Annotated in this window: 100 protein-coding genes (2 of these 100 running past the window's edge); 53 read left to right on the top strand and 47 right to left on the bottom strand. The window is 44.1% G+C overall.

Annotated features, from left to right (window positions below):
• The 4 genes from EO131_RS02960 to EO131_RS02945 form a co-directional block, all read right to left on the bottom strand.
• Positions 1-641: the 5' portion of a membrane or secreted protein gene (locus tag EO131_RS02960; RefSeq protein WP_127018851.1), read on the bottom strand. The gene continues 67 nt to the left of window position 1, outside the view; 641 of the gene's 708 nt are visible here — the first part of the coding sequence; the start codon lies at positions 639-641; its stop codon lies off the left edge, out of view.
• Between the two features lie 82 nt (positions 642-723).
• The gene (locus EO131_RS02955; RefSeq protein WP_127018850.1) at positions 724-1203 is read right to left on the bottom strand and encodes a c-type cytochrome; all 480 of its coding nucleotides are present in this window, start codon (positions 1201-1203) and stop codon (positions 724-726) included.
• 115 nt (positions 1204-1318) lie between these two features.
• Positions 1319-2278, bottom strand: a complete 960-nt coding sequence (locus tag EO131_RS02950) for a YheT family hydrolase (protein WP_127018849.1) — start codon at positions 2276-2278, stop codon at positions 1319-1321.
• Positions 2279-2286: 8 nt separating this feature from the next.
• The gene (locus tag EO131_RS02945) at positions 2287-3264 is read right to left on the bottom strand and encodes an NAD(P)H-dependent flavin oxidoreductase (protein WP_127018848.1); all 978 of its coding nucleotides are present in this window, start codon (positions 3262-3264) and stop codon (positions 2287-2289) included.
• Positions 3265-3380: 116 nt separating this feature from the next.
• Between EO131_RS02945 and EO131_RS02940 the strand changes: the two genes are divergently transcribed.
• Positions 3381-3854: an acyl-CoA thioesterase gene (locus EO131_RS02940; protein ID WP_127018847.1), complete on the top strand. Its 474-nt coding sequence runs from the start codon at positions 3381-3383 to the stop codon at positions 3852-3854.
• A 501-nt stretch (positions 3855-4355) separates the two neighbouring features.
• Here EO131_RS02940 and EO131_RS02935 read toward each other — a convergent pair.
• Both EO131_RS02935 and EO131_RS02930 read right to left on the bottom strand, forming a co-directional pair.
• Positions 4356-5249: a DMT family transporter gene (locus EO131_RS02935; protein ID WP_127018846.1), complete on the bottom strand. Its 894-nt coding sequence runs from the start codon at positions 5247-5249 to the stop codon at positions 4356-4358.
• Positions 5246-5599, bottom strand: a complete 354-nt coding sequence (locus EO131_RS02930) for an arsenate reductase family protein (RefSeq protein WP_127018845.1) — start codon at positions 5597-5599, stop codon at positions 5246-5248. The genes EO131_RS02935 and EO131_RS02930 overlap by 4 nt, the downstream gene beginning before the upstream one ends.
• A 179-nt stretch (positions 5600-5778) precedes the next feature.
• Here EO131_RS02930 and EO131_RS02925 point away from each other — a divergent pair, with 179 nt between their 5' ends.
• On the top strand, positions 5779-6246 hold the full coding sequence (locus EO131_RS02925) for a DinB family protein (RefSeq protein WP_127018844.1): 468 nt from the start codon (positions 5779-5781) through the stop codon (positions 6244-6246).
• Here the strand turns inward: EO131_RS02925 and EO131_RS02920 are convergent.
• On the bottom strand, positions 6243-6983 hold the full coding sequence (locus EO131_RS02920; RefSeq protein ID WP_127018843.1) for a DUF3298 and DUF4163 domain-containing protein: 741 nt from the start codon (positions 6981-6983) through the stop codon (positions 6243-6245). The two genes, EO131_RS02925 and EO131_RS02920, sit on opposite strands and share 4 nt — an antisense overlap.
• A gap of 86 nt (positions 6984-7069) precedes the next feature.
• Between EO131_RS02920 and EO131_RS02915 the strand changes: the two genes are divergently transcribed.
• The 4 genes from EO131_RS02915 (at position 7070) to EO131_RS02900 (ending at position 12923) form a co-directional block, all read left to right on the top strand.
• Positions 7070-8224 (top strand): cystathionine gamma-synthase, encoded by a 1155-nt coding sequence (locus EO131_RS02915; RefSeq protein WP_127018842.1) that lies wholly within the window; start codon positions 7070-7072, stop codon positions 8222-8224.
• Positions 8225-8354: 130 nt separating this feature from the next.
• Complete coding sequence (gdhA, locus tag EO131_RS02910; RefSeq protein WP_127018841.1) at positions 8355-9698, top strand: NADP-specific glutamate dehydrogenase; 1344 nt, start codon at positions 8355-8357, stop codon at positions 9696-9698.
• 83 nt (positions 9699-9781) lie between these two features.
• Positions 9782-10501: a DNA repair protein RecO gene (gene recO / locus EO131_RS02905; protein ID WP_127018840.1), complete on the top strand. Its 720-nt coding sequence runs from the start codon at positions 9782-9784 to the stop codon at positions 10499-10501.
• 1 nt (position 10502) lies between these two features.
• The gene (locus EO131_RS02900) at positions 10503-12923 is read left to right on the top strand and encodes a TonB-dependent receptor (RefSeq protein ID WP_127018839.1); all 2421 of its coding nucleotides are present in this window, start codon (positions 10503-10505) and stop codon (positions 12921-12923) included.
• Positions 12924-12974: 51 nt separating this feature from the next.
• Here the strand turns inward: EO131_RS02900 and EO131_RS02895 are convergent, their stop codons facing one another.
• Positions 12975-13295: a DUF4175 domain-containing protein gene (locus tag EO131_RS02895; RefSeq protein ID WP_164731595.1), complete on the bottom strand. Its 321-nt coding sequence runs from the start codon at positions 13293-13295 to the stop codon at positions 12975-12977.
• A gap of 178 nt (positions 13296-13473) precedes the next feature.
• Between EO131_RS02895 and ileS the strand changes: the two genes are divergently transcribed.
• From ileS to EO131_RS02875, 4 genes are read left to right on the top strand one after another with little or no spacing between them, the layout of a single operon-like run.
• Positions 13474-16875: an isoleucine--tRNA ligase gene (ileS, locus tag EO131_RS02890; RefSeq protein ID WP_127018837.1), complete on the top strand. Its 3402-nt coding sequence runs from the start codon at positions 13474-13476 to the stop codon at positions 16873-16875.
• A gap of 2 nt (positions 16876-16877) precedes the next feature.
• Positions 16878-17261 (top strand): TraR/DksA family transcriptional regulator, encoded by a 384-nt coding sequence (locus EO131_RS02885; protein WP_127018836.1) that lies wholly within the window; start codon positions 16878-16880, stop codon positions 17259-17261.
• 28 nt (positions 17262-17289) lie between these two features.
• Positions 17290-17910, top strand: coding sequence for a hypothetical protein (locus EO131_RS02880; protein ID WP_127018835.1), 621 nt, complete (start codon positions 17290-17292; stop codon positions 17908-17910).
• Between the two features lie 33 nt (positions 17911-17943).
• Positions 17944-18606, top strand: a complete 663-nt coding sequence (locus EO131_RS02875; RefSeq protein WP_127018834.1) for a lipoprotein signal peptidase — start codon at positions 17944-17946, stop codon at positions 18604-18606.
• Here the strand turns inward: EO131_RS02875 and EO131_RS02870 are convergent.
• Positions 18594-19157 (bottom strand): 5-formyltetrahydrofolate cyclo-ligase, encoded by a 564-nt coding sequence (locus tag EO131_RS02870; protein ID WP_127018833.1) that lies wholly within the window; start codon positions 19155-19157, stop codon positions 18594-18596. The genes EO131_RS02875 and EO131_RS02870 overlap by 13 nt on opposite strands.
• Before the next feature lie 483 nt (positions 19158-19640).
• Here EO131_RS02870 and uvrC point away from each other — a divergent pair, with 483 nt between their 5' ends.
• From uvrC to EO131_RS02830, 8 genes are all read left to right on the top strand, one after another.
• A complete protein-coding gene (gene uvrC / locus EO131_RS02865) occupies positions 19641-21431 on the top strand; it encodes an excinuclease ABC subunit UvrC (RefSeq protein ID WP_127018832.1) in 1791 nt (596 codons plus the stop codon).
• Positions 21432-21433: 2 nt separating this feature from the next.
• Positions 21434-23695, top strand: a complete 2262-nt coding sequence (locus tag EO131_RS02860) for a patatin-like phospholipase family protein (protein ID WP_127018831.1) — start codon at positions 21434-21436, stop codon at positions 23693-23695.
• 335 nt (positions 23696-24030) lie between these two features.
• Positions 24031-24813 carry a DUF3108 domain-containing protein gene (locus EO131_RS02855; protein WP_127018830.1) on the top strand — a complete coding sequence of 261 codons (783 nt, stop codon included), beginning with the start codon at positions 24031-24033 and terminating at the stop codon, positions 24811-24813.
• Between the two features lie 10 nt (positions 24814-24823).
• Positions 24824-25798 (top strand): tryptophan 2,3-dioxygenase family protein, encoded by a 975-nt coding sequence (locus EO131_RS02850; protein ID WP_127018829.1) that lies wholly within the window; start codon positions 24824-24826, stop codon positions 25796-25798.
• A gap of 4 nt (positions 25799-25802) precedes the next feature.
• On the top strand, positions 25803-27080 hold the full coding sequence (locus EO131_RS02845; protein WP_127018828.1) for a M23 family metallopeptidase: 1278 nt from the start codon (positions 25803-25805) through the stop codon (positions 27078-27080).
• Positions 27080-28717, top strand: coding sequence for a glucose-6-phosphate isomerase (gene pgi, locus EO131_RS02840; protein ID WP_127018827.1), 1638 nt, complete (start codon positions 27080-27082; stop codon positions 28715-28717). The genes EO131_RS02845 and pgi overlap by 1 nt, the downstream gene beginning before the upstream one ends.
• Positions 28718-28889: 172 nt before the next feature.
• Entirely contained in the window at positions 28890-31571 is a 2682-nt protein-coding gene (locus tag EO131_RS02835; RefSeq protein ID WP_127018826.1) for a TonB-dependent receptor, read from the top strand.
• Between the two features lie 99 nt (positions 31572-31670).
• A complete protein-coding gene (locus EO131_RS02830) occupies positions 31671-32108 on the top strand; it encodes a hypothetical protein (RefSeq protein WP_127018825.1) in 438 nt (145 codons plus the stop codon).
• A gap of 27 nt (positions 32109-32135) precedes the next feature.
• Here EO131_RS02830 and EO131_RS02825 read toward each other — a convergent pair whose 3' ends face one another.
• The gene (locus EO131_RS02825) at positions 32136-33173 is read right to left on the bottom strand and encodes an endonuclease/exonuclease/phosphatase family protein (protein ID WP_127018824.1); all 1038 of its coding nucleotides are present in this window, start codon (positions 33171-33173) and stop codon (positions 32136-32138) included.
• Positions 33174-33275: 102 nt separating this feature from the next.
• On the opposite strand from EO131_RS02825, the gene EO131_RS02820 reads away from it, so the two are divergent.
• Both EO131_RS02820 and EO131_RS02815 read left to right on the top strand, forming a co-directional pair.
• Entirely contained in the window at positions 33276-36002 is a 2727-nt protein-coding gene (locus EO131_RS02820) for a TonB-dependent receptor (RefSeq protein ID WP_127018823.1), read from the top strand.
• Positions 36003-36013: 11 nt separating this feature from the next.
• Positions 36014-37375, top strand: a complete 1362-nt coding sequence (locus tag EO131_RS02815; protein ID WP_127018822.1) for a DUF5689 domain-containing protein — start codon at positions 36014-36016, stop codon at positions 37373-37375.
• 57 nt (positions 37376-37432) lie between these two features.
• On the opposite strand, the gene EO131_RS02810 is transcribed toward EO131_RS02815, so the two are convergent.
• Positions 37433-37963 carry a lipid-binding SYLF domain-containing protein gene (locus EO131_RS02810; protein WP_127018821.1) on the bottom strand — a complete coding sequence of 177 codons (531 nt, stop codon included), beginning with the start codon at positions 37961-37963 and terminating at the stop codon, positions 37433-37435.
• 231 nt (positions 37964-38194) lie between these two features.
• Between EO131_RS02810 and katG the strand changes: the two genes are divergently transcribed.
• From katG to EO131_RS02795, 3 genes are all read left to right on the top strand, one after another.
• Positions 38195-40414, top strand: a complete 2220-nt coding sequence (katG, locus tag EO131_RS02805) for a catalase/peroxidase HPI (RefSeq protein ID WP_417935580.1) — start codon at positions 38195-38197, stop codon at positions 40412-40414.
• Between the two features lie 87 nt (positions 40415-40501).
• A complete protein-coding gene (locus EO131_RS02800) occupies positions 40502-40978 on the top strand; it encodes an ankyrin repeat domain-containing protein (RefSeq protein WP_127018820.1) in 477 nt (158 codons plus the stop codon).
• A gap of 1 nt (position 40979) precedes the next feature.
• On the top strand, positions 40980-41756 hold the full coding sequence (locus EO131_RS02795; protein ID WP_127018819.1) for an amidohydrolase: 777 nt from the start codon (positions 40980-40982) through the stop codon (positions 41754-41756).
• Here the strand turns inward: EO131_RS02795 and EO131_RS02790 are convergent.
• Both EO131_RS02790 and EO131_RS02785 read right to left on the bottom strand, forming a co-directional pair.
• A complete protein-coding gene (locus tag EO131_RS02790) occupies positions 41740-43359 on the bottom strand; it encodes an Ig-like domain-containing protein (protein ID WP_127018818.1) in 1620 nt (539 codons plus the stop codon). The genes EO131_RS02795 and EO131_RS02790 overlap by 17 nt on opposite strands.
• 65 nt (positions 43360-43424) lie before the next feature.
• The gene (locus tag EO131_RS02785) at positions 43425-43892 is read right to left on the bottom strand and encodes a ComF family protein (RefSeq protein ID WP_241243780.1); all 468 of its coding nucleotides are present in this window, start codon (positions 43890-43892) and stop codon (positions 43425-43427) included.
• 276 nt (positions 43893-44168) lie between these two features.
• Between EO131_RS02785 and EO131_RS02780 the strand changes: the two genes are divergently transcribed.
• Both EO131_RS02780 and EO131_RS02775 read left to right on the top strand, forming a co-directional pair.
• A complete protein-coding gene (locus EO131_RS02780) occupies positions 44169-45065 on the top strand; it encodes a hypothetical protein (RefSeq protein ID WP_127018816.1) in 897 nt (298 codons plus the stop codon).
• Positions 45066-45101: 36 nt separating this feature from the next.
• On the top strand, positions 45102-46643 hold the full coding sequence (locus EO131_RS02775; protein ID WP_127018815.1) for a glycine--tRNA ligase: 1542 nt from the start codon (positions 45102-45104) through the stop codon (positions 46641-46643).
• Here EO131_RS02775 and EO131_RS02770 read toward each other — a convergent pair.
• The 7 genes from EO131_RS02770 to EO131_RS02740 all read right to left on the bottom strand — a co-directional run bounded on the left by EO131_RS02770 (position 46640) and on the right by EO131_RS02740 (position 51275).
• The gene (locus tag EO131_RS02770; protein ID WP_127018814.1) at positions 46640-48307 is read right to left on the bottom strand and encodes a formate--tetrahydrofolate ligase; all 1668 of its coding nucleotides are present in this window, start codon (positions 48305-48307) and stop codon (positions 46640-46642) included. The genes EO131_RS02775 and EO131_RS02770 overlap by 4 nt on opposite strands.
• A 106-nt stretch (positions 48308-48413) precedes the next feature.
• The gene (locus EO131_RS02765) at positions 48414-48926 is read right to left on the bottom strand and encodes a DUF3124 domain-containing protein (protein ID WP_127018993.1); all 513 of its coding nucleotides are present in this window, start codon (positions 48924-48926) and stop codon (positions 48414-48416) included.
• A gap of 56 nt (positions 48927-48982) precedes the next feature.
• Positions 48983-49375 carry a hypothetical protein gene (locus EO131_RS02760; RefSeq protein ID WP_127018813.1) on the bottom strand — a complete coding sequence of 131 codons (393 nt, stop codon included), beginning with the start codon at positions 49373-49375 and terminating at the stop codon, positions 48983-48985.
• Positions 49376-49424: 49 nt separating this feature from the next.
• Entirely contained in the window at positions 49425-50075 is a 651-nt protein-coding gene (locus EO131_RS02755) for an SdpI family protein (protein WP_127018812.1), read from the bottom strand.
• A gap of 2 nt (positions 50076-50077) precedes the next feature.
• Positions 50078-50332, bottom strand: coding sequence for an autorepressor SdpR family transcription factor (locus EO131_RS02750; protein ID WP_127018811.1), 255 nt, complete (start codon positions 50330-50332; stop codon positions 50078-50080).
• Positions 50333-50671: 339 nt separating this feature from the next.
• Entirely contained in the window at positions 50672-50938 is a 267-nt protein-coding gene (locus tag EO131_RS02745) for a DUF3592 domain-containing protein (protein WP_470295060.1), read from the bottom strand.
• 112 nt (positions 50939-51050) lie between these two features.
• Positions 51051-51275 carry a helix-turn-helix domain-containing protein gene (locus EO131_RS02740; protein ID WP_127018809.1) on the bottom strand — a complete coding sequence of 75 codons (225 nt, stop codon included), beginning with the start codon at positions 51273-51275 and terminating at the stop codon, positions 51051-51053.
• Positions 51276-51374: 99 nt separating this feature from the next.
• Between EO131_RS02740 and EO131_RS02735 the strand changes: the two genes are divergently transcribed.
• The gene (locus tag EO131_RS02735; RefSeq protein ID WP_127018808.1) at positions 51375-51566 is read left to right on the top strand and encodes a hypothetical protein; all 192 of its coding nucleotides are present in this window, start codon (positions 51375-51377) and stop codon (positions 51564-51566) included.
• A gap of 59 nt (positions 51567-51625) precedes the next feature.
• On the opposite strand, the gene EO131_RS02730 is transcribed toward EO131_RS02735, so the two are convergent.
• The 9 genes from EO131_RS02730 to EO131_RS02690 form a co-directional block, all read right to left on the bottom strand.
• Positions 51626-53947, bottom strand: a complete 2322-nt coding sequence (locus EO131_RS02730; RefSeq protein WP_127018807.1) for a toll/interleukin-1 receptor domain-containing protein — start codon at positions 53945-53947, stop codon at positions 51626-51628.
• A gap of 259 nt (positions 53948-54206) precedes the next feature.
• Positions 54207-55679: a M28 family peptidase gene (locus EO131_RS02725; protein ID WP_127018806.1), complete on the bottom strand. Its 1473-nt coding sequence runs from the start codon at positions 55677-55679 to the stop codon at positions 54207-54209.
• Positions 55680-55735: 56 nt separating this feature from the next.
• Complete coding sequence (locus EO131_RS02720) at positions 55736-56719, bottom strand: metallophosphoesterase family protein (protein ID WP_127018805.1); 984 nt, start codon at positions 56717-56719, stop codon at positions 55736-55738.
• Positions 56720-56724: 5 nt separating this feature from the next.
• On the bottom strand, positions 56725-58152 hold the full coding sequence (locus tag EO131_RS02715) for an amidohydrolase (RefSeq protein WP_127018804.1): 1428 nt from the start codon (positions 58150-58152) through the stop codon (positions 56725-56727).
• A 140-nt stretch (positions 58153-58292) separates the two neighbouring features.
• Complete coding sequence (locus tag EO131_RS02710; protein ID WP_127018803.1) at positions 58293-58778, bottom strand: GyrI-like domain-containing protein; 486 nt, start codon at positions 58776-58778, stop codon at positions 58293-58295.
• Between the two features lie 25 nt (positions 58779-58803).
• Entirely contained in the window at positions 58804-59670 is an 867-nt protein-coding gene (locus tag EO131_RS02705) for a hypothetical protein (protein WP_127018802.1), read from the bottom strand.
• A 53-nt stretch (positions 59671-59723) separates the two neighbouring features.
• On the bottom strand, positions 59724-61784 hold the full coding sequence (locus EO131_RS02700; RefSeq protein WP_127018801.1) for a TonB-dependent receptor family protein: 2061 nt from the start codon (positions 61782-61784) through the stop codon (positions 59724-59726).
• 19 nt (positions 61785-61803) lie between these two features.
• Positions 61804-62910, bottom strand: a complete 1107-nt coding sequence (locus EO131_RS02695; protein WP_127018800.1) for a Gfo/Idh/MocA family protein — start codon at positions 62908-62910, stop codon at positions 61804-61806.
• 36 nt (positions 62911-62946) lie between these two features.
• The gene (locus EO131_RS02690) at positions 62947-63501 is read right to left on the bottom strand and encodes a cysteine hydrolase family protein (protein WP_127018799.1); all 555 of its coding nucleotides are present in this window, start codon (positions 63499-63501) and stop codon (positions 62947-62949) included.
• Between the two features lie 119 nt (positions 63502-63620).
• Between EO131_RS02690 and EO131_RS02685 the strand changes: the two genes are divergently transcribed.
• Together EO131_RS02685 and EO131_RS02680 are read left to right on the top strand one after the other, a co-directional pair.
• Positions 63621-64385: an exodeoxyribonuclease III gene (locus EO131_RS02685; RefSeq protein WP_127018798.1), complete on the top strand. Its 765-nt coding sequence runs from the start codon at positions 63621-63623 to the stop codon at positions 64383-64385.
• A 60-nt stretch (positions 64386-64445) separates the two neighbouring features.
• Positions 64446-65486 (top strand): NADP(H)-dependent aldo-keto reductase, encoded by a 1041-nt coding sequence (locus EO131_RS02680; protein ID WP_127018797.1) that lies wholly within the window; start codon positions 64446-64448, stop codon positions 65484-65486.
• Here the strand turns inward: EO131_RS02680 and EO131_RS02675 are convergent, their stop codons facing one another.
• The 6 genes from EO131_RS02675 to panC form a co-directional block, all read right to left on the bottom strand.
• A complete protein-coding gene (locus tag EO131_RS02675) occupies positions 65487-67640 on the bottom strand; it encodes an outer membrane protein assembly factor BamB family protein (RefSeq protein WP_127018796.1) in 2154 nt (717 codons plus the stop codon).
• 49 nt (positions 67641-67689) lie between these two features.
• A complete protein-coding gene (radA, locus tag EO131_RS02670) occupies positions 67690-69051 on the bottom strand; it encodes a DNA repair protein RadA (protein ID WP_127018795.1) in 1362 nt (453 codons plus the stop codon).
• A gap of 143 nt (positions 69052-69194) precedes the next feature.
• Positions 69195-70340: an alpha/beta hydrolase gene (locus EO131_RS02665; protein WP_127018794.1), complete on the bottom strand. Its 1146-nt coding sequence runs from the start codon at positions 70338-70340 to the stop codon at positions 69195-69197.
• A 25-nt stretch (positions 70341-70365) separates the two neighbouring features.
• Positions 70366-71331, bottom strand: a complete 966-nt coding sequence (locus EO131_RS02660; protein WP_127018793.1) for a lysylphosphatidylglycerol synthase transmembrane domain-containing protein — start codon at positions 71329-71331, stop codon at positions 70366-70368.
• A gap of 2 nt (positions 71332-71333) precedes the next feature.
• Positions 71334-71684, bottom strand: a complete 351-nt coding sequence (panD, locus tag EO131_RS02655) for an aspartate 1-decarboxylase (protein ID WP_127018792.1) — start codon at positions 71682-71684, stop codon at positions 71334-71336.
• 12 nt (positions 71685-71696) lie between these two features.
• Positions 71697-72545 (bottom strand): pantoate--beta-alanine ligase, encoded by an 849-nt coding sequence (panC, locus tag EO131_RS02650; protein ID WP_127018791.1) that lies wholly within the window; start codon positions 72543-72545, stop codon positions 71697-71699.
• Positions 72546-72647: 102 nt separating this feature from the next.
• Here panC and EO131_RS02645 point away from each other — a divergent pair, with 102 nt between their 5' ends.
• The 6 genes from EO131_RS02645 to EO131_RS02620 all read left to right on the top strand — a co-directional run bounded on the left by EO131_RS02645 (position 72648) and on the right by EO131_RS02620 (position 82265).
• Positions 72648-73457 carry a glycogen/starch synthase gene (locus tag EO131_RS02645; protein ID WP_127018790.1) on the top strand — a complete coding sequence of 270 codons (810 nt, stop codon included), beginning with the start codon at positions 72648-72650 and terminating at the stop codon, positions 73455-73457.
• Between the two features lie 5 nt (positions 73458-73462).
• Positions 73463-75292 (top strand): DUF4270 domain-containing protein, encoded by a 1830-nt coding sequence (locus EO131_RS02640; RefSeq protein ID WP_127018789.1) that lies wholly within the window; start codon positions 73463-73465, stop codon positions 75290-75292.
• A 131-nt stretch (positions 75293-75423) separates the two neighbouring features.
• Positions 75424-77271: a glutamine--fructose-6-phosphate transaminase (isomerizing) gene (gene glmS / locus EO131_RS02635; RefSeq protein WP_127018788.1), complete on the top strand. Its 1848-nt coding sequence runs from the start codon at positions 75424-75426 to the stop codon at positions 77269-77271.
• Between the two features lie 208 nt (positions 77272-77479).
• On the top strand, positions 77480-80239 hold the full coding sequence (locus EO131_RS02630) for a TonB-dependent receptor (RefSeq protein WP_127018787.1): 2760 nt from the start codon (positions 77480-77482) through the stop codon (positions 80237-80239).
• Between the two features lie 162 nt (positions 80240-80401).
• Positions 80402-81910 carry a F0F1 ATP synthase subunit beta gene (gene atpD, locus EO131_RS02625; protein ID WP_127018786.1) on the top strand — a complete coding sequence of 503 codons (1509 nt, stop codon included), beginning with the start codon at positions 80402-80404 and terminating at the stop codon, positions 81908-81910.
• A gap of 76 nt (positions 81911-81986) precedes the next feature.
• Positions 81987-82265, top strand: coding sequence for a F0F1 ATP synthase subunit delta/epsilon (locus tag EO131_RS02620; RefSeq protein WP_127018785.1), 279 nt, complete (start codon positions 81987-81989; stop codon positions 82263-82265).
• 49 nt (positions 82266-82314) lie between these two features.
• Here EO131_RS02620 and EO131_RS02615 read toward each other — a convergent pair whose 3' ends face one another.
• Together EO131_RS02615 and EO131_RS02610 are read right to left on the bottom strand one after the other, a co-directional pair.
• The gene (locus EO131_RS02615) at positions 82315-82845 is read right to left on the bottom strand and encodes a GNAT family N-acetyltransferase (protein WP_127018784.1); all 531 of its coding nucleotides are present in this window, start codon (positions 82843-82845) and stop codon (positions 82315-82317) included.
• On the bottom strand, positions 82846-84639 hold the full coding sequence (locus EO131_RS02610) for a M61 family metallopeptidase (RefSeq protein WP_127018783.1): 1794 nt from the start codon (positions 84637-84639) through the stop codon (positions 82846-82848).
• 62 nt (positions 84640-84701) lie between these two features.
• Between EO131_RS02610 and EO131_RS02605 the strand changes: the two genes are divergently transcribed.
• The 3 genes from EO131_RS02605 to bioD are packed head-to-tail and all read left to right on the top strand — an operon-like array spanning position 84702 to position 86853.
• Complete coding sequence (locus tag EO131_RS02605; RefSeq protein ID WP_127018782.1) at positions 84702-85856, top strand: aminotransferase class I/II-fold pyridoxal phosphate-dependent enzyme; 1155 nt, start codon at positions 84702-84704, stop codon at positions 85854-85856.
• Positions 85853-86239, top strand: coding sequence for a putative signal transducing protein (locus EO131_RS02600; RefSeq protein ID WP_127018781.1), 387 nt, complete (start codon positions 85853-85855; stop codon positions 86237-86239). Before EO131_RS02605 ends, EO131_RS02600 begins: the two co-directional genes overlap by 4 nt.
• Entirely contained in the window at positions 86236-86853 is a 618-nt protein-coding gene (gene bioD, locus EO131_RS02595) for a dethiobiotin synthase (RefSeq protein WP_127018780.1), read from the top strand. The genes EO131_RS02600 and bioD overlap by 4 nt, the downstream gene beginning before the upstream one ends.
• Here the strand turns inward: bioD and EO131_RS02590 are convergent.
• Both EO131_RS02590 and EO131_RS02585 read right to left on the bottom strand, forming a co-directional pair.
• Positions 86771-88450, bottom strand: a complete 1680-nt coding sequence (locus EO131_RS02590; protein ID WP_127018779.1) for an ArnT family glycosyltransferase — start codon at positions 88448-88450, stop codon at positions 86771-86773. The genes bioD and EO131_RS02590 overlap by 83 nt on opposite strands.
• Positions 88451-88617: 167 nt before the next feature.
• On the bottom strand, positions 88618-90117 hold the full coding sequence (locus tag EO131_RS02585) for an ArnT family glycosyltransferase (protein WP_127018778.1): 1500 nt from the start codon (positions 90115-90117) through the stop codon (positions 88618-88620).
• A 40-nt stretch (positions 90118-90157) separates the two neighbouring features.
• On the opposite strand from EO131_RS02585, the gene bioA reads away from it, so the two are divergent.
• The 6 genes from bioA (at position 90158) to EO131_RS02555 (ending at position 96820) form a co-directional block, all read left to right on the top strand.
• Positions 90158-91444, top strand: coding sequence for an adenosylmethionine--8-amino-7-oxononanoate transaminase (gene bioA, locus EO131_RS02580; protein ID WP_241243779.1), 1287 nt, complete (start codon positions 90158-90160; stop codon positions 91442-91444).
• 11 nt (positions 91445-91455) lie between these two features.
• Positions 91456-92631, top strand: coding sequence for a beta-ketoacyl synthase N-terminal-like domain-containing protein (locus tag EO131_RS02575; protein ID WP_127018991.1), 1176 nt, complete (start codon positions 91456-91458; stop codon positions 92629-92631).
• A 71-nt stretch (positions 92632-92702) separates the two neighbouring features.
• Positions 92703-93278: a hypothetical protein gene (locus EO131_RS02570; RefSeq protein WP_127018776.1), complete on the top strand. Its 576-nt coding sequence runs from the start codon at positions 92703-92705 to the stop codon at positions 93276-93278.
• Positions 93279-93283: 5 nt separating this feature from the next.
• The gene (locus EO131_RS02565; protein WP_127018775.1) at positions 93284-94720 is read left to right on the top strand and encodes a flotillin family protein; all 1437 of its coding nucleotides are present in this window, start codon (positions 93284-93286) and stop codon (positions 94718-94720) included.
• Between the two features lie 77 nt (positions 94721-94797).
• The gene (bioB, locus tag EO131_RS02560; RefSeq protein ID WP_127018774.1) at positions 94798-95895 is read left to right on the top strand and encodes a biotin synthase BioB; all 1098 of its coding nucleotides are present in this window, start codon (positions 94798-94800) and stop codon (positions 95893-95895) included.
• A 58-nt stretch (positions 95896-95953) separates the two neighbouring features.
• A complete protein-coding gene (locus EO131_RS02555; RefSeq protein WP_127018773.1) occupies positions 95954-96820 on the top strand; it encodes a cupin-like domain-containing protein in 867 nt (288 codons plus the stop codon).
• 6 nt (positions 96821-96826) lie between these two features.
• Here EO131_RS02555 and EO131_RS02550 read toward each other — a convergent pair whose 3' ends face one another.
• The 4 genes from EO131_RS02550 to EO131_RS02535 all read right to left on the bottom strand — a co-directional run bounded on the left by EO131_RS02550 (position 96827) and on the right by EO131_RS02535 (position 101903).
• Positions 96827-97312: a regulatory protein RecX gene (locus EO131_RS02550; protein ID WP_127018772.1), complete on the bottom strand. Its 486-nt coding sequence runs from the start codon at positions 97310-97312 to the stop codon at positions 96827-96829.
• A gap of 6 nt (positions 97313-97318) precedes the next feature.
• Entirely contained in the window at positions 97319-99691 is a 2373-nt protein-coding gene (locus EO131_RS02545; RefSeq protein ID WP_127018771.1) for an alpha-L-rhamnosidase-related protein, read from the bottom strand.
• Between the two features lie 102 nt (positions 99692-99793).
• Positions 99794-101338: an Rne/Rng family ribonuclease gene (locus EO131_RS02540; RefSeq protein WP_127018770.1), complete on the bottom strand. Its 1545-nt coding sequence runs from the start codon at positions 101336-101338 to the stop codon at positions 99794-99796.
• Positions 101339-101612: 274 nt separating this feature from the next.
• Complete coding sequence (locus EO131_RS02535; RefSeq protein ID WP_036380395.1) at positions 101613-101903, bottom strand: HU family DNA-binding protein; 291 nt, start codon at positions 101901-101903, stop codon at positions 101613-101615.
• Between the two features lie 125 nt (positions 101904-102028).
• Here EO131_RS02535 and mutY point away from each other — a divergent pair, with 125 nt between their 5' ends.
• From mutY to gldD, 4 genes are read left to right on the top strand one after another with little or no spacing between them, the layout of a single operon-like run.
• Positions 102029-103066 (top strand): A/G-specific adenine glycosylase, encoded by a 1038-nt coding sequence (gene mutY / locus EO131_RS02530; protein WP_127018769.1) that lies wholly within the window; start codon positions 102029-102031, stop codon positions 103064-103066.
• A gap of 23 nt (positions 103067-103089) precedes the next feature.
• Entirely contained in the window at positions 103090-103545 is a 456-nt protein-coding gene (locus EO131_RS02525; RefSeq protein WP_127018768.1) for a single-stranded DNA-binding protein, read from the top strand.
• Positions 103546-103570: 25 nt separating this feature from the next.
• A complete protein-coding gene (locus EO131_RS02520; protein WP_127018767.1) occupies positions 103571-104881 on the top strand; it encodes a gliding motility-associated protein GldE in 1311 nt (436 codons plus the stop codon).
• Positions 104871-105428, top strand: a complete 558-nt coding sequence (gldD, locus tag EO131_RS02515) for a gliding motility lipoprotein GldD (RefSeq protein ID WP_127018766.1) — start codon at positions 104871-104873, stop codon at positions 105426-105428. Before EO131_RS02520 ends, gldD begins: the two co-directional genes overlap by 11 nt.
• Here the strand turns inward: gldD and EO131_RS02510 are convergent, their stop codons facing one another.
• A complete protein-coding gene (locus EO131_RS02510) occupies positions 105429-105863 on the bottom strand; it encodes a hypothetical protein (protein WP_127018765.1) in 435 nt (144 codons plus the stop codon).
• A 216-nt stretch (positions 105864-106079) separates the two neighbouring features.
• On the opposite strand from EO131_RS02510, the gene EO131_RS02505 reads away from it, so the two are divergent.
• Together EO131_RS02505 and EO131_RS02500 are read left to right on the top strand one after the other, a co-directional pair.
• Complete coding sequence (locus EO131_RS02505; RefSeq protein WP_127018764.1) at positions 106080-106406, top strand: hypothetical protein; 327 nt, start codon at positions 106080-106082, stop codon at positions 106404-106406.
• 60 nt (positions 106407-106466) lie between these two features.
• Positions 106467-108578: a TonB-dependent receptor domain-containing protein gene (locus tag EO131_RS02500; protein ID WP_241243778.1), complete on the top strand. Its 2112-nt coding sequence runs from the start codon at positions 106467-106469 to the stop codon at positions 108576-108578.
• 57 nt (positions 108579-108635) lie between these two features.
• On the opposite strand, the gene EO131_RS02495 is transcribed toward EO131_RS02500, so the two are convergent.
• Positions 108636-110708, bottom strand: coding sequence for a M16 family metallopeptidase (locus EO131_RS02495; protein WP_127018762.1), 2073 nt, complete (start codon positions 110706-110708; stop codon positions 108636-108638).
• 1 nt (position 110709) lies between these two features.
• Positions 110710-112032, bottom strand: coding sequence for a M16 family metallopeptidase (locus EO131_RS02490; RefSeq protein ID WP_127018761.1), 1323 nt, complete (start codon positions 112030-112032; stop codon positions 110710-110712).
• A gap of 184 nt (positions 112033-112216) precedes the next feature.
• Here EO131_RS02490 and EO131_RS02485 point away from each other — a divergent pair, with 184 nt between their 5' ends.
• The 3 genes from EO131_RS02485 (at position 112217) to rpmA (ending at position 113589) form a co-directional block, all read left to right on the top strand.
• Positions 112217-112663: a DUF4199 domain-containing protein gene (locus tag EO131_RS02485; protein ID WP_127018760.1), complete on the top strand. Its 447-nt coding sequence runs from the start codon at positions 112217-112219 to the stop codon at positions 112661-112663.
• 101 nt (positions 112664-112764) lie between these two features.
• Complete coding sequence (rplU, locus tag EO131_RS02480) at positions 112765-113304, top strand: 50S ribosomal protein L21 (RefSeq protein WP_127018759.1); 540 nt, start codon at positions 112765-112767, stop codon at positions 113302-113304.
• Positions 113305-113328: 24 nt separating this feature from the next.
• Positions 113329-113589: a 50S ribosomal protein L27 gene (gene rpmA / locus EO131_RS02475; RefSeq protein WP_127018758.1), complete on the top strand. Its 261-nt coding sequence runs from the start codon at positions 113329-113331 to the stop codon at positions 113587-113589.
• Between the two features lie 55 nt (positions 113590-113644).
• Here rpmA and EO131_RS02470 read toward each other — a convergent pair whose 3' ends face one another.
• Positions 113645-114757 carry a D-TA family PLP-dependent enzyme gene (locus EO131_RS02470; protein WP_127018757.1) on the bottom strand — a complete coding sequence of 371 codons (1113 nt, stop codon included), beginning with the start codon at positions 114755-114757 and terminating at the stop codon, positions 113645-113647.
• 136 nt (positions 114758-114893) lie between these two features.
• Between EO131_RS02470 and EO131_RS02465 the strand changes: the two genes are divergently transcribed.
• Positions 114894-115343, top strand: the 5' portion of a protein-coding gene (locus EO131_RS02465) for a DUF3332 domain-containing protein (RefSeq protein ID WP_127018756.1). Its footprint extends 129 nt past the window's final position; only the first 450 of its 579 coding nucleotides appear in the window; the start codon lies at positions 114894-114896; the stop codon falls past the right edge of the window.

Below are 115343 nucleotides of genomic sequence, written 5' to 3'. Positions count from 1 at the left end.
CAATCCCCATCGATAAGTTCATAATTGAATTCCAAACTGGCGCCTACCCGAGAATCGTCCCTAGAGAAAAAGCCGATGTTCTCGGTATATTTTCCGTCGATGGTGGTGTAGGTGCCGCCGCCTGTGCCCAAAAATTCGGCGGTTTCCGTATTGAAGGCAATCCACTGAAAGCGGGTGCCCGAAAGTATTTTCATGGTTTTGCGCGGACCTGAGGTATCGCGTTTCACGATTTCACCATCGCGTTTACGGCCCGAAATCAGCCAAGCACCATGAAGGTCGCCCGGGGTGCCATCGTCGAGTCTGGTCCACTTCAATTTGCCCAGCTCGAGTTGATTGTCCTGTAATTTGAATACTTCGGATTTGTTACTGCCAACCAAGTCCGCGTTGAAAGAGGCAAATTCGTAGGTGAGTTCCAACGAATCGTTCTTTTGCAGGTAACTGCCACCTTTGGTGCCCAAAAATTTCCCGGAAGGTTTTTCAAAAATGGCCTGGGCAAAATGGGCATCGGTAAAAATGAGCACATGCTGCACCACCAAACCGTTTCCGTCAGTTTCTGTGGTTTCCCAAGCACCTTGAAGTGTTTGTGCTTGTACTAAGGGCAGGGCGAGTAGGCCAAAAAGGAAAAGCAGTAATTTTTTCATCGGAAAACGGTTTACCCTAAAATAGAAAAATGCTGTTGCTTAACCAATTAAACAACAGCATTTTAAAAAATAGGGTTGGATATTATAGTGTTCGGAGATATTCGGCAACGTCCCTAGCTTCTTCCTCCGTTAGGTTTTGCTGAAGCATCACCGCCCCGTTATATTCGCGTTGCAATGCTTTGGCGATGGGGTCTTCCCTAAGCATTCCATCAGGGTTCAAGATCATGTTCATAACCCATTCCGGACTTCTTCGTTCATAAACTCCTTTCATGGCCGGTCCGATCATGCGTTTGTCCACCATGTGGCAGGCCACACAAATGGTTTCGAACTTCGCTTTGCCCCGATCGGCCATAGCTTGGTCGATATCATCGGCAAATTCAACATTTTTTATCGGCCCAACGCCCTTGTTGCTCAAATCAACGGGAACTTCTTGGCTTTCTTGTGCCTTCTTCTCTTCTGTTTTGGTGCGGCTCACTTCAAAGCCATCCTTTTTTTCTTCTTTTTTTCCGCCACAACTTGCCACAAAGGCTCCAAGGGCCAAGAACAGGACTATTTTTTTCATTATCGTTCTATTGAAGTTTGATTTTATAAATGTAGCTACTAAGATAGGCAATTGACATCTAATAATTCCGTGGATTTTTGTTTTATGCCTCACAAGCTCCCTTCAAACGGGCATTTCATAAGGTGTTGAAAAAATCGACCGCCTTTTTTTCGGTATAGGTGATATTGTTTTTGCCCCAAAAGCCAACATGGCCACCATATTTTGGTGTTTCGAGGTATAGATAGGGGTTTTGATTGGTTTCCTTATACGGATAACAAGCTGGACCAAGGAAGGAATCATCCAGCGCGTTGATGATCAAGCTGGGAACAGCAACGCCAGGGAGGAATTGTTTGGAACTGCATTTTTCATAATAGTCCAGTGCGTCGTCAAAATGATGGGCCTTGCTGGTATACACATCATCAAAATCCTTGAGCGTTTTGATGTTTTTGATGTCGTCGTCCGAAATTTTATCGGGAAACATTTGCTGTTTTTGACGGAGCTTGTCCAATAGGTTTTTTTTGAACCGTTGCGCGTATAATACATTTTTTGCAGATAGCAATTGCTCGCAGGAACTGTGCAAACTGCAAGGAACGGAAACCGCTACGGCCCCTTTCATTTCCTTGGGGATGGTGTTGCCCTCGCCCAAGTATTTTAAAAGAAGATTGCCCCCCAGACTAAACCCTTTCAGATACAGTTCCTTGTAATCGCGGGTGTTCAAGATATGTTCGATCACTTCAATCAAATCTTCCGTGGCTCCGGAGTGGTAGGAACGGTACTTCGTATTGGGCTCACCACTGCACCCCCGGTAGTTTACAGCACACGCATCGTACCCGTTTTGATTCAGAATTTTGGCACTTCCGGTAATGTATGGTCGTTGCCCGTCACCTTCAAGACCATGCAGCAGGATGACCAACTTATCGCTGGGAATCACGGAATCACTCCAATCCAAATCCAAAAAATCGCCATCGGACAATGGTAAGCGCTCCCTTTTTTGCACCACCCCGTTCACCGAACGGATGATACCCGAATAAATGGTCGCAAAATGGCCATTTTTAAAAAATAGGGGCGGATTGTATTGTGATGCAACCTTGGGCATTGGGTCGATTAATCTTTGGGATAGGTTTTGAGCAGGTTGGCCTGTTGGGTTACCGCAGTTTTGAATTCATCCTTGAGTTGTTGCACCAAATCGGCAACCGGTAGTACATTGTCAATGGAGGTCACACCCTGACCCGCGGACCAGATTGTTTTCCATGCTTTGGCCTCGGTGTTGAGTTCTTTCCCAAAATCGATTTTGGTGTCTTTCTTCAAGTCCTCTTCGGTAACCCCAGCTGCTTTTAAACTGGCTGCCAAAAAGTTGGCATGAACCCCGGAAATCGCTGCCGTGTATACCACATCGCTGGCTCCGGCTTCTATGATCATCTTCCGGTATTCCTCCGGTGCCTTGCTTTCTTCTGTATTGATGAACCGGGTACCCATATACGCCAGGTCAGCACCCATTTGCAAAGCCGAGGCTACATCCCTACCCGTGCTGATACAACCGGATAATAGAATGGTCTTGTCAAAGAATTTTTTCACTTCGGTGATCAAACTCATCGGGTTCAGGGTTCCTCCATGGCCCCCAGCACCTGCGGAAACCAAGATCAATCCATCCACACCTGCCTCAGCGGCCTTTTCGGCATGCCTTTTTTTGATGATATCGTGAAACACCAATCCACCGTAACTATGGATGGCATCCACAACCATGCTTACCGCTCCCAACGAAGTGATCACCAAGGGCACTTTGTGTTTCATGCATAGTTTTACATCGGCCTCCAACCTTGGATTGGTGGGGTGCACTATGAGGTTAACCCCAAAGGGCGCCGCTTTTTTACCGGTTTCCTGCTCAAATTTGTCGAGTTCCGTTTTGATTTCGATCAACCATTCCTCAAATCCTTCGCTGGTGCGTTGGTTGAGGGCGGGAAAGGTGCCCACGATGCCGTTTTTGCAACATTCGATCACCAGTTGGGGTCCGGAAATCAAGAACATGGGTGCTGCAACAACGGGTAACGATAGGTCTTTGATGAATTCGGCTTTTTGGCTCATACGTGTGGTGTTAAACTATGTTTAAAAATAGGAACAATTCTCCATCCGGGTGGAGACAGTTTTCAAAACTATGGTATTTTTACAATTATTATGCATGCATAACAAAATAACCGACTATGTTTTTAAAAGATTTTGAGATTCGTTGGAGCGATTTGGATGCCAACCGGCATATGGCCAATTCGGCCTACATCAATTTTATGAGCCATACACGAATGGCCTATTTGGGTCAACTGGGCTTTAACCAAAAAAGTATGGCCGAACACAATATTGGTCCCGTGGTGTTCCATGAGCATGTGTACTATTTTAAAGAAGCTTTTCCGGGCAAACCAGTTAAGGTTTCCTTGGAGTTTGTGGGGATGAGTGAAGATGGGATGTTCTTCGAATTTTTGCACAATTTTTACGATGCCAACGGCAAAAATTTTGCCCGTTGTGAAATGATGGGGGCTTGGATCGACCTAAAAGAGCGAAGACTCACTGGATTGCCCAAGGTGTTTTTGGATGCCTTCAATACCATGGAACGATCTCCAGATTTTAAACTATTGACCAAGGCAGATACTCGAAAGTTTACACAAACACCAAAAGACTTATAATCTTTGGAATGATTAGATTTTAGGATTTTTCTTTTACCGATTCTTTTTTTTAAGAAATTGCTTAACACCTACGTTGTATATAAAATAACATGTAAAGCAAACCAGTAGAACAGCCATGCCTATTTCGTAAACAGACATTTTAGGTTGATTCAATCGAAAGAAAAAACCAATGGAACCATCCATTTGTAAGGGCGTGTTGATTTGCTTGATTTTCCAAGCTTCGGGAATGATGTTTGGAATAGCATTCTCAATTGCTGTAAAAAGAAAGTAAAATCCACCAAGATGTATTAAAGGATGGATTTTGTATGCCCGATTCAAAATTATATATAAGGCTATATAAGTCAGAAAAATTGAAACGCCTAGAATTATGCCAATAATGACCATTTTTATGGAAGATTCACCTTGTTGATATATTAAAAATAGTAGGTTAGGATTTTGCTACAACTCTAAATTGACGAATGCCCTAAATGAATTGACGATACTTGGGCAATTATCCCAATCTTAAATTTTTGGTTTGGGCTTTTTACTGGCCAAGTAAACTCCCACTAATACGAACAAGGTGGCCACAATCTTGGTAATGGTGAGATGATCCTTTCCTGTTGAAAGGGCGAACAGGATACCAACCAAGGGTTGCATGTACATGAAAGCCCCGATGGTTGACGCTTTCAATTGGGTAAGTGCAAATACGTTGAACAGATAGGTGAGAAAGGTGGTTCCAATGATCACAAAGGCAATGGAACCGTAGGCCCAAAGCGGAATAGAGGCCCAATCCATGGCCAAAACGTCGGGCAGCGTGATCGGAAGATTGATGATCAATGCAATGGTGAACAACCATTTCATCAAGGTAAAGGGATGGTACTTTTCAATCAATTTTTTTACTACAATAAGATAGGCGCCATAGGCCGTAGCATTGATCACGAACAAAAAATTGCCCAACGGAATGTTCGGCGCATCTTGCCGCACTTCGGCACCGAAAAGAATCAACCCGATGGCCCCTACAAAACCCAAAAACACGCCAAGTCCTTTGTTCAAGGTAATACGTTCCTTAAGAAAGAAAGCGGATAGCACCACCACAAAAATAGGAGTGATGGTAACCAAAACGGCACTGTTGATCGGAGTGGAAAGCTGTAGCCCCTTAAAAAAGGAGAGCATATTGATTACCATGCCAAGCAGGGCACAAACAACTATCCGTATCCAATCTTTTTTATCAATTTTTTCCTTGGGACCGAATAGTGAAATCAACCAAAACAAAAGGGTTGCACCAGATACCCGAAGTAAAATAAACCCGAAAGGCTGCACATAATTGGGCATTACGCCTTTGGCAACGGTATGGTTGATCCCATAAATGGTCGTGGCACCAATGGCCGCCAATATGGCCAAGGTACGCCTGCTCATGGATGCAGTGCTTCCTTGGCAGCTTGTACCGTTTTTTTGGAATTGCCCACAAAAATTTGACCCTCCACTAGGATCACCGGTCGTTTCAAAAAGGTATAGTGTTCCAAGATCAAATCTTTATAATCGGTCTCGGTCAGTTGTTTTTCATGCAAACCTCGTTGGCGAAATAACATGGCCCTTTTACTGAACAGGGATTCGTAACTCCCGGATAAAACTTCCATCTGTTCCAGTTGATCTTGGGTGATGGGTTCCGATTTAATTTCTTGCAATTGTACGCCATCCAAGGGTTCCAATTCCTTAAGTATGCGTTGGCAGGTAGAGCAGCTGCCCAAATGGTAAATCTTTTTCATGGTTGTCAAGATGGTGCTACAAAGGAAATCAAAAATGAAGCAAAACCCATGGCGAAAAGCCAAAAACAACACCTTTGTACGAAGGTGTTGTTTTTGAACAGGAGGGGTCAAAACTTGAAATTTAACAGCCCTTTTTCAAAATTAAAACCTAGTTTTATCTTCAGCTAACCATTGTTTCCATGGAAAAATTATTCGACATCTTACTGAAAAACCGAAAAATCCTGCACGATGTGTTACATAAGACACCCCGGGAGGACCTTTTTAAAATTCCGGAGGGATACAACAACAATATTTGGTGGAACATTGCCCATGTGGTGGTTACCCCACAATTATTGCTGTATGGTTTAAGTGGAAGGGATTTTACCATAGAAAAGGAATTGATCGATAAGTACAAAAAAGGCACTTTTCCCGATGGGGAGCCTTCCAAAAACGAAATGGAAAAAATTGACGCTTATCTGTTCAGTACCGTGAAACATATCCAATTGGATTTTGAACATGGCAGGTTCAGTACGTTTCAAGAATACATGACCACGCCCAAAATAGGCTTATCAAACGCAACGGATGCCCTGGCATTCAATGTGTTCCACGAAGGTTTGCACCTTGGGGCCATTTTGGCACTCAAAAAAGCGTTGGAAAGAGACCGTTAAGACTTCACTTTTCTTTTTAGGTACAGATTGATTTCGTTGTAGGGCAATATCAATACAATAGGACCGTCGGCATAGGAGGCCACCTCATATTGGTTGTAGATCAATTGAATGCCTTCTTGGGTATATCCTATATTTTGGGCCAAATGGAAGGCATCGCCCTCAAACATAAACCCCGTGGCATTGATGTTCTTGTCCTGTGGTATCTTTTCCTGGATCCGGAACTTGGTTTCGGCAAACTTGGTAAAACCGGCCTCATCACTAAAAAGTTCCCAATTTTCAAGCTCGGCGCCCTGTCGCTTATCAAAATTTAGAAAGGAAGTGGAGGCATAGCCGTGGGCTCCTCCCGTAAATGAATACGCTTCCAGTTGTATGGTGATGAGATTCACATCTTCATACACTACTTCGCTTTCAATTTTAGCCTCCCAAACGGTTTCTTCGGGAAACTTGGCTTTCAATTCCTTATAACTTTCGGTGAAAGAGGCAATTGCCTTGTCCACATTGTCAATACTCTCGTCTTCGCTAAATGAAAGAATGCTGATGATTTCCTCACGAAGCGCCCTATTGATTACTTTGGCGACCGAAGATTCGTCCAACACTTCAGGTACATTGATTGTAATGTTTGGACAAGAAGCACAGTTTTCACCGGTCAAACGAAGGGTGTCGTAGGTAAGTTTGCTTTCACTTTCGCAACTTACGACAAGGGCGAACACAAAAAGGGCTCCGATAATTTTTTTCATGGTATGGGGCTTTAGGGTCATCAAAAATACTACTTCGTTGATTACGCGGAAAGTTAACGATACATTTGTGGTAAGAATTTGCAATTATGGCCAAGAAGGACTTAAGATTTAATAGTAAAACCATCCATGGAGGACAACACCCCGATAAGGCGTACGGTGCCGTGATGCCTCCGATCTACCAAACATCCACTTACGCACAGACCACACCCGGAGGACATCGAGGTTATGAGTATTCGAGGAGTGCCAACCCAACCCGAACCGCTTTGGAAAATGCACTCGCCAGTATCGAGAACGGAAACCATGGCTTGGCCTTTGCCAGTGGTTTGGCAGCTATCGATGCTGTGCTGAAATTGCTAAAACCCGGTGACGAGGTTTTGGCCACCAACGACCTGTATGGAGGAAGTTATCGATTGTTCAAAAGGGTGTATGAGAAGTTTGGCATTGTATTCCGGTTTTTGGATATGCAGGATGCAAAGGCCATTGAAACTGAAATTTCCCATGCTACTAGAATGGTTTGGCTGGAAACACCGACCAATCCGTTGATGAACATTGTGGACATTTCGGCCATTGCCAAAATCACCAAACAAAAAGGATTGTTGCTGGCGGTTGACAATACATTCGCATCGCCCTATTTGCAGCTTCCCCTAGAGCTCGGCGCCGACATTGTGATGCATTCGGCCACCAAATACCTCGGCGGACACAGCGATTTGGTTGTTGGGGCCTTGGTGGTGAACGATAAGGATTTGGCCGATCAATTGTACTTTATACAAAATGCCAGTGGTGCCATATGTGGGCCCATGGACAGTTTTTTGACCCTCCGCGGTATTAAAACCTTACATGTGCGCATGCAGCGGCATTGTGAAAACGGGGAGGCCATTGCCCATTTTTTGAACATCCATCCCAAGATTGAAAAAGTATATTGGCCGGGATTTGAATCCCACCCCAATCATGCAGTGGCCAAAAAACAAATGAAGGGCTATGGTGGTATGATTTCCTTTGTGCCCAAAGGCGGAAATTATACCGATGCCATAAAAATTGTGGAGAAACTCAAAATATTTACCCTGGCAGAATCGTTGGGTGGTGTGGAAAGTTTGGCCGGCCATCCCGCCAGTATGACCCATGCCAGTATCCCCAAAAATGAAAGGGAAAAAATAGGTGTGGTGGATGCACTGATCAGACTAAGTGTGGGCATTGAGGATGTGGACGATTTGATAGCCGATTTGGCCCAAGCACTCGATTGAACTATTTTGAAAAATTTATAAAAAATAAATACCTAAATTATTGAAATAGTATAATTTTGCCGTCTAATTCATAATTTACTAATAATCGCCCCTGCGCCAGTGCAAAGGGACATCTAATTTTACTCCGTATATGGAAGACAAAATCAAAGCATTTATGGATGAGGTGAAGGCCAGGAATGGTCATGAGCCCGAATTCATTCAAGCCGTACAAGAGGTAGCGGAAACCGTTATACCTTACATTGTCCAGCACGACATTTATCATGGGAAAAATATCCTTTTGCGCATGGTGGAGCCAGAGCGATTGATATCCTTCCGGGTGGCCTGGGTCGATGATAATGGTGAAATCCATGTCAACCGTGGTTACCGAATCCAAATGAACTCTGCCATTGGCCCATACAAAGGGGGACTTCGTTTCCACCCTACCGTGAACGCCAGTGTATTGAAATTCTTGGCTTTCGAACAAGTATTTAAGAACAGTCTCACCACACTGCCCATGGGTGGTGGTAAAGGTGGTTCCGACTTTGACCCCAAAGGGAAGTCCGACGATGAGGTAATGCGTTTTTGCCATGCCTTCATGACCGAATTGTGCCGACACATCGGACCAAACACCGATGTGCCAGCTGGTGACATCGGCGTGGGAGCCCGCGAAATCGGGTTCTTGTTCGGGATGTACAAAAAAATCCGAAACGAGTTCACCGGGGTATTGACCGGAAAAGGGCTTTCTTGGGGTGGATCATTGATCCGTCCAGAGGCCACAGGTTACGGTACCGTTTATTTTGCCGATAGCATGTTGAAGACCAAAGGGGAGTCTTTTGAAGGAAAGAACGTGGTAATTTCCGGTTCTGGAAACGTGGCTCAGTACGCTGCTGAAAAAGTACTTCAATTGGGCGGAAAGGTATTGACCCTTTCTGATTCCAGCGGATATATTCATGATAAAGAGGGCATCAACGAGGAAAAATTGGCCTTTGTGATGGATTTGAAGAACAATAAAAGAGGACGCATTTCCGAATATGTGAACCAGTATCCTTCTGCTACCTTCCACAAAGGGGAAACCCCATGGAAAGTGGTTTGTGATGTGGCATTGCCATGTGCAACCCAGAACGAGTTGAACGGGGACGATGCGGCTGCATTGATCAAAAATGGTTGTATTGCAGTGGCCGAAGGTGCCAACATGCCATCAACGCCGGAAGCGATCCATGCATTCCATGACGCCAAAATATTGTTTGCTCCCGGAAAAGCTTCCAACGCAGGGGGTGTTGCCACTTCCGGTTTGGAAATGTCACAGAACTCCCTACGTATCAGTTGGACCCGTGAGGAAGTAGATGAGCGCTTGAAGGGCATTATGGCAGGTATCCATGATTCCTGCATCCAATATGGTAAGGAAGAGAATGGCTACTGCAACTATGTAAAAGGTGCAAATATTGCCGGCTTCGTAAAGGTTGCCGATGCCATGTTGGCCCAAGGGGTAATATAACCCGCGGCATTCCATAAATTTTTAGCAGTTACCGAAAGTTGTGGCTATTTTTACACTTTTGGTAACTGCTTCTTTTTTGGCCCATGCAAATAACAACAAAGGCAATCGTACTTTCCTCACTAAAATATGGTGACACGAGTCTTATTGTTCGAGCATTTACGGAGTCCGATGGGGTGAAATCCTATTTGTTGAAAGGTGTACTGGCCTCCAAAAAGGGCAAATTGAAACCCGCCTATTTTCTTCCCTTGATGCAGTTGGAACTGGTGGCCGTCCATAAAAATAAGGGCACGTTGGAGACCATTAAGGAAGTCAAGGTTTCCATGCCCTACCAAAGTCTCCACACCGATGTACTCAAGAACAGTGTGGTACTTTTTTTGGCTGAAATGTTGGGCAACTGCCTTCAGGAGCAGGAAGAGGACCCAGGGCTTTTCAATTACTTGGAATATGCCTTTCATTGGTTCGATACCCATCCCATGGCACCCAATTTTCACATCCTGTTTTTGTTGAACTTGACCAAGTATTTGGGCTTTTATCCGGACACCTATGGCCAAGATGCGCCTTTTTTTGATCTTCAGGAAGGGGGCTTTTGTACATCTCCTTCCCTTAACCCATTGATTCAGAGCGAGAATCTGAAAAATTTCAAGCTGTTTTTGGGCATGAATTTTGATGCATTATCGTCGAAACAACTAACGAAGTCGAATAGGCGCGAACTTCTAAAAACCATTATCCTGTATTACCGTTTGCATGTGCACGGATTCAGGGAACCGAAGTCTCTCGCAGTATTAAATGCCGTGTTTACCTAGAATGCAAAACCTAAAACCAACCTTAACACTTTTTCTTTTCTTGTTTGCTCTGTTTTCCTATGCCCAAGAAGTGACCGTCTTGGATTCTGATTCGGGAAAACCAGTGGACAACATAGCCGTTTTCAACAGGGATCAAACTAAATCCACCATTACCGATGCCAATGGAAAATGTGATCTGGGCCAGTTTTCCGACAATGAGCGGATTACGTTCAAACACATCAGTTATGAAACCTATACTACCACCAAAGCACAATTGAACCGAAGGGGAAACCGATTGTATCTCCAATTAAAGACAGAGGAGTTGCAAGAAGTGGTGATGTCGGTCTCCAAATGGGAACAGCAGAAAAAAAATGTGCCCCAGAAAATAGAAACACTCGGGGCCCGACAAATCGAATTTACCACACCGCAGACATCCGCGGATCTATTGCAGAACAGTGGCAAGATATTCGTTCAAAAAAGTCAACTGGGAGGTGGTAGTCCCTTGATCCGTGGTTTTGCCACCAATCGGGTATTGCTTTCTGTGGATGGAGTTCGCATGAACAATGCCATTTTTAGGGGAGGGAATCTGCAAAATGTGATTTCCATCGATCCCTTTACCATCAAGAAAACGGAGATTACCTTTGGTCCGGGTTCGGTGATCTATGGTAGTGATGCCATTGGGGGGGTGATGAGCTTCTACACCATGAACCCTCATTTTTCATATACCGATAGTCTGGCATTCTCGGGTAACGCCAGTATGAGGTATGCATCGGCAAACAATGAGAACACGGCCCATATCGACTTTAATTTGGGCAAACGGAACTGGGCTTCCTACACCAGTTTTACCTACAATAATTTTGATGACCTTAAAATGGGAGCACATGGCCCGGAATCCTATTTAAGGAACAACTATGTGGTTACACGTAACGGTACGGATGTTCTTGTTCCGAACAATGACCCCAGAAAACAAGTCACCTCCGGATATGACCAGTTCAACTTTCTTCAAAAGTTTTCGTACAGGCCCAACAGCACATGGAACTATGATCTGGGTTTGTACTATTCAGAGACTTCGGATTACGCGAGGTACGACAGATTGATACGTCCGAACAGGGATGGAACCGGCCTGCGGTCTGCGGAATGGTACTATGGTCCCCAAAAATGGTTCATGGGGAATTTCCAAGTGACCAAAAAAGGCAAGAACATGTTTTACGATGGGGTAAAACTGACCACGGCCTATCAGTTTTTTGAAGAAAGTAGAAACGACCGTGGCTTTGGGGACGTTGAATTGTTCTCCACCAACGAAAAGGTGGATGCCCTTTCGGTAAACCTGGATTTTGAGAACAAAAAAATTGGCGCGCTGCACCTGTACTACGGCGCGGAGTATGTCTTCAACAAAGTCCATTCCTTCGGCAGTATGAAAAATTTGGAGACCTATGTGGTGGAACCTACAGCATCCCGTTACCCGGATGGCGCAACATGGCAGACTTTGGCAGGCTATGTGAATGGGGAGTATCAATTAAAGCCCAATGTTACCTTGCTGTCGGGCATACGCTATAGCCAGGTTTGGGTGGATGCCCAATTTGAAAATACCTTTTATCCCTTTCCATTTGATGAAGCCGATATTGTGACCGGGGCATTGACGGGGAGTTTGGGTCTAAGTTGGTTTCCATGGTCGGACTTTCAGGTGACCCTCAATGGATCAACTGGATTTAGAGCGCCAAATATTGACGATATCGGAAAAATTTTCGACTCGGAACCGGGTTCCGTTGTGGTGCCCAATCCCGATCTGGAACCCGAGTACGCCTATAATGGCGAATTGGGCCTTCGTAAAAATTTCAACGATGTAGTGGTGCTGAAAGGCTCAGCCTACTATACGTATCTAGTGGATGCACTGGTTCGAAGAGATTTTACCTTCAATGGCCAAAACGAAATCGAATACAACGGCGAGCCCAGTAATGTGCAGGCCATACAAAATGCGGCCAAGGCCTATGTGTACGGTTTTGAGTTCGGAGTAGAGGCCTTCTTGGACGAGCATTTATCCCTAACATCGAACCTAACCATAACCGAAGGTATTGAGGAAGACGACGATGGCACCGACAGTCCGGCCCGGCATGCGGCCCCAACATTTGGCGATGTGCACCTGTTATGGCAAAATCAAAAATTGAAGGCCGATTTCTTTCTCAATTACAACGGTGAGGTGAGCAGTGGGGATTTGGCACTTTCAGAACGGAGTAAAGACTATATATATGCCATGGACAGTGATGGAAATCCGTATTCCCCATCATGGTACACCTTGAATTTTAGATCACAATACCAAATTACCAATGCCTTAAAGGCCAGTGTGGGATTGGAGAACATTACCAATCAACGATATCGTACCTATTCTTCCGGAATTGTGGCACCCGGCACCAATCTTATCTTGAGTTTGGGCTATGTTTTTTAATTAAAAATGCCCGGATTGCCGGGCATCTTCATATCGTTTGAGATAAAATTTTTAGATTTTGATGCTATCGATGGCTTTTTTGGCCGTCTCCTTCATTTCCTCGCCAGCCTTTTTTGCAGCATCCATGGTTTCCTCACCGGCTTTTTTAAGGCTGTCCAAAGCTTGTTCGCCCATTTCCTTGGCTTCTTCCCCGGCTTCCTTCATGGCGTCAACCGCATCGTCTGTGGCCTCCTTTAGGTCTTTCCCTGCTTGTTCCAAGCCTTCACTGGCTTCTTCGGATGCTTCCTTGGCCTTGTCCGTAGCTTCTTTGCAAGAAACCAATACAGAGGTCGAGATGGCAAGTGCCATCATCCCAATAATTACTTTTTTCATCATAAAATGGTTTAGTGTTTATAGTGTGGAAAGATACGATTTATGCCCCAAAAAGCCATTGGGAGGGTATCATATTTAGGTTAAGGTGGTTATGTGTATTCTTACGGTGTTGGGTAGCCCATAATTCCATCTAAATTTATAATTTTGCAAACTTGAATTCTAGAAGAAGAAGTAGGATATGAAGTTTGCGGAATATAAGGGATTGGATTTGCCAAAAGTATCGGAAGAAGTTCTAAGCTTTTGGAAGGACCACCATATTTTTGAGAAAAGTGTTTCCACCAGGGAGGGCAAGGAAAGTTATGTGTTCTATGAAGGCCCCCCTTCCGCAAATGGAATGCCGGGCATCCACCACGTTATGGCACGTACCATCAAGGATATTTTTCCAAGGTACAAGACCATGAAAGGTTTTCAGGTAAAACGTAAAGCTGGTTGGGATACCCACGGACTGCCCATCGAAATCGGTGTGGAGAAGGAATTGGGCATCACCAAGGAGGACATCGGCAAAAAAATATCTGTGGAAGAGTACAATGCCGCTTGTAAAAAGGCGGTGATGCGCTACACGGATGTCTGGAACGAAATGACCGAAAAAATTGGGTATTGGGTGGATATGGACGACCCCTACATCACCTACAAACCCAAATATATGGAGTCCGTTTGGTGGTTGCTAAAACAAATCTATGACAAGGGGCTACTGTATAAAGGATATACCATTCAACCGTATTCGCCAAAGGCGGGCACGGGATTAAGCTCCCACGAGCTCAACCAACCCGGAACCTATCAAGATGTTACAGATACCACCGTAACCGCACAGTTCAAGGCCGTACCGGAATCATTGCCTGATTTCTTGAAGGATATAGAAGGGGAACTCTACTTTTTGGCGTGGACGACCACCCCATGGACACTTCCTTCCAACACGGCATTGACGGTTGGGCCCAAAATCGAATACGTCACGGTAAAAACGTTCAACCAATATACATTTGAGAAAATAACTGTGGTATTGGCAAAAGCTTTGGTGAGCAAACAGTTCAGCAGCAAGTTTATCGCTGTGGAAACCGAAGCCGATCTGAATGCATTTCAAGAAGGCGACAAAAAAATACCCTATTTGGTAGGGAACAGTTTTGTGGGCAAGGATTTGGTTGGCATTCGATACGAGCAATTGATCGACTATGTACAGCCCTACCAAAATCCTGAAAATGCATTCCGTGTTATTTCCGGGGATTTTGTGACCACGGAAGACGGTACCGGAATCGTGCATACCGCCCCCACCTTTGGTGCGGACGATGCCTTGGTGGCCAAACAGGCCGAACCTGAGGTACCACCAATGTTGGTGTTGGACGAGAACAACAACCCGGTGCCATTGGTAGATCTTCAAGGAAAGTTCAGGCCTGAAATGAAGGAGTTTGGCGGCAAGTATGTGAAGAACGAATACTATGATGAAGGCGAGGCTCCCGAAAGATCGGTAGATGTCGAGATTGCCATCAAACTAAAAGAAGAGAACAAGGCCTTTAAGGTCGAAAAATATGTACACAGTTATCCGAACTGCTGGCGTACTGACAAGCCCATACTGTACTATCCATTGAACTCCTGGTTCATCAAGGTGACCGATGTGAAGGACCGCATGTTCGAACTCAACCAAACCATCAATTGGAAACCTAAGGCAACCGGTGAAGGCCGCTTTGGTAACTGGTTGGCCAATGCCAACGATTGGAACCTTTCCCGATCCCGGTATTGGGGTATTCCATTGCCCATCTGGCGAACCGAGGATGGTAAAGAGGAAATGATCATCGGCTCCGTGGAAGAGTTGAAAAATGAAATGGCCAAGGCAGTGGAAGCTGGTGTCCTGAACAAAGATGTGTTTGCTGATTTTGTGGTGGGCGACATGAGCGAAACCAACTACGACAAAATCGATTTACATAAAAATATTGTGGATGCCATCACCTTGGTGTCCCCAACCGGGCAACCGATGAAAAGGGAGGCCGACTTGATCGATGTGTGGTTCGATAGTGGCTCCATGCCCTACGCCCAATGGCACTATCCTTTTGAGAACAAGGAATTGATCGATGAGGGCATCGCCTTCCCGGCCAACTTTATTGCAGAGGGGGTAGATCAGACCCGCGGCTGGTTCTATACGTTGCATGCCATTGCCACTATGGTGTTCGATAGCATCGCCTATGAAAATGTAGTGTCCAACGGATTGGTTTTGGACAAGGAAGGCAAGAAAATGTCCAAGCGATTGGGCAATGCCGTAGATCCCTTTGAAGTATTGCCGGAACATGGTCCCGATGCCACCCGTTGGTACATGATCTCGAATGCCAACCCATGGGACAACCTTAAATTTGATATCGAGGGGGTAGTGGAAGTGAAGCGCAAGTTCTTCGGAACGCTCTACAACACCTATTCCTTTATGGCACTGTATGCCAATATTGATGAGTTTACGTATGCGGAAGCAGACGTACCCTTGCAGGACAGACCTGAAATTGACCAATGGATCTTGTCCGAACTGCATACCTTGATCAAGAATGTGGACGAGGCCTATGCCGATTATGAAGCCACACGGGCATCCCGCATGATTTCCGATTTTGTGCAGGAGAACCTGAGCAACTGGTATGTGCGTTTGTGCAGGAGACGTTTCTGGAAAGGCGATTATGGGCAGGACAAGATTTCGGCCTACCAGACGCTATATACTTGTTTGGTAACTGTGGCAAAGCTTTCGGCCCCAGTGGCACCGTTCTTTATGGACCGGTTGTACAAGGATTTGGATGCGGTGACCCACAAAGAAGGTATCGAGAGTGTCCATTTGGCGGAATTCCCGGTCTATGATCCCGCAATGGTGAACGAAAAACTGGAACGGAAGATGCAGTTGGCCCAGAAGATATCCTCTTTGGTGCTTTCCATCCGTCAGAAAGAAAAGATCAAAGTGCGCCAACCCTTGCAGAAAATCATGATTCCGGTTTTGGACAAGGAGCAAAAATCCGATATTGAAGCGGTTTCCAACTTGATCAAATCGGAGGTAAATGTCAAGGAAATTGAACTGTTGGATGACGCTTCCGGCATCTTGGTTAAACAAATAAAACCGAATTTTAAGGTGTTAGGCCCGAAATTTGGTAAGGATATGAAAGCCATTGCGGCCGAAGTGGCTAAAATGGGACAGGAGGATATCCAAAAAATGGAACAAGAAGGAGAATTAACACTCCAATTGGAAAATAAAAGCGTTAATTTACAGTTAACCGATGTAGAGATCAGCTCCCAAGACATAGAAGGTTGGTTGGTTGCCAGTTCGGGCCCTTTGACGGTTGCCCTGGATGTGACCATAGATGACAACCTGAGAAAGGAGGGGATCGCAAGGGAATTGGTGAACCGCATCCAGAACATTCGAAAGGAATCTGGATTTGAGGTGACCGATAAGATTGATATTAAAATTTTGAAGGACGGCTTTGTGGAAAATGCCATTTTGAGCAACGAGGACTATATTAAGACAGAGACCTTGACGGCAGAGCTGAACTTTGAGGAAAATTTGGATGAAGGTGTTGCAGTTGCCTTCGACGAAGTGAATACAAAATTGTTTATTCAAAAGCATTAACCATGGCAGAAGATTTAAAAGTAAGATACTCTGACAAGGAACTAGAGGAATTCAGGGCCTTGATCGAAGAAAAAATGGAGAAGGCAAAAAGTCATTTGGAACTTTTGAAAAGTTCCTATATGAATGACGGAAACAATGGTACCGACGATACATCGCCCACATTCAAGGCCTTTGAGGAAGGTTCGGAGACCATGAGCAAAGAGGCGAACACCCAGTTGGCCATCCGTCAGGAGAAATTTATAAGGGATCTTAAGAATGCCCTTATGCGCATAGAGAACAAAACCTATGGCATTTGCCGTGTAACCGGTAAGCTCATCAACAAAGAGCGTTTAAAATTGGTTCCGCATGCTACGTTGAGCATTGAGGCAAAGAATATGCAGAAATAAGAAAAACGCCCTCGGGCGTTTTTTGTTTATGAGGATATTGGTTTGCATAGCGTTCGTTATTGCCAGCGTAACTGTTCGGGGACAAAAACTGGTCAAAAAAGCGATTATTGATCCCCATATCGATTTTATTCAGATCGATTCCCAATATTGTTATCGCATAGATTTGAAAACAGCACAAACGGACGAAGTGACCGTTTCGGCAAGTATTGAAGGGGAATATGCCAAAGATCTTTTGGTCTCCATTGAAGAAACCGGCACCACAGCCTTGATCAGTGCCGATTTTCAACCGATTTTCATAAATCCAAACGATAAGCTGAGTGCCCACAAAGTGGTGTCCATTGCATTGGAGATCCAAGTGCCAAATTATAAGAGTGTAGCAGTTTTCGGTACCAATTGTGATGTGTATGCAACAGGCAAATATGAAAATTTGAACGTGACCCTATCCGATGGCAGATGTACGTTGACCCATGTATCGGAAACCGTGGAGGTTGTTACCCAAAAGGGAGATATTTGGCTCAATGCGCCCAGTGGCGATATTTTAGCGGAAACCGATTACGGTGTAGTGGAGGACCAAAACATTCCTTTTGGACATAATCTATTTGTACTGAAGTCGGTGGAAGGCAATATCCATCTCATGAAAACCAAATAATATCCATATTTTTGCAACCGCTTTGCTAGAAAGATGAGTCTAAAAAAATCACTCTTACTTATTTTCCTGATCTTATTGGTGGACCAAATTTCCAAGGTCTACATCAAGACCCATTTTATTTTGGGTGAATCCCACGATGTTTTGGGTTGGTTTAAAATTCTATTTATAGAGAACGAAGGCGCGGCTTGGGGAACCAAGTTGAGCGATTTGCTTCCCATCTCGGAATCTACAGGAAAATTGTTCTTGACCATTTTTCGTTTGTTCGCGGTTTTTGGCATTGGCTATTGGTTGTGGGACATCATTAAAAAACAGTCGCCCCGTACATTGATCTTGGCAGTTTCCCTGATTTTTGCAGGAGCCATTGGCAATATCATCGATTCGGTTTTTTACGGGATCATATTTGACCACAGCAATGGGCAAGTAGCCTCTTTCTTTGCTGATGAACCTTATGGCAGTCTGTTTCATGGCAAGGTGGTGGATATGCTCTATTTTCCGTTGATCGATACCACTTGGCCCGATTGGGTTCCTTCGGTAGGCGGACAACGGTTCCGTTTCTTCGAACCCGTTTTTAACATTGCGGATACGGCCATCAGTACCGGCGTGGGTATTTTGATCGTCTTCAACAAAAAGGCATTTCCGAAGAACGTTGAAAAACCAGCAACATCTTCCGAAGAGGCTACCGATCAGAACGTGTAGATTTCTTCCGGGGTTATGCAGTAATCCAATCGCACATCATTATCATGTATATCGGATATGGGCTCCTTTTCTGCCCCAAAAAAAGAAAGGCCGATCTTAACGGTCTCTTTGCGGCATTTTTGTAAAAAGGTATCGTAAAAGCCTTTTCCGTACCCAACTCGGTTCCCGTGCATATCAAAGGCCAAAAGGGGAATAAACACCACATCGATTTTGCTCTCGGGCACCAAAATACCATCTGTGGGCTCTGGAATGCCCCAACTATTTTTCTTGAAAGAGGTATTATCGGTAACCAAATAATTTTCCAATGCACTTGGCCCGGATATTTTGGGAACGACAATGTTTTTGTCCTTTCCCTGCAATAGGGTTAGGAGGGGTAAAGTATCTATTTCGTTTTTCTCGGCTATACTCAGAAAGGTATGGAAATAAAAAAAATCCCAAACTGGGATTTGAAGTACATGATTGGCTAAAATCAAACTTAAATCTGATGCTTCTGACGGAGAAATCGCCGCTCTCAGATTTTTATATTTTTTTCTTAGTTCATGTTTCAACATTAACTGTTGAAGATTTAGGGGTTGTTTTGGGGCAACGGTAAATTATTCTCCTTTGGTTGCAACGGAGAAAAAGATTTTGAAGAATAGCATCAAAATCAAGTACATTCCCAAAACGATCACATAGTTTTCCATAGGATTGCATTTATATATCGTTAAATGTAAGTAAAACAATTTAAAATAACACCATGAAATGCAGATTTTATCGATGAACTACACTCTTTTTTACAGTAGTTTAACAAATCGAACGGAATCTTTAACAGAGGTTTTGCAGGTATTGGCCAAATTTATTAAGGTGGATTTTCCATGATGTGGTTTCAGTTCATCTGCCTCTAATCCACTGCTACTAAATTAGTTTCCTTAATTTATGAAATGAATCGAGCGTTCCATCAATATAAAATGGGGTCAGGTCAAGTTTAATAAGAAACACGATATTTATATCTTAACTTTGTTAGAAAGACAGAATCCAAGTTTTTGACGCTTACCATGCCCGATCCAATTTCCTTGAATGTTCAAATAAATGTGTTGCCCAACGACCCTGGGGTGTACCAATTTTATGATGCCGAGGGAAAGATCCTTTATGTGGGAAAGGCCAAAAACCTCAAAAAAAGGGTATCCTCCTACTTCAATAAAAAGCAGGAATACGGAAAAACCAGGGTACTGGTCAAAAAAATTCGTGAGATCAGGCATATTGTTGTGCCCACCGAGTCCGATGCGCTGCTCTTGGAGAACAACTTGATCAAAAAACTGCAACCACGTTACAATGTATTGTTGAAGGACGATAAATCGTACCCTTGGATTTGTATCAAGAACGAACGCTTTCCACGGGTATTCCCTACCCGAAAGCTCATTAAGGATGGATCCGAATATTTTGGCCCTTATACCAGTATGAAAACCGTTCGCACACTATTGGATTTGGTAAAGAGCCTATACCCGCTTCGGACCTGCAACTACGATCTTTCCAAGGATAAGATCGAAGCCGGCAAATACAAAGTGTGTTTGGAATACCATTTGGGCAATTGCCTGGGGCCGTGCGAAGGGTTTCAATCTGAGGCGTCTTACCATGGCCAGATCGAGGATATCCGCCAGATCATCAAAGGCAATTTCAAAGATTCCTTACACTCCTTCAAAAAGCAGATGAAAGTGTTGGCCGAACAAATGGAATTCGAGAAGGCGCAACGGATCAAAGATAAAATTGACATCCTTGAAAACTATCAAGCCAAATCCACCGTGGTCAATCCCAAGATCAACAATGTGGATGTGTTTTCCATCATTTCGGATGAAACCTATGCGTACATCAATTTCCTGCAACTTTCCCATGGGTCCATTGTACGGTCGCACACCATGGAAATCAAGAAAAAGCTGGATGAGTCCGATGAAGAATTGCTACAATTGGCCATCATTGAAATTCGGCAACGGTTCCAGTCCCAGTCCAAGGAAATCTATTTGCCTTTTCCTGTTGAGGTCGAAGAAACCATCAAGGTCACTTTGCCCAAATTGGGCGATAAGCGACAAATTTTGGAACTTTCTGAACGCAACGCCCGATTTTATAGACAGGACAAACTGAAACAGATCAAGATTGTGGATCCGGATCGACATGTAAAACGGATCATGGCCCAAATGAAGGCCGACCTTCGGCTTTCTGAAGAGCCAAGGCATATCGAATGTTTTGACAATTCCAACATTCAGGGGAGCAATCCGGTGGCTGCCTGTGTGGTCTTCAAGGACGGCAAACCCTCCAAAAAGGATTATCGGCATTTCAACATCAAAACAGTGGAAGGCCCCGACGATTTTGCCAGTATGGAGGAAGTGGTGTACAGAAGGTACAAACGACTGTTGAACGAGGACGAACCCTTGCCTCAACTTATTGTAATTGATGGGGGAAAGGGCCAGTTGTCATCAGCATTAAAAAGTTTGGAAGCACTTGATCTTCGAGGCAAGATCGCCATCATCGGTATTGCCAAGCGTTTGGAAGAAATTTATTTTCCCGGGGATTCCGTACCATTGTATTTGGACAAACGATCGGAGACCTTAAAGATCATTCAACAATTAAGAAACGAGGCCCACAGGTTCGGCATAACCCACCATCGAAATAAGCGAAGCAAGGGAGCTATCAATTCAGAACTGGAGAATATCGAAGGCGTGGGCAAAAAAACGGCGGAGCAACTTTTGAAAAGTTTCAAATCGGTGAAACGCATCAAAGAAGCATCCATTGAAACGCTTGCCGAAACCGTAGGCAAGTCCAAGGCGGAAAAAATTTTTAAATCCTTTCATTGACCATGTATATTAGACACATAATCGCCATCATAGTATTCACCTTTTGTGGGGTTTGGGCATATGGACAGGATACTGCACCAGATGTGCCGCCCAAAGTGGGCTTGGTGCTCAGTGGTGGTGGTGCGAAGGGATTGGCACATATTGGAGCCTTGAAGGTAATCGAAGAAGCGGGGATCAAAGTGGACTATATTGGCGGAACCAGTATGGGGGCCATTGTAGGTGCTTTGTACGCGTCCGGTTATTCCGCCCACGAGCTAGATTCGATATTCAAGAAAACGGATTTCACGGATCTTATTCAAGACAATGTACCCCGTGGGGCAAAGACCTTTTATGAGAAGGAGGATTCTGAACGGTACGCCCTATCCTTGCCCTTCACCAATTTCAAGGTTAGCTTTCCACCAGCCATTTCTGGGGGTCAGAATATTTATAACATGTTGGTGCAATTGCTGTTTCATGTAAAGGATATCCAGGATTTCAGGAAATTGCCCATTCCGTTTTTGTGTATTGCCACAAATGTGGAAACAGGTGAAGAGGTTTTGCTGGACAAAGGGTACCTGCCAGAGGCCATAGTGGCCAGTGGCACCTTTCCCTCTTTATTTGAACCGTCAGAAATCGATGGCGACATTTTGATCGATGGTGGTGTGGTGAACAATTATCCGATAGACCAAGTTAGGGCCATGGGGGCCGACATTATTATTGGGGTGGATGTGCAACACGATCTGGCCACAAGGGAATCCCTGTCTTCTGCAACCGAGATATTGCTTCAGATCAACAACTATCGCACGGTGAACGACATGAAAAGAAAATCGGGGCAAACCGATATCTACATCCGGCCGGACATTGATGAATTTTCGGTTATCGATTTTGAAAAGGGCAACCAAATCATAAAAAGTGGGGAAGCGGCGGCAAGGACCTTCCAAGACGAATTGATAAAAATTGCCCAAACGCAGGACCATCACCCAAAACCACACAAACGAATCCAGTTAATGGATAGTCTGACCATCAACCGCATGATCATTGAAGGCAACGATAGGTACACTCGGGGATACATAAAAGGGAAGCTTCGCTTTAACCTGGCCGATAAAATTTCCTTTGAAGAATTGAAACAAGGCATCAATAATCTTTCGGCCACGGGCAACTTTAAGGCCATACGGTATGATCTGGTCTCGAATGGTCTGGGAACCGATCTGATCTTGAAATTGAAAGAGAACCCCACTAAGATGTTCCTCAAAATGTCCGCACATTATGATGATCTCTACAAAAGTGCGGCATTGATCAACTTGACCAAAAAGAATTTTTTGATGAAGGACGATGTGGCCTCGTTTGATTTTATTCTTGGGGACAATATTCGGTATAACATGCAGTACTATTTGGACAAAGGGTACTATTGGAGTTTTGGGATCAATTCTAGGTTGACTGATTTCGATTCAGAAATCGATTTTTCCCTGATTCGGGGAAATTTCAACGTGCCCGACGACCCCAATATCCAACGAATCAACATTGACGTTACCGATCTTACCAACCAAATCTATCTGCAAACGGTATTGCAAGAAGAGTTTGCCTTCACTTTGGGCGCCGAACACAAGCTGTTGCGGTATAGCACCAGGACCTTGGGGCAACAATCCATGGAGGCTGGCTTTAGTGAAGGCAATGGCAGGACCACGTTTGAAAATTCCAACTATTTCAGTGCTTTTTCCAAGATCACTTTGGACACGTATGACGACAAATACTTTCCTACAAAAGGACTGTTGTTCGATAGTGATATCCATTTGTATCTCCTTTCTTCGGACTACAATGACAATTTTAAGGAATTTGCCGTCGCAAAGGCCCGTTTGGGAACAGTGGTGCCGCTCCGCCATAACCTCAGTCTAAATGTGGAGACCGAGGGAGGGGTAAAATTGGGCACCTCGGCAGTAACTTCTTTCGATTTTGTGTTGGGTGGGTTTGGCAATGAATTTGTGAACAATTTCACTCCCTTTATTGGTTACGATTTTTTGAGCTTGCCGGGTAACAGCTACATCAAGGCATACGGCAGATTGGACTATCGGTTTGCCCCAAAGAACCACATATTGTTCACTGCAAATTTTGCCAATGTGGCCGATGATCTTTTCCGGACTGGCGATTGGTTTCAGGAACCGACTTTTTCCGGCTATGGTATAGGTTACGGATTTGAATCGTTTTTGGGTCCTGTCCAAATTTATTATTCCTGGTCGCCAGAGATCACCAGCAGCAATGTTTTCTTCAGTGTAGGCTACTGGTTCTAATGAAAAAACCGCTTCAAAATCCTTGTAATTCTTAATAATTTGCCAAAAATTGATGTGGTTTCCATCAATTTGGAAGCTCTTAAGTTAAAGTCCGTTAAAAACTTATTTTCCTACAAAACCTTGCTGTATATTTGGAGCAGATAAGGGGTGGTTCCCTTATAACTTTAAGTATTGGTTTTTCATAATTTAAAGTTTGGTTGGTTATTTAGGAAAAGCCCAGTTTTAAGACTGGGCTTTTTTTATTTATACTAATTTGGAACAAGTTTTGTTTAAGTATATGTAAACTGAAAGGCCCCAGCATTGATTTTGCTAAATTTATACGCAACAATTTGTTTATGAAAAAGATACTGACCCTACTTTTCATCCTCGCATTGATGCCCTTGTCGGCACAAATGTCCACACCGGCATTCAAGCCTGGGGAGTGGCTCAAGTTTCGGATTCACTATGGGTTTTTGAATGCCAGTTACGCGACCATGCACCTTACATCCGATGACCTCAATGGGGTTCCCGTGTATCATGTGGTGGGGCATGGAAAGACCACCGGTTTTGCGAGCATCTTTTTTAAGGTCGATGACACTTATGAAAGTTATTTTGGGCGTACCAATGGCAAACCTTATAAGTTCATCCGAAAAATTGACGAAGGCGGCTATACCAAGGACATCCAAATCGATTTTGATTACAAAAAGGACAAGGCGGTACTTAAGGATTTTAAAAATGGTACCGAGATGGACATTGAAATCCATGATCAAATCCAAGATCTTATTTCGGCCTCCTATTATATGAGGAGCAATTACAACCTCACGCAATTTGAAGAAGGTCAGTCCATCGACATCGATATGCTGTTCGATGACGACGGGGTCTTTAAATTCCAGTTAAAATATTTGGGAAAAGAAATCTTAAGGACCAAGTTTGGAAAGGTGGAATGTCTTAAATTTAGGCCGTTGGTTCAATCGGGCCGGGTATTCAAGGAAAAGGAAAGTCTTACCCTATGGGTCTCCAATGATTTGAACAAAATTCCCGTCCGGATCAAGGCCGATTTGGCCGTTGGGTCGCTCAAAGCAGATCTCGATGGTTACAATGGGCTAAGAAACCAGTTCAAAATAATAATGAATGAGTAGCTAGGCATTGATGAAGCATGATGCAAAAATTGAATCCCAGATCAACAAACTTGAGGAAAAGTACAAAAACTCGGGCCAAGACCTGAGCTCCTATTTGGATGGGCTCCTGTACCAAAGGTTCCTGACCTATTGGGACTATATACATTTGGACACCCTTCTTAGTTTGCAGGTACCACGCACCCATTTTCCCGATGAAGAAATCTTCATCATGTACCACCAGATCACCGAGCTTTATTTTAAACTTATCCTTCATGAGCAAAAACAGATTGTGGAGGACAAATCCCAAGATGTTGTCTTCTTTACCGAAAAGGTGAGAAGGATCAACAACTATTTTAAAGCGCTGATTTCCTCTTTTGGTATTATGATCAAGGGGATGGAGCGGGAACAGTTTCTTCGATACCGAATGGCTTTGTTGCCGGCAAGTGGATTTCAATCGGCCCAATACCGGATGATCGAAATTTATGCGACACCGTTGGAAAACCTGTTGCACAGATCAATTCGGAAGAATGACCATAGTGATGAAAGTATTGAGGAGCTTTACGAGAACATCTATTGGAAAAGAGGCGCGACAGATTTGGCCACTGGGGAAAAGACCCTGACCTTAAAACAATTTGAGATCCGATACACGCCACGCTTGTTGCGTATTGCCAACCAAGTAAAGGATAGCACCATTTACCACAAGTATCTTCAATTGCCGGAAACCTCAAAAAACAACGAGGAATTGATTCAAGCATTGAAGGAACTCGATTTGAACGCCAACGTAAATTGGCCCTTGATGCACATGGGTTCTGCCTACCGTTATTTGGGCAAGGAAGGCAAGGAAGTGGACGCCACCGGAGGGACCAATTGGAAAGAGTATTTGCCGCCCAGTTTCCAGAAAATAATATTTTTCCCAACTTTGTACTCAGATTATGAGTTGGATACATGGGGAAAACAATGGGTGGACCACATTTTTAACCCAGCAAGTAAAGAATACAAGGAATAGGAAAATGCGAAAATTTATTGGGGCAATATTGACACTGATGGTTTTGGTGTCGTGCAAACAAACTAAGGAACCGGTAGACGAAATAGTAGAGGTTGAGCCTATTGAACAACCTCCCGTATTGCATTACGGATTTAACTTGGAAGAGTTCAATGTGGTTTGGGATACGGTCCGCCGGGGTGATAGCTTTGGCGAGCTCATGTTGAAAAATAAGGTGGATTACCCCAAAATTGCCACCATATCGGAAAATTACCGGGATACATTCGATGTACGCAAAATAAAAGTCGGCAAGCCCTACCTCATCTTAAAATCCAAGGATACTTCCGAAGTGGCAGAGGTCTTCATCTACCAAGACGATAAAATCAACTATACGGTTGTGGATTTAAGGGATTCTGCCGTGGCCTATAAAAGCAAACGTAAGGTAAAGCATATTGAAAAGGAAGTGGGCGGAATCATAAACAGTAGTCTTTCCGAGGCCATGGACAATCTGGGCGTCGATTATGGCGTTACCATTGCCCTTTCTGAAGTGTACGCCTGGTCCATCGACTTCTTCAAATTGGAAAAAGGGGACAAGTTCAAGGTTATTTTTGATGAGCGATATATCAACGACACCATTTATGCCGGCTACGGGCCTATTAAGGCTGCATTGTTCGAGCATAAAGGAAGAACCATTTATGCGTTCCCCTATGTGACCGATTCCCTGAAGAACATCTTGGACTATTATGATCAAGACGCCAATAATCTTCGAAGCACCTTCTTAAGGGCGCCCATTAAATTTGGCTATCGCCTATCATCCAGGTACAACCTAAAACGAAGGATTGCTTATTACGGCTACAAGGTGCGTCCCCACAAAGGAACCGATTATGCCGCACCCGTTGGAACACCCATCATTGCCACTGCCGACGGAACAGTTGAAGAATCTACCCGCCGAGGAGGCAATGGAAAATATGTAAAGATCAAGCACAACAGTATATACAGTACCCAATACCTGCACATGAAGGCCCAAAAAGTGAAAAGGGGCGAATTTGTGCGTCAAGGCGACGTGATTGGATGGGTAGGTATGACAGGAAATACCGGTGGCCCCCACGTTTGTTATCGCTTTTGGAAAAACGGAAGGCAGGTGGACCCATTACGGGAAGAGCTGCCATCTGCAGAGCCTATTGTGGACTCGCTAAAGACCGACTACATGGCACACATCCAACCCTTGAAAGATCAGTTGGACTGTATTGAGTTTATTGATCCTACCCCAGAACCCGAAGAAACGTTAATCACTTACAACCAGTAATGGCACTACCCACCATCAACCCAACCGCTACAAAAGCCTGGAACAACCTTTTAGTACACTTTAACAATACCAAGAATACACATTTAAGAGATCTTTTTGCTTCCGACAATGATCGTGGCAGTAGATTTTCCTTGAAATGGAACGATTTTTTGGTGGACTATTCCAAAAACCGAATCAATGGCGAAACCATGGCATTGCTATTGGAACTTGCAGAAGAGATCGGACTTTCCAAAGCAATTGAAGGTTATTTTGGTGGCGAATTGATCAACCAGACCGAGGGAAGGGCAGTACTTCACACAGCCCTGCGCGCCAAAAAAGGGGACACGGTTTTGGTCGACGGAGAAAATGTGGTGGAAGAAGTATACCAGGTCAAACAAAAAATCAAGTCATTTTCGGAAGCTGTGATTTCTGGTAATCGAAAAGGACACACTGGTAAAGCATTCACCGATGTTGTGAACATAGGCATCGGAGGCTCGGACCTAGGTCCGGCAATGGTCACAGAGGCACTAAAATTCTATAAGAACCACCTAAAGGTCCACTTTGTGAGCAATGTGGATGGTGATCATGTGCATGAAACCTTAAAGGAGCTCGACCCGGAGACCACTTTGTTCGTTATTGTATCCAAGACCTTTACCACCCAAGAAACGTTGAGCAATGCGTTGACTATTAAGAAATGGTTCTTGAAATACGCCTCCGAGAAGGATGTCAAAGATCACTTTGTCGCCGTTTCCACCAATCTTGAAAAAATAAAGGAATTTGGGATAGCCGATGAAAATGTTTTCCCCATGTGGGATTGGGTAGGGGGCCGCTTTTCACTTTGGAGCGCGGTGGGCCTATCCATAGCCCTTTCGGTAGGGTTTGAAAATTTTGATCAGCTATTGTCCGGTGCACATGAAATGGATAGCCACTTCAAGGAGACCCCATTCCAGGAAAACATTCCGGTGATTCTGGCTTTGATCAGTGTGTGGTACAACAATTTTTATGGCGCCGAGACCGAAGCCATTATTCCCTACACGCAATACTTGCACCGTTTTCCAGCTTATCTACAGCAAGGAATCATGGAAAGTAACGGAAAGAGCATGGACCGGAATGGACAAAGGACTGCCTACCAAACAGGGACCATTATTTGGGGAGAACCCGGTACCAATTCCCAACACGCTTTTTTCCAGTTGATCCACCAGGGCACCAAATTGATTCCAACCGATTTTATCGGGTTTAAAAAATCGTTGCATGGCGATGCGGACCATCACCATAAATTGATGGCCAATTACTTTGCGCAGACCGAGGCCCTGATGAACGGTAAGACCCCCGAAGAGGTTCGACAAGAATTGAAAGCACAAGGCCTATCAGGTGCCGAACTCGAATCGTTATTGCCTTTTAAAGTCTTCGAGGGCAACAAACCTACCAATACCATATTAATAGATAAACTGACGCCAAAAAGTTTAGGGAAATTGATTGCGTTGTACGAGCATAAAATTTTTGTGCAAGGGGTGGTTTGGAACATCTTCAGTTTCGACCAATGGGGCGTTGAATTGGGTAAACAGCTTGCGAAAAATATTTTGAACGATATCGAAAATTCCACAATTGGCAATCACGATAGCTCCACAATGCATCTTTTGCAATATTTTAAGGGGTAAATTGCTAGTTCGATATTAAAGGGATTGTTCCCTAAACAATTGTTTATCAACATCTTTTGTTTGTTAATTTAGTGTTAACTATATTAGCCCGATTTTAACTTTGGCTTAATGGCAGTGTGTCAAAAATACAGCACATTTGCAGGGCTAATTAAACACTTAAACACTGAATTAAATGAAAAGAATCTACTTGGCTTTTGTCGCGTTATTGATGACGACATTTGCATTTTCACAAGGAACTCTTACTGGTACGATTGTTGACGGCGAGCTTGGCGGTCCACTACCAGGTGCTAGTGTCATGGTTAAGGGCACCAGCACAGGTACATCAACTGACTTTGATGGAAACTTTACTTTGGACGTAAACCAAAGTTCCGGAACATTGGTTATTTCCTACATCGGATTTGTAACCAAAAACGTTCCTTTTTCTACTACAGGTAGCTTGGGAACCATTTCTTTGTTTCCCGATGCTGAGGAATTGGGTGAGGTTGTTGTTGTTGGTACAGGTATTATTGACCTTGCCAAGGACAGAAAGACCCCAATCGCGGTTTCTTCGGTTCCTGTAAAGATCATTCAAGAGAAAATTGGTACCCAAGACGTTACCATGACCTTGGTGAACACCCCATCTGTATACGTGTCCGGACAATCTGGAGGTTTCGGGGACACCAACATGAGGGTTAGGGGTTTTGATCAAGATAACACTGCTTTCCTTTTGAACGGTCAGCCGATCAACGGTATGGAAGATGGTTTGATGTACTGGTCCAACTGGTCTGGTCTTAACGATATCGCTTCCGCTGTTCAGATCCAAAGGGGTCTTGGTTCTTCCAAATTGGCCATCTCTTCTGTAGGTGGTACTGTAAACTTTGTGACTAAGGCAACCGAAATGAACGAAGGTGGTTTCGCCTACGCTACAGTGGCCAACAACAACTACATCAAAACATCTGCTGGTTACAACACCGGTATTTCTGAAAAAGGATGGGGTTTGAGTGTTATGTTGTCTCACTGGCAAGGTGATGGTTACAACGAAGGTAACTTCGGTGAAGGTCAGACCTATTTTATTTCTGCCGGTTATAGACCTAACGACACCCATGGATTTAACTTCTTGATCACTGGTGCTCCACAGTTCCACGATCAAAACTTTACCAAATCCATTTCTTCTTACTTGGAGTATGGCAGAAGGTACAACAACAACTGGGGTACTTATAAAGGTCAGTACTTGACCGAAAGAAGAAACTTTTACCACAAGCCAGTGGCCAACTTAAACTGGGACTGGAACATCAGTGAAACAGCTAGCCTTTCCACCGTATTGTATGCCTCTTGGGGTAACGGTGGTGGAACCGGAAACTTGGGTAACCGTATCCGTACTGCTGAGGGTCGTATCGACTATGATGCGATTTATGCCCAAAATGCTGCTGTGACCAATGGTGATGCTGTAAGTTTTGGTTCAGAGCCGGCATACATTACCCGTGCTTCCATGAACTTGCACAACTGGTATGGTTTGATCTCGAACTTCGAGAAGGAATTGAGCGATAACTTAACTTGGAACGTCGGTTTCGATTTGAGAACCTACTACGGAAAACACTTTAGGGTTGTTTCCGATTTCCATGGATTGAATTCTTGGTCAGAAAACGTTCGTTTGAGAGATCAAAACAACAACCACGAGACTTACGGTACATTTGGTACCTATAAGAGAGTTACTGCTACTGAAAGCTTTAGGCCTTCTGCATGGCAAGCTGCTTTCAACTCGTACCCAGAAGATCAAAAAATTGCCTATAGCAACGACGAGCGCATCTCTTACGGAGGTTTGTTCACCCAGTTGGAATATGCAACAGATACCTTCTCTACGTTCTTCCAAGGATCTATTTCCAACCAATACCACCAACGTTTTGACTTCTATCAATATGCCGACCAAGCATTGATTGATGGTACGTCATCACAGGCAACCGGTACGCCACTTCCTGCAGGGATTGAGCCAGGAACTGATTCTGAAAAAGTGAACAACTTTGGTTACAATGCAAAAGGTGGTTTCAGCTACAGCCCAACCATGCAGCATAGCTTCTATGGTAACGTGGGTTACTACAACCGTCAGCCATACCACGATAACATCTATTTGAACTTTACCAACCAAGTAAACCCATTGACCGAAAATGAAAAGATCTTCGGATTGGAAGCAGGTTATGGTTTCTCAAGTGCAATCTTCTCTGCCAACGTGAACTTGTACCGTACCTCTTGGAAGGATAGGGTAGTGACCAGTTCTGACATTGTGGACGATGTAGTGACCTTTGAGTCCAACTTCGGTACAGAGCAATTGCACACCGGTGTGGAAGTTGATTTCAAATTGCGTCCAGTGGATGGTTTGTCCATCAACGGTTTTGCTTCCATCGGGGATTGGGTATACAAAGGTGATGCCGTTACCCAAGTTACTGATGAAAACAGAAATGTGATCAGTTTTGAAACTGAGGATTTTGATGGTGGAAAAGTAGGTGGTGCAGCCCAAACCTCTGGCGGTCTTGGATTTGCTTACCGAATCAACAAAATGATTTCTGTGGATTCTGATTGGAGATACTACGCCGATTTGTACTCTGATGTTGGAGCCATCAAAGAAAACTTGAAGTTGCCTTCTTTCAACATTTTGGATGCCGGTGTAACCTTTAGAATGCCTTTGGGTGCCGACAAGACCAAGCAATTGAAGATCAGGGGTAACGTAAACAACGCCTTGAACACCATATACATCTCTAGGTTGACCACCGCGAGATTTGTGGAGCCAGGTGATGAAACCTATAACGGGCTTAATGTATCCAACCAAGGGTACTTTGGATGGGGTAGAACTTGGAACGTTACCTTGCGTTACGATTTCTAATCCTAACCGTTTAGATAAATTAAGGAGGCCCTTCCAGTAACGGAAGGGCTTTTTTTATGTTCAAAATTCCGTACTTTTAAACCTCAAACTATACCACACATGGAAATTATTAAGAACCTGCACTCCTATTTGGCCTATATTGTTTTGGCTGTTTTGATCATCGCCGTTGTCAATGCCTTACTGGGCTGGATGGGCAAAAAGGACTTTACCATGCACAAGGACCTTCGCATCAGTCTTTTTGCGTTGATATTGACCCACATTCAATTGTTGGTGGGGTTGATTCTTTACTTTATATCGGACAATGGCCTTAAGGCCATCCAATCGTTGGGCATGAGCGGATTAAATGCCCCTGCGCGCTTGTTGGCCGTGGAGCACCCATTTGTGAACATCATTGCAGTGGCCTTGATCACCATCGGTTGGTCACGTCATAAAAAGTTTATGGAGAACGATAAAAAGTTCAAGACCATTTCCATTTTCTACGGTCTGGGCCTTTTGTTGGTATTGAGCCGTATTCCCTGGCGCCAGTGGTTGGGGTAAAATGGCATTCCTGAGAAAGCTGGAATCTCATTCCACTTCCTTGATCAAGTATATAAACGCGGGAAAGTGATCGCTATACCCTGCGGTGTAGGTGCCACCCGAATATGTGCGCAAGGGATAACCCTTAAATCTCCCTTTTTCAGTTTTAAGAAATGAAGGTGCAAACAAGCCTGCTTTCCAAAAGGTTAAGGTGTTTCTATGTTCACCGACCAGGTTTGGGGTCATAAAAATTTGATCGAACAGATTCCATTTGTCTCCATAAGCCAAAGAGCCGATTCCTTTTTTGAACAGCTTTTCCATGGGATTGTACAGACTCAAACTATCCAATTTTGCAATATCATCCTTTGTTTTAAGGATAACTTTCAAGCTTTTGTCAATGGGATCGTCGTTCAGGTCGCCCATGGCGATGATTTTGGAATCGGGATTTAAATCTTGTATCGAATCAATGATGCGTTTGTTCAATAAGGCAGCTCGAATTCTGTGGGGCTCACTTTTGGCCGGACCTCCCCTTCTGGAAGGCCAATGGTTCACCAAAAAGTAAATGGGCTCATTGTCCATTATTCCGCCAACCACCAATTGATCACGGGTGTATTTCCTCTGCCCAAGATCATCAAATAACAGTAGGCGATGACTTTTGAAAGAAGTTGGCAAATACGAGCCCTTTTTATACAATAGTGCTACATCAATACCGCGTTCATCTGGGGAATCAAAATGGATGACATCATATCCCTTATTGCTTAAATTGGGATGGCGGACCAATGCTTCCACAACCTGTCTGTTTTCCACTTCGCACAGTCCAATAACATCTGGGGATGTTTTGGATACGTCTGCTCCAATTTGGGACAACACCGTGGTCAAGTTAGCAATCTTTTGTTCCAATCGTTCTTGGGTCCAATGATAACGACCTTCAGGCGTACGGTCATCATCAAAGGTGAGGGAATCATTTTCTGTATCGAAAAGATTTTCACAGTTATAGAACGCAATGGTTCTTATGAGGTAATTTTTGGACTGCTGTCCATGTAGTGAGGTCGATATTAATACAAGTAGGCATATTAATAATCGCATGTTATTTTGAATTTGCGTCCAAAATAAGTAAGATTGTTAACTTTTCTCACTTTCCGGAGAAAAATATAACCCCAACATTGTTTAAATAACCTACTTAAAGCTATGAGAACAGCTATGTTATGTGCTGTGCTCTGGGGTTCTATTTTGCATGGGCAACAGGGTACGGTAATTTCGGGCAGTGTCCATGAACGGGGTGTAAATGCCCCAATCGGTAAGACTAGCCTTGCCTTTGAAGGCACTTCACTTCAATTTTTTACTGATAACAAGGGTCATTTTCAATTTGATGCTACCATGCAAGGTGAACAAATACTGGTAGTATCAGCCCCCGACTTTTTGAGCAAAAGGTTTGTACTGTATCTGGATGGTTCACCTATTGATTTGGGCGCCGTTTACCTTGAAAGGGATATTGAACAGGAGCAAACGGATAACCTGATTACCCTTACCGACACGGAACTTTTGGATGATGAAATGGCGGGTACCGGAGGTTTCGGTTTGTTGCAATCCACTCGCGATGTGTATTTGAACCGTGCAGCCTTCGATTTTGGCCAGGCCTTTTTTAAGGTCCGTGGCTACGATTCCAGAAATGGCGAAGTATTGCTCAACGGTATCCCCATGAACAAGTTCTTCGATGGCCGGCCGCAATGGAACAATTGGGGTGGATTAAATGACGTACTTCGGAACCAGGAATATACCAATACCCTTGCCGTAAATCCGAATACCTTCGGAGGAATTTTGGGCAATACGAACATCAACCTTCGACCTTCGGGAATGAGGCCCGGCACCCGGTTGTCCAGTTCCCTGTCCAATCGCACCTATCGGGGCCGTCTGATGGCTACCTATGCTTTGGGGTCAAAAGCGAATGGGCTGGCCTATGCTTTCTCCGCCTCTCGAAGATGGGCCAGTGAGGGCTATGTGCAGGGAACACTGTATGATGCCTATTCTTTGTTTGGTTCGGTGGAATATCAGTTCAATCGCCGAAACAACATTTCGATAACCTCGATTTTGGCAAGCAATCGGCGCGGACGTTCCGCAGCCCTTACAGAAGAGGTTTTTGAATTAGTGGGAAACCGGTACAATCCGTATTGGGGGGAACAGGAAGGAAAAATTAGGAATGCAAGGGAACGAAAGGTCATGGAACCCATTTTTCTGTTGAACTATATCCACGAGAGTGAAAAAATCGAATGGAAAACCGGATTGGGCTATCAAACTGGGGTGAACAAGCGAAGTCGATTAGGCTACTTCAATGCGCCAAACCCTGACCCCACCTATTACAAATATGTGCCCAGTTATCACATTAACAGTCCTTTGGGGGCCGATTTCATCAATGCCAGCTTGGCCAAGGAAGCGTTTTTGGAAAATCCACAATTGTCTTGGGATCAAATGTATGCGGCCAACCAAAATACGGAAGGTGCGGCAGCGTATTTGCTCTCCGATGATGTAACCGAAGATAAGACAATAACAGCCAATAGTACATTCAAGTACAGAATAAGTACGCCAATGGAAATGGGTGTTGGAATACATTATAGGTCAACGAATTCGGCAAATTATGCCTTATTGACGGATTTATTGGGCGCTGAATTCCATAACGATCTGGATACTTTTTCCAATACCCATAACGATACCGGTGGTAGTTTACAGAAAATAGAGCAAGACAAATTTGGCTATAATTACGGGTTGGAATCTTCCCTGTTCGGCGGGTTTGGTCAATTCCAAACCACCTTTAAAAAATGGTCGGCCTTTGCTTCTGTTGCCTTTTCAAACTTTGCTACACAGCGGAACGGACTTTTCACCAATGAACGTTATCTGGAAAATTCATTTGGGCCAAGTGAGGAAGTGACATTTTCGAATCTTGGATACAAGGGCGGAGTAACCTATTTCGTTACAGGCAGGCATTGGATCACGGGCCAAGCGGCAAAGTTGGAACGCCCACCAACCCTTCAAAATATTTTTATCAACCCAAGGGAAAACAATGCGGTGGTCCCCGATATCCAAAAGGAACTATTGACCACGGTGGATTTGAGCTATCATTTGCGATTGCCAACACTCACAGGTCGTATCAGTGCATTTTACAGTCGTTTTATGAACACCACCGACATCAATTTCTTTTATGTAGATTCTGGATTGGGTTCCGATTTTGTGCAAGAGGTCATTACCGGTTTAGATCGATTGCACAAGGGCATTGAATTTGGATTTGAGTATGAAGCCTCTTCCAGTGTAAAGTTGACCATTGCCGGTAATCTGGGTCATTATACCTATGCCAGTGATCCAAATGTTGAAATCAATTTCGACACTTCCGGGGAGGATGTGATCAGTATTGATGGAGTTCAAGATTTGGGAATTGCAGGCTTGAAAGGACTGAGATTAGCCCAAGGTCCCCAAACAGCATTGGCTTTCGGAGTTAATTATCGATCGCCCAAGTATTGGTGGATAGGTGCCACGGCCAATTACCTTACCCATAATTACATCAATGTTTCCACCATCGCACGAACCAACAGTTTTTTGCTGGACCCGGAAACAGGTGTTCGTTTTCCGGATGCCACGGCGGAAAATGTTACCAATGCATTACGTCAACGAAAATTGGAGGATATCTATTTGCTCAATTTGGTGGGCGGAAAATCGTGGTTGTGGGGCAAAAAGTACATCAGTGTTTTCGCCAGTGCCAGCAATCTTTTTGATTTGATATATAGATCGGGGGGCTATGAACAGAGTCGAAATGGCAACTATGGTCAATGGCAAAAGGACAACCTGAGTGGCACACCCTCATTCGGACCCAAGTATTGGTACGGCTATGGACGAACCTATTTTTTGAATCTGGCGATAAGCTTTTAACTCTATTGAACATGAAAAATTTACTATACACCACCTTTGGATTGGCCTTTTTCCTATTTGTGGTTTCCTGTGTGGATAACAACGAATTTGGAACTCCTGAAACAGCTTGCAATGATGATGTACAAACCAACATCACCTTCGCCGAACTCGATTCTTTGGCAGGGGAAGAAACCCTTCAAATTAAAGAAGACTTAATCCTGGAAGGATATGTGATTTCTTCAGACGAGGCAGGCAATTTTTACAATGTGCTGTATCTGCAAGATGTTGCTTCAAACCCAAAAGCGGGGTTGCAGATAAAGATTGAGTTGAGCAATTCCCATTTGTTCTATCCGGAGGGAAGCAAAGTGAAGGTGAAATTGCAGGACCTCTATGTGAAGCAAAAGGAAGAAAATCTGGAATTGGGCTGTGCTTTTTCATCCTTTGGGAATATTTCCATTGGCCGATTGCCTTCACAAAAGGTGATGGAACATATTTTGTTGTCCTGTGATAATGATGAAGCAACCCCATTGATCACCTCAATTTCCGCTTTGGATACCCTTTCGGCAAATACTTCGGTAAGAATCGAAAACCTTGAATTTCAGGATGAGGCATTGGGCCAACCTTTTGCGGAGCCGGAGGAAGAAACGGAACGTACCCTGCAAGATTGTGAAGAAAACCAGGTGATGCTGATTAATAGTGGATATGCCGATTTTCAAGCAGAACTGATTCCCGAAGGCAATGGCGCTATTACAGGAATTTTAGTCAAAGAGGGCACAACGCCCAAATTGATGATCCGAACGTTGGATGATATTGACTTCACCAACGAACGCTGTCCGGAAATAATCACCGAGTTCACATCAAACGAAATTTTTATCTCGGAACTGGCCGACCCCGATAACAATGCAGGGGCACGCTTTGTGGAACTGTATAATGCCTCCACGAAACCTTTGGATCTGAATTTATGGACCCTCCACCGCTACACCAACGACAATATGGAGGTAAGTTCTTCGATTGATCTGTCCGGCTTGGTCATCGGAGCGCAAAGTACGCTGGTGATTTCACCCAACTCCCAAGAATTTGAAATGGTCTACGGTTTTCCACCTGACTTGGCCGTTTCCACCAACAGTCCGGCCGACTCCAATGGGGACGATAATCTGGAACTGGTGGACCCGTTCGGCACCGTGATCGATGTTTTTGGGGTGATTGGTGAAGACGGTTCCAACACCAACCATGAGTTCGAAGATGGTAGGGCTTTTCGAAACATGGATGTTATGAAAGGGAATCCCGTGTTCACTTTTTCAGAATGGACCATTTTTAACGATACGGGCGATGCGGGCACCATAAAACTGCCCCAAAACGCCCCACAAGACTTTACTCCAACCAATAGGAATTGATTAAATAAAAAAGGGCCCACGTTCAACCGTGGGCCCTTTTTATACTTTCAATATGCCTTAAAACGCCTTAAAACCAAATTTTTGGCCACCCACCGAGGCGTCGGCCATCAATCCCGCCTTGGGCAGGGCGAACACGGCCACCCCGTCCTTATATTTGGCGTTAAAGGCAATGCCTGATTTTAAGGCCACGGCAGAAGTCTCCGCGGCAAACTCGAACTTGCCCTCCGTAAACCGTTCCAGGTCCACATCGGTCTCAAAAAAGATGACCTCGATAATGGCCTGCCCACCGGCCTGCAATCCAATGTTCAGTTTTTTAAGGTCGGCCATGCCAATGGCATTTCCGTTTTCATAGACCACTCCGTTTCCAGAGGCACCACCGATAATAAAACCGCCCTTGCCCACATTGGGGAAGATCACATAGCCGGCCGATTCATTAAAAAAGCGTTCCAGCCCAGAATCGGCCTTCAAAAGGGTTTGCTTTGCCTTAACGGCATCGTTCATTATTTTTTGGTCCTTTTTATTCTGTGCCATGGCACTGCCACCTAAAACCAATAAGGCGACAAATGCAAGTGTTCTGATTGTCTTCATAATAAATGTTTTCACGTTTCATACAAAATTAGCAAAGGATACAACGGGAATGGGCCCAAGAATAGCCAAATAATGTTAAGGAAACCCAAGGTATTTGATTTATCGATTTGGATTTTCTTCACAATAGACAATAGTTATGATTGAATAGTATTTTCATATGAATTACTTATGATAACAGGGGCCATTTTCGTATTTTTAGGATGCGAAAAAATCTATAAACAACATACGATCATGAGTAAAGAAATGGCAAACGGGGCAGATGCAAGTCAATGCCCATTTTTAAGCGAAGTTGCCGGAGGAGGTACACAAAATGAAGATTGGTGGCCCAACCGACTAAAGTTGGAACTTTTGAGCCAACATTCAGAAAAATCCAATCCGCTAGGGGAGAAATTCAATTATGCAGAAGAGTTCAAAAAGCTGGATTACGAAGCACTTAAAAAAGATTTATTGGATGTGATGACCGATTCACAAGACTGGTGGCCCGCCGATTTTGGCAGCTATGCCGGCTTGTTTATCCGTATGGCCTGGCACAGTGCCGGTACGTATCGCGTGCAAGATGGCCGTGGAGGCGGTGGACGTGGTCAGCAACGTTTTGCACCCCTTAACTCTTGGCCAGACAACGTTAGCTTGGACAAAGCCCGTCGTTTGTTGTGGCCCATCAAACAAAAATATGGTCAGAAAATCTCCTGGGCAGACCTTATGATCTTGGCCGGAAACGTAGCCTTGGAATCGACCGGATTTAAAACCTTTGGTTTTGCAGGTGGGCGTGAAGACGTTTGGGAGCCCGATCAAGATGTATACTGGGGTAACGAAACCGAATGGTTGGCTACGAGTGATACGCCAAACAGCCGCTACTCGCACAATAAGGAAGAACGTGACTTGGAAAACCCGTTGGCCGCCGTGCAAATGGGATTGATCTATGTGAACCCAGAAGGACCGGACGGTAACCCTGACCCAGTGGCTGCTGCACATGACATTCGCGAAACGTTTGCGCGTATGGCCATGGATGATGAAGAAACCGTTGCTTTGATTGCTGGAGGACACACCATCGGAAAAACACACGGTAATGGAGATGGCGAAAAAGTAATGATGGATGCAAATCCAGAAGCAGCAGATTTGGCATCACAAGGCTTTGGATGGGAAAATAAAAATGGTACAGGAAAAGGACCCGATGCCTTCACGTCAGGTTTGGAAGTAATTTGGACATCAACCCCCGTGAAGTGGAGCAACGATTTCTTTAAGTTCTTGTTCGAATACGAGTGGGAATTGACCAAAAGCCCTGCAGGTGCACACCAATGGGTCGCTTCAAATGCGGAGGCTATTATCCCAGATCCATTTGGGGGACCAAACAGAAAACCAACCATGTTGACCACCGACTTGTCGTTGCGTTTCGATCCTGCCTATGAAAAAATTTCACGTAAATTCTACGAGGACCCAGAGGCTTTTGCAGATGCCTACGCCCGCGCTTGGTTTAAGTTGACCCACCGTGATATGGGACCACTTTCCCGCTACCTAGGGCCTGAAGTGCCGAAGGAAGAATTGGTATGGCAAGATCCTATTCCAGCAGTGGATTATACTTTGGTTGATGCTGCTGATGTAAAAGCATTGAAAGCAAAAGTATTGGATTCCGGTCTTTCCGTTTCCGATTTGGTATACACCGCTTGGTCTTCAGCTGCTACATTCCGTGGTGGGGATAAGCGAGGTGGTGCCAACGGTGCACGCATCAACTTGGAGCCAATGAAGAGCTGGGAAGTGAACAAAGGAACCCAAAAAACCATCAAGGTTTTGGAGGGCATCAAGGATGAATTCAACAGCAATGCCACTGGAGGTAAGAAAATCTCTTTGGCCGATATGATCGTGTTGGCAGGTAGCGCCGCAGTCGAAAAAGCCGCCAAAGAAGCTGGTGTTGCCACAGAAGTACCATTTGCTCCAGGGCGAAACGATGCCCGTCAAGACCAAACGGAGATAGAATCTGTGGACTATTTGAACACGCCTTATGACGGATTCCGTAATTATGTGGTTGAGGGCGTAAAAGTTCCTGCTGAACATTTGTTGGTGGATAAAGCCCAGTTGTTGACCCTTACCACACCCGAAATGACGGCTCTTGTTGGAGGTCTGCGTGTTCTCGGCGCCAATTTTGACGGTTCGAGACATGGTGTGTTTACGGATAACATCGGGGTGTTGAGCAACGATTTCTTTGTGAACTTGCTCGACATGTCTACCGAGTGGAAGGCTGCCAACGAAGAAAAATCACTTTATGAAGGTCGTGATCGTAAGACAGGCGATTTTAAATGGTCAGGAACCCGTGTAGATTTGGTATTCGGTTCCAATTCAATCTTGCGAGCCTTGGCCGAAGTATACGCTTCGGAAGATGGCAAAGCGAAATTTGTGAAAGATTTCGTGGCTGCTTGGACCAAAGTAATGAACCTTGATCGTTTTGATCTGGCTTAATTCGATTTAAAAGAAAAAGAAAATTAAGGTAAAGACTGCCATGACCCTGAACGGTTGTGGCAGTTTTTTTATAAATTTCATCGTACAATGAACAACGTAGAAAACTTCTTTAACCATATCAGAAATGGTGATGTAACAGCTGTGGCTGAACAAATCGCCAATAATCCCAAATTGTTGGAGGTGAAGGACCAAAGGGGGTCCACACCCTTACTGTTGGCCACCTATTACGGCCATGAAGATTTGGCAAAGCTCCTTTTGGAAAAAGGCGCACAAGTAGATGCCAAGGACGGTTCGGGCAACACCGCTCTTATGGGCGTCTGTTTTAAGGGCTACGTGGAAATTGCAGACTTGTTGATCAAGGCTGGTGCCAAGGTAAACCATAAAAATGCCATGGGCGCCACCTGTTTGATCTATGCAGTGACCTTTAATAGGGAAGACATGGTGAAGTTGCTTTTGGATCATGGCGCTGAAGTTTCTGTAAAGGATGCCAAAGGCAAATCGGCCTTGGACCATGCCAAAGACCAAGGATTACAGCATTTGATAAAACTATTGGAAAACCATTAATATGGCCGATACCCTGAACATAGCATTGATACAGTCCCATTTGCATTGGGAAGATCCTGAAGAAAACCGGAAAATGTTTGCGGAAAAGATGGCATCCATGCCCGAAACTGTGGATATTGTGGTGCTACCGGAAATGTTCACCTCAGGGTTTACCATGCATCCAGAAAATCTGGATGCAGCAGAAGGGGATAGGACCGTACTATGGATGAAGGAGTGGGCACAAAAACGGAAAATAGCCATTACCGGAAGTATGGTCTATCGAGAAAGCGAGCATTTTTTCAATCGGTTGTTTTTTGTGTATCCGGATGGAACCCACAAGAGCTATGACAAAAAGCACTCGTTTACACTTGCTGGGGAGGATGCCGCCTACACTGCTGGCAGGGAAAAAGTCATCGTGGAATACAAGGGGTTCAAGATATGTCCCCTAATTTGTTACGACTTGCGTTTTCCCGTTTGGGCGCGTAATGCGGAAGGGTATGATGCCTTGATCTATGTAGCAAACTGGCCCAAACCCAGAATAAATGCGTGGGATACCCTGCTGCAGGCACGTGCCATAGAAAATATGGCTTATTGCGTTGGGGTCAATCGCATTGGCGAAGATAATTCAGGGTACGAATATCCGGGACATTCAGCTGTTTATGATTGCTTGGGCAATGCGTTGGGGTATTCGGAAAAAGAAGAGATTGTATATACCACATTGAGTAAGGAGCATATTCAATCCATGAGGGATAAACTACGATTTTTGGAAGATCGGGACGAATTTAGTTTGTTAGGATAAAGGTTTCCTCTTGGTCCCAATTCGGTCGAATTTCAATTGTACTGGGGAGGTAACTTATTTTTTCAGGCTGTCTTTCTTCCAAATAACTTCCTGTATCCCATTGCCCATTACCATTTTCATCTTGTATAACCCGTACAATGTACTTGCCAGGTTCCAAATTGATAAAAGCAAAAATTTGGGATTCCGTAGCCTTCAACTCCCTTTTTACCTCGCCCTTTTCGTTGGTGAGCTGCATAATTACCGGATAGGAAACCTCACCTCCCAAGGTAATCCGAAGATTGCCATAATCTGCCAAGCTTCCTGTGGATAGGTTGTAATCCAACGTGTCGTTTTTCATGCCAAAGAAATCCGTGATGGCACCGGGCAACAGCGAAAAGGAATATTTTTGGTTGGGCAGCGCTTCAAAATCAAAATCAATCTTGTTTTTGAGCGTATCAAGCACCTGTGAATAGGCCATCGGGACGGAATCACTCACTTTTAATACGATTTTACTCGTATCGATTTCCGCTATCGGTGTGTTGGCCAAAATACTGAAGGTGTCCTCAATATTGAATTTACCCCGGGCACTGGCGGTTACCTGAAGCGTATCCATGGGCAAATCCCTGGTCTTTACGGTAAAGGTGTCTATGGAGCCCAAGCGTTCGTTGGTTACTGTGAAAAGGATGGAATCCAACTTTGTTGGGGTGAACCAAAAATGCAAGGTATCCTTTTCCCGATCTTTAAAAATAGTGGTGCGCACCGTGTCGGCCAATTCGGTCAAGGGGGCAATTTGCATTTCCTTGTGGTCACCCTGGTAACCAAAAATGATCCTGTTTTTGGCCACCAAGGAAGGCACGGAGGCTTTAAAATCTGGAATTTCCTTAAACAAGTTCAACAAATACACCGAATCGGTGGGAATGGTTATGGTATCCGTCACAAATCCAATTTTGTCCTGCCGTTGATCAAACTTGTTGTTCTTGTTCACATCATTGATGGCAAAAAGGGCGTATTTGCCCGCTTTCAAGTTTTTTAACTCAAAAAACGGCAAGCTGTCACCGGTATTCGTGATGTATAGTGGCGGATTTTTATAAATGGTGGAATCGGTATAGGTACTGTCCAACTCATACAACATCACACTGATAAATTCATCAGGCTTTTTATTGTAGGCGTCTTTAACGGCTCCCGCAACGGACAAGGAATCAATGTAATCCCCCGTGGAGAATACATAGGTCAAAAAACTGTTGGGGTTCCCCTCGTTGTTGTCTTGGATACTCTGTCCAAAATTGATCGTATAGGTGGTGTTCTCCCGCAGGGTGTCTTTGATCACCAGTTCGATATATTTGCTGGGCAGACCTTGGGGCGAAATTTCTGCCGCATTTTTGAACGGTGGTGAAACGACCAGTTGTTTTTGTACGTCCTGGAGTTTGATCAGTTCATCAAAATACAATCTGATCTTGGTTTCCTTGAAATTGGTGGTGAAATTTTCAGGTTCGGCGCGTACCAATTGGGGCGGGGTTACATCTTTTGGTCCTCCAGTGGGCGATCCACGTCTGGCACATTGCCAAAGTGCAAGGGCCATAAAGGCAAAAAATAGGAGACCCAACAATTTTTTGATGTACGACATGCCAAAAATCAATGTGGAACAAAGAAACAACTAATTTAAAAAATGGGACAAACCCTAGGAAAAATTTAACCCTGTGGTACCATGGCCATGCTCAAAACAGAAACCTCGATGCCGGGTATCTGCTGCAAGACTTGGGTGCACGCTTCAATGGTGGCTCCTGTGGTAATCACATCGTCCACCAAAAGAACATGTTTAAAGTGATGATCGGAACTCGGATTTAACTGAAAAGCCTCCTTGGAACTTTCCCATCGCAACTGCCGATCTTTCTTGGTCTGGGTTTTGGTGTTCACGACTTTCACCAACACATCGTCCCGATATGTGGCATCGATTGATTCGGCAACGGTTTGGGCAAAAAGGGCCACTTGGTTGTAGCCTCGTTTTTTCAGTTTTTTGGGATGTAAGGGAACCGGAATCACCACATCCACCGTTTTCAGGTTTTCATCGCCAGATAAATTGGCGCCACACCATGCTCCCAAAAACTCCCCGATCTGCTCCTGATTTTTGTACTTCAACCAGTGAAGCAGATTTTTCACTAGCCCATTTTTGGAGAAAAAAGTAAATGAAGCCCCCTTTTTTAGAGGAATTCGACCATAAAAAATGCGGTCTACGGCATTTTCTTGGACAAAGTTATGATCGGTGAGTGGCACATCGTGTCGACAAACGGCACACAAGGTGCTTTCTCCCCTATATAATTGGGCATTACATCCAAAACATACCCTGGGCAATAGGATGTTGTTAATCTCGTTTATTATCTTAGCCAACCTTTTTGGTATCAAATCTTATACGCGTTAAGAGCAGTCTGTCAACCCATGAACCCCCAAGATAATAATTTCAACTACAAGATTATCTTTGCCGCCCTTGTTGCGGTCATTGTGGGTATTTTGATTGCTTTCTATTACAGTTATGCCCAATCCAAGAACCAAATGATGTTTTTGGAGGAGGAAAAATCCCTTTTGGTGAAAGATCTGACCTTGATGAAAGTGGAAGTTGACAGGCTTTCCGGACTCAACGAGGTCAATGAGATAGAGTTACAGACCTCCAGGTTCAGGGTCCAGCAGCTCTTGGATTCCGTGGGACGCTTGAATTTTAGTCTTACCAAACTGAAAGAGACCCGAAAGGAGCTTCGTAAGCTGGAACTTCGGTACGATAGTTTAAAATTGAAGAACAATTTCCTTCGTTACAACAACGACCTATTGGCCAATCGGTACAACGAGACCCTCAAACAGTTGGAAGAGCTTCGCGGACGTACCAGCAATATGGAACGGACGGAATCCCTGCTTCGAGAGACCAATCGTGAATTGGCACGGGAACTCAAGGTCAAAAGCTATCTCAAACTACAGGATGCCGATGGTAGTGGGTTCAGACTCCGTGCAGGCCGACCGATCAAGACCAACAAGGCCTCCACCATTGAAAAATTAAGGGGCTGTGTCACTATCATGAGCGATCCGAACACCAAGGGCGACATCAAAGTGTTGTACCTTCAGTTTTTGGACCCCAACATGGCCGTGATCGAGGACAACGCCAATACAGTTTCGGTTAGCGGCAACACCTACAGCAAAAAAATGGAAATCGTTTACACAGGCAAGGAAATAGACGTTTGCGATGCCATTACCGTTCCGGAGGGGTCATTGATCGAGGGAATTTACACCCTAAATGTTTTTGAGGACGAAAGATTGCTCGCTTCCACCGAATTTCAGCTGAAATAGCACATTTCTTTTTGGGTAAAATTCTATTTTTGCCCAATGGCAAATCAAGAAGACGTTTTTAAGAAGGTTATCTCCCACGCTAAGGAATACGGGTATGTGTTCCAATCCAGTGAGATTTATGATGGACTCAGTGCTGTGTACGACTACGGACAGAACGGCGCCGAGCTGAAGAAGAACATACGCGAATACTGGTGGAAGGCCATGGTGCAGCTCAATGAGAACATTGTGGGCATCGATGCCGCCATCTTTATGCATCCCACCACTTGGAAGGCCTCCGGCCACGTGGATGCCTTCAACGATCCCTTGATAGACAACAAGGATTCCAAAAAACGGTACCGGGCCGATGTGCTCATCGAAGATCATGTAGCCAAAATTGAGGCCAAGATCGAAAAGGAAGTCGCCAAGGCCGAAAAACGATTTGGTGATAGCTTTGATAAAGAACAATTCCTATCCACCAACCCACGTGTGATGGGTTACCAAGAGCAAGCGGATACCATCCTGAAGCGCATGGCAAGATCTTTGGAAAAAGAAGATTTGGCCGATGTAAAAGCTTTGATCGAGGAATTGGAGATTGCCTGTCCCCTTTCTGGATCCAAAAACTGGACCGATGTTAAGCAGTTCAACTTGATGTTCGGCACCAAATTGGGTGCCTCAGCCGAAAATGCCATGGACCTATATCTGCGTCCTGAAACCGCTCAGGGAATTTTTGTCAACTTTTTGAACGTTCAAAAAAGTGGGCGAATGAAGATTCCTTTCGGGATTGCCCAAACCGGAAAGGCATTCCGTAACGAGATTGTGGCCCGCCAGTTTATCTTCCGTATGCGGGAGTTCGAACAGATGGAGATGCAGTTCTTCATCAAACCGGGCACCCAAATGGAATGGTATGAAGCTTGGAAGGAAAAACGAATGAAGTGGCACCTGTCCTTGGGCATGGGAGCCGACAATTATCGTTTCCACGACCATGAAAAATTGGCCCACTACGCCGATGCGGCCGCCGATATTGAATTCAAGTTCCCATTTGGGTTCAAGGAGTTGGAAGGGATCCACTCCCGAACCGATTTCGATTTGGCCAACCATGAAAAATACTCCGGTAAAAAACTACAATATTTCGACCCAGAACTAAACGAAAGCTATGTGCCCTACGTGCTGGAGACTTCCATTGGTTTGGATCGTATGTTCTTGGCCGTTTTCTCCAACTCGTTACAGGAAGAAGAGCTGGACAATGGCACTACCCGTACCGTGTTGAAAATTCCAGCGGTTTTGGCACCCAACAAAGTTGCGGTGCTTCCACTATTGAAACGTGATGGACTGCCTGAAGTTGCGCAAAAATTGGTGGATGAACTGAAATGGGATTTCAATGTGGATTACGATGAGAAGGATGCCGTTGGCCGTCGTTACCGTCGTCAAGATGCTGCAGGAACTCCATTCTGTGTCACGATTGACCATCAAACCTTGGAAGACGATACGGTAACCATTCGACATCGGGATACCATGGACCAACAACGTGTAAAACTTTCAGAGGTGAAGGACATCATCTCCAAAGAAGTGGATATGCGTTATTGGTTACAGAAAATCTAGAACAACCCGGTAATTTCCCCGTCGTCGTTGATGTCGATGTTCTCGGAAGCTGGATGCGCCGGCAATCCGGGCATACGCATGATGTCTCCCGTAATGGGAATAAGGAAACCAGCACCTACCGCTATTTCAATCTCACGCACCGTGATGATAAAATCTTTGGGCCTTCCCAATAAATTGGGATTGTCCGAAAGGGATTTTTGGGTTTTGGCGATACAAACAGGCAATCCATCGAGACCGAGGTCGGTTATTTTTCGCAAGTTGGCCTTTGCTTTTGGGGTATAATCCACATATTCGGCACCATAAATTTCAGTGGCAATGGTGGCGATTTTTTCCTGTACGCTCATCTTCCAATCGTAAAGGGGTTTAAAGTCAGAGGTATGGGATTCCACTACATCGATTACATGCTGGGCCAGTTCCAACGCCCCTCCTCCGCCTTTGGCCCATACTTCGGCCAGGGCAACACGAATACCTTTGGATGCGGCCAGATCTTTGATCACCTGGATTTCCTCATCGGTGTCCGATACAAATCGATTAATGGAAATAATAGGGGTCACGTGGAACTTGGTAATGTTCTCCAAATGCTTTTCCAAATTGGGTAATCCCTTTTTCAAGGCTTCCACGTTGGGTTCGGTCAATGTTTTTAAGTCGGCACCCCCATGATATTTTAAAGCGCGGATTGTGGTAGTGAGTACCACGGCCTTCGGTTTCAGTCCAGCACTTTGGCATTTGATGTCGAAGAATTTTTCGGCCCCCAAATCAAAACCGAAACCCGCTTCGGTCACTGTAAAATCGGAATGGCTCATGCCCATCAACGTTGCTAAAACAGAGTTGGTCCCTTGGGCAATATTGGCAAAAGGCCCCCCATGGATTATGGCCGGATTCCCCTCAATGGTCTGCACCAAGTTGGGTTTAATGGCATCCTTCAGCAATGCGGCCATGGCTCCTTCCGCCTTCAAATCTCTGGCATAAATGGGTTTCTTGTCGTAGGTGTACCCCACAAAAATACGACCCAACCGTTCCTTCAGATCGGTCATGCTTTCGGCCAAACAAAGGATGGCCATGATTTCGGAGGCCGCTGTAATGTCAAATCCGGTTTCGCGTGGCACTCCAGAAGTGGTCCCTCCCAATCCTACGATCACATGGCGAAGCGAACGGTCGTTCATGTCCATGACCCGTTTCCAACCGATGGTTCTGGGATCTAGGAGTAGGGTGTTGGTCTTACTTTGAATATTGTTGTCGATAATGGCAGCCAACAGGTTGTGTGCTTTTTCAATGGCTGAAAAATCCCCTGTAAAATGCAGGTTGATGTCCTCCATGGGCAGTACCTGCGAATAACCGCCGCCCGTTGCGCCTCCTTTTATCCCGAAAACCGGGCCCAGGGAGGGTTCACGAAGCACCACCGTGGTCTTTTTGCCCAAGCGGTTCAAACCTTCGGACAAGCCGATGGACATGGTGGTCTTGCCTTCACCGGCCGGTGTGGGCGATATGGCGGACACCAAGATCAGGTTGCTTTGCTCCGCTTTTTTCCGGTCGATGGTGTTCAAGGGCAATTTCGCCTTGTATTTCCCGAACATCTCAATGTTGTCGGGGTTTATTCCAAATTTTTCGGCAATGGTGGCAATGTGTTGTAGCGTAACGCCTTTGGCGATTTGCAAGTCGGTCATAGTGAAGCATTTTTATGTCCGCAGGTAACAAGTCGTACTACCATGGAACTAGCTTACAAGATACTCAAATTGGAACAGTATTCCCATGACAATTGTCCTTGGGATTTTATTCGATACGTTTTCCTTGGGTAGTGAACGAAAGACCTTGTTGTCCGGAGGTAGAAATCATCACTCCCTCAAAATAAGGTTCGTGGGAAGTGGGTTTCATAGTCCAATGGAACAAAAAGTTGGCCCCGGTTCCCCCAGAACGGTCCTTTTCGTCAATCACGATTTCCACGGTTTCCATGGGTTTGATGAAGATGGGAAAATCAAAATAGGTGCGGATGGCATTTCCTTTGGTGTCAAAATATTCCGCCTTGTGGATGTAAATCGTGTCCCGTAGGTTGGTGTTCCGCATGCTGATGGTACTGGTGAGGTTGTGGGTGCGGTGTTCCGTTTCGCTGTAGATTTCCGAGTACACCGACAAATAGGAAGTGCCCGACACCAACGAATCGGTTGCAGAAAGGGTTGCCTTTCGGTTGTTCCAATTTACGGGGTCTACAGAGCTTACTGCTTTGGGTGCCTGTTCGGTGCAAGCGGCCAGGGCAATTACTAGTACAAACGGAAAGAGGTGCTTCATCATGGCATTGTGGAATAGGATTTCTAAGATACGGATATCATGGCAAAACCGCGAGATCAGGTCAACCACAATTTCAATTCCTCAAAAAGCTCCTCGTTGGCGGAGTAAATTCCGTTGAACTCCGAGATCAAGTAGAGGTCGTTCCCGTGGGCAAACTTGAAACGGATGGGGGCCCAAGTGGTGCCCATGCCACGTGTTTGAAGGGTACTGAACGTACCATCGTAGCCGTGGTACAATTGCTCGATTTCATTTTTGGGAATGTTGAACTGTACCTCTTCGTCATGAAAAATATCGTAACCCACAAAGTTGATGCCACTAGCATTGAAGGTCACCGAGCCCTTGAAACGAAAGGGTGGTGGGGCCAGCATAATATGGGATTGGATCCAATCCAGCCAGGTGCGGTGCCTGAAATCATTTTTAAAGATCAAAAAGCTGTTCTTTACCACCATGGTCCTGCATTTAGGCATTACTACCTTAAAATTAGGACATTATTGTGGCTTAACCTGCGGCTTTCTGTTCTTTTCGATACAATAAAAAGGAATAGATGACCGGAATCAGGGCGATGACCACGGTGATGCCCATGAACACCATAAAATTGAGTTTGGCATCCAAAATCAAACTGCAAATAATGGCCAACAATCCGCCCACGAACCAGATCTTGCCCCCCAATTTGTGGGTGGCTTTCCAAATGGATTCGCTTTCGAGGGTCCACGGGGTGCGGATACCGATAAAATAGTTGGCCTTTATGGTCTTGAAGTAGTTGCCCAAAACCACGTACAAAGCGCCAACGATCATAAAAATGATGTTCGGGTTGCCCAAGCTACCGCTTTTGGTGGCATGGATAATAAACAGGGCCAAGGCCGACATGAACAGGGTAAGGATCAATTTGAGGTCGTGGTATTTGTTCCCCATTTTTTGGATTTGTTTTTTTGGGTCGATGTAGGGCACGACCGATAGGATCACATAGATCAACAAGGGCAACAGTATGGGGATCATGATCAGTTCCGACTTGTCGCCGTAGCGGTCCACCTCTCCCTTAATGTTATAATGCAAGGGCACTTCGGCGGGCAGTTGGTTCCACACATAGGCCAAATATAGAAAGGGGAGGAGCACAATACCGATCAGCGGGAGTTCCTTTTTTAGTTTCATAATTACTTCTTTAAGGTTAGTATCCAGTTGAGCAAATCTTCCAAAATGGTGGTGTTGAGGGAGTATTCCACAAACTGCCCCTTTTTTTCGCTGGTGACCAGATCGGCTTGGCGCAGAATGTCCAAGTGGTGCGAAATACTAGGTTTGGAAATGTTGAACCGTTCGGCGATCTCCCCCGCGTTCATGTCCTTTTCCTTGAGCAGTTCCACGATCTGCCTGCGCGTTTCATCATTCAGGGCCTTGAACAGCGAATTCATGCTTTTAGTTATTTAGATAAATATCTAAATATTAATTGAAATATACAAGTGAGTATGGGATAAAAGGTTTAGGGTGAAGGGTTTTTTTGGTAAAAGGCAATGGGTAAAGGGTGAATGGGTCATGCGGAACTCTTCCGTCATGCTGAACTCCTGCCTGCCGGCAGGCATGGTGTTTCAGCATCCCATGTTTATGATGCACTGGGTAGGACCCTGAACTGAATTCAGGGTGACGAAGTGTCCCCTTATTGAAAATTGAGTTTAGCCGTCATGCTGAACTCGTTTCAGCATCTCATGCTTAAGGTGCACTGGGTGGGACCCTGAACTAAATTCAGGGTGACGCTACAAAATGCTAAAATGGGTGTACTTAAACTTGTTATATTTTCCCAAATCAATCTCGTTATTGGTTGGATCGTCTGGGGAATAAAAAACAGTAACATTCTTGCCAACACACCCTTCGGTACCATCATCACATTTAAAATAATGGCAAGATGCTGTACCTTTAAACTGAATGCCATTAACCGTAAAGACATAGTCCAAATAGTAGGTGTTATTGCTGAATGAAAAATCGGTTACAACACCACTGGTCTGTTCAAGATTCTCAACCAACTTTTTGGTTTGAAAGTGCTGGTAAGTCAAACCACCGAGAAATACTAAAATGACTATTCCTATAACGATTGTATTTTTTCCACTTTTCCCCATGGTGTTATCCTAAGAATACTCAATCAAATCCCTCACTAAAAAATTCTTCCAAGGTCATATCAAAAGCCTGTGCAATTTTCAGTAGGCTTGTGTATTGAATATCGGTGCCTGTTTCGTATCGACCATATTGTGCTCGTGGAATCCCTTTTTCAAAGGCAAAATTTTCGTAACTACTGTATCCTTTTTGGATTCGTAGTGACTTGATTCGATTCGCCAGTTTCTTGATTTCTTTCGATTTATCCATAAGGTAAAGAAATCATTAGCACCATCAATTAATTACTACTAATTAGTAGCTTTTTAAAAATTGTTTTATAACTTTAGATATAACCAAATCTTCCGGACTATGAATGAATCCCAAATCACTGAATTCAATGCATGGATCAAAGATTGCTGTGGTACGCCCGAAGTGTTGGGCCACTACCTAGATCTGGCTGTGGAAATGTTGTTTTATGTGGAGCAGGGCACTTTTGAGCAACAGGAACTGCAGGATGTTGTAACTGTGTTGATTGAAATTAAAAGAATATTGAGTTTTTAAATACTTTAATAATCAAAAGCCGATACAGCTTCATTTATAGAAAGAAGATGCTCATGGATTCAATATTCCTTTTCATTAGATTCAGGAATTGAGTTCAAATCTTTGATAGCATTTTCCAATCCCTCAATTTTATAGATTTCTTGCAATGATTTTTTTGGATAACTTTTATTTTGATTCAACTTGATTGCATCAAGTAAAATACTATTTGCTTTTTCAAAATTCTTTTCAATATAGTAAGCAAATTCTCCTCGCATACAATTGAGTATGTCCTCAGCCTTTATATCTGAACTGGAAGCCATAGAATCAATTAATTTTTTAAGGGTATTAATGTCATATGAATCAACTTTCTTTTTTCTAATTATGCTTACAAAGTAAGAATGTATATGATATATGTTTGTTTGTCTTTTTTCATAATTCTGTTGCGCTAATTCCAAAGCTTCATCATATTTACCCAATGAAAGATAAATATTCACAATTTCTCTTTTAGTTCTTGAATGTTCTGGATAGGAATTAAGAGCTTTAAAATAATATTCCAAAGCTTTCTCTCGGTTTCCTTTATTTCTATAATAAAATCCTAACAAAAAATAATAGTCGAGATTATCTGTTTCATTTTTAAAGAACGATATATGATCAAAGAAGCTTTCATTTTTTGTTCGAGCATATGCCAAAGTAAGCCTGTATTTTGTTTCCCAAATAATTTGTTGGTCAAAATTCTTGTTCTCTAATAACTCTAAACATATTTTGATTACATAATTATAATTTCCTTTATCATACTCTTTTATTACATTCTTGATTATTAGTGAGGGAATAAAGTATTTCTTAGGAATTTTAACTTCTTCTTCAAGCATGCGCTGAAGAGTTATCATAAACTCTGAATAATCATCTTTGATTATTTCATCTAAATCTTGATGCAGTAGCTCCTTGGTAACTGAATTTAACCGATCCTTAAAATTAGATTCAAGTTTGATTTTAGATCTATTTATATAATCTGATAATGTTGGATTTAATTTTACATATTCATATCCACCAAATACAAAATTGAATAATGAGAGATCGAAAAGCTTTTGCAATGCTGATGATGTATTGTCATTATCTCCAAACACCTTATTGATTAATTCTAAACTAAAAATTTCATTGCTCGAAAGTAGTATTGCTAATTGGTAAGCAGTAGGAGTTTCTTTTAAATGATTCAATATAGTGCTACTAAATCTATCTGAATATTCAATTATATCAACAATATTCTTTTTCGCCTCAATTGGGTTTATTTCAATCAAATTAACCGCATAAATAATTTGCGACGGTATACCATTAAGATTTTTAATGAAAAACTCCTTGTCCTCTCGGCTAATATTTTCAAGTTGATAGATATTAAGCAATTTTAAGAAAAGATTTTTAGTCTCTTGTTTTGATAACTCTGGAATTCTGTAAACCAAAGATTTCCTTTCTTTTTTTAAAAGAACTTCATTTGGTCGGTATTTGGAAATTAAACAAAGCACTAGATTATTATTAAACAAATCATTGTTAACCAATTCTTTAAACCAATCTACAATAGTGCCATTTGGTAAAATAATGCTCCCTTCATCAACAACAAAAATCAATTCTTTATAATCCATAAATTGTTTCACCAAATCAATTGTAATATTGATTTTTTCTGCAATACCAATGCTTGAAAAGTCATAATTCGTAACTTCTTGATTTTTGCTTATAGAATTTAATTTATAGATGAAATTTTCAATACTTTCTTTAGCATCAATTGTAATTGTAGTTGGAGTGTCTAGATAATCAGTTAATTTATATTTTCTTAATGCATTTTTTAGAAAAGTCCTTCTGCCAATTCCTTCGAAATAATTATAAGCAATTATATAGGTTGGAGTCCAATTATCAAGGTTATTTATTTCATTTTCAAATTTTTCCATCTCAGAGTTTCTCCCAACAAAATTTTTTTCAATTTCTTGATTAAATCTGTTTTTTTTGAAGCTAACCTCCTTTAATGCTTGCTTTACTTTCTTTAAAATTACAACCTCATTATTTATATATTTCAAATTGTATGGTTTAGCAATCCATTTTGGAATTCTTTCATCTAAATGAGTGATTTTTTTATCAATAATTATTGGAATAATTCTATCAAGAAATTCGTTGTTTAAGTTTTCCTTCGCTTTTTGAATTTCTTTCTTTACCCATGATGAATTCAGTGATTCTTCCGAAATAAATAGCACAAAAATGTCCGAGCTATCCAATTCATTGAAAATCTCATTAAGTGTTTTTCTTCCAGGTTCAAAAGAGATTTCATCCAGTACACAGTTCTTATTACCAAGTTGATTGGCAACTTTTCGTACAATTTCTTTGTCCTTACTACTATGAGATAAAAATGCTTTAGCCATAATTCTTATTGTCTGTTTCTGAAATTGCGATTCTCTTTAAAAGTAGGAGAGCCTCATTTTTTAAAATTAGAAGCTATCCAGGATTAAACATACTTCAATGGTTTATTTTAATAGTTTTTAACTTTCATGTGGAAATACTAAGTAAAAAGTCACAAAAGGCTTAAAATTATTATAGAAATTAAGATTTTAATTTTTAATAATTTATACATTTCTTTTTTCGACTTAAAAAGTGCAATTGCAAAAATTTAAATCCTAATATTTATCTTAATCCATACAACACCTTCCCAGCCTCTTCATACTTGTCCCCAGCATTCCAAAACAGTTTGTCCGGGGTGTTGGCGATCAACCGCCCAGTGTACACATACCCCTGGTAAAATTTTAAGAGGTAGCCATAGTCCAAAGAGTCGGCCTCATCGCTGGCCTGGTGATAGTATTTAAAGATTTCGTCGTTAAAACTGCTGAACCCGGTGGAGTAGGTAGGTGCAGGAATTCCCTTTTGGGCAAAACTCACGTTGTCGCTGCGATCGAACAAGCCTTGTTCTGGTGCCGGGTCGCCAATGGCCTTTAGGCCAAAAGTGGATGCACCCTTTTCAATCAACGATTGGGCCGAGGTTCGTTCCAAACCGATAATGGTGGCCAAAAAAGTATCGTTATACCCACCGCCATCGGTGTTAAAACAATACGACATTTGATCGAGCGGGATTACAGGATGCTCTGCATAGTATTGGCTGCCCAACAGGCCCATTTCCTCTGCCGTGAACAGAATGAATAACGCCGATCGCTTGGTGGGGTATTTGTTCAGGTTCTCCAACATGGACAATACGGCGGTGACCCCAATAGCATTGTCGCGCGCCCCATTGTAGATGCTATCGCCTGCGGCATTGGGTTGGCCGATGCCCACATGATCATAGTGGGCGGAGTAGATCACATATTCATTTTTTAATTGCGGGTCCGTACCTTCCAAAATTCCTACAACGTTTTGGGTGTGCAGGGTGGTCTTGGACTGCCCATCCGATTTTAAGGTGTAGGATAACTGCATATCCGGTGTAAACGTGGGATCGCCCGATTTGGTGTTTACCCAAAGATGGGGCATTTCCGAAGTTTCACTGGTATCATCGGTATCTTTTACCGTGGTGCGGCCACCGATGTAATGTTTCAAACGGCTCCACATGGCTTCATCAAACTGCACGAGTTCCACAAGTCCCTTGGCGCCCTTTGCCTTGGCGCGCTCCAACTTTTGTCGGGTACTTCGGAACATTTGGCCTGGATCTTCCCCGGCGGCACTGCCTCCCAGTTCGACCACAATTTTCCCAGCAACCGTCATGCGATTGAAATCCTCTTCCGAGCCGTAGCCCAAGAACACGGCTTCCCCGGATTCGTCGACTGCGGGTAGTGCAAAAGCAGCCTTCAAGGGATAGGCAGTTCCATTTAAACTGATTTCGATGTATTCGGGTGCTCCTGTTTTCACGAGATCAAACTTTTGGTAGTAAGAATCCGTGCCTGGAATGGGTTGGGCACCATTGCTTCGCAGTTCGTTGGCCAAATAGCTGGCAGCGATTTTGTTGCCGCGGGTTCCAGTGGCCCTACCTTCCAACAGGTCGTCCGCTAAAAAATAAATATGGCTTTTAATAGTGTTCACGTTTACGGTGGCTGCGGCTTTTTCTTGGTCCGTTTGTGCAGATAGCATGCCGACCATTAAGAACGCAATGCATAGGGAAACTAATTTTTTCATCGAATGTTTGTTTGGTTTTGGATAGGTATTGCTGTTTTTAAAGATAGCCAAAAAGCTTATTGGCCGGCAGGAACATTTCCTTGTTCATTTAAAATGCCCTCCATTTTTAAATGGGTGATCACTGGTTTTTTGGCCATGCGCACCAAGGTCACATGATCAAATGCCATGGAATCCTGGGGGTTTTGACTGCCACCCGTAGTACCCAAAATGGTATAGCTACGCCCTTTCCGTATTTGGTTGGAAAAGGAATGAAAATGCCCATTGATCACGGTATAGTCACGATCGGCCAAGAGGTCTTCCAAGGGTCCCAGCCCCTTTTCGTCCTCGCGCATCCACAGGGGCTTGTGCATGAGCACGAAGGTCCATTTAACATTGGGGTATTTTTTCAGCACTTCGGCATAATAGTCGAGTTGGGCGTTGCTCATGCCGCCTATCCTGCGTTCCGGCATGTGGTAGTATTCGGAGTCTTCGTACGTGCCCTCGATTTCCCCATCAATGATCTTTAGGGCAATGGCGCGGGCCTCATAAATTTCGATCATGCGCTGTTCTTCATAATCCTCGGAGTCCATCATCAGGAAAAGCACATTGTCGTACACAAAATGGTAGTACCGTGGACCAAAGCGGTTTTTCCAAAATTCCCGCATGGTGGGATTGGTCAAATCGTGGTTGCCCCCCAAATGGAAAAAGGGCATGTTCAGTTTGGCCGTGCGATCGTCAAAGGAATCCCATTCCTTGGCCAATTGTAAGGTATCCTCGGTGCCCCCATCAATAAGATCGCCCACGCTGAGTACAAAAGTGGGGTCGAGTAGGTTGAGTTGTTGTACCGCCGTGGCGTAGACCCCTTCGCGTTCCCCACCGTTGAGGTCAGAAATAATGGCAAAAGTGAAATCGTCCTCCGTGGGTTCAAATTCGTTGGCCGTCCAAGGGGTGGGTCCTTCGGAAATGTCGTGAACAAAAAGGGGCGGAACAGGTTCGGGTGTTTGCTGTTTACAACTGATGAATGCTAGGACAGCCAACCAAAAAAGAAAATTGATTTTCATGAGTGTTATTTTTTACGGTAATCCAGTGCAGGTTTTCTATCGCCGAGGAGGGCTTCGTATTTAAAATCGGGGCCTCTTCGTGCGTTGAATTCGGCTTTTACCTGCTCCAACAGTTTGGGATTTTTAAATAGGTCCATCGCGGTGAGTGCCATGGTCTTGGCGGCCACCATCATTCCCTTAAAACCGATATCGGTACCTCCTGCTGCAACCGCTTGCCAGCTATGTGCAGGGGTGCCGGGTACCCAAGTGGCGGTGGTAACCGCTCCAGTCGGGGTGTTCCAACTTACATCCCCCGTATCGGCTGATGCTTTGCCATAGGTAAACTCCATCGGCTGGATTTGCCCTGCACTTTCAATGGGCTTGGGTGTGCCCAAGGTTTTCTGGATCTCCTCGGCAAATGCAACGTCTTCCGGGGTGTACGCCACGCCGCCCACTATGGTCATGTTGGCGTGCATTAACTTTTCGAGCGCTTCATTGGGCAACCGTTCGTAGGTGCCCCCGATGATTTCGTAGGTCATCTCGGTCTCGGTTCCGATAGCGGCACCTTGGGCCGCTTTCACCACGCGGTCCCAAACGGCTTTTACCTCCAATCGGTTGGAATGGCGGATCACATAATACACTTCGGCTTCTTTGGGCACAATGTTGGGAGCATCCCCACCTTTGGTGATCACATAATGGATACGGGTTGGTTCCGTGGTGTGTTCCCGTAGCATGTTCACCAAATCGTTCATTCCTTCCACACCATCCAATGCCGATCTACCCAGCTCAGGGGCCATGGCCGCATGGGACGATTTGCCTGTAAATCGGAATTTTCCCGAAATCGTGGCCAAGTTGGTGCTGGGGTTGGCCGTGTTTTTGTCCCCGGCATGCCAGGATACAATGGCATCCACATCATCAAAAAGCCCGGCCCGTACCATGTATACTTTTCCGGAACCGCCTTCTTCGGCAGGCGTCCCATAAAAACGGATGGTCCCCGATTTCCCGGTTGATTTTAGGTAGTCTTTGGCTGCAATGGCAGCAGCCAACGATCCTGTCCCGAACAAGTGGTGGCCACACGCCTGGCCCGGGGCACCCACTACCCGCTCCTTGCGAAAGGGAACCGCATCCTGTGACATGCCCGGCAAAGCATCAAACTCCCCAAGCACCCCGATTACCGGACTGCCGGAACCATAGGTGGCCGTAAAGGCCGTTGGGATGCCAGCAATGCCTTTTTGAATGGTAAACCCTTCTTTGGCTAGTTCGTCCTGTAATAGGGCAGAACTGTTTTCTTCCAGATAGCCCAGTTCCGGATTTTCCCAAAGGTCCTTGGCGATGGTAGTGTAGTGGTCTTTTTTGGCATCGAGCTGATCCATGAGCTGTTTCTTGTCTTTTTGGGCAAAGCCAAATGTGGAAACAAGTGCAAAGACTGTGGTGAACAATACAAGGTTTTTCATTGTTGAAGTGGTGTTGAGGTTGGTTTGTTATTGAGTTGGTGGTCGGGATAAATCTATCGCAATCCTCTCAAAGATAACATTTCTAACCCATTGATATAAACCTTCATCCCCAAAGGGGATGGTGAAATTGGAACGGGGAATTATTTGGGACGTATGGGAATCCAGAAGGTTTCTTCGGATTCGGTGTGTTCGCCTTTGTATTGGTCCCCCATTAAGGCAAAATAGGGTCGGTCGTCCATTTCATATTTGGAATTGGGGAGCCAATCTCCATAAATATATTGAAAGGTTGCCATGGCATCACTGGGTCTTCCTTTGTAGTTGAAAACGGCATAAACTCCTTTGGGAATCACCAACGTTTCCAGGCCTTCTGGAATTTGGCCATAATCCCTTACGGCAATGGCGGCCCATTTTTCAAAAGTTCGTTTTGGATCAAATTGATGGAAAAAAGATGTTTCCGGATAAATGTCCACAGCATAGGTATCGGCATTGACCTTATTCTTGATTTCCTTGATGCGTGGTGCAAAGCTTTTCCACAATGCAAGGGTTTCGTCCTTGGCAAAGGATGTAATCTTTTTTTGACCAATCAATTTGGTTTCGGGCAGCGTTCGGATTATTGGTTTTAGCACTTGAGAATTTGTTAACAATTGGAAATTACTCTATTCCAAATTTGTTCATGGCTTCTGTGCGGATGTTCTCGGGAGCTATGTTTACTCCTGGTTGGGTGCCAAATATTTGATAACCGAATTCAACGCCATAAATCCTATCGATCAGCAATTTAACAGGGGTAGGTTTCAGTTCTTTCTTTTTCACGGCATTCAGAATAATAGGAAGGTATCGTTTCATGGTTTCAATGTCAGAATGTTGGATGACTAGCCACATAATGTGGGCGTACTTGTCACCAACCCTACTTTTTCCAATATAATCTCCATGGGTTTGGAATATAGAATCAATGGCTTTCATGTTTTGATGGGACATCGCTATCATTTTCTCGTCTGATGCCAATTGTTTCCGGACACTTTGATCTTTTTCTTCCAACTGGGCCATTAATCGCGTCAAAGACTCATCCAAGTTATTCTGTTTGATGTAGGTATCTATATTGAAAGGGGTATTGTCAGCGTTTATGGGACCACAAGATTGAAGAATTTTATCGTAGTCATTTTTAAGACCTGAATATAAACTGGTATCATACTTCAGTTCATCTAACAGTTGACAGCCCTTTTCTTTTTCTGCCATTTTTTCCAATGCCAAAATGATTTTTTCTTCAGGCTCTTGCAATCTATAAAGAGCTATGGCCAGATTCCAGTAATCCAGTGCATTGAAATTTTCCACTTTTCCACCAGTGGCACGTTGGGTGCCTTCCAAACTTACTTTGGCCAATGCCAAATCATAGTCGGTCACGTTTTCTCGTTGAACAACAGTCATGGAAAGCACAGAATTTTCAAATTCTGTAGGATTCCAATTTTGGCAAAAGCCAAGAACAGGAATCAACAATAATGTTGATTTGAAAATTTCACGCATGATGGTTGTGTTTAGGATTTCTTTAAAGATAAGCAATGCTTTGTTGCAACCCGCTAAAAATCATAGCCCAATCGTATGCCAGCAAAGTAATTGCGCCCGTTTCCGGGATAAAAATAGCGCGGTTGAGCACCGCCAAATCCCACAGCGTTGATCAATACGGATTGGGCGTAATTGGTATCGAACACATTATTGATACCGGCATGCAAGCCCAACGAAAAATCAGTTGCTATTTGGGCTCGGTAGCCCAATTTTAAATGAAAAACATGGTACGCCTCGCTGTAGATCGAAGTCGCATCGGTCAACGGAATTTTATCTACAAATTGGTGATTTAGGTTCAGTTGCAGTCCGTTCGAATGCTGTAGATCCAAGCCTGAAGTCAATCGGTGCCTTGGCACCCCGGTCAAAGGATTTCCGGAATAGTCGTTATCACCATCCACAAAATCCACAAAAACATGGTCGCTAAATGTATAGCCCAGATAGGGTGTAATTAGCAGTTGTTTGGACAAATACGTTCGGTATTTTACGTCCAATTCCAATCCTTGGTGTCGGGTTTCCCCGGCATTTTTCCCGATATATTGGTCCTCGCCCACGCGTTGGGCCACCAACAGGTTGTTAATGTCCATGCGATAGAGGGTCCAATCGAGGGTCAACTTTTTGTTCAACCAAGCAAATTGTCCGCCAAGTTCATAATTGGTTCCGGTTTCTTGGGCAATATCCGGATTAATGATACCCTCGGGGGTTAATGATTCCTCCAAACTGGGATTGGAAAAGCCGCGACTGACATTGGCATATAGCTGACCATTGGTCAACGTATACCTTAGTCCGAGATTGGGCAATAGGATGGCGTCAAAATTGCGGGTTGCAGAGGTGTTCGCATCCCCAGCGTTAAACAGGTCTCTGAATTGGTAATGGGTTTTGTTCAGATTAAGACCCAATTGGGCCGAAAATCGGGTTGAAAGCGGGTAGGTCAGTGAACCAAACAGGTTGAACTGCCTTCGGAACTCTGTATTTCGGCTCAGCTGATTTCCTTTCAGACTCCCATTGCCATTGTTTTCGGCATAAAGGTTCTGAAATGTGCCCCAATGGTATTCGTCTTTGTAGAGTTCTGTTCCCAAAACATAAGTGCCGGTACCCCATTGACCCTCAAATTGGCTCCGAAACCCAAATCCGTTGGTGAATTCATCCAAAATATTGAAAGGACGTGGTTCATAGTGGTCCAAATACGTGTAAAAAATACTAGTGGTGTTCTTCAGTTTATCCGAAAATTGATAGGTGTGCGACAACCCTGTGAGCACATAGTTGTTGGCCTCAAAGCCTTGGGCAGCCAACCAGTTGGATGCAGCCCTTGTGGGGTCTTCCTCAAAATCGGTCTGGTTGATGGAACTCGCGATATAGGCCGTGTAATCGATATAATTCAAAACATAGGAGAGGGAACTTTTATCCGCTAGCTGAAATGTAGTGTTCAATAAAACCCCATCACGTTCAAACCGGTTGTTTTGTCGGTACCCGTCCGTTTCAAGATGATTGTAGCTCAAGGAAATTCGAAACTTGTTGTCGTAGTGGGTAAAGGATAGATTGTCCTTCAGCATGTTGTAGGAACCAATGGTGAAGGTATTTATCAAGCGCGTTTCTTCTGTTGAAGGAGCTTTGGTTTCCAGTAAAATGGCACCGCCCAAGTTCGCTCCATAGGCCGACCCTTTTGGACCTTTTATAACCTCAATTGATCCCAAATTCTCAAAATCGTAGGCCTCGATAGTGGAAAACCCTGTGCCGTTGGTTACGGGAATCCCATTAAAATACAGGCGAAGCTTGTCGGTGCCAAAAGGGGTTCGAGCCCCAACACCCCGAATGGTGATTCGGTTGGTGTTCAAGGCACCGGAAAGCATGTACACTCCAGGAATTTGGTTGATGACCGATGCAAAATCCGTGGGATTGAACCGTTCAAACGTAGTTGGGCCAATGGTTGTTGATGCAGTGATGCCAACTGCTTTTTTGGGTACAGAATCTTCCATTAAAATTACTTCTTCCAACTGGGTGATGGAATCCTTCGGGGTTTGCTGGGCCAAAACAAGGAAAGGGAACAGCATGCAAAATAGGGGAACAAAAACTCTCATTAAAGCAGGGTAAAAGCGATTAATTTTTCAAATGTATGGTTTTGCCAAGTCTGGCACTTTCTTTGGCCGCATCCAAGATTTCAACAACCGTCATGTTGTTTTCCAATGCGGAAAGATCATCAGGGTTTAATGTGATGGTGCCACGTACCACAGCGGCAAGGAGTGCAAATGGATCGTTATAGGGATAAGGTCTTTCTTCCAGTTGTGAGATGTCTTCCGAAAAGCCATCGTAGCCTTCTGCCATTCGAACCCGGAGCGTATTTCTGTTATCGGCATAGATGGCTCCGGTTAAACCATAAAGCTCCATGTCTTTTCTGCCAATGGGCCAATTCCAGGAAGGTTCCAAAATCGCTTGGCAATCCTCGTAGGTAAGGATAATTGTGGCATCGTCGTCCACTTTCGGATTGTTTTCCGCTTGGAGCTGCTGGGTCACCGCTGTAACACTAGTGGGTTTCTTGCCTTTTTTAAGCCATGTCATCAAGTTGGCGCCATAACAACCAAAATCCGTCAGTGCACCGCCCCCATTGAGCACAGGGTCTTGCAGCCACTCCAAAAACTCTTCGTTGACCCCAATTTTGACAGGGCCCCGATGTCCGTCGCGGACGATGACCTTTCTGAGCGCACCTATCTGTCCATTATCCAAAAGCTCCTTTGCCCGATGATTGGTGGGGTACCATGTGGTTTCATAATTGGTAAGCAAATGAATATTATGTTTTTGTGCAAGCGCGTTCATTTTCTGGGCGTGATCCAAGCTCACGGCCAATGGTTTTTCTACCATCACATGGATTCCTTTTGGCGCACAGGTCTGAACCACTTCCAAGTGCTCGTAAATGGTTCCGAAAGCGGTGACCGCTTCGGGTTTGGTGGCTGCAATCATCTCCTCCAAACTGTTGTAGACCAAGTCCATGGAAAAGCCATGTTGCGTTGCATAACGTTGTGCCAATTCCCGATTGGGTTCGGCAATGCCCACTATTTTGATGTCGCCAATATCCTCTCTACCCAATATCCAATGCACATGGGTATGGGTAAGACCGGCCACCCCAATTTTAAGGGGTTCGTCTTGCGCAAACGATTGGGAGGTTGTGAAATATAAACAGACCAGAAAAAATAGGGCAAAGCGTGCCATATGGTTTAGTTGATTTGTGCCCTATAAAAATAGGGACTAATTATCAAGTTCTGCCAATAAGGTGGCAGTGTCCTTAATTTCGGCAAACTCATCCTTCAAGTTGGCCAACTCGGTATTAAAAATGATATCGGCACCATACCTTTTGCCATCAATGCCCATTTTATCGAAGGCAGCGGTGGCATCTGAAATCAAGGTCACCTCAAAACCTAAATTAGCTGCCATACGTACCGATGTGGATATGCAATGTTCAATCGTGAGACCCACAATCACCAATTTTGAAATGCCTAGTTGGTGTAATCTGGATTCAAGATTGGTTCCGATAAAAGCACTGTTTACGTCCTTCTCAATAATTGGTTCGTTGACCATGGGTTGTACTGCGGGGTGAATGCCGTTTCCAGGTTTTCCTGGAAAAAGTGGAGATTTTGGATTGGTGGAATTGTGCTTTACATGAAAAATGGTCAAGTTGTTGCTTCGGAACGCGGCCAACACTTCCCCACACTTTTCCTCCGCGTCATGGTTGTTCCGCTCCGTGCCATAATAGGCTGTTTCCGAGAGTCCCGTTTGGATGTCGATCAAAACCAATGCAGTCATAGGCTAAAGGTACGGCAAACATGATGATAGTGCTATATACCTTTTTTCAATGTCCAGATCGATAAATTTGATTTTAGGGAGCGATCTACAATGGCTATTTTTAGACAAAATTTCCAAAGATGAAGATTGTCTCCTATAATGTGAATGGCATAAGGGCCGCCATGAACAAGGGTTTTGTGGATTGGTTACGTTCAGTGGACCCCGATGTGATCTGTCTCCAAGAGACCAAGGCCATGAAAGAGCAGGTGGATACTGCCCTTATTGAGGAGGCAGGTTTTGAGCACCACTATTGGTTCAGTGCACAAAAAAAGGGATACAGTGGCGTGGCCTTGTTGTGTAAAAAGGAACCCGATCATATCGAATATGGTACCGGAATCGATTATATGGATTTTGAGGGAAGGAACATCCGTGCCGATTTTGGCGACTTGTCGGTGATGAGTATGTACTTGCCCTCTGGCACCAACATTGACCGTTTGGACCATAAACTGACGTACATGGCCGATTTTCAGGATTATGCTGATGAATTGCGAAAAGACTGCCCCAATTTGATCGTTTGTGGGGACTATAATATTTGCCACGAAGCCATTGATATCCATGATCCAGTACGGAACAAAAATGTATCGGGGTTTTTGCCCGTGGAGCGGGAGTGGATCGGAAATTTCATCAATAGTGGGTTTATCGACAGTTTTCGACATTTCAACAAAGAGCCCCACAATTATACCTGGTGGACGTACCGTGCCAATGCCAGGGCCAATAACAAGGGCTGGCGTTTGGATTATGGCATGGTGGCCGAACCGTTGGAAGACCGATTGAAGCGATCCGTAATCCTATCCGAGGCCAAACACAGTGACCACTGTCCCATTTTGCTGGAGGTGGAGAATTAACCATAAAATAAGATGCAGTTTTTGGGTTTGATTACCTTTAAGCGTCCTAAATTGTAAAAAATGAAGTACACCAGAATACCACATACCGATATCCGCATCAGTAAAATTTGCCTAGGCACGATGACCTGGGGCAGACAAAATTCGGAAGACGAGGCTCACGAACAAATGGATTATGCCTTGGATCAAGGCGTCAATTTCTTTGATACGGCCGAACTGTATCCCATCCCAGCCAAAAAGGAACTGTATGCGGTTACCGAGGAATTGATCGGAAACTGGTTTAAAAAAACGGGGAACCGCGACCGAGTGGTTCTGGCATCCAAAATTGCGGGTAGAGCCGAGTTCACCAAATTTATTAGAACTACCGGCTTTACCAGGGACTCCATTATTGAAGCCGTGGAAGGCAGTTTAAAGCGATTGCAAACAGATTATATCGACCTGTACCAACTGCATTGGCCCGAACGAAATACCAACTACTTTGGCCAACGCGGGTACAATGCCCATGCCATTGATGTTTGGGAGGATAATATCCATCAGGTTTTGGAAACCCTTCGCGATTTGGTTGCGGAAGGTAAAATTCGACATGTGGGATTATCCAACGAAACCCCTTGGGGCACCATGCGATTTTTGGAAGAGAGCAAGGTACACCAAAGCCTGCCGCGTATGTTGACCATCCAAAATCCATATAATTTGTTGAACCGATTGTTTGAGGTGGGGCTATCTGAAATATCCATGCGCGAAAAAATTGGTCTTTTGGCCTATTCCCCACTCGGTTTTGGAACTTTGAGCGGCAAATACCTTACCGAGATTCCACCACGAAAGGCTAGGGTCACCTTATTTCCAAATTACAACAGGTATAGTGGAGAAACCGCTGTGGAGGCCACCAAGAAATACGCGGAATTGGCCAAGGAACATGGGTTGAGTATGGCCCAAATGGCATTGGCCTTTGTGAACACGCGTCCCTTTGTGACCAGCAACATTATTGGGGCAACGAGCATGGAACAATTAAAGGAAAACATCGAAAGTATCGAAGTGAATCTTTCCGATGAGGTGTTGGAAGGCATCGAGGCCATTCACAAGGCCATTCCGAATCCGGCTCCGTAGTTACTCCAAACTATAGGCACGGTATTCATCGCCCGAAGCAGTGCCCATTTTACCGCCACCACAAGCAATAACGATGTATTGTTTGCCATTGCTTTCATAAGTGATGGGTGTGGCATAGCCTCCTGCTGGGAGTTTGTCCTCCCATAGTTGTTTCCCCGTTTTCATATGGAAGGCACGGATTTTTTCATCCTTGGTGGCGGCAATGAATAGTACCCCACCTTTGGTGATGACCGGTCCGCCATAATTTTCCAATCCAGAAACGGGAACGTTCGGGTCGTCCAAACTTTCTTCATGGCCCAACGGAATTTTCCATAGGTATTCACCGGTGTTCAGGTCTATTGCGTTCAGGGTGCCCCATGGTGGTTTTACTACCGGATAGCCCCTATCATCCTTAAATCGGGCAAAGCTGGAAATGGTATAGGGCACATCGATGGTTACTTTTTCGGTTCGATGGTCTTTGGTCTCTTCCATGCCGGAGAGAAATTCGGTGATGGCAGTAATTTCATCTTCCGAAAGATTGGGCATTCCGGGCATGGCGCCGCGCCCTTTTTGGATAATGGTTTGGATGGAATCCATCGACAATCGAAGATTCACATTTTGAAGTTCCGGTATTCCGGCCAATCCCTGCAGTTCGCCACCATGGCAACGGGCACAATGGATTTGGGTAAGCGACTGTCCAATATTTAGATTACCGTCATCATTTTTAAGTGCTTTCATTTTTATGATCCAAGCCATTTCGTTGGCGTTGACATACATAATTCCGTTACGGGGGTCCAAAGCGGCACCGCCCCATTCGGCACCACCATCTGCCCCTGGATACAAGATGACGCCGGTAGTGTCCATAGGAATGAATTGCCCCTTGGAGGTGATGCTCTTGAACTTTTCCAAAACCGTTGGAGTTTCGTCTGAATCATTGCCCGGTACCAAGTCGTCCACAAAAGCCTTTCGATTGGGCGCATAGAGGTCATCTTCGCGAAGGATTTGCCGCGCGAAGGGTGTCGGCTTCAATGGAAGTGGCTGGGTAGCATAGGATCGTTCCCCCATCAACTTGGAGCTGGGATAGGCTTTCTCTTCAATAGGGAACAAAGGCTCTCCAGTAATACGGTTGAACACAAAAACGTGTCCACTTTTCGTTACTTGGGCCACAGCTGGAATTTCTTCTCCATCGCGATGTATCGTCAATAAGTTGGGAGGAGCCGGAAGGTCCCTATCCCAAGTATCATGGTGCACAAATTGAAAATGCCAAAGACGCTCCCCGTTTTCAGCATTGAGTGCCAGCAGGGAATTGGCAAACAAATTCTCTCCTTCACGGTCACCACCGTACCAATCAAAAGCAGCCGAACCCGTTGGAATATATACAATGCCTCTTTCCGTATCCATGGCCATGCCGGGCCAGCTATTGGCACCACCTACCGTTTTGTAGGCTTCTGCCGGCCAAGTATCATAACCAAATTCTCCAGGTTGGGGAATGGTATGGAAGGTCCAGACAATTTCGCCGGTCAACACATCGTATGCCCGAACATGTCCGGGTGAGGAGCCGGGTCCTTCACCTACACGGGTGCCTTGGACCAGAATGTTTTTGTAGAGTGCCCCTGGAGTGTTGGAGACCACGGAAAGTTTTTGAAGATCTCTGCCCAACCCTTCCCGTAGATCAATGTGGCCTTCCTTCCCAAAAGAAGCAATTGGTTTTCCAGTTTTACTGTCGATGGCAAAAAGTCGGGGACCCGAAGAAAAGAAGATGCGACTGGGCTCCGATCCATCCGTTCTCCAATAATTGAGGCCCCTATTAAGTCCCAAACCGGATTCATCTTTGGTGGATGGTTTAAAAGTCCATATTTCCTCACCGGTTTGGGCATTGACGGCAAACAATTCTATCGCTGCATTAACGCCATACAATAAATCATCGACCATGAGCGGGCTTGTCTGAATCTGGGTGGTCCTACCTTCTTGTAATCCCCCACTTTTGTAGGTCCACGCCAGTTTCAGATTGGCTACGTTAGAGGTGTCAATTTGACCCAGGTTTGAAAAATGGGTGCGTTCCGGATCGCCCAAATAATGTTCCCAAGTGGAAAAATAAGGTTTGTCGGCGGACGTTTTTTCCTTGGAACAAGCAGCGAGCAGCACCAAGAACAGGATAACTGAATGGCGATTCATTGGTTAAGAAGGTTTTTTAAAGATAACCATAAACCTTCAATGGCAATTGTTAGCCAAACAATTGGCTCACCACATCCTCAATTTTGGAAACTTTTTGGACTTGGATGCCTGTATTTTTAAGACCAATTTTATTGCTTTTGGAAACAAAAATGGTGGTGAACCCCAGTTTTTCAGCCTCCAATATGCGTTGGTCCACTCGTTGCACGGGGCGAATTTCACCGGCCAACCCAACTTCAGCCGCAAAACAGATGCCCTTTTCAATGGGAATATCGGCATTGCTCGATAGGATGGCGGCAACCACGGCTAGATCGATGGCAGGATCATCTACGGTAATACCTCCAGTAATGTTCAAGAACACATCTTTGGCAGCCAGCTTGAACCCGGCGCGTTTTTCCAAAACTGCCAAGAGCATGTTCAACCGTTTGGCATTGAATCCGGTCGCAGATCGTTGAGGTGTGCCGTAAACTGCTGTACTCACCAAGGCCTGGATTTCGATGAGCAAAGGGCGCATTCCCTCTACCGTGGCGGCAATTGCTGTGCCGCTGAGGTCCTCTTCATTTTTGGAGATCAACACCTCCGAGGGATTGTTGACCTCGCGAAGGCCACTGCCCTGCATTTCATAAATACCCAGTTCGGCCGTAGATCCAAATCGGTTTTTCAATGAGCGGAGTATACGGTAGACATAGTTGCGGTCGCCTTCAAATTGAAGGACCGTATCAACCATATGTTCCAATATTTTGGGCCCGGCAATGGTACCATCTTTGGTGATGTGTCCCACCAAAATAACAGGCGTATGGCTTTCCTTGGCAAATTTGATGAGTTCGGCGGTACATTCCCGAATTTGGGAAATGCTTCCGGCTGCCGATTCAATATAATCGGAATGCAGTGTTTGAATGGAATCAATGACCACCAAATCGGGTTCTACGGAAGCAATCTGTTGAAAAATATTTTGGGTTTTGGTCTCGGTAAGGATATAGCAGTTTTCACTATTGGGTTGTATGCGGTCGGCTCGCATTTTAATCTGTCGCTGACTTTCCTCGCCGGAAACATAGAGTGTTTTGTACGGTAATTTCAACGCAATTTGTAACAGCAAAGTGCTTTTTCCGATCCCAGGTTCACCTCCCAAAAGGGTAAGCGACCCAGGCACCAGACCACCGCCCAAAACCCGATTGAATTCTTGATCCAGGGTATCGAGGCGCAGTTCCTTTTCCTGGGTAATTTCGGAAACGCGCAGGGGTTTGCTGGCTTGTTTTGCCGCCGAGGCATCGGTTTTCCAACTTCTTTTGTCCTCTTTCTGCACCACTTCTTCCACAATGGTGTTCCACTCTTTGCAGGAGGAGCATTGTCCGACCCATTTGGCATATTGGGTGCCACAGTTTTGGCAAAAGAAAGCAGTTTTGGTCTTGGCCATTTAAATTGGGATAATGGCCTAAAGATATGGATTTAGATGGATGATTTTCTTGGATTATTGGAATTATGGATTCATGGATTTTTCGACAGTTCAATAATTGGAAAGGGCTGTCCAGTTATCCAAACATCTAACAATCCAATGGTCTAATATCCGAAGTCTGCTTTAAGTGCATCGATTTTTTCCAATGCCAGATCCTTGGTCAAAAAGTCGATTTCCTCCATTTGGAAAGCTTTCTCAAACGTCTTGAATGCCTTTTTGGGTTCGCCCATTTGCTCGTAATATTCCCCTTCAAAATAGAAGCCCATCATGGTTTCGGGGAATTCTTTTTTACACAGGTCGGAAAGGGGTTTCAGGGATTCGTAGTCTTCCTTTTTTCGACATGCGGCATAAATGGCCATGATATCGTTGAGTTCCACGGGTTTTCTAAAACCAAACAAATTCTCAATGGTGCTATAACGGTTTTCCAAATAATTGAAGACCGGTTCTTCGGATGTCAAAATCTCTTTTTTGTATTCGTCAGTGCTAATGGGCCTGAAAATCTTAAAGACATTATCGAAGGCTTTGCTGATGCCATAGGCGGCAATGGACACGTGGTCGGCATTGTCATATTCATCAAAATAGTAATGCAAGGATTCCTTGGTGATGGAATTGATACTGTTGTTCATCTGGAGGATACGTTGCCTATCGTCCGATGCTTCCTTTTCCACAATCACATTATAAAAAATCACTTGGTCCAAGGCTGATAATCTTGCAGGGACCCTGCTTTCCATTTCGGTGGCCAACACGGGTGAAATGCTCACATAGGAGTTGAAGAAGGATTTGTCCTTAAAAAGATAATAGTTGCCAAAGTTTGCGGTAATATCGTACCCGACGAACATTTTGAACGGAGCAATATTGTAACTCGTTTCCAAGTACGGAATGATTTCCGTACCCAAGAATTCATAGAACATTTTGCCCTTTTCGGTCGGCAGGCCCGAAACCTCCTCAAAATCGCAGTCGTCCCAACGTAGGTCATTTTTCGCTTGATCGATACCTACGACAATGGCTTGTGGCATGCGGTCAAATCTACTTTGAAACTTCACGTTGGCCACCACAAGGTCGAACAGGTACTCGGCATCGAGCACCACAATCAAGGGGTATGCTTTCTCTTCGGAATAATCTTCGGGGAAATAATAGGAAACATCCCGTCTTTCCTGCAGTTTGAAGGATTCAAATATTTCCTTTTTGACTTGTGCGCCAAGGTTCAAGCCTATCAAGCCTATCATTACAACTAATAGACGATTTTTCATTGGTTAAGATTTAGGTGGTCGGGGTCTACCGGTTCCTATTCAATAACGGCAATACAATGAAGGATATTGTGCCGAAGATGACGACCATCAGTGTCTGGGCAATCCACATGATCCAACCAAAAGCATCACCTGAAACCGAACTGATTCCATAGATTCCCAAAGCGGCGCTGACGGCAATGGGGTACAGGCCAATTCCACCATTGGTGGTGGACATGGCAAAGGCCCCTGCCACAAAGGCAACCAGCAGTTGGCTCAATGAAAGTGAGGTGGTTTCGGCCACCGTGTGTTTAATGACCCAAAACATGCCGATATAGGCTACCCAAATGAAGAGGGTATGTAGTATGAACGGCCATTTTTTCTTCATTTTAAAAATGCTGAGGACCCCGTCCAAAAGACCGTTCAAGAACGATTTCAATTTCTGGGCCAATGGCGACTTGGATTTTCTGATGATATAGGTTCCAATAAACAAACCGCTAATTCCCACCACCAGTATTCCGATAGCACCAATGAGGTTTACCCCTTTCTCTTCCAAAAAGCCCAAAATAATATCCGTTTGAAGAACCAAGGTGATCAAAATGACGGATAACAACATCAATAGGTCGATGACCCTTTCGGTTACAATGGTGCCAAAGCCTTTTTCGAATGGGACTTTTTCATAAGTGGCCAACGCAGTAGCCCTTAAAAATTCCCCCGATCTTGGAATTCCCAAATTGGCAAAATAGGAAATGAGCACGATCAAGATACTATTGATGAGTTTTGGCCTGTACCCCATGGGTTCGAGCAGATAGCGCCAGCGGATTGCGCGGGAAATATGGCTAAGGATGGCGATCAAAACCGATAGGGTCACCCAAAATGGGCTGGCATTGGAAATGTAATGAATGATTTGTTGCCGGTCTTCCGGTGTGGTGGCATCGTAGGAATACCAGACCAAGAAGAGCCCAAAGGCTATGGGGACAAATATTTTCAGGAATTTTTTGAGGGATTTGCCCAAGATCAGTTGAGTAGATTGGTGGCTTCGTTGGGGAAGACCAATGCTGGATTGAAGGTTTTAGCCTCCTCGATGTGCATCCAGGCATAGGTGATCAAGATCAAAACGTCGCCTACGGCCACTTTTCGGGCGGCAGCTCCGTTAAGGGTAAGTTCTCCGGAACCTCTCGGTCCTGGAATGGCATAGGTCTCCAATCGTTCCCCGTTGTTGTTGTTCACGATCTGTACCTTTTCACCCCGGATTATGTTGGCGGCATCCATCAGGTCTTCGTCAATGGTGATGCTTCCAATATAATTAAGGTCGGCGCCGGTCACCTTTACCCTATGAATTTTAGATTTTACAACTTCTACTTGCATGGTGCAAAATTATCAATTCAATCTTAGATTATCAATTAAGCGCACTCCGTCTGCATAAACGGCGATGAACGCCCTGTATTTTTGGTTCTCCTGTTTTTTTAACATGGGGGTCAAGGTGGCCTCGTCGGCAATCTCGAAATACTCCAGGTCAAAAATGGGATGGTTGTTAAACGCTGTTTTTACCCAATCCGCTATGTTTGTAGCACTTTCCGTGCCAAATTTGGCTTTTGCACCCTGCAAGGTACCAAAGATAAATTTGGCTTCTTCCCTAGTCGGTTTGGAGAGTCTTTCATTACGGGAACTCATGGCCAAACCATGGGGTTCTCTTTCAATGGGACAACCAACAATTGTATAAGGCAGTTTTTTGAGCTCCACCATTTTACGAATGATCTGCAATTGCTGGAAATCCTTTTCACCAAAATAGGCCTTGTTGGGCTCCACGGTTTTGAGCAACAATTCCACGATAGTGCCCACCCCATCAAAATGCCCTGTACGGAACTCTCCTTCCATCACCTTGTCCAGCCCATCGAATTCATAAGACTGCGATTTCACGTTGTTGTCGTATATCTCTTCCACTGTGGGTGCGAAAACCACAATTTTATCCGATACCTTTTTTAATAGCTCGATATCTTTTTCGAGGCTTCTTGGATATTTTTCCAGGTCGTCCTTTTTATCGAATTGGGTGGGGTTAACAAAAATACTGACCACCACCACATCATTTTCCGAAAGCGCCCTTTTTACCAAGGAGAGATGACCCGTGTGTAACGCGCCCATAGTGGGCACCAGGCCAATTGTGAGATTTTGGCCACGTTGATTTTCAAGGTGGGAAACCAGCTCTTTTTTATGGTGAAATAGGTGCATATCCAAAATTAAAAGCGTGCAAAAATACTATAAATACTGGTAATCAGCATAATTTTTGTACTTTTGCAGCTACGTTTTTCAGATAAACAAAAGAAAGTGTTTATGAATGGCAAAAAGATATTGTTTGTATCTTCCGAATTAGTTCCTTACCTCCCAGAGAATCCAGTTTCCTTAATGTCCTACGAAGCACCACGAATGGTGAACAGTAACGGGGGGCAGATACGCATTTTTATGCCGCGTTATGGGAACATCAATGAAAGAAGGCATCAATTGCATGAAGTGATCCGTTTATCGGGAATGAACCTGGTGATCAACGACATGGATATGCCCTTGATCATAAAGGTGGCTTCCATTCCAAGGGAGCGTATCCAGGTCTACTTTATAGATAACGAAGAATATTTTAAGAGAAAGTCAACCTTTAAGGACTCCGAAGGAAACCTGTTTCCCGATAATGATGAGCGGGCCATCTTTTTTGCCAAAGGCGTGGTGGAAACCGTTAAAAAATTGAACTGGTCGCCTGACATCATCCACGTGCATGGCTGGATGGCATCCCTTTTACCCTTGTACCTTCGTAACTATTATGTCGATGAACCTTTGTTTGCGGAAAGCAAGATCGTAACCTCGGTATATGGCAAAGGATACGAAGGCGAGTTGGACAGCGAGATGATCAACAAAATTGCTTTTGATGGGATCGAAAAGGAAACCATTTCCGCCTTATCCCATCCCGACTATAATAATTTGTTAAAGGTTGCAGTAGATCATTCCGATGCGGTTATTTTAGCCGCGGAAGACCTGTCGGACGACCTTAAACAGCACATCGACAAACTTTCCAAACCGGTATTGCCCTATGTTTCATTGCAAGAGGCTGAAGAGGCTTACCTTAATTTCTATAAAACAGAGGTTTTAAAATAAATTGAATGAGATTGTCCAAGATCATTAAAGTTTCAACCTTGGTTGGAGCTTTGTTTCTACTGATAACTTCTTGTGAGGAGGAACTGGATACACTGGGTGAAGGGGTTATTGCCGGTGAACCTTTTACCACTGGTAAAGTGGAGTATGATGTTTTTGCCTTCAATAAGGGAATAACTGCCGTACAGACCAACAGGCTTCCCCTGTACCAGTTGGGAACGTTCAACGACCCCATTTATGGCAAGCGTAATGCCAGTATTCTTTCGCAGCTTTCTTTGCCCAATAGAACAGGAAATCCAACCTTTGGTGATTTGTCACAATCTGCTGAGGACGATGCGGATACTGATGATGTGGCTTCGACTATAAAGGAAAATGAAACGGTTAAGGAGGTTTATCTGTACTTGCCATTTCAATTGCCGCCTTCTGCCGATAGCGATGGCGATGGTATCGATGATGTTTTTGAGGCACCTGAAGATGTGGACGATCCCAACTCCGATTTTGATGGGGATGGGGTTACCGATAACCAAGAGCGGGTAAATGGCTCCAATCCCTTTGATCCCAATGAAGATGGTTCAGAGGAAGGGTTTGTGGCCAATAACTACCCAAAACAGTTTGATCTGGACAGTATTTATGGGGATAGAAACCAAACTTTCAACCTGATTGTTTCCCGATCCAATTATTTTCTACGTGATTTAGATCCCAATTCTGGCTTTGAGGAGGCCCAGGAATATTTCTCCAACCAAGATTTTTCAAGTTTCATCGGAGAGGAGTTTTTTAACGGTGAAGTAACCATAAGCGACCAAGAAATCCTATTTTATGGTGAAGATGACCCAGATACGGGCGATGTGGATGAGTCCACACAGGTTTCCAGTAGATTAAATCCGGGAATCAGGGTGCCGTTGGATCCCGCATTTTTCCAAGAAAACATTTTGGACAAGGAAGGGCAGCCCGAATTATTGACCCAGTCCAATTTCAACGATTTTATTCGGGGCATCCATTTGGCGGGAACCGATATGGAAGCGCTCATGATTCTTTTTGATCTGACTGCGGCCAATATTACCATTACCTATGAGTATAACGATTACGACGCCGAAACGGAAACTACCACTCTTGCCGAAAGGGATTTTGTCCTCAACTTTTTGGTTGCTGGAAATACGGGAACAGCAGGCAATGCAGTGAACGTTTTCCAAAATGAGGCGTTTCCTGCCGATATTGCAAGCGCCATGGACAATGGCGAAAATGCTTCGAGGATTTACGTAAAGGGAGGAGAGACTTTATCAGAAATTCGATTGTTCGACGCATTGGAAAACGGTGGTTCTGAAATCATCAACCAGATCAAGGCCAACAATTGGGTAATCAATGAGGCCAATTTAGTGTTTTATGTAGATAGGGAAACCTTGGATTTGGCCGGTCCCGATTTTGTCGAACCTTTTAGACTTTATCTGTTCAACGCTGAGACCAACTTTCCGTTGTACAGTCCACAAAACGAGCCTCTAACCCCCAATAACACTACCAATCCATTGCAATACTATCCCAATTATGATGGTAGACTGCAGAAAGAAAACGGTTTGGGCGTAAAATACACCATTCGGATTACGGAACACATCAACAATATAATTGTCAGGGATTCTGCCAATGCAAGATTGGGTCTGACGCTGACGCCAAATATTGCATTTACCGCCATTCAAGAAGCCATGGACACTGGAGGGCAAGGTGCCGATTATCCCGTTGCCGCCGCCGTTAGTCCTTTGGGAACAGTGCTTTATGGAAGCAATTTGTCTGCTGGTGAAAAAGCTAAGAAATTGAAATTGGAGATTTACTACACAGAGGCCAATTGATTTGTTCCCTTCAAGGAGAATATTGGGGCTTTTATCGTTTTGTACATCCATATCCATTGTTTTTCACGTATACAACTTAAATTTGGTCGCGTTTAATCCCCCAAATGGCGTCTAACAACAAATAAAATCTTATGTGTGGAATAGTTGGCTACATCGGTCATAGGGATGCTTATCCCATTATAATCAAAGGTCTTCAACGATTGGAATACCGTGGGTACGACAGTGCCGGTATTGCATTGTTCGATGGAGAAACAACCAATCTTTCAAAGACAAAAGGAAAAGTCGAGGATTTAAAATCCAAAGCTGAAACAACCATCTCTACTTCCGGAAAATTAGGATTGGGTCATACAAGGTGGGCTACCCATGGTGTGCCCAATGATGTGAACTCCCATCCACATTATTCCAATTCCGGGGATTTGGTGATCATACACAATGGGATTATCGAGAATTACGATTCCATTAAACAGGCCTTGATCAAGAGGGGGTACGTTTTTCATTCCGATACTGATACCGAGGTTTTGGTAAACCTGATCGAAGAGGTCAAATTAAAGGAGGGAGTAAAACTTGGTAAAGCGGTACAAATTGCCCTTAATCAAGTGGTGGGTGCTTATGCGATAGCGGTTTTCGATAAGAACAAACCCGATGAAATTGTAGTGGCCAAATTGGGAAGTCCCTTAGCCATCGGAATAGGTGAGAATGAATACTTCATTGCGTCCGATGCTTCTCCATTTATAGAGTTTACCAACAACGCCGTGTATTTGGAGGATGAGGAAATGGCCATTGTGCGTATCGGTAAGGAAATCAAACTAAGAAAAATAAAGGACGACGCCATTGCTTACCCCAATATTTTGGAACTGCAATTGAACCTTGAAGAAATTGAAAAGGGAGGATACGACCATTTCATGCTCAAGGAAATATACGAACAACCCCGTGCCATTATGGACACCTATCGTGGTAGGCTATTGGCCGATAAGGGAATCATCAAAATGGCGGGAATTGACCAGAATCTGGAGAAATTCCTTAATGCCAACAGAATTATCATTGTGGCCTGTGGTACTTCATGGCATGCTGGACTCGTTGCCGAATATATTTTTGAAGATTTGGCAAGAATTCCTGTGGAAGTGGAGTACGCCTCCGAATTCCGTTATAGAAACCCGGTAATCACCGAAAAGGATGTACTTATTGCTATCTCCCAATCCGGTGAGACTGCCGACACCTTGGCGGCCATAAAATTGGCAAAGGAAAAGGGAGCTTTTGTATTTGGAGTTTGCAACGTGGTAGGTTCATCCATAGCCAGGGAAACCCATGCTGGGGCCTATACGCATGCCGGTCCAGAGATTGGTGTGGCTTCTACCAAGGCATTCACTACACAGATAACGGTGCTTACGCTTATTGCCCTAAAATTGGCATATGAGAACGGTACATTGTCCCAATCCAAATACCACGAATATTTGGCAGAGTTGGAAAGTATTCCGGCCAAAGTGGAAAAAGCATTGCTGTACAATCCTTTAGTTGAGGAGATTTCAAGGATTTACATGGATTCTTCCAACTGCCTGTATTTAGGAAGGGGATACAACTTCCCGGTCGCGTTGGAAGGGGCATTGAAGTTAAAGGAAATCAGTTACATCCATGCAGAAGGGTATCCTGCGGCAGAAATGAAACACGGTCCTATTGCCTTGATCGATGAACACATGCCCGTGGTAGTGATTGCCACAAAAAAGGGACACTACGAAAAAGTAGTGAGCAATATCCAAGAGATTAAATCAAGAAAAGGAAAAATAATAGCCATAGTTACCGAGGGCGATAAGTCCGTTAAAGAACTTGCAGACCACGTTATCGAGGTTCCGGAAACTTCGGAAAGCTTATCTCCTTTGTTGACCACGATTCCTTTACAGTTGTTGTCCTATCACATTGCGGTAATGCGCGGATGTAATGTGGATCAGCCAAGGAATCTGGCCAAGTCGGTTACCGTAGAGTAATTTACTTTTACATAAAATCAACTGTAAAGACGCCCCAAAAGGCGTCTTTTTTATTAAATGCGTAGATTTGGGGGGTAATTATTACCAAAAAAGTATTATGCATGCATAATTTTTTTCATTTTTGTATTATCCAAATGAAAAAAAATGTATCTTCCGCCAACGATGCTTAACATGTACATATAACTAAATTAACTCAAATTCAGAGCCAATGAAAAGACTTATGTTTATTTCCCTGATGCTGATCGGGATGGTTGCCACTGCGCAGACCACCGTTCAGGGAAAAGTAGTTGATGCAAATAATGAACCTATTCCAGGGGCAAATGTGGTCTTGGTCGGTAAAGCTGAGGGGACCACAACGGACTTTGATGGTAACTTTACCTTTAATACTTCGGAAAGGCCGCCTTTCCAACTAAGGTTTACAAGTATCGGTTTTTCCGATTTTGTGGCCAATGTGACATCCAATAACCAGACCCTATCCATTACATTGCAGGAAGCATCCACCCTCTTGGATGAAATCGTAATTTCTGCTTCCCGTACGCCCGAGCGAATTTTCGAATCCCCGGTATCGGTAGAGCGTTTTGGTCTGAAAGAAATCAAAAATACCACTGCGGAATCCTTTTATGGTGGACTGCAAAATTTAAAAGGGGTGGATATCAACACCAACAGTTTAACCTTTCAATCCATCAACACCAGAGGTTTTGCCACTTTCGCCAACAACCGTTTTTTACAGTTGGTGGATGGTATGGACAACACGGCCCCAGGTCTGAACTTCGTTTTGGGTAACTTGGTGGGGATGTCCGAACTGGATGTACAAAGTGTGGAGATTTTGCCAGGTGCGTCTTCTGCCCTTTATGGAGCGGGTGCCTTCAACGGAATTCTGTTCATGAACAGTAAAAACCCATTCGATTTCCAAGGAATCAGTGCCTACGCCAAAGGTGGGGTAACGGTACAGGATGCGGCAGGAAGCAATTTTTATAAGGATTTTGGGGTGAGGGCTGCCTATGCCTTTAGCGATAAATTGGCCGTGAAAGCAAACCTTTCCGTATTGACCGGTGAGGATTGGCATGCCAACAGAACCGATGATTTGAACAATCCTGGTGCAGATAGGAGCAATCCAGCCTATGATGGTTTGAACGTGTATGGGGACGAAGTGTCCACAACATTGAACTTTGATGCCGCTGCCGGTTTGCCAACCGGTACTGTGGGTAGTGCTGTTGTTTCCAGAACCGGTTACAATGAAGCGGATTTGGCCGATTACGGGGCAGAAAGTGTGAAGTCCGACTTTGCGGTCCATTTCCGTCCTTTTGCCAATGATTTTGAAATTATTTTGAACAGTAGGATTGGTCGTGGTACCACCATTTACCAAGGAGCCAACAGATATGCGGTGAGTGGGTTTACCATGCAACAACATAAACTGGAAATCAAGAACAAGAACTTCTTCTTGAGAGGCTATATTGTTTCTGAAAACTCTGGCGATGCTTATGATACACGTTTTGCCGCTATCAACATCAACAGGGCCTGGAAATCCGATGTGCAATGGTTCACGGATTATGCCTCTACCTATATCCCAACGTATTTGGGAGGTATCCAGCAGGCAGGTCTTACACCCGAGCAAGCTTCTACCAATGCCCATGTTGCTGCCAGACAAGCGGCCGATACTGGTCGATTGATTCCGGGCACACCCGGGTTTCAGAGTGCTTTTAATAAAATCACCAACGATGGTAATTTGTTGACAGGTGCCAAGTTCATCGATAAGACCAAATTCCGTCATGTCAATGGAAACTACAACTTTGCGCATTTGATCGACAATTGGGCCGACCTTCAAGTTGGAGGTTCCTTCAGGGAATATGTATTGAACTCCAACGGAACCATCTTTACGGATATCGATGGACCGATTTCGTACAATGAATATGGTGCTTATTTGCAGTTGCAGAAGAAATTTTTGGACGACCGTTTGAAATTCACTGGTTCTGCCCGTTACGATAAAAATGAGTTTTTCGATGGATTTGTGTCTCCAAGGGTTTCATTGGCCTATACCGCTGGTGAAAAGCGCAATCACAATTTAAGGGTTTCGGTTCAGCAAGGTTTCAGGAACCCAACTACCCAAGACTTGTTCATTGGATTGAACGCGGGTCGTGCCATTTTGGTTGGTTCTGCACCAGCCAACTTGGATAGGGATATTAGAACTTTCAATGTAAGTCAAAGTGGACAAGCTATTATTGGACAATCCACAGTACAGATTGTAGGTCGTGCGGCTTATGAAAATGCTTATTCAACTAGCTCATTGGTGGCTGGAGCTCCAGAAGCGGTCAACACACCTTTGGTGAAACCGGAGGAAATTACAGCTTATGAGGCCGGTTATAGGGCCCAAGTAGGGAAGTTCACCATTGATTTGAGCGGGTATTATAACAGCTATAGCAATTTCTTGGCCAATACCACAACGGCTGTTCCTTTTTATGGGCAAGCAGGCGACGGAGGGCTTTCACTATTGGCTTTGCAGAACGGCGATTACCAAGTGTACCAAACCTACACCAATTCTGATGTGGATATCAATTCTTACGGAGGTACCATTGGTGTGGACACTAAAGTTGGAAACTTCGATTTGGGTGTAAATTATACGTTTGCCGAGTTGGATGTTGATCGCGGATTGTTTCCTGATTTGAGAACCAACTTCAACACGCCAAAGCATAAGGTAAAGGCACATTTCGGAAATTCCGCCCTTTTCAAAAATTTTGGTTTCAATGTGAACTACAGATGGAGCGATAGTTATTTCTGGGAAGCTTCCTTCGCAGATGGTGCAATTCCTGCCTATACCGTTTTGGATGCGCAGATCAATTATTCAGTACCTTCCATCAAGTCAGTTTTCAAGGCTGGTGGATCCAATATTTTGGGTGATGAATATTTCACTGCAATCGGTACTGGTAACATAGGTTCCATTTACTATCTATCTTGGACCATAAATCCTTAAAAAGCAGTAAAAAGCAATAAGAAAAGGCGCTGATTTTTTCAGCGCCTTTTTTATTTGAAAAAAAGCAAGAATCAGTTTCTGAATAAAAGTGGAATAGTATATCTTTGCAGCCGGAAAAAATAGGGTTTTTTTCCGCGTATTCAATTAAAAATAAACACACTAATGTCTAAAGTTACAGGTAAGGTTGCCCAAATTATAGGCCCGGTCATTGATGTTGAGTTTGAGTCAGGGGTAGAAATTCCAAGAATTTACGATTCCCTTGAAATTGCAAAAGCCGACGGTTCCAAATTGGTATTGGAGGTACAATCACATATTGGTGAAAATACCGTACGTACCATATCCATGGACTCTACCGATGGATTGAGCAGGGGAGTTGAGGTAGTTGCTACCGGAAGCCCTATCCAAATGCCTATTGGTGAAGCTGTTTATGGTAGACTTTTCAACGTAATCGGTGATGCCATTGATGGTATGGAGAACCTTCCTAAATCTGGTGACAATGGACTTCCTATTCATAGGGAAGCACCAAAATTCGAAGATCTTTCCACTTCTACCGAAGTACTTTTTACCGGTATCAAGGTTATCGACCTTATCGAGCCTTACGCAAAGGGTGGTAAAATTGGATTGTTCGGTGGTGCCGGGGTAGGTAAAACCGTATTGATCCAGGAATTGATCAACAACATTGCCAAAGGACACGGTGGTCTATCCGTATTCGCAGGAGTAGGTGAGCGTACCCGTGAAGGAAACGACTTGCTTCGTGAGATGTTGGAGTCAGGCATTATAAAATATGGTGAAGATTTCTTGCACTCCATGGAAGCTGGAGGTTGGGATCTTTCCAAAGTGGATAAAAAAGCCCTTAAGGAGTCCAAGGCGACCTTCGTGTTCGGTCAGATGAACGAACCACCAGGAGCACGTGCCCGTGTGGCATTGTCTGGTTTGACCATCGCTGAATATTTCCGTGATGGTTCCGGTGAAGGACAAGGTAAAGACGTATTGTTCTTCGTGGACAACATCTTCCGTTTCACCCAGGCAGGATCTGAGGTATCCGCATTGTTGGGTCGTATGCCTTCTGCGGTGGGTTACCAACCAACTTTGGCAACAGAGATGGGTGCCATGCAGGAAAGGATTACGTCAACCAAAAGAGGTTCCATTACTTCTGTGCAGGCGGTTTACGTACCTGCGGATGACTTGACGGATCCAGCGCCAGCGACAACCTTCGCCCACTTGGATGCCACTACCGTACTTTCACGTAAAATTGCTGAGTTGGGTATTTACCCTGCTGTGGATCCGTTGGATTCCACTTCCAGGATTTTGACCCCCGAAATTTTGGGTAAGGAGCACTATGGTTGTGCCCAACGTGTAAAAGAGTTGTTGCAACGTTATAAAGAGCTTCAGGATATCATCGCCATCTTGGGTATGGAAGAACTTTCCGAAGAAGATAAATTGGCTGTAGGTCGTGCAAGACGTGTACAACGTTTCTTGTCACAACCTTTCCACGTGGCAGAGCAGTTTACCGGTATCCCTGGGGTATTGGTAGATATCAAGGATACCATTAAAGGATTTAACATGATCATGGATGGTGAGTTGGATCACCTGCCAGAATCTGCTTTCAACTTGAAAGGTACCATTGAAGAAGCCATTGAAGCTGGAGAGAAAATGTTAGCTGAAGCATAAAACAGAATTGAGATTCTAGTATTGAGAAGTTAGATATATCTCAATACTCCTATCTCACATCTCAATACTAATAAATATGTATTTGGAAATAGTATCACCGGAAGCCACGTTGTTCGCAGGAGACGTGACCGCGGTCACCGTTCCCGGAGTTGATGGGGAATTTCAAATGTTGGAAAATCACGCACCCATTGTATCGCTGTTACAGCAAGGAAAGGTAAAAGTGAAGGGAAACATCACTATTGATGAGGCTTTTCAGGACAAGTTTTCCAAAGGAAGCAATGGCGAGACCGTTTTGGAAATTACCAGTGGAACGGTCGAGATGAAAGACAACAAGGTCATAGTACTGGCCGACTAAAATAAACGAATTCATTCACAAGAAAAATCCGCTCAAACGAGCGGATTTTTTATTTAAGGGCAACAAGGTGCCATTCCCTGTTGTCCGATTCATATACCTTAAGGGTAACAAACCCTATGGCTGCATGAGCCGCCAACGATTTTTTGTTTTTGCCGTCGACTTCGGTGATAATGGTATCAAAACCTTCTGGGAGCCTGTTTCGCATGGTAAGGTATAGGTTTCTGAATACGCCTTGGCCCCTATGGCTTTTGGCAACACAGATCTGTCCCATCGCCATAGAACTATTGGGAGTGTCCAAAAGAGTATTTATTTGTTGGAACATCGGTTTTAACACCTCGATTTCCTTGGCAAATTTGGGATGCATGCAAAGCGCATAACCAATCACCTTGCCATCTTCCACGGCTATGATATGGCCACATTCGTCATTCATGGCCTTAAGAATGTCCATGGAATGCTCCACGGTTAAAAAACCTTCACGTTCGCATTCTTGGGGCGACATGTTTTTGGGCAGGTTTTCTTGTTGTAGCGATAGAATCTGTTCCAATTCCCAATCGCTGGTGGCTTGGGTATATATGATCATCTATTCAACCTTAAGCCATTCTTTCCGCGCCTCCAACATTTGTTTTGTTGGTTGCTGTTCGTTGTCTTCCAACAACTTGAATGAATAGTCAGGACTTGGTGTAAGAATCATGGTTGTGGATTTTGAAACCCCAAAACGGGTGAAGTTGACGTTCAACGATTCGCCCAAACCAAACTGTGTGAGATAATCCCCAAAGTTTTGATCTGCTGGAATGGCAATATCGTTGATGTTCAAAATTACATCGCCATTGTCCAAGCCAGCTTCATAGGCAGGGCTTCCCATTTTGGTATTGTTCGTAATTACGGCAGTACCGTCCGATTTAACAGAAACATAAGCGCCAAAATAGGGCTCATCACCCGATTGTTCCAATACAACCCCAACGGATTGAAGCAGCTTTTTATAATCGGGCATTTCGCTTTTGTAGACATAGTTGTTGAAGAAATCATCCCCAAAGGTTTTACCCGCAAAATTGTTCAATTGGGAATGGATGTCCGCTACGGTATAGGGCACTTCGGTTTTTCCATAGGTTTCCCACATCAATTTCATAAAATCGTCCAAATTCAGTCCTTTTTCACGTAGGGAAAGATCCAATGCCAACCCTAAAACACTTCCGTAGGAGTAGTAGGAGATAAAAGTGTTTTCCCTGTTCACCGGATCTACGGAAGTAGCGGCATCCACAAAAGGAGCTTGATAACTCATCTCCACCACATTAAAAAATTGTCGAGCGGGGGAGTTCCATACATAATTAAAGGTGCCAGCCAATCCTTCCACGTACTCTTTTGGAGTAATCAATCCTGCCCTACATAAAATAAGGCCCGTGTAATAGCTGGTAAACCCTTCTGCAAACCAAAGTTCACCGCTCATGTTGGCGGCTTCGAAATCAAACGGTTCCAACGATTTGGGACGGATACGCTCCACGTTCCAAGCGTGGAAAAATTCGTGGGAAACAGTGCCAATGTTTCGTTCCATGCCCCCATCGGCCAAGCTGCGTGTACTGGTCAAAATGGTTGAATTGCGATGCTCCATACCATCACCGGAGGCGTTGGGAATGTAACAGGCCAAAAAGGTATAATTAGCATAGTCAAAAGATGGCAATTGTCCATAAACAGCCTTCTCTGCCAACACCACTTTTTTCACTTTTTCAAAATAGGTATCGGCTTCTTCCTCCGTCCCGTTATGGTGCAGAGCAAGGTTGACACGCATTCCATCAACCTCAAAGGAACGAAGCATATAATCGCTGATTTCCGTTGGGCTGTCCATAAAATAATAGAGATTTGGCGCCATATAGGTAGTGCCTGAAACCAAGGGTAACTGTGTGGCCACTTTCCAATTTAAATCCTCGCGAACATCGAAAGTCACCTCTATTTTCCGCTCGCTCAACGAGGGCGAGAACATAAAAGTGGCGGGGATGTTTAAATGGGCATGGGTCTCATCCACTTGCGAATAGGTGCCTCCGCCGCGGTTCGCAAAAAGAATATATTCGATGTGTATGGTGCCATCATGCCCAGAAACTACCCATTGATAGGGATTGGGACGTTCAACAACCAAGCTGTTCCCTTTGCTATCGATAGCCTTTAAACCATACACGTTCTTGGCAAATTCATGAAGGGCATAGCGCCCCGGAGAGGTCCTGCTCATTTGAAAAGTTACGGCTCCGTCGGGCAATTCTGGGAAACTGGCTTTTATTACCGCTTCATGATGAACGGCGTTATCAAAGGAAATGGTGTAGGTATTGGTTTGGGCAGAAACAACCATTGCTGTTAACAAAAGGAATAGGGAGAATTTGATTTTCATTTTCAATTCGATTTATGGACCTCTAAGATAGGCTTAAAATCAGGAAGTACTACTTTTGTGGTATGGAGAAACTGCCGCCAAAATTGGAAAACAAATTAAGGGAACGATTGGCCCAAGATGCCTTTCGACGGCTACCCTCTTATACCGACCGTATTGATTTCTCCTCCAACGATTATCTGGGATTGGCCCAAAATGATGACATAGCAAGCTTGACTCTCGAATTATTGCATAGTACGAACAATGCTAACGGCGCAACGGGTTCACGGTTGCTTTCCGGTAATCATACTGGTTATACGGAATTGGAAACCTTTTTGGCAGTCCATCACCGTGCCGAGACAGCACTGGTCTTCAATTCGGGGTATGATGCCAATGTCGGTTTTTTTTCCGCCGTGCCGCAGCGAGGGGATATCGTTCTATATGATGAGCTCATACATGCCAGTATACGTGATGGCATTCAAATGGGCCATGCCAAGTCGTACAAGTTTGCCCATAACAATGTAGGCGACTTGAAACGAAGAGTCGAGTCACTTCAAGCACAGTCAGCTGAAGATGCGGATATTTATATTGTTACCGAATCGGTTTTTTCCATGGATGGTGATACCCCGGACCTTTCGGCAATGGTCAAATTGTGTGAAGACCATTCGTGCTACTTGATCATTGATGAAGCCCATGCCACCGGTATTTTTGGTGGGGGGAGGGACATGGTTTGTGCCTTGGGACTGGAAGAAAAGGTTTTTGCCAGACTCATCACTTTTGGGAAGGCCATGGGGTGTCATGGCGCCTCGATTTTGGGCAGTGAAGCATTGAAAGATTACTTGGTCAATTTTGCACGGAGCTTGATCTATACCACCGCCCTATCACCCCATTCGGTTGCAGCTATTCGGGCTGCATACCAGGTTTTGGGTCAAATGGGACCAATTGTCAACAAGCAACTTTTTGAAAACATCGGATTTTTTAAAGAAGAGTTTAAAAAGCTTGGGATTTCGGACCCATTTGTGGCAAGCAATTCTGCCATTCAATGTGTGGTGGTATCGGGAAATGGCAAGGTGAAGCAAATATCGGCCCATTTGCAGGAAAAGGGTTTTGAGGTAAAGCCCATTTTATCCCCAACGGTAAAGGAAGGCAGTGAACGACTTCGGTTTTGCCTGCATTCCTTCAATACAACAGAAGAAATTTCACGAGTTTTGTTATTATTGAAAAAAGAATTGCAACCATGAAAACGGAATTCCATACCATCGGAAGTTTTGAGTTTCCTGCCGATGCCTTGATCATTAAAGGCAAGTTGGAAGCCGAAGGTATCCCCGCGTTTTTACGGGATGAGGCCACTGTGAATTCTGACCCATCCCTGAGCGGCGCCATGGGTGGAGTAAGGTTGCAGGTATATGCCATTGATTGGGATAGGGCAAAACAGATTTATGATGAAGTGCGGGGCTATGCCACGGATAAATTCGGCAACCCCATTGTTTGTCCCAATTGCAAAGCCACCCGATCCGAGATCTATTATGCCAGAAAGAATTTCTTTTATAAGCTCTTTCCTTTTTTTGAATCCACCAAGTACCGATGTTTGCAGTGTAATTTTATTACAAGACCAACACCATGACGTATTTTATCACTGGAATTTCAACTGAAGTGGGCAAAACGGTGGCCTCCGCCATTGTGGTGGAAGCCCTTGGGGCCGACTATTGGAAGCCCATACAGGCCGGAGATCTCGATTATTCCGACAGCCATAAAATAGAGGCACTGATCTCGAACGACCGAACGGTGATCCATCCCAACAGCTATGCCTTAAAAACCCCGATGAGTCCCCATGCTGCTGCGGATATTGATGGAATTTCCATTCAGTTGGATAAAATTGTTCCGCCTACCACCAAGAATAATTTGGTCATTGAAGGAGCGGGCGGATTATTGGTGCCCCTGAACGACACGGACACTATTTTCGATTTGATTCAATCCGATTACAAAGTAATTGTGGTGTCCCGGCATTATTTGGGGAGCATCAACCATACGTTGCTGACCATCGAAAAACTGCAACAGAAAGGGGTTGCAATTGGCATTATCTTCAGTGGGGACGAACATCCCACAACAGAAGAAATTATACTCAAGAAAACGGGAGTCACCCTGTTGGGACGTATTAATGAGGAGCCTCGTTTTGATGAGAAGTTGGTTCGGGAATATGCTTCCAAGTTTCGGAGTGCCTTGCTGGATTTTCGATAAGTACAAGGCAGCACCGAGCACCATCGATGGTATATAAGACCTCTTGATCAGACAACTCTTCCTTATGAAGAATATAGTAACCGCTATTTCCATAGATTGAAGTTTTTTTGAGCGGACGGTTACCCATTAGTTCCAAATAGGCTCCTGTGATATAAAATTTTCCAATTTCATAATGTCCAAAGGCTCCAAGTTCTGAATAAAGGTAAATGGGAGTGTCTTTGGTAATCTCCAGAATGTTCTTTGCATGATCTTTAAATATGGCAGAAGCACTTCTTTTCTGTTTCAATGGGTACACCGTTAGGGAAAATACAAACTTGACCATGATAATAGTAATAAACCCAAGGGTCAATCGACCCCAAATAGTATGGCATTTTAGTTGTTTATTGAACAAAATGAGGGTTGTAATGCCCAAAAGGGGGAAAATGTAAAGTGTTTCCAAGATTTTAAAATAATCAATGAAGGGAAGCACCAAACAACCGATGGCAAGTATGAATGTTATAAAAGGGAATACCCCAAGGAATAATTTTGTGACCCAGCCATTTTTATTCTCCGAGACAAAAAATCCGTAGGTCAGAATACTGATAAGCATAGGATAGAACATATAGGTATACCGAGCCTTGGCTCCGGGAGAGATCCAGTACAACAAAAAGTTGGAAGCAAAAACCAAGAGCAAGAATATTATATATGGGTTCTCTTTCACCTTGACTAGGACAGACTTTTTAAATAGAAAGAAAATCAGCAGAGTGGTAGGAAACAGGTTTCCCAACATATTGATAGGAAACCAAAAAAAATGGGAGATAAAAGCATTGTTTTCCTTGTCCAGAAAAGACTTGTTCCTTGTAATGTTCCACATGCCCTTTATGCAGGCCTCCATGTTATCAAACCTTCCATAGATATAAAAGAATGTAACAATTCCTCCAAGACATAGAAAGGCTGCTACAAAGTGAATGGGCAGGAACATTATTTTAGAGTCTTTTCTATACATGAAAAAAACAAGAAGGGTTATACCCAAGAATACCAGTGCAACTACACCTTTGGTAAGAAATCCCAGAAAACAAAAGAGATAGGCAACCAAAAAAAGCGAGGTATACCTCTTTTGCTCATAAAAGTGAAAAACGCTCAACATGCTCACAACCACCAACAATGAAAAGAAGATATCGATTTCCGCAGTGTTTGAAAAGAAGAAATATAGGTCCACAGAAACTAGGTATAGAAAGCCTGAAATAACTCCAAATAATTGTCCCACATATTTTTTCCCCATATAGAAAACCACATACCCTGTCAGGAGCAATGACAGCGCACAGGGAAATCGGAAAGCAAACTCGGTGTCCGATCCAAATATCTTCGCACTCACGGCAAGCACAACATTCCACAAGGGGGGATGGTCATAGAAGGTGTCATTGAAAAGTGTTGTCACCAAAAAATTATGGTTGTGCAACATTTCCATGGCTATAATGGATCTTCTGGGTTCTTCATTGTAAAAGGGGGCGACACCTAAGTTGAAGAACAAGGAAAAAGCATAAAATACCAATAGGAAAATGTAGGTAACAGTGAAAAAGTTTTTCCGACGAAGAGAAGACCATAGGTTTTTGACCATCGCAGCATATAAGATTTGGTATTAGAGAATTCCAAAATTGGAAGGGAAACCTGCCAAGCAAATGATGATGGGGTATATTATTATGCTGCGGGTGACTATGGTAACCCAATTCTACAACGCTATAAGTATGTATATATTATTTACAATTTACAGACATGGAGAAAATACTAGTGCGATCTTTGGTAGATAAGTCCGTTTCCTACCTTGGCGGTTAATTGATAATGTTTTGCAAGATAAGAGTCTATATAAGCATTATAAGCCACCAGTTTTTTATCAAAAACCGTTTTGCCATCTCTGGTCACCAAAGTTTTGGGTTGAATCACCTCCATGATGTATTGTAATTCCTCCAATCCGGTCTTTCTTGGGTTTTGCATGTACGGGAACAGTTCTTCCCGGGTTATATTGCTGGGGTGGGTGGCCGCTTTGGTTGGCGGATTTTCATCCAATAACCAATACCCTATGTGATACTCGGTAAAGAAGATATTTTTGGTTTCCAGATGATGGTCTGTAATATATCGTGGCACATCCACTCCCTCCCCATTATAAAAAGAACCCTTTTCCAATTTATTTGTAATAATGTTGGCATATTCCAAATAGGATTCCACGGGAATTAAAAATAGGAAAACCACCAATAGTCCGGTGTATTTCTTTTTTAACGGAGGAAATTTGGCAACCACCATAGCTACCGGAATCAGGATCAAGGGATACAATTGGATGAGGTAATGACCATTGACTTTCCCAATTTGTGCAAATGATAGAAATACCCCTGCAATAGATAAAAGCAACAACTGAATGGGTTTGCTTTTAAAATTCAGCAATTGTTTTTTGTAGGCAATGTAAAAAAAACTGACCGAGAGTAATACAAAAGGCAATGTCTTCAAAGGGGAATGAAATTTTCCATCAGAATAAGCTAAAGGAGCTTTAAAAATGGATTCCCAGCAGATTTCTGGCTGACCATTGAGATAATAGGGCAATAAGGTAATCAGAATGGTGGTCAAAAAACCAATTACCATAAAAATTAGGTTCTTGACATTCATCCAAAGCTGTTTTTTATGAAAGCCTTCCCACAAAAAGAAAATGCCAACCCCCAAAACGGGATAGACCATGTTGAGTTTTGTCATTACCGAAAGTCCCAAAAGAAGTCCGGAGGTAAAAAACCACTTCCCATCCTCTTTTAAAAAAAGAATCAGTAATGCTGCAACAAAGAAGAACGTACAAATATGTTCCGACATCACTCCTTGTAAACTTCCAAACAGACTTTGAAAGAATACACAAAATACCGCGGTCCACAGCGCAACTTTTTTGGTAGTAATCTTGGTGGCGATCACATAGGTAAAAAGAGCGGTCAATGCAACCAGCACGGAGCCGAAAAATCGGATGGCGATAAAGCTCTTTCCAAATACTTTAATGATGAGGGCAAAAAAGAGAAAGACAATGGGGGGTTTTAAGTCCCAAAGTTGGGTATAGGGCAAATGCCCATCTACCCAAGATTGTCCCATAATGATGAAGGTGCTCTCATCCCGGTCGATGTAATCCCTAAAGAAAAAAGGAAATCGAATAAAAAGGGCCACCATGCACAAAACAAACAGGACGGTTTTCCAATCCAGTTTTTGATAATTGATGGAACCTATTTTTTTAAGCACGATCGGTTTCTCCTTTTTGGGCATTAATCATCATCTTTGCAATATAGATATAAATTTGAATGTTTTGAGCGATAGTACCGCCAACAAAAGAATATCGGAACGGGACAAAAAGCACCTCTGGCATCCACTGACCCAACACAAGACCCATTCAGAAATGTTGGGCATTGCAAGGGCACAAGGTGCCTTGTTGTATGATGAGGATGGCAAAGAATATGTAGACGGGATTTCATCATGGTACACGTGCATGTACGGGCATTGCAACCCCTTTATTTTGGAAAGGGTCATGGATCAAATGCAACGTTTGGACCAGGTTGTTTTCAGCGGATTTACCCACGAGCCTGCCGTTCAACTTTCAGAAAAACTCATCGAGGTTTTACCGAACAATCAGGAAAAACTGTTCTTTTCGGATAACGGTTCCACGTCCACGGAGGTCGCGATTAAAATGGCGTTGCAATATCATTTTAACAAAGACCAAAAGCGCAACGTGATCCTGGCTTTTGAAGAAGGATTTCATGGGGATACCTTTGGAGCCATGTCGGTTTCGGGATTGTCGGTATATAACGGGCCTTTTGAGGAATTTTTTATCGATGTGGAACGCATTCCCGTACCCACCACGGAAAATATCGAGCAGCTTTTGAAGCATTTGAAAAAGCGCCTGAAAAAAAATAATATTGCCGGTTTCATCTATGAACCTTTGGTTCAAGGAGCGGCAGCCATGAAGATGCACTGTGCCGAACATTTGGAAAAAATACTTTCGCTGTTAAAAAAACAAGAAGTGCTGCTGATTGCCGATGAGGTAATGACCGGATTTGGTAAAACCGGAAAATACTTTGCTTCGGATTACCTGGAAACCAAACCCGATATCATGTGTTTGTCCAAGGCATTGACGGCTGGACTTATCCCTATGGGACTCACGACCTGTACGGAAGAAGTGTATATGGCGTTTTATAGCGATGATGTGGCCAAGGGCTTGTTCCACGGACATACCTACACCGCGAATCCCTTGGCCTGCACGGCCGCCCTAGCAGCTTTGGAATTGCTCCAGACCGATGCCATCCAACAAAACATTCGGGATATTATGGAGTGGCATAGGAAGTTCGATGAGGAAATCAAGCACCATCCACAAGTAAGCAACACACGGCAGTTGGGTGTAATTTATGCCTTGGATTTGAACGTACAAACCGAACGTTACGGGAATTTGAGGGACAAACTGTTCAAGCATTTTATGGATCGTGGTGTTTTCTTGAGACCTTTGGGCAATACCATCTATATTTTGGCCCCTTATGTGACCACTAGGGAACAAATGGAGAGAATTTATGGCGCAATAAAATCTGTTGTAGGATTGGTATAGAAACCTCTATGTTGAACGAACCCATTTCCATAACCGCATTGGCTTCTATTTCCGCTCTTGGGGAAACCCTAGAAGAAATTTGGCAATCCTATTGTTCAGATGACCATTTTTTAACCAACGATCTAATCGGGGAACAACCGGTTTGGGCTTCACGGTTAAAAGAGTCAATTAAACAAAATATTGAGGCACTTCGGGGCTCCGATGCTAAATACAAACATTTGGATGATTCTGTATTGTTTGCTTTGTATTCGGCTCGCAAAGCTGTTGAGCAGGCTGGCTGGGAATCAGATGCCAATTTTGGGATCAATATCGGTTCATCACGTGGGGCCACCGCCCTTTTTGAAAAATACCACAAAGAATTTTTGGCCGAAGGCAAGTCGTCCACATTGTCATCACCCACCACGACCCTGGGCAACATTTCATCATGGGTGGCCCATGACCTTAAATCCAAAGGCCCCGAAATTTCCCATTCCATTACCTGTTCCACGGCTCTTCATGCGGTATTGAATGCCGTGGCTTGGATCCAAAGTGGGATGGCCGATAAATTTTTGGTGGGTGGCAGTGAAGCACCGCTCACCCCATTCACCATTGCTCAAATGCAGGCGTTAAAAGTCTACTCAAAGGGGTTGTCTCGAGCGCAGTCGAGAGATATTTTTCCCTGTAAAGCCATGGATTTGGACAAAAAGCACAACACCATGGTTTTGGGTGAAGCTGCAGGACTGGCCTGTTTGGAAAAAGGAATCAAGTCCAATGCGCTAGCCATGATCGAAGGAATTGGCTATGGCACTGAGCCCTTGGAGCACAGCGTGTCCATAAGTACCGACGCCCAATGTTTTCAGGATTCCATGAAGATGGCTTTGGGCCAAACCGACCCTGATGAAATCGATGCCATTGTAATGCACGCTCCAGGAACAATAAAGGGAGATTTGACCGAGTACAATGCCATCAAAAAAGTGTTCTGTAACAAAATACCATTTTTGACTACCAATAAATGGAAAGTAGGTCACACCTTCGGAGCTTCTGGCTTGCTCAGCTTGGAAATGGCTGTTTTAATGCTTAACCACCAGAGGCCCATATCCATTCCGTTCGTTACTTACGAAGCAACACCGAAAACCATTCTAAAAGTCATGGTCAACGCCGTGGGCTTCGGGGGTAATGCAGTGTCCATCCTTCTTTCCAAAAGATAACTTTCCGGACTACAGAATATCCGTACAAAGTCTTATCTTGACATTTAGTACCAACTTTAAATTTTGATGCCATGGAAAATTGGTTTACTGCACTAACCCTGTTCGAAAAAGTCTATTGGATCGTTGCCATTGCGGGCTCCGCCATTTTATTGGTGCTCGTGGTCATGACGCTTATGGGTGGCGATGTGGATGATATGGGCGATGTGGATGCCGATATCGAGGCCGATACCGGAATCCATTTTCAGTTTTTATCCTTTAAAAATTTGATGGGCTTTTTGACCATTTTTGGATGGTCGGGTATTGCCTGTATAGATAATGGGCTTTCCACTTGGCTTACCATATTCATTTCTGTAATATGTGGACTGTTGATGATGCTTGCCATGGCTTCCTTGTTCTATTATTTGGCCAAACTGCAAAGCAGTGGCACCCTTAATCTTAAAAATGCGGTGGACCAAATTGGGGAGGTGTATCTGACTATTGGTGCCAATCGCAGCCGAATTGGGAAGGTCTCTGTTAATGTGCAGGGAACTCTTCGGGAGCTTCAGGCCCTAACCGATGAAGACCATGATCTGGTACAGGGGAATGTGGTGAAGGTCCAGGATGTGACCGACACCGGAATTTTGATCGTTAATCTTTTAAATAAATAATCAGCATGCTAACACTACCATTACAAATGGGCGGAGGGGCCACATTATTGGCCATTGGTTTCGCCGTACTGTTTTTCTTCATTATCATCATCTCCTTTATTAGGAGGTACAAAAGATGTCCATCAGACCGTATTCTTGTGGTTTATGGTAAGGTGGGGACCGGAAATTCAGCCAAATGTATCCACGGTGGGGCCGCTTTTGTTTGGCCGGTTATCCAAGACTATGAATTTTTGGATCTGACCCCGATTTCCATCGAAGTGGATCTTACCAATGCCTTGAGTAGGCAGAACATTCGGGTAAATGTACCATCGCGATTCACTATCGGTATTTCAACAGAGCCAGGTGTAATGCAAAATGCGGCCGAGCGCTTGTTGGGCCTTGGGTTGAAAGAGGTTCAGGAATTGGCTAAGGAAATCATTTTTGGTCAGTTGCGTTTGGTGGTCGCTTCCATGGATATTGAGGAAATCAATGCCGATAGGGACAAATTCTTGACCAATATCTCCCAAAGTGTGGAGTCGGAGTTGAAAAAAGTGGGTCTTAAACTCATCAACGTGAACATTACGGATATTGTGGATGAGTCTGGGTATATTGAAGCATTGGGTAAAGAAGCTGCTGCCCACGCCATCAACGCCGCTAGAAAATCCGTTGCCGAGAAAAATAGGGATGGTGCCATTGGTGAGGCCAATGCAGTTCAGGATGAACGTTCCCAAGTCGCCGCTGCCAATGCAAAAGCGGTGGAAGGGGAAAACTTGGCAAAAATTGATATCGCCAATTCGGATTCCTTGCGTCGTCAAAGAGAGGCCGAGGCCGAAAGAACGGCGATTGCCTCCGAAAAAGTTCAGGCCGCAAAGGCATTGGAAGAGTCCTACTCTGCAGAGCGCGATGCGGAAATTGCCAGAGCGGAACGCGAACGCAGCTCCCAAATGGCGGATATCGTTATACCTGCCCAAATTGACAAACAGAAAGTGGAAATAGAGGCGGAAGCCGAAGCGGAAATGATCCGTAGAAGGGCCAAAGGTGAGGCGGATGCGATACTCTTTAAAGCACAAGCCGAGGCCAAAGGTATTTTTGAGGTATTGACCAAACAAGCAGAAGGTCTCGATAAAATTGTGAAGGCTGCAGGCAACAGTCCGAAAGATGCCGTATTGTTATTGATTGCCGATAAGCTTCCAGAATTAGTGGAAAAACAAGCAGAAGCCATCAAAAATATTAAGATTGATAAGGTCACGGTATGGGATTCCGGCAACAAGACGGCGGATGGCAAGAACTCCACGGCCAATTTTATCTCGGGCATGTACAAATCCGTACCACCCTTGCAAGAGATGTTCAACATGGCCGGTATGGACCTCCCAGAATACTTGAAGGGAAAGGATGTGAAGGCAAAAGAAGGAAATGATGAAGCCAAACCCTCCAAAGAAACAGAGTCTGGAGAAGAGGAATAATCTCATTTTAATGAACAACAATAAGAAAACCGAAGCCCACGCTTCGGTTTTTTGGTGTTAAAGACTATTTTTGGTGTATGAATCAGACACGACACGATTGGACCAAGGAAGAAATCCTGGCCATTTACAATAAGCCGCTGATGGAGTTGCTCTATGAGGCAGCTACCGTTCACAGACAGTTTCATGACCCGAATACTGTTCAGGTTTCCACTTTGCTTTCCATCAAAACAGGGGGTTGTCCTGAAGATTGCGGGTATTGTCCACAAGCAGCTCGTTACCATACGGATATTGAGGGCAACGATTTAATGTCCGTGCAGCAAGTAAAGGCTCAGGCTTTGCGCGCAAAGGCATCTGGTAGTTCCAGGGTTTGTATGGGAGCGGCATGGCGAAACGTAAAGGACGGACCCGAGTTCGATCAAGTGTTGGAAATGGTACGGACCATCAACAAGTTGGACATGGAGGTGTGCTGTACCTTGGGCATGGTGACCGAAAATCAAGCCAAACGATTGGCAGAGGCCGGATTGTACGCCTACAACCATAATTTGGATACTTCAGAGGAATATTACAAGGAAGTGATTTCCACCCGAGGGTATGAAGACCGTTTGCAGACCATTGAAAACGTTCGAAAAACCAATGTTACGGTCTGCAGTGGTGGCATAATCGGAATGGGAGAAAACGTAGAAGATCGTGCAGGTATGTTGGTCGCTCTTTCCACCTTGAACCCACAACCGGAATCAGTGCCGATCAACGCTTTGGTGGCCGTTGAAGGTACTCCCATGGAAGATCAAAAACCTGTTGAGATATGGGAGATGATTCGAATGGTAGCCACCACCCGAATCGTGATGCCGCAAACCCAAGTACGGCTTTCGGCTGGTAGGACCGAAATGACAAGGGAAGGACAGGCGATGTGTTTTTTCGCCGGCGCCAATTCCATTTTTGCTGGGGATAAACTATTGACCACTCCAAACCCGGATGTCAATGAGGACATGGAAATGTTCAAGCAATTGGGATTGAATCCACAAAAAGCTTTCGTGAAGGCACCACAGCCACAGACTGTGGAGGCAGCTGACTCCGAATACGCTCCATTGGGTGAAAAACCGAAGTGGTCGCGACCCGGTCACGTCATCGAAAGGAACGAGGCGGCCAAGGGGAAAGGTGTTGTTACCAAAAGTTAGGAGCGTAATCAAATTCAAAACCTTTTACTAATTTAGCGGTTTCAAATTCCTTGAAATCTTGAAGCTGAACCTTGAACAGATACCGAGGGAAAAGACCCTGACGAAAAGGGAATTTATCCAAAACTATTTCAAGCCCCAAAAACCTGTAGTCATCGAAAGGTTTATTGAGGATTGGCCTGCTTATTCCAAATGGAACTTGGAGTATATGAAGGATGTGGCAGGGGATAAGATCGTGCCACTGTATGACGATCGTCCGGTAAAGCACGATGAAGGTTTCAACGAACCCCACGCCAAAATGCAGATGTCGGAATATGTAGATCTGCTGAAAAGTGGACCAACACGCTATCGCATATTCCTTTGGAATATTCTCAAGGAAGTACCAGAACTACAACAGGATTTTAGCTATCCCGATTTTGGATTGAAGTTGATGAAGGGCCTGCCTATGTTGTTCTTTGGTGGCGAGGATTCCTATACGTTTATGCATTACGATATTGATCTGGCCAATATCTTCCATTTCCATTTTGAAGGTAAAAAACAGTGTATCCTGTTTTCACAATCCGAGACCAAATACCTGTACAAAGTGCCCCATTCGTTGATCACCAGGGAGGATATCGATTTTGATAAGCCCGATTTGGAAAAATGGCCTGCACTTAAACACGCCAACGGGCATATTGCCGATTTGGAACACGGCAATGTGCTGTATATCCCGGAAGGCTATTGGCACTATATGAAGTATGTTACGCCAGGTTTTTCCATGAGCCTGCGATCCATCGCGAAAAAACCGCAAAACTTGAGCAGGGCGGTATATAACATTTTTGTGATGCGCCATTTTGACAACCTCATGCGCAAATGGAAGGGCCAGCAATGGATCGATTGGAAAAATGAGCAAGCTGTTTTGCGCACACGAAAACTGGTGCAGGTATAATGTTTATTAGCTGATCAGCTCATTGACCTTGTCATAGACCAAATGGCTTTCCCAACCTCTATACAATAGGTAATCGGCCAATTTTTTCTTGCGTTTTTGAGGATTACTTTCCTTGATGGTGTCCAAACGCTTTTGGGCCAATTCGTCCAAAGTTGTCAAATAGGCATCGTTGGTAATTTCCTTAAGGGCACTTTTAATGTTGAATGCGGAAATATCCCTAAACTGAAGTTCCCGCACAATTCGATTCTTACCCCATTTTTTGATGTTGAATTTACCTCGCGCAAAACTTTTGGCAAATCGTTCCTCGTTCAGGTAGTTTTCTTGGATAAGGTGGCCCACGATTTGGTCAATGGCCTCGGGAATCATCCGCATGTTGCGAAGTTTATCAATCACCTCTTTATGGCAGCGTTCTTGGTAGGCACAATAACGCTCCAATTTTTTAGTGGCTTCCTGCACCGAGTACGACTTGCTATAAGAGAATTGGTTTTGCATGTGGGTTCAAGGTTTGGTGATCACCATGGTTTTTTCATTGGTCAGCCTAAAGACTGTTTTGCCATTGGCTAAACTTGTTTCTGGATTTCCCTCGGTTACAGAATAATCATCTTGGGGCAAAATGAGCTTTAAATGCCATTCGGGATTGGTCTGTTGCACCTTTATTTGAAAAATACCGTTATTGTTTTCATACCAAATCGAAACTTCATTGTTGCCAATTTTCACATTTTCCAATGAAACATCGGTCCAATCCTTGGGCATTTGTGGACGTATTTCCATCATTTTGTCATATGCTTTGGAGCTGATGCCAAAAAACTGGTTCACTATGGGGATGGCAAAGGCATAAATGTTCCAGGCTTGGGTCATCATGCCATAATCTGGCGAAACTTCATACATACTTCCTGGCAATGCATAGCTAAAGGAACGTGTCATCCGTTTCAGGTAATCCAATGCTTCATCGGGACGGCCATAATTATTTTCTGCAACGGCCTGTACGCCAGTGGGCAGGGTCATTACAGCCCCGGTATAGGAAAAGACCTTGCTGCCTTTAAAGGAACCTTCGTCCTTTCCGGCGGATTCATCCCTATCGATTCCGGTAACGAACATCCCGAAGGGATTGGTAAATTTTTTGGCATTGTCCAAAGCCACAATGGCTTTGGTGGAATCGGCGATTCCCATTTCCATGGGCGTGTTCACCACCCAATTATGATAGAGTACAAAGGGTCTCGGTTTTGTCGAAGGGTGTTCCAGTAGTTGTCTTTCAGTAGCTTTTAACTCCTCAACCGCCCAAGGTTTGTTGAGCGTATCAGCGCGAACCAGGGCGTCTTCGATCAAGTGGAGTGCCTGTTCATCCGTACCGATAAAATCGGCATAGGAACCAAAATCCGCGGACCAGAATTCTGTATTGATCCTTTGTTTGAGCTCGTCGGCCAACGCTTCATATTTGTTTGCCAAATCCGATTTTTCCAATGCATGGGCCATTTTCGAAGCGTCTTCAAAAGCTTTTTGGGTATAGGAGGCCACATCGATCATTTCACTGTTGAGTCCATGGATTTCCATCATTCCAAAACCGTCTGGGAAAAGATTTTGGTTGGTATCATTTTCGTCCATTAACCATTGCAGGCCCTTTTGTACTGTTGGAAAATATTTTTCTAGAAACGTCTTGTCTCCATTCCAGGAATAAATGTCCCAGATCAAAGAGGCAAACTGAGGGGTCTCGTTGATGTTGCCCTCATTGAAAACGGCTCCATTGGTCGACATTTCATGTAGAATACGGCCATTGCCGTTGATGGCCATGGACACACTGTCCAAAAGCTGGATGGTTGCCGCAACGATTTCTTCCCTGCCAATGGCCATGTATCCCTTAAGGGCATATTCACTATCTACCCCGAACCACCAAGGATAATCGGGGATTCCGGCGCCAATGCCGGTGCCGATTTCGGGAACGGTCCGAACCAACCAATCACTATTGTATTTGAGCCATTCAAAAGCCTGTTGCAAATCTTTATCTGGAATGGTCAACTTGGTTTGTGCTGCCAAAGCCTCGTACCGCGCTTTTTTGGCTTTGAAATGATTGATATAATCGCTCTGAAGATTTTGATAGGTGTTGACAGCATCTTCCTTTGATGTATAGGAGCCTGCGATGTAAAAATTTTGAACGTACTCGGAATTGCCCGGAATGTCAATGTGGTAGATCAACGAATTGGATTGTCCATGGGTATCCCCCTTATTTTCATTGGTAAGAAACGATTCCGGTTTTATATCCGAACCAAATAGGGTGAACCAAGGATTGGATTGATCTTTTACAACCCAATAATTTTCTTCGAAGGTACCGACATCTTGGTCATCCACCATTTGGGTGCGCTCGCCCAACCATGTGGGCAACAAATCTGAATGACCGGTAAATGTAAAATTTCCAGAAATCGGGGAAGGGGAATTGTTTTTAAAAATATACTGCACCACCAGTCCTTGGGTGCTATCAGGTACAAATTGGATGCGTTCCACAACCAATTGTTCTTCGGGAAATTCAAAAATATGTCGGTTTGCAAACGGATAGTTGATAAACCGGGTGGCATTGTTCAATTGTAGTGGTTGGTCTTCCCATTCCAATGTGGCATCAAAACCATCCATTAACTTTATGGGGTGGTTCCAGATGCCGCCCATTTCTCCTTTAATATGCCATCCCAGGGAAGGGAACGTACCATTTTGATGACCTACCATGTATACCCGGTCTCCAGCGGTAGCAAAAGGAGAATCCAGATAATCCTTGTTTCCTTGAATGGCTGGGGCATCTTCCAATAAAGCTGAAATCGATTGGGTGGCCGGATTATTGCAAGCCGCGAGAAATAGCAGGGAAAGTAAAAATGGGATTGACCGCATTGGATATGGAAAATTGATGGATGTTCCAAAGGTAGCATTTAGCCTCGAAACCTTCCAAAACAAAAAAAGCGACCCCATTTCTGGAGTCGCTTTTGGTTATTGTCATAGGGTTTTGCCCTCTTTGTCTTTGAAATGATATTCAAGATAGGTGTAGGCATCCCGTGGTTGGATTTTAATCCATTTTTTATGGGTGTTGAACCATTTAAACCGGATGGATGGGAATCCTTGCGTAAGGTAAGCCGCAATGAATGGGTGTGTGTTGAGCACTATTCCATTGTTCTTTGGGTTTGCCTTAAGGATTCGTTCCAAATCTGCTTGGATTTTATCGATGATGACGATCGGTGCTTCAATTTCGGCACCGGTAACGTTCGGATTCTCCTCACTGGTCTTGATGTTCATTTCAGGACGAACCCGTTGTCTTGTAATTTGGACAAGTCCAAATTTGCTGGGGGGCAATATTTTATGTTTTGCCCTGTCGTCCTTCATTTCATCCCTAAGGTGGTCGAACAATTTTCTTCGATGGTCACCTTTGGTCATATCGATAAAATCGATAACGATAATACCTCCCATATCCCGCAATCGCAATTGTCGGGCAATTTCGGAAGCGGCCAATAGGTTCACTTCCAAAGCGGTATCTTCTTGGTTCTTGGCCTTGTTGGATCGGTTACCGCTGTTCACGTCTATAACGTGCAACGCTTCGGTATGTTCGATCACCAAATAGGCGCCCTTGCTCATTGAAGCCGTTTTTCCGAACGAGGTCTTAATTTGACGCTCAATTCCAAACTTTTCAAAAATGGGGACAGAACCGGTGTATTGCTTTACAATGGATTCCTTCTCGGGTGCAATCTCGTGCACATAGTCCTTGATTTGGTTGTAAAGCGTTTCGTCATCAACATGGATTCCGGTAAAGGTATCGTTAAATACATCCCGAAGGATGGAAGAGGCCCTATTGAGTTCCACCAATACTTTGGATGGATGGGGCGCTCTAGGCAATTTTTTGCACATTGCTATCCATTTGGCCAGCAAGTTCTGTAGATCTTTGTCCAGTTCTGCAACCTTTTTGCCTTCTGCAACGGTACGGATGATCACACCAAATCCTTTGGGCTTAATGCTCTTCACGAGTCGGATGAGCCTGTCCTTTTCCTCTTTGCTCGCTATCTTTTGGGATACCGAGACCCTATCGGAAAAAGGGACCATGACCAAGTAACGTCCGGCAATGGAAAGCTCGGAGCTGATTCTCGGGCCCTTGGTGGAAATGGGTTCCTTAACAATTTGTACCAATAATGACTGATTGGCCTTGATTGCATCGGTGATGCTGCCATTCTTGTCAATGTCTTTTTCAAATGGAAAATCTTTCAGGGAGAAATCTTTTAGTTTCCCTGTTCTTACTTTTTTGATGAATTTCAACATGGAGGACAATTGCGGACCTAGGTCATGATAATGCAGGAAGGCATCTTTTTCATAACCTACATTGACAAATGCCGCATTAAGGCCGGTAACGGGTTTTCTTATCTTGGCTAGGAAGATATCCCCAACGGAAAAGTTGTTATTGTCCTCTTCCTTGTGTAATTCTATAAGCTTTCCATCCTTTAGTAAGGCAAAATCGACTGCATCGGGAGTAGATCTTACGATTAATTCTCTATTCACCTGAATCGATTTTTATTCATCCCAATAAAAATTGGGACAAATGATTAAACAAAATATATGGTATCGGTTATTTTTCGAACCGACTGAAATTCGCTGTTTGAATCTCTATGTCAAAGAACGTTTTACGTGTAAAATGAAAAAGTAGTTGCAACAACTACTTTTTCTTGTGTCGGTTAGCTCTTCTGCGTTTTTTACGCTTGTGGGTCGCTACCTTGTGTCTTTTTCTTTTCTTACCACTCGGCATAAGGCTCTTGCTTTTGTGTTGTTAATTATATTATTTTACTTGTACATTGCTCTTTACGCCTTCCACGAAAACTTTGGCGGGCTTGAAAGCAGGAATATTGTGTGCGGGGATTTTGATGGTAGTGTTCTTTGAAATGTTCCTACCTGTTTTTTCAGCTCTGGTCTTGATGATAAAGCTACCAAAACCTCTTAAATAAACATTGTCACCATTTTCCAAGGAAGATTTTACCTCCTCCATAAACGATTCCACTGTGGCTTGCACGTCACCTTTTTCAATTCCTAGTTTTTCTGAGATCCTAGTTACAATATCTGCTTTCGTCATTTCTCTTGATTATTTTTTCTTATTTTTTTCGGCTTGCAAATATAAACATTAAAATTAATCTTTCGTTTAAAGCCTTTAATTTTAAGTATATAAACTGATACATTTGGCCCATAGTATTTTCTTACATGTCTTTTTCCCGTAAAATTCTTGATTGGTACCGCGAAAATAAAAGGGACCTCCCATGGCGAAAAACAAGGAACCCCTACCGAATTTGGCTGTCCGAAATTATGCTGCAGCAGACCAGGGTGGCCCAAGGATTGCCCTATTACCAAAAATTTTTGGAGGCCTTCCCAACCGTTCACGATCTTGCCAATGCCCCCGAGGAACAGGTCTTGAAACTATGGCAAGGCCTAGGGTACTATTCCAGGGCACGAAACCTACATACCACGGCAAAAATGGTGGTCAGTGATTTTGATGGCAAATTTCCAAACACCTATGAAGGCCTTAAATCTTTAAAAGGAGTCGGGGATTACACGGCGAGTGCCATTGCATCGTTCTGTTTTGATATTCCCGAACCAGTGGTGGATGGCAATGTGTACCGCGTATTGGCGCGTTATTTTGGTGTGAAGCTACCCATCAATGAAACCCAGGGGGCAAAATATTTCAAGGAATTGGCCCGCGAGGTCATGGACCCAAAGCAAATCGGGGATTACAATCAGGGCATCATGGAATTTGGTGCCGTCCAATGTGCGCCCAAAAACCCAAATTGCATGTTTTGTCCATTAAGCGAAAGCTGCGTGGCCTTTCAAAAGAACCTAGTATCGAATCTTCCCGTAAAATTGAACAAGACCAAGATCAAAAACCGATATTTTAACTATTTGGTATTTCTTGATGATTCGAACCAAACCCTATTGGAACAGCGAAAAGGGAAGGGCATTTGGCAAAACCTGTATCAATTTCCTTTGATCGAATCGAAAGGCGAATGGTCCGAAGCACAATTGGAGCAAAAAATGGGTGAAACGAACGGTTACCCCAAAATGCAGTCCGTTACCTTATATAATATGGAACCGATTGTGCACAAATTGTCCCACCAACATTTATATACCAAATTTTGGTTGGTGAATCCTTTGACCGAATTGGACGATGGCATTCCATGGCAACGCATAACCGATTATCCCGTACCAGTTTTGATTGCTGATTTTATCAGGACATTTAAAATTTAGTACTTTTGATTAATTAAAGAATTATGAGCGGAACATTAAATAAAGTAATGCTGATCGGGCATTTGGGAGACGAAGTGAAAATTCACTATTTTGAAGGAGGGAACTGTATTGCCAGATTTCCATTGGCCACCAATGAATCCTACACCAACCGGCAAACGGGTGAAAAGGTGACCACCACGGATTGGCACAATATCGTGGTACGGAACAAGGCCGCTGAAATATGTGAAAAATACCTGAGTAAAGGGGATAAGGTGTATGTTGAAGGACGTTTAAAAAACAGACAGTGGCAGGGCGAGGATGGCAATATGAGATATACCACTGAGGTCCATGTACAGGACTTTACTTTTTTAAGCACCAAAAAAGAAGGTATGGATGGCGGCCAGACATCCAGTGCCCCAATGCATGATGAACCGGCTAGGTCCACTGGTCCGGCAGCACCCGTAAATGACACGGAAGAGGATGATGATCTACCATTCTAAGAATATCGATTAAAGAGAAACCATATTGGATCCCGAGCCCCATTGTTTATCAATTTCGATTTTGGCCCTTAGCGGAATATTCACTTTAAAAGTGATTGTGATGGTCTTTCTTTTGGCATGCTCCGCGTTGATATCGGCAGCTGAGGTGGCCCTTTTTGGTCTCTCGCAGACCGATTTGAACGAGCTGGAAGAAGATGGTTCCACCCAGGGAAAGCTTATTGTCGGTCTTCTGGACAAACCTAAAAAGTTGTTGGCCACCATTTTGATTACCAACAATGCAATCAATATTGGTATTGTATTGCTGTTCAGTTCCATTGGCGACACCCTGTTTTCCAATATTGAAGGCACATGGCGGTTTGTACTGGAAGTGGTCGTGGCCACATTCCTTATTTTGATGTTCGGCGAAATCCTGCCAAAAATCTATGCCAATAGGAACAGGGTACAGTTTTCACAGATCATGGCCGTACCCTTAAAAGGACTCAACTTTCTGTTTACCCCTTTGAGCGGGCCCATGCGCTCGGCAACTTTGTTCTTGGAGGATAAATTGGGAAAGAAAAAATCGAATTTGAGTGTTAACCATTTATCACAGGCACTGGAGTTGGCCTCCGAAGGGGATACCACCAAAGAGGAGCAAAAGATTTTGGAAGGCATTGTCACCTTTGGAAATACCGATACCAAACAGGTAATGAGTCCGCGGATCGACATTTTTGCCCTCAACGAAAAAATGAAATTTCCCGAAGTGTTGCTCGAAATCAAAAAGAACGGGTATTCTAGGATTCCGGTGTTTTCCGAAAACATGGACAACGTTTTGGGTGTACTTTATGTAAAAGATCTTTTGCCGTATATCGAAAGGAAAAGTTTCAATTGGATGTCGCTGATCAGAGAGCCTTATTTTGTGCCAGAAAACAAAAAATTGGACGATCTTTTGCTTGAATTTCAGGAAAAGAAAAACCATTTGGCCGTGGTCGTGGATGAATATGGAGGCACTTCCGGGATTGTTACCTTGGAAGATGTTATCGAGGAAATTGTTGGGGATATCAGCGATGAGTTCGATGATGAAGACCTGATCTTCTCCAAATTGGACGACCATACCTATGTGTTTGACGGGAAGACCGCACTCAAGGATTTTTATCGTGTGGTAAAGATGGAAGACGAAGAAGAATTTGAAAGTAAAAAAGGGGAGTCCGAGACCATTGCAGGGTTTGTACTTGAAATATCGGGCAGTTTTCCAAAAATGGGAGAAAAGGTCTTTTTCAATGAGTACCAATTTGTGGTAGAGAGCCTGGACAAAAAAAGATTAAAACGCATAAAAGTAATTTTGCCCAATGAGAAATAGCCTTTTATTTGGATTGGTTCTTATAGTTTTAGCCGTGGGCTGTAAAGAGAATGTACTGCCAAAACCAAAGGCAATGCTCCGTTTGGAGTATCCAGAAGGGACCTATTTGCAGACAAATTTGGACTGTCCATATACCTTCGACCAAAACAATCTGTCCCAAATCAAGGAAAACAACGATTGTTCCTTGGTGCTGGATTACCCTCAAATGAAAGGATCAATATTTCTTACATATAAAAAGGTGGAAGGGAACTTACGGGAGCTCATGATCGACGCAGAAAAACTCACGTATGAGCACGTGGTAAAGGCGGATCAGATTTTACCGAAGGAATACAGCCATCCCGAAGCCGGGGTTTATGGAATGTTCTACGAAGTGAGCGGAAATGCCGCGTCACAATCCCAATTTTACGTCACCGATAGCATCAACCATTTTGTAACGGGCTCCTTGTATTTCTACGCAAAACCCAATTACGATTCCATTCTTCCCGCTGCAAAATACCTGGAGAACGATATCCGTAGAATCATGGAAAGCCTTCGGTGGAACAATTGATCAGTTTTCTTTTGTTTTGTTCAAAAGGGCCTCGGCCCGTTCAATACTTCCGTTTATTTCTTCTTTAAGGGCTTTTACTTTTAGTTCCTCCTCGTCCAGCCATTGTTGCTTTTGTTCGGTCAGTTCCTTTTTCATCCGAATATCATCCTGATCAAAACGGGTCCCGAAATTCTGCATCCAATCCATCATGGATTTATGCGCATTCTGAAGGTCTTTCATGGCCACTTCATACTGCTGTCCCATTGCTGTGGAGTCCACCTTGCTCTTAAGCTCACCGACCAAGTTGCCGATGGTCTTCATTTTGGGCATTACCTCATCATGTACGGCAAGTACTTGCTCCATTTGGGATGGGCCTTCATCTACTTTTTTTTCTTCTTTGCATGCAGTTGTTAAAACTAGAACTGAACAAACCAGTAGTATCAATATATTTTTCATGGATAGGTATTTAAGGTCAAAAATAACCAATTGAAGAGTGTCATTAAGGGTTTAAACATAAGAAAATGAAGCAATGTTCAAAGTGACTTTTGTCACATAAAGGAATTCCTTGGATGGTTACATTTGCACTTCAAAGATGTTGCCTACACATTGAATCGAGTTGGTATTTCAAATAAAATCCAAGGGTTTTACATTGTACTTTTCATAGCATTGGTTATGATCAGCAATCTCCGGTTTTCCTCCATGTATGTGTATTACAGCATCGACCGCGAAGGTTTTATTGAACGGCTCTGTGAGAACAAGGACAAGCCCGAGCTGAAGTGCGACGGAAAATGTATGCTGGCCAAAATGTTGCAGGCCCAAACCGATGAGGACGAACAACCCATGCCGGTAATCGGATGGGAACAGCAGTTGGTCTTTTACTTGGAATTGCCCAATTTCCAATTACAGGAATTAAACCATCAAAACAGCAATATGTTCCAATACCGGGAGCATTATTCCTTTACCTTCATTTATTCCCTGAACAAACCTCCCATTGTTTAAGATTCATCCGAACAGGGCAATTGTGAATGCCCAATTTGTAAAATCTTAAACATAAAATCAATGAATAAAAGTTCAATGGCAAAACTCTGTGTTTTGTTCTTTGGGGCCAGTATGGCCTATGCGCAGGTAGCACCTGTAAACGATAGTGTAACCCGAAAACCAGTGCAATTGGACGAAGTGCTGGTCGAAGGAAAAAGTAAGACAGATCCTGTTTTTTCCATGTTTAAAAGTGAGCCGGAGAAAAAGGTGGTGCAATCCAAGAATGTGGCCGATCTTTTTAGGGACATCAATGGATTCTCCCTGATCAAAAGGGGCAATTATGCCATCGATCCCTCATTCCGAGCCTCCCAATACGAGCAATTGAACGTGCAGTTCAATGGGGGCACCAAAGTTATGCATGCCTGCCCCAACCGTATGGATCCCATCACCACCCATGTAATTCCGGAGGAAATTGAAAGAATCGAAGTGGTTAAAGGACCGTACACCTTTAGGTATGGGCCTACCTTTGGCGGTATCGTCAACTTGGTTACCCAAGAAGTGGAAAAACAAGAAAGAGGTTACCACGGCAAGGTTAATTTTGGGGGAGAGAACAACGGCAACGCCCTGACCACGTTCGCAAACCTCAAATATGTGGCCGATGCCTTCGATGTAAACCTGAATGTGGGGTACCGTGATTTTGGAAATTATGAAGATGGCGATGGCAACGAAGTGCCCTCTTCCTTTAAAAGCACCGATTATGGGGTGCAGGTTGGGTTTAACCCGAATGGGAAACAACGAATCCAAGTTGGGTTCAGGCAATCTTTTGGGAGGGATGTATTGCATGCCGGCTTGCCCATGGACACTGAAATCGATGACAGCAATGTGTTGTCCTTGGATTATAAATTGGCCGACCTTACCGGAACTTTGAAAGGTTTGAGTGCCAAATTATACCGTTCCAAAGTGGATCATGTGATGACCAATGCGTTACGACCCAGTTTTATGATGACGGAAGCCGTCTCCGAGGTGGATGCCACTACGTTGGGCGGCAGACTGGAATTGGAATGGCGACCTGTTCAAGAGCTTAAACTCTATACCGGGGTCGATGCCTTTTCTGTGGGCAGGACAGGTAATCGAACCCGTTTGGTAAAACGGAATATGAACGGGGATTTGTTGCCCACACCCATGGAATTTGTGGATGAGGTTTGGCAAGATGCCCAAATTGATGATTTTGGTGCCTTTGTGGAAGGAAAGTATCCGATTTCCGAAAAACTGTTGATGAACGTTGGAGTTCGTTATGATTTGGTGCATTCCACCATCGATGCCCCAGCAGCTGATTTTGTGGCGGAATATCCCGAATTGGATACTCGAAATGAGAACAATATCAGTACTACGACATCCTTTAAATATATGGCCAACAACAAGCTGCTTTTCGAATTGGCCTATGGTCGTGGGGTACGTTCGGCCAATATGATTGAACGGTACATCAACCATTTTACCGTTGGGCAAGATGCCTACGAATATGTGGGCAACCCCTATTTGGATGCCGAGGTGAACAACCAATTCGAATTGGGTATGAAAGCAAAATCAGCATTTGAAGGGTATGTTTTCAATCGTTTGGATTACGGGGCATCGGTGTATTATGCCTTTTATGACAATTATATAGTGCCTGTGATCGATCCCGATCTCAACAAGAAATACATGCCGATGGCACCGCCCACGGAGGTAAAAAGGTTCATCAATTTGGATGAGGCCTATAAAACGGGGTTCGAGTTGTATGTTGATTTGGGATTTTTGACCGATTTCAACTTCAAGACAGAACTATCCTATGTGTATGCCAAAAACAAGGACTTGGATGAATCCCTTCCGTTGACACCCCCCTTGGTGACCCGGTTCAATTTAGGGTTTCAACGAGAAAAAGTATGGGCAAAGGCCACGTACACGATTGCTTCAAAGCAATCGGAAATCGCCACTTCCTTTGGAGAACAGACAACCGATGGTTACGGAATTATGGACCTGAGTTTTGGAACCAAACCATTCCAACATTTCACTGTTGGGGTAGCGGCTTCCAACATTTTTGATGTGGCCTACCACAACCATTTGAATTTCTCTTTTGTCAACCAGGCAGACTACGGTCGTGTACCCATAAACGATCCCGGTCGAAATTTATCGGCATTCGTTCAGTATAGCTTTTAATTTATGGATAAAAAAAGGGGCGCTAAATGGCGCCCCTTTTCTATTCTAATTTGAATATTATTTGAAGTCCGAAGCATCCACTCCTTCATTCACTTTGATTTCCTTCACCATGAACTCGAAGCTTTGCGGCCCAACGGTCTGCATGATCTTGAACGGGAATTTGATTCCGGATACTTCTTGGTAGTCGCCATACCCCAAGGTGCTCGTCATTTGCTGTCCCTGCACTTCTTGGGTAGTAACTTCCTGAACCTTAAGTCCGGTTTCCATATCGTAAAAGGCAGATTTGCTATCACTTATTTTAAGCTTGTAGGCTTTGGAATCACCAACTTGCTCCACACCTTCCAAGGTAACATTGCCAGCTGCCAAATAATTCAGTTCGGGGAAAGCTGAAGATTCTTCCTTGACCTTTTCGATTTCTTCAGGCGTAAGATCTTTGCGCTGGCCCTGTACCACGGCGTAGCCAGAATCACCATCCAAAACTTGTTTGGACATGGAGTTGCCCATCACTTTCACGTCTTGCATAAACTGGTCCTTGGTGGTCTTCTTCATTTCAAGTTCCAATTTCATGCCCTGCATTTCGGCCTCGGCCACCATGGAATAGGATTCCACACCGTCCAGTTTGGCTTTTCCACCAATGGCCTCAATGTATTTTTCCAAAATGGTGTTGGCATCCATACCTTCGGGAATGGCTGCACTGTAATCCGGTTTTTCGGTTTTGTTGGCATATTTATCGTAAAACAGCACGGGAACCGTTTTGCCTTTAAAGGAAACCTTTTCCAAATTTTCGATGATATCGCTTCCCTTTCCGGTAACCACGACACGGGCATTACTGGTAGAGAAATATTTTTTGGCAGCCTTTTGTACATCTTCCACAGTAACGGCATCCAATCGCTCCAAGTAGGTTTTGTAAAAATCCTTGGGCAATCCTTCGGTTTCAATATTGAGGGCGTAGTTGGCTACGGTTTCGGGGCGTTCCAATGCCATTACAAAACTTCCGGCGTACTTGGCCTTGGCGTTTTTCAATTCTTCTTCGCTGACGGGTTCCGATGTGATCCGATCTATTTCTTCAAGAATCTGTACAACGGCACTGTCGGTTACGGAATTACGTACCTGAGCATACGCATTGAAACGCATGGGGCTGTACTTGTTGTCGCGAATTCCGGAATAGGAACCATACGTGTATCCTTTATCTTCGCGGAGGTTTTTGAACAATCGAGCTTGTGAGCCACCTCCCAAAATACGATTGGCCACCAAAGCATCCAAATAATCCGCATCCTTCATTTTCAAATTGGTAATGTTCTCCACGGTCACTTCAGATTGCACGGCGTTGGGCACATCAACCACATTGATCTGTGTATACTGTGCATCCGTCGGGTCGGAATAGGTGAACGATGGAGGTACGGCTTTGGACCAAGGGGTGAAGAATTTGGTCACCAATTCCTTCACATTTTCAAATTCCACATCGCCGATGACCACCAAATAGGCATTGGCAGGCACAAAATAGGAACGGTAGAAGTGCTCCACATCCATGAGGGTTACATTGTTCACGGTCTCTTGCGAGGTGATTTCGCCGTAGGGGTGATTTTTGCCATAGGCCAATGCTGCCTCTACTCGATTCGCAATGGCAGAAACATCCTTCTCCTCGGATTTTAGTCCCGTAAGCAGTAAATCCTTTTCTTTTTCAAATTCCTCTTGTTTAAAATCGGGGTTTAGGGCAGCATCTGCCAGAAGTTCAAGAACCCTTGGGAAATACTTGGAAAGGCTGCTTGCAAACGCACTTTGGTTTCCAATGGAAATGGTTGCACCCAAGAAATCGACTTCTTCATAAAAGTCGTCTTTCGGAATATTCTTGGAACCTTTGCCCAACATGCTTCCGGTAAGACTGGAAACACCTGCCTTGTCACCCTCCAAAACGGGAGGATTATCTATGGTCAATTGGATCCTGACCCTTGGTAATTTATGGTTTTCGACCACCAATACCTTGAGTCCATTGTTCAACGCGAAAGTGGCAGGTTCTTTTAAATTGATTTCCGGTGCAGGACCCGGTTTGGGCTGTTTGCTTCGGTCTATTTGTGCATGGGCCGCCACCATAAAAAGGGACAGCACGGTAAATAGGATATACTTGTTCATCTTAGTTCGCATCTTTTTGTGTGGGTAAATACTCCAGTTCTACCCGTTGGTTCACCTTCAAATATTTTTTGGCCACTTCCATAATTTCCTCACGAGTAATGGAGCGGTAAATGTCAATTTCTGTGTTGATGAGGTTGGTGTTGTCCTTCAGCATATAATTTTCGGCCAAATTATTGGCCACCCCTTCAATACTGCTGTTTGCATTTACATAATTGTTCTCGAACTTGTTCTGCAATTTTTGATAATCTTTTTCGGAAATCAAATTCATCTGGATCTTTAGGATTTCCTCATCGATTTCCTTTTTAAGGTCTTGAATGGTGTTGTCTCCCACAGGTAGCGCACCCACAATGTAGGAACTGTAATCCTCGGCATCGATGGGCACGGAGAAAATCTGAAGGGCCATCTTTTTCTCATCCACCAATTTTTTGTACAACTTGGAACTTTCACCATCGCTTAGGTAGGTGGAGATCATATTGATCACATAAGCATCGCGTTGTCCCTGTCCTGGAGTTCGGTAGGCCAACAATATGGCTGGAATTTGGATGTTGGGGTCACGGTATTCGGCAAAAATGGTATTGGTGATCGGATCTTCTTGAATGTTCGGCCGCTTGATTTCCTCACCTCTTGGGATTGGACCAAAATAATCGGCGATCATTTTCTTGGTTTTCTCAGTATCAATGTCCCCAGCAACCACCAATACGGCATTGTTGGGTACATAATAGGTCTTGTTGAATTTTTTGAAATCATCGAGCGTAGCACTGGCCAGGTGGTCCAAGGACCCGATCACGCCCCATCGGTAGGAGTGTTTGGTATAAAGATTTGAGAGGAGTTGTTCAAAAAATGCACCATAGGGGGAATTATCAACTCTGAGCCTTCTTTCCTCTTGTACTACTTCTTTTTGGGTGTCGACCCCCACTTGTCCGATAATCGGGTGCAGCATGCGTTCCGATTCCAGCCAAAGGCCAACCTCCAAACTGTTGGAAGGAAACACTTCATAATAATAGGTGCGGTCCAAGAAGGTGTTGGCATTGTTGGTACCCCCGTTGGAGGAAACAATCTTGTCCCATTCGCCCCTTTCAATGTTTTTGGTGCCCTCGAAGAGGAGATGTTCAAAAAAGTGGGCAAATCCCGTTTTGTCCGGGTCTTCATCCTTGGATCCCACATGGTACATGACCGATGTGGTCACTACGGGAGCAGAATTGTCCTGGTGCAGGATCACGTGGAGCCCATTGTCCAGATCGTACTCTTCAAAATTCACTTCCTGGGCAGAAAGCAAACCGCCAATAAAGAGCAACGATAATGCAGAAAACACATGTTTTTTCATCGTAATAGTCAGTATTTAAATATAGATGTTACAAAAAGGTTGGTAGCCATTTTTGGATTGATGTTACACTAAATATAGGTTAAAATCGAAAATTGGCGGAAATGAAGATACTCTTTTTAGGGCGTTTCGCACAATATTTGCCAAACATTCAGTAACTTAAACTCAACTTCCAAAAAGCTACATAATGAAAAAATTGACGCTTCCCATTCGATTCGGAATTGTGACCAGCGCCGTATTGATCGCTTACTTTTTGATTTTGGCCCTCATGGGTAAACATACCAATGTTTTTTACAGTCTGTTCAATGGGTTCATTACGGGATTTGGCATTTATGAGACCATAAAATACACCAAGCTGAAACAGGGTCAGGGTTTTAGTTATGGCAGCGGCTTTACCGCCGGAGTTACCACAGGTTTTGTGGCCACGTTGCTGTTCACCATTTTTTTCGCCATTTATGCCACCGAACTGGATACTGAATTTTTGGACAACCTCTCCTCGGCATGGGCCAAGGATTACAAGAATTTCCAGGGAATTGTGTTCTTTACGGTTGCCATAATGGGCTTTGCCACCACCTTGGTGCTTACCCTATCCTTTATGCAATTGTTCAAATCTTCCAACAACGCAAAAAAATAGGGCCAAATGCCAGAATAATACTTGTGGATTAAGGATTTAGCAGTATATTTGCACCCGCTAATTTTGATAAAGCGCAATAATTTTAATCTAATCAAGGAATTATGTACGCAATTGTAGAGATGGCAGGGCAGCAATTCAAAGTTGCAAAAGACCAGAAAGTGTACGTTCACCGTTTGCAAGAAGAGGAAGGTAAAAAAGTTACCTTCGATAAAGTTCTTCTTTTGGAAGATGGAGGAAACGTTACCATTGGCGCCCCAGTCATAGAAGGTGCAGCCGTAGAGGCCAAAGTTGTTAAGCACCTTAAAGGAGATAAGGTAATCGTTTTCAAAAAGAAAAGACGTAAAGGTTACCAAAAGAAAAACGGCCACAGACAATATTTGACCGAGATCGTGGTTGAAAGTATTGTTGCCAAAGGTGCCAAGAAAGCGGCTCCTGCAAAGGCCAAGGAGGAAAAGCCAGCTGCCGAGCCTAAAAAAGCCGCAGCCCCAAAGGCGGAAGCTCCAAAAAAAGAAGCTCCAAAAGCAACTGAGGACCTAAGTGCCAAAACAGTAGCTGAATTGAGAGATATGGCCAAGGCCAAGGACATTACCGGTTACTCTTCCATGAAGAAAGCCGAGTTGATCGAAGCATTAAGCAAATAAGAACAGAACTAAAATTTAGATATCATGGCTCACAAGAAAGGTGTAGGTAGTTCAAAAAACGGTAGGGAATCAGAATCGAAACGCTTGGGCGTTAAGATTTTTGGTGGCCAGGCCGCTGTTGCTGGTAACATCATCGTTAGACAACGTGGAACCAAGCACAATCCTGGAGACAACGTATACGCGGGCAAAGACCATACTTTGCATGCCAGGGTAGACGGTATCGTTAAGTTTGAGAAAAAAGCAGGTGGAAAATCCTATGTTTCCATCGAGCCTTTCCAAGCCTAAATACTGCCACCATATAAAATTGAAAAGCCCAGCATTTGCTGGGCTTTTTTTATGCTCAAAAAGTAAGTCTTCTTTTGCGGGCCGTAATCTCCCAAGTGTCTTTTTTCAAACCATCCTCAATTACGGAAACCTCATCATGTAGGTTAATGGTCGGGCAGATGTGATAGGGAACACCGTACAGCACATCGCCCACTTTCCAAGCATCCCAATCCGCCACTTTGATCACGCCGTGTTCTTCACTTTGTGAAAGGAGTTCATAATTATCCAAGTTGAGAAATTTTACTCGCTTATCGATTGGGTTTTCAGCAGCAACGGATTTATGTCCAAGATCCACGGTGATAATCCCCTCCGTTGGTTTAGAAATGATACGGGTAACCAACAACGCAGCGTACTTAAAATTTTGTTCGGACAATTTTTCTGCATAGCCCCAATCCCAAAGGACACAGGTACCGGGACTGGTGATTCGTTGTTGTTGTAGTGCGTGTGAGGTAAAGGATGGAGTTCCCCCACAAATCAATTCGGCAGATGGATGGTCGATGCGCAGGGCTTCAAAATAGGCGTCAACATCTTTAACGCCGGTTTCGATTTTTTGTCGACGGACTGAAAAATCAACATCTCTTAAATGACCGTCGTAGGCATGCAATCCTTTCAGGTGTAACGATTTACATATTTTTAAATAGTCGGTAAGTTCATCCAACTGAGGTCCGATTTTGATACCGGAACGATCCATTCCATTGTTGATATCAATATAAATGGGAACGGTGAGTCCTTTTTCCTCCGCTTTTTGGTTGAGCAGTTCAGCACTGCCGATATTATCAATCAACGTTGAAAATTCGGTTTCTGGAAAGTGACTGGTCAAATTTAAAAAACGGTCGATCTTGGGACCCACCAATTGATGGGCGATCAATACCGATTTGGCACCAGCTTCGGCAGCAATTTCAGCCTCGGCTACGGTCGAAGCTTTAAAGTTGGTAATACCCGAAGCCAAGAGATGCTCCATTACTTTGGGCATTTTGTTGGTCTTGATGTGGGGCATTAATCGAGAAAGGTCACCATTGACCAGACCGATCATTTCTTTTACATTGAACTTTAAATGATCCAGATAAAGAACCACAGATGGAGAATCCACCGCATCCATATTTTTAATTTCGTACCAAGTGTTGTCCATAGGCGTTTTAATAGATCATAAAGGTAGCGATCTGTAACTAAAGGTCTTTAAAATTTTCAGCATTGTGTAAAAGAAGCCTATCGGTCTACCAAATCTTTTTAGTAGCTTTAAAGACATTAACCATAAATCATTTATCATGAAAAAAGTTATTATTTCTTCATTGCTGGCCTGTTCCATTTTGTTTACCAGCTGTTTGGGTTCGTTTAGTGCCTTTAACAACCTGAAAGATTGGAACCAAGGAGTCACCGACAGTAAATTTTTGGACAACCTCATTTTTTGGGGTTTGAACATTGTTCCAGTTTATGGATTGTTTTTCTTGGGCGATGCCTTGATCTTTAATGTTATCGAATTCTGGTCGGGATCGAATCCGATTGCCATGAAAGATGGGGAAATTGAAACCCAAATGGTGGAGCATGATGGTAATACTTTTGAAATGGTGGCTACTAAAAACCGGGTACAGATTACTGTGGTCGAGGGACCAAAGCAAGGCAAGAAATTAGAATTGTTCTATAAGCCGGACGAAAAATCATGGAATGCCATACGTCCAAATGGGGAAATCATCAAGTTATCCTCATTTGAGGAAGGG

The sequence above is a fragment of the Flagellimonas beolgyonensis genome (assembly GCF_003992615.1).
GTDB classification, from domain to species: Bacteria; Bacteroidota; Bacteroidia; order Flavobacteriales; family Flavobacteriaceae; genus Flagellimonas; species Flagellimonas beolgyonensis.
Note: the sequence above shows the minus strand (reverse complement) of the source record. Positions and strands in the feature narration are given on the sequence as shown.

What these genes read in the sequence shown, in the direction of transcription:
- EO131_RS02955 (WP_127018850.1), bottom strand. Translation starts at nt 1,203, where the DNA reads ATGAAAAAAATAGTCCTGTTCTTGGCCCTTGGAGCCTTTGTGGCAAGT.
- EO131_RS02950 (WP_127018849.1), bottom strand. Translation starts at nt 2,278, where the DNA reads ATGCCCAAGGTTGCATCACAATACAATCCGCCCCTATTTTTTAAAAAT.
- EO131_RS02945 (WP_127018848.1), bottom strand. Translation starts at nt 3,264, where the DNA reads ATGAGCCAAAAAGCCGAATTCATCAAAGACCTATCGTTACCCGTTGTT.
- EO131_RS02940 (WP_127018847.1), top strand. Translation starts at nt 3,381, where the DNA reads ATGTTTTTAAAAGATTTTGAGATTCGTTGGAGCGATTTGGATGCCAAC.
- EO131_RS02935 (WP_127018846.1), bottom strand. Translation starts at nt 5,249, where the DNA reads ATGAGCAGGCGTACCTTGGCCATATTGGCGGCCATTGGTGCCACGACC.
- EO131_RS02930 (WP_127018845.1), bottom strand. Translation starts at nt 5,599, where the DNA reads ATGAAAAAGATTTACCATTTGGGCAGCTGCTCTACCTGCCAACGCATA.
- EO131_RS02925 (WP_127018844.1), top strand. Translation starts at nt 5,779, where the DNA reads ATGGAAAAATTATTCGACATCTTACTGAAAAACCGAAAAATCCTGCAC.
- EO131_RS02920 (WP_127018843.1), bottom strand. Translation starts at nt 6,983, where the DNA reads ATGAAAAAAATTATCGGAGCCCTTTTTGTGTTCGCCCTTGTCGTAAGT.
- EO131_RS02915 (WP_127018842.1), top strand. Translation starts at nt 7,070, where the DNA reads ATGGCCAAGAAGGACTTAAGATTTAATAGTAAAACCATCCATGGAGGA.
- gdhA (WP_127018841.1), top strand. Translation starts at nt 8,355, where the DNA reads ATGGAAGACAAAATCAAAGCATTTATGGATGAGGTGAAGGCCAGGAAT.
- recO (WP_127018840.1), top strand. Translation starts at nt 9,782, where the DNA reads ATGCAAATAACAACAAAGGCAATCGTACTTTCCTCACTAAAATATGGT.
- EO131_RS02900 (WP_127018839.1), top strand. Translation starts at nt 10,503, where the DNA reads ATGCAAAACCTAAAACCAACCTTAACACTTTTTCTTTTCTTGTTTGCT.
- EO131_RS02895 (WP_164731595.1), bottom strand. Translation starts at nt 13,295, where the DNA reads ATGAAAAAAGTAATTATTGGGATGATGGCACTTGCCATCTCGACCTCT.
- ileS (WP_127018837.1), top strand. Translation starts at nt 13,474, where the DNA reads ATGAAGTTTGCGGAATATAAGGGATTGGATTTGCCAAAAGTATCGGAA.
- EO131_RS02885 (WP_127018836.1), top strand. Translation starts at nt 16,878, where the DNA reads ATGGCAGAAGATTTAAAAGTAAGATACTCTGACAAGGAACTAGAGGAA.
- EO131_RS02880 (WP_127018835.1), top strand. Translation starts at nt 17,290, where the DNA reads ATGAGGATATTGGTTTGCATAGCGTTCGTTATTGCCAGCGTAACTGTT.
- EO131_RS02875 (WP_127018834.1), top strand. Translation starts at nt 17,944, where the DNA reads ATGAGTCTAAAAAAATCACTCTTACTTATTTTCCTGATCTTATTGGTG.
- EO131_RS02870 (WP_127018833.1), bottom strand. Translation starts at nt 19,157, where the DNA reads ATGTTGAAACATGAACTAAGAAAAAAATATAAAAATCTGAGAGCGGCG.
- uvrC (WP_127018832.1), top strand. Translation starts at nt 19,641, where the DNA reads ATGCCCGATCCAATTTCCTTGAATGTTCAAATAAATGTGTTGCCCAAC.
- EO131_RS02860 (WP_127018831.1), top strand. Translation starts at nt 21,434, where the DNA reads ATGTATATTAGACACATAATCGCCATCATAGTATTCACCTTTTGTGGG.
- EO131_RS02855 (WP_127018830.1), top strand. Translation starts at nt 24,031, where the DNA reads ATGAAAAAGATACTGACCCTACTTTTCATCCTCGCATTGATGCCCTTG.
- EO131_RS02850 (WP_127018829.1), top strand. Translation starts at nt 24,824, where the DNA reads ATGAAGCATGATGCAAAAATTGAATCCCAGATCAACAAACTTGAGGAA.
- EO131_RS02845 (WP_127018828.1), top strand. Translation starts at nt 25,803, where the DNA reads ATGCGAAAATTTATTGGGGCAATATTGACACTGATGGTTTTGGTGTCG.
- pgi (WP_127018827.1), top strand. Translation starts at nt 27,080, where the DNA reads ATGGCACTACCCACCATCAACCCAACCGCTACAAAAGCCTGGAACAAC.
- EO131_RS02835 (WP_127018826.1), top strand. Translation starts at nt 28,890, where the DNA reads ATGAAAAGAATCTACTTGGCTTTTGTCGCGTTATTGATGACGACATTT.
- EO131_RS02830 (WP_127018825.1), top strand. Translation starts at nt 31,671, where the DNA reads ATGGAAATTATTAAGAACCTGCACTCCTATTTGGCCTATATTGTTTTG.
- EO131_RS02825 (WP_127018824.1), bottom strand. Translation starts at nt 33,173, where the DNA reads ATGCGATTATTAATATGCCTACTTGTATTAATATCGACCTCACTACAT.
- EO131_RS02820 (WP_127018823.1), top strand. Translation starts at nt 33,276, where the DNA reads ATGAGAACAGCTATGTTATGTGCTGTGCTCTGGGGTTCTATTTTGCAT.
- EO131_RS02815 (WP_127018822.1), top strand. Translation starts at nt 36,014, where the DNA reads ATGAAAAATTTACTATACACCACCTTTGGATTGGCCTTTTTCCTATTT.
- EO131_RS02810 (WP_127018821.1), bottom strand. Translation starts at nt 37,963, where the DNA reads ATGAAGACAATCAGAACACTTGCATTTGTCGCCTTATTGGTTTTAGGT.
- katG (WP_417935580.1), top strand. Translation starts at nt 38,195, where the DNA reads ATGAGTAAAGAAATGGCAAACGGGGCAGATGCAAGTCAATGCCCATTT.
- EO131_RS02800 (WP_127018820.1), top strand. Translation starts at nt 40,502, where the DNA reads ATGAACAACGTAGAAAACTTCTTTAACCATATCAGAAATGGTGATGTA.
- EO131_RS02795 (WP_127018819.1), top strand. Translation starts at nt 40,980, where the DNA reads ATGGCCGATACCCTGAACATAGCATTGATACAGTCCCATTTGCATTGG.
- EO131_RS02790 (WP_127018818.1), bottom strand. Translation starts at nt 43,359, where the DNA reads ATGTCGTACATCAAAAAATTGTTGGGTCTCCTATTTTTTGCCTTTATG.
- EO131_RS02780 (WP_127018816.1), top strand. Translation starts at nt 44,169, where the DNA reads ATGAACCCCCAAGATAATAATTTCAACTACAAGATTATCTTTGCCGCC.
- EO131_RS02775 (WP_127018815.1), top strand. Translation starts at nt 45,102, where the DNA reads ATGGCAAATCAAGAAGACGTTTTTAAGAAGGTTATCTCCCACGCTAAG.
- EO131_RS02770 (WP_127018814.1), bottom strand. Translation starts at nt 48,307, where the DNA reads ATGACCGACTTGCAAATCGCCAAAGGCGTTACGCTACAACACATTGCC.
- EO131_RS02765 (WP_127018993.1), bottom strand. Translation starts at nt 48,926, where the DNA reads ATGAAGCACCTCTTTCCGTTTGTACTAGTAATTGCCCTGGCCGCTTGC.
- EO131_RS02760 (WP_127018813.1), bottom strand. Translation starts at nt 49,375, where the DNA reads ATGGTGGTAAAGAACAGCTTTTTGATCTTTAAAAATGATTTCAGGCAC.
- EO131_RS02755 (WP_127018812.1), bottom strand. Translation starts at nt 50,075, where the DNA reads ATGAAACTAAAAAAGGAACTCCCGCTGATCGGTATTGTGCTCCTCCCC.
- EO131_RS02750 (WP_127018811.1), bottom strand. Translation starts at nt 50,332, where the DNA reads ATGAATTCGCTGTTCAAGGCCCTGAATGATGAAACGCGCAGGCAGATC.
- EO131_RS02740 (WP_127018809.1), bottom strand. Translation starts at nt 51,275, where the DNA reads ATGGATAAATCGAAAGAAATCAAGAAACTGGCGAATCGAATCAAGTCA.
- EO131_RS02735 (WP_127018808.1), top strand. Translation starts at nt 51,375, where the DNA reads ATGAATGAATCCCAAATCACTGAATTCAATGCATGGATCAAAGATTGC.
- EO131_RS02730 (WP_127018807.1), bottom strand. Translation starts at nt 53,947, where the DNA reads ATGGCTAAAGCATTTTTATCTCATAGTAGTAAGGACAAAGAAATTGTA.
- EO131_RS02725 (WP_127018806.1), bottom strand. Translation starts at nt 55,679, where the DNA reads ATGAAAAAATTAGTTTCCCTATGCATTGCGTTCTTAATGGTCGGCATG.
- EO131_RS02720 (WP_127018805.1), bottom strand. Translation starts at nt 56,719, where the DNA reads ATGAAAATCAATTTTCTTTTTTGGTTGGCTGTCCTAGCATTCATCAGT.
- EO131_RS02715 (WP_127018804.1), bottom strand. Translation starts at nt 58,152, where the DNA reads ATGAAAAACCTTGTATTGTTCACCACAGTCTTTGCACTTGTTTCCACA.
- EO131_RS02705 (WP_127018802.1), bottom strand. Translation starts at nt 59,670, where the DNA reads ATGCGTGAAATTTTCAAATCAACATTATTGTTGATTCCTGTTCTTGGC.
- EO131_RS02700 (WP_127018801.1), bottom strand. Translation starts at nt 61,784, where the DNA reads ATGAGAGTTTTTGTTCCCCTATTTTGCATGCTGTTCCCTTTCCTTGTT.
- EO131_RS02695 (WP_127018800.1), bottom strand. Translation starts at nt 62,910, where the DNA reads ATGGCACGCTTTGCCCTATTTTTTCTGGTCTGTTTATATTTCACAACC.
- EO131_RS02690 (WP_127018799.1), bottom strand. Translation starts at nt 63,501, where the DNA reads ATGACTGCATTGGTTTTGATCGACATCCAAACGGGACTCTCGGAAACA.
- EO131_RS02685 (WP_127018798.1), top strand. Translation starts at nt 63,621, where the DNA reads ATGAAGATTGTCTCCTATAATGTGAATGGCATAAGGGCCGCCATGAAC.
- EO131_RS02680 (WP_127018797.1), top strand. Translation starts at nt 64,446, where the DNA reads ATGAAGTACACCAGAATACCACATACCGATATCCGCATCAGTAAAATT.
- EO131_RS02675 (WP_127018796.1), bottom strand. Translation starts at nt 67,640, where the DNA reads ATGAATCGCCATTCAGTTATCCTGTTCTTGGTGCTGCTCGCTGCTTGT.
- radA (WP_127018795.1), bottom strand. Translation starts at nt 69,051, where the DNA reads ATGGCCAAGACCAAAACTGCTTTCTTTTGCCAAAACTGTGGCACCCAA.
- EO131_RS02665 (WP_127018794.1), bottom strand. Translation starts at nt 70,340, where the DNA reads ATGAAAAATCGTCTATTAGTTGTAATGATAGGCTTGATAGGCTTGAAC.
- panD (WP_127018792.1), bottom strand. Translation starts at nt 71,684, where the DNA reads ATGCAAGTAGAAGTTGTAAAATCTAAAATTCATAGGGTAAAGGTGACC.
- panC (WP_127018791.1), bottom strand. Translation starts at nt 72,545, where the DNA reads ATGCACCTATTTCACCATAAAAAAGAGCTGGTTTCCCACCTTGAAAAT.
- EO131_RS02645 (WP_127018790.1), top strand. Translation starts at nt 72,648, where the DNA reads ATGAATGGCAAAAAGATATTGTTTGTATCTTCCGAATTAGTTCCTTAC.
- EO131_RS02640 (WP_127018789.1), top strand. Translation starts at nt 73,463, where the DNA reads ATGAGATTGTCCAAGATCATTAAAGTTTCAACCTTGGTTGGAGCTTTG.
- glmS (WP_127018788.1), top strand. Translation starts at nt 75,424, where the DNA reads ATGTGTGGAATAGTTGGCTACATCGGTCATAGGGATGCTTATCCCATT.
- EO131_RS02630 (WP_127018787.1), top strand. Translation starts at nt 77,480, where the DNA reads ATGAAAAGACTTATGTTTATTTCCCTGATGCTGATCGGGATGGTTGCC.
- atpD (WP_127018786.1), top strand. Translation starts at nt 80,402, where the DNA reads ATGTCTAAAGTTACAGGTAAGGTTGCCCAAATTATAGGCCCGGTCATT.
- EO131_RS02620 (WP_127018785.1), top strand. Translation starts at nt 81,987, where the DNA reads ATGTATTTGGAAATAGTATCACCGGAAGCCACGTTGTTCGCAGGAGAC.
- EO131_RS02615 (WP_127018784.1), bottom strand. Translation starts at nt 82,845, where the DNA reads ATGATCATATATACCCAAGCCACCAGCGATTGGGAATTGGAACAGATT.
- EO131_RS02610 (WP_127018783.1), bottom strand. Translation starts at nt 84,639, where the DNA reads ATGAAAATCAAATTCTCCCTATTCCTTTTGTTAACAGCAATGGTTGTT.
- EO131_RS02605 (WP_127018782.1), top strand. Translation starts at nt 84,702, where the DNA reads ATGGAGAAACTGCCGCCAAAATTGGAAAACAAATTAAGGGAACGATTG.
- EO131_RS02600 (WP_127018781.1), top strand. Translation starts at nt 85,853, where the DNA reads ATGAAAACGGAATTCCATACCATCGGAAGTTTTGAGTTTCCTGCCGAT.
- bioD (WP_127018780.1), top strand. Translation starts at nt 86,236, where the DNA reads ATGACGTATTTTATCACTGGAATTTCAACTGAAGTGGGCAAAACGGTG.
- EO131_RS02590 (WP_127018779.1), bottom strand. Translation starts at nt 88,450, where the DNA reads ATGGTCAAAAACCTATGGTCTTCTCTTCGTCGGAAAAACTTTTTCACT.
- EO131_RS02585 (WP_127018778.1), bottom strand. Translation starts at nt 90,117, where the DNA reads ATGCCCAAAAAGGAGAAACCGATCGTGCTTAAAAAAATAGGTTCCATC.
- EO131_RS02570 (WP_127018776.1), top strand. Translation starts at nt 92,703, where the DNA reads ATGGAAAATTGGTTTACTGCACTAACCCTGTTCGAAAAAGTCTATTGG.
- EO131_RS02565 (WP_127018775.1), top strand. Translation starts at nt 93,284, where the DNA reads ATGCTAACACTACCATTACAAATGGGCGGAGGGGCCACATTATTGGCC.
- bioB (WP_127018774.1), top strand. Translation starts at nt 94,798, where the DNA reads ATGAATCAGACACGACACGATTGGACCAAGGAAGAAATCCTGGCCATT.
- EO131_RS02550 (WP_127018772.1), bottom strand. Translation starts at nt 97,312, where the DNA reads ATGCAAAACCAATTCTCTTATAGCAAGTCGTACTCGGTGCAGGAAGCC.
- EO131_RS02545 (WP_127018771.1), bottom strand. Translation starts at nt 99,691, where the DNA reads ATGCGGTCAATCCCATTTTTACTTTCCCTGCTATTTCTCGCGGCTTGC.
- EO131_RS02535 (WP_036380395.1), bottom strand. Translation starts at nt 101,903, where the DNA reads ATGACGAAAGCAGATATTGTAACTAGGATCTCAGAAAAACTAGGAATT.
- mutY (WP_127018769.1), top strand. Translation starts at nt 102,029, where the DNA reads ATGTCTTTTTCCCGTAAAATTCTTGATTGGTACCGCGAAAATAAAAGG.
- EO131_RS02525 (WP_127018768.1), top strand. Translation starts at nt 103,090, where the DNA reads ATGAGCGGAACATTAAATAAAGTAATGCTGATCGGGCATTTGGGAGAC.
- gldD (WP_127018766.1), top strand. Translation starts at nt 104,871, where the DNA reads ATGAGAAATAGCCTTTTATTTGGATTGGTTCTTATAGTTTTAGCCGTG.
- EO131_RS02510 (WP_127018765.1), bottom strand. Translation starts at nt 105,863, where the DNA reads ATGAAAAATATATTGATACTACTGGTTTGTTCAGTTCTAGTTTTAACA.
- EO131_RS02505 (WP_127018764.1), top strand. Translation starts at nt 106,080, where the DNA reads ATGATCAGCAATCTCCGGTTTTCCTCCATGTATGTGTATTACAGCATC.
- EO131_RS02500 (WP_241243778.1), top strand. Translation starts at nt 106,467, where the DNA reads ATGAATAAAAGTTCAATGGCAAAACTCTGTGTTTTGTTCTTTGGGGCC.
- EO131_RS02495 (WP_127018762.1), bottom strand. Translation starts at nt 110,708, where the DNA reads ATGAACAAGTATATCCTATTTACCGTGCTGTCCCTTTTTATGGTGGCG.
- EO131_RS02490 (WP_127018761.1), bottom strand. Translation starts at nt 112,032, where the DNA reads ATGAAAAAACATGTGTTTTCTGCATTATCGTTGCTCTTTATTGGCGGT.
- EO131_RS02485 (WP_127018760.1), top strand. Translation starts at nt 112,217, where the DNA reads ATGAAAAAATTGACGCTTCCCATTCGATTCGGAATTGTGACCAGCGCC.
- rplU (WP_127018759.1), top strand. Translation starts at nt 112,765, where the DNA reads ATGTACGCAATTGTAGAGATGGCAGGGCAGCAATTCAAAGTTGCAAAA.
- rpmA (WP_127018758.1), top strand. Translation starts at nt 113,329, where the DNA reads ATGGCTCACAAGAAAGGTGTAGGTAGTTCAAAAAACGGTAGGGAATCA.
- EO131_RS02470 (WP_127018757.1), bottom strand. Translation starts at nt 114,757, where the DNA reads ATGGACAACACTTGGTACGAAATTAAAAATATGGATGCGGTGGATTCT.